Origin of the sequence: Pseudonocardia terrae (assembly GCF_021343995.1) — a bacterium.
GTDB classification, from domain to species: Bacteria; Actinomycetota; Actinomycetes; order Mycobacteriales; family Pseudonocardiaceae; genus Pseudonocardia; species Pseudonocardia terrae.
This window is the reverse complement of the sequence record NZ_JAJTTE010000001.1, coordinates 112,834-228,176: the sequence shown is the minus strand read 5'-3', so window position 1 is coordinate 228,176 and position 115,343 is coordinate 112,834. Positions and strand designations below refer to the sequence as shown.

Here is a 115,343-nt window from a genome sequence, read left to right as displayed (position 1 = left end):
GCGCAGCGCGTCGGCCACCCGGTCGCGGTGCTCCGACGCGGCCGCGGCGTACTCGCGCCGCAGCAGCGGCGTGGTCTCGACCTCGCGCTGCCGGCCCGTCTCCGGATCGGCCAGGACGACCGTGCCGACGTCGGGCAGGTCCAGCTCGCGCGGGTCGAGGACCTCGACGGCGAGCAGGTCGTGCCGGGCCCCGAGGCCACGCAGCGAGCGCTCCCAGTCCGGTTCGCCGAGGAAGTCCGAGATCACCACCGCGAGGCCGCGCCGGCGCGGCGGCCGGCGCAGCTGCTCGAGGGCCGCGGTGAGGTCGCCGCGCGTGCCGTCCCCGGCCCGGGGCACCTCGGCGACGCGCCGCACCACCATCCGCGTGTGGGCGAGCCCGCCGCGGGCGGGGATCCGGACGGTCTCGGCCCCCGTCGACACGATCGCACCGATGCGGTTCCCGCCGCCGCGGGTCAGGTGCGCGACCGCGGCCAGCGCGGCCACGGCCAGGTCGCGCTTCTCGCAGTCCGCCGTGCCGAAGTCGAGGCTCGGCGACAGGTCGACGACGGCCCAGGTCTCGAGCTCGCGGTCGGCGATGGTCTCGCGGACGTGCGGCTCGGTGGTCCGCGCGGTGACGGCCCAGTCCATCCGCCGGACGTCGTCGCCCGCCCGGTAGGGCCGGGCCTCCGCCGGCTCCGACCCGGGGCCGGGCAGCAGGCCGAGGTGGTTGCCCTGCAGCAGCCCGTCGAGCCGGCCGCGCACGCTCAGCTCCAGGGCGCGCAGCGCCGCCTCGAGGTTCCCGCCCCGCAACGACGGCGGGCCCGGGTGGCCCACCCGCGGGCCCGCGGGGCTCGGGGCGGTCACGACGAACCGGGCGCCGGCGGGTAGGCGGCCGCCGGCGCAGCCGCGGGAGCCGGGGCGGCCGGCTGGGCCTGCGGCCGGGCGGTGACCTGCGGCAGCGGGACGGTCTGCAGCACGCGCTGCAGGATGTGCTCCATCGGGACCTGGTCGGCGACGGCGTCGTAGGAGAGCACGAGCCGGTGGCGCAGCACGTCCGGCGCGACGTCGAGGACGTCCTGCGGCAGCACGTAGTCCCGCCCGCGGACCAGCGCGAGCGCCCGGGCGGCCGCGACGATGCCGAGGGTGGCGCGCGGCGAGGCGCCGTAGGCGACCCAGCCGGCGATGTCCTGCAGCCCGTGGTCGGCCGGGGTGCGGGTGGCCACGACCAGCCGCACGACGTAGTCGACGAGCGCGTGGTGCACGAAGACCTGCGAGGCCACGCCCTGCAGCCGGACGAGCTCCGCCGGCTCCATGACCTGATCGGCCACGGGGGGCGTCGCGCCCATCCGGTAGACGATCTCGCGCTCCTCCTCGACGCCCGGGTACTCCACGATGATCTTGAACAGGAACCGGTCCCGCTGCGCCTCGGGCAGCGGGTAGACGCCCTCGTTCTCGATCGGGTTCTGGGTGGCCAGGACCAGGAACGGGTCGGGCATGGGGAAGGTGCGGCCGCCGATGGACAGGTGCCGCTCGGCCATGACCTCGAGCATCGCGGACTGGACCTTGGCCGGGGCACGGTTGATCTCGTCCGCGAGCACGAAGTTGGCGACGACCGGGCCCAGCTCGACGTCGAACTCCTCGCGGCCCTGCCGGTAGATCCGGGTGCCGAGGATGTCCGACGGAACGAGGTCGGGGGTGAACTGCAGGCGCGCGAACGAGCCGCCGACGACCTTGGCGACCGTCTCCACGGCCAGCGTCTTGGCGACGCCCGGGACGCCCTCCAACAGCAGGTGCCCCCTGGCGAGCAGCCCGACGAGCATCCGCTCGACCAGCCGGTCCTGCCCGACGATGACCCGCTTGATCTCGAAGACCGCGCGCTCGAGATGCTCGGCGTCGTCCTTCGGCGTGGAGGTGGCGGCGGGGGCCGCCGGGGTCCCGGAGGGCGGCGTCGGGTCGGGAGAAGGGTGCACGCTCACCTCCCCATCACATCGGACGGCCCGTGAACCCTCCGTGAGCGGGTCGTACCGGCTCCGGCGGGAGACGCCGGCGGGGCCGCAGCGGAACGACCCGCGCCAGCCGGGTGGTCGTCGACTCGACGTCACGGACGCGCATCGGCTCGGTCGAGGGCTCCGCCGCGTCCCCCGCCGCCGGAAGCGCGGCCCGGACCCGGCCCGGCCGCACCGGCACCCTCGCAAACGCGCGGGTGGGCGGCTCCGCCGGGGCCGCCGCGGCCGCGTCCGCGTCCGCCGCGTCCGCCGCGTCCGCCGCGTCCGCCGCGTCCGGACGGTGCGACCGGTACAGGCGGGCGTACGGCTCGTGGTGCGCCACCAGTTCCGCGTGGGTGCCGGCCGCCGTGATGCGGCCCCCGTCGAGGAAGAGGATCCGGTCCGCGTCGGTCACGGTGAGCAGGTCGTGCGAGATCACGAGGGTCGTCCGCCCCCGCATGAGGCGCCGCAGGGGGCCGAGGACCCGGCGGGTCGACTCGGCGTCGAGCCCGGTGGTCGGTTCGTCGAGCAGCAGCACGGGGGCGTCGCGGATCATGGCGCGGGCGATGGCCAGGCGCTGGCGCTGGCCGCCCGACAGCATCCGGCCGCGCTGCCCGATCCGGGTGGCGTAGCCCTCCGGGAGGGCCGAGACGAACTCGTGGACGTCGGCGGCCACGGCGGCGGCCACGACCTCCTCGTCCGAGGCGTCGGGCCGGCCGTAGCGGATGTTCTCGGCCACCGTGCCGTCGAACACCAGGGTCTCCTGGAGCACGGCGGCGACGTTGCGACGCAGGTCGGCCAGCGCGAGGTCGCGCAGGTCGATCCCGTCGAGCAGGACGGCACCGCGGTCGGGGTCGTGGAACCGCAGGAGCAGCGTGGTCAGGGTCGTCTTGCCGGCGCCGCTCGCCCCGACGACCGCCGTCGTGGTGCCGGGCACCAGCACCGCCCGCAGCCCGGACAGGGTCGGGCGCTCCGCGCCGGCGTAGGTGAAACCGACGTCGCGCAGCTCGAGCACGCCGGTCGCGCGGCCGTGCCGGCGCGGGACCGGGCTCTCCTCCACCGCGGGCCGCTCGTCGAGGATCTCGATGACCCGCTCGGCACCCGCGGCCGCGGTGAAGAGCCCGTTCCAGAGGTTCCCGAACCCGCTGACCGGTCCGTAGAGCTGGGAGAGGTAGGCGACGAAGACCAGCAGGCCGCCGAGCGTGACCCGGTTCTGGGCGATCTCCCACACCGCCAGCCCCACGACGAGGAGGACGCCGACGGTCTCGAGGAGGCTGGAGAACGGTGCGTACAGCGCTTCGAGACGGGTCGCCCGCAGCTGCGCCCGCACACCGGCCAGGTTCTCCCGCTCGAACCGGGCGACCTCGTGCTCGCGCCGGTCGTAGGCCTGGACGAGGGCCACGTTGCCGAGCGCCTCCTCGGCCACGGCGGTGAGCGAGCCGGCGCGGCGGCGCCGCTCGCGGGACGCGGTGCGGATCCGCCGGGAGAAGGTCCGCGCGAGGAGCAGGAAGCCCGGCGCGGCGACGAACGCGGCCAACGCGAGCTGCCAGTTCACGAGGATCATCGCGGTGGCGTAGAAGACGATCTGGAACGCGTAGGTGACCGCCACGTTGACGCCCGAGAGCGTCAGCGACTCGATGGACCCGACGTCGCCCGTGAGGCGGGAGAGGACGTCGCCGAGCTGGATGTTCTGGAAATAGCTCAGGGACAGCCCGTGCAGATGGCGGTACAGCTTCGTACGCAGGTCCGCGACGAACCTCTCGCCGATCCAGGTGGACAGGTACTGGTCACAGAAATTGATTCCGCCCTCGAGCAGGGTCAGGCCGACATAAGCTCCGGCGACGAGCGGGAACAACCGGTAGTCGTGCGGGGTGAGGACGTCGTCGACGAGCACCTTGAACAGGTAGATGCTCGCCGTGCCGAGCGCCGGGGCCGCCGTGGCGAGGAGCAGGCTCAGCAGCAGCCGTCCGCGGTAGGGCCGGGTGTCCGGCCAGAACCGGGCCGCGACCGTCCGGAGCCGGGCAGGTCGGGACTGCGCGACCAAGGCCCCGTCGTCGGGATCCACCGGTTCGCTGTTCGTCGTGCCCATACCCTTCCTGAGCTGGTCGTTCGGTCCCGACCGGGCCGCCGGGGGCCCGGTCGGTCCGGTCGGTCCGGGACGGGGCCCGTCGCTCGGGGCGACGGGCCCCGCTGCCACTGCTAGGTCAGCAGCCCTTGTGCGCCGGGGGCGGGCAGTGACGCCCCTCGTGGTGCTTCTTGTGGTGCCAGGAGACCGGCTTCGGCTCCTCGTGGCACTCCGGCTTCGGCTCCCACTTCTTGACCGGCTTCTTGGGGGCCCAGTGGCCGCACGGAGCAGACATCTCTTTGCCTTTCTTGTGGGGAACGGGACCCCGGTTCGGGATCGCCGTCGGGAATATCGGCATACCCCCGCTCGCGTTTCCACTCCCGCCGGTCATCACTCGAACGGCCCATGCATTCCGGCAGGAATCCGCCAGCTCGGACATCGGTCGAATGCATTCTTCCGACAGCGGTCGTGAAGTGACCGGAAAGGGACTGTTCCCGCGCAATCAGACGGACGGAGCGGAATTCCTGTGCGTCGGCTGTGTCCGACGTGAGAGAAAGGTGGTGCGCCGGCGAGGGCGCTAGATCACCCGGGAGACGGTCGGCATGAGACCGCCCGAGTATCGCACGGGAGAGATCCGCACGGACGCGCCGGAGTACGGGGCCTCGATCATCTTCCCGTTCCCGATGTAGAGGGCGATGTGGTAGACGCGGCCGTTGCGGGCCCACGACAGCATGTCCCCGGGCTGCATCTGCGCGAGCGGGACCTGGTCGCCGTAGGCGTGCTGGTTGCCGCTGTAGCGCGGCAGCTGCACGCCGACGCCGGCGAAGGCGTAGAGCATCAGGCCCGAGCAGTCGAAGCCGACCTTGCGGTAGTCGCCGAAGGCGTCGGCGACGCCCCCGTCGCGGATGCCGAGCGACGGGCCCCGGGCCGTGCCGCCGCCCCAGGCGTAGGTCACGCCGAGCTGCGACATCGCCCGGTCGATCACGGTCTGCACCGCACCGGACCCGGTGCGACGCGTCGTGGGCGGGGCCGCCGACGCCGACGAGCCCGCGCGCCGCGCGGCCTCCTCGCGCGCCGCGCGCTGCCGGGCGGCCTCGGCCTCCTCCTGCGCGCGCTGCCAGTCCTGGAACCGCTGCCGCTGTGCGCGCAGTCCGGCGTCGGCGTTCTCCGCGGCGTCGAGCTGGGCCTGGACCTGCGCCTGCTCGCCCGAGACCGCGTGCAGCCGCTGTGCCTGTTCGTTCGCGGCCTGCTGGGCCCCGGCCAGGGCCTGGTCCGCGGCGGTCTTCGCGTCGGCGGCCGCCTGCCGCCGCTGCTCGGCCTCCTCCTGCGCCTTCCGCGCGGTGGAGTCCGCGTTGGCCTGTTGGACGCGGGCGCGCTCGAGGCCGTCGAGGGCGGCGGCCTGCTGCTGGGCGAGGGCGTCGGTGAGCTGCGCCCGGTCGACGAGGTCCTGCGGCCCGGTCGCGGTGGTGAGCAGTCCGATCGGCCCGAGGTCGAGGCCTTGCGAGTAGGTGCCGGCGACGAAGTCGTCGAGCCGGGTGCGGGCGGCGTCGACGGCCTTGCCGGCGGTCAGGGTCTGGGCCCGGGCCGAGTCGGCCCGCGCGGCCGCGGCGTCGGCCTCGGCCTGGGCGCCGGTCAGGACGTCGAGCGCCTGGTTGGCGGACTCGTGCTGCTCGGCGACCTGGATCTGCAGGTCGTCGGCCTCCGCCTGGAGCTCGGAGAGCCGCTGCGTGAGCCGGGCGACGTCGGCGGCCCGACCGTTCACCGCGTCGCGGCTGTGCTGGAGATCCTCGTTGCTCGGGTTCGGCGGCGGGGTCGGGTCGGGCGCGGCACCGGCGGTCGCCACGGAGGTCACGGTGAGCAGCGTGACGAGCAGGACCAGCAGCAGCGCCCGCGCGATCCGCACCGCTCTCCCCCCACCGCTGATCGACTGGATCGTCGGCACCTTGGCACCGGCGTGTCGTCACGGCGGGTCGCCACGCCGGTACACCGCGGCAACTTCCTCCACTCGGAGGATGGTGCACCGGGCAGGCAGTCCTCCTCGCTGGACCGAGAGACGCAGTGCATCTCGGTACTTCCACCCTGTTCGGGCAGCGGCGGGTCCACCATGATCCCTCCCGACGCATCCGGTCCCGGGTGCCCGACGAGGGGTGGGAACAGTGAGCGACGGCGGACGGGACCCCGGGGGCCCCGCGGACCGGCAGTGGCCCGACCCTCAGCGGTCCGACCAGCAGTGGGCGGGCCACCAGGCGGCGGGCGGGCACGGGGCCGACCGGCAGTGGGCCCAGGGTCCGAGTGTGGGCGCACCGCCCGACCCGTACCGGCAGGACCACCCCGCCCCGACCCCGCACCATCCGACCCAGCAGTACCCGACCCAGCAGTACCCGACCCCGCAGTACCCGACCCCGCAGTACCCGGCTCCGCCGTACGGGGGTGGTCCACCGACCTGGGGGCCGCCGCCGGGGTACGGGGGCGGCGACGGCGCCCCCTCGCCGAAGAAGCGGCGGTGGCCGCTGATCACCGCGATCGTCGCGGTGGTCGCGCTCCTGGCGGGCGGGGGCGCGGCGGCGTGGGCCCTGCTCGGCGGCAGCGGCGGCGCGAGCACGCCGAACGGCGTGGTCACCGCGCTGGCCGAGGATCTGGAAGGCCGCGACTACCTGAGGGTCTACACCCGGATCGCCCCGAACGAGGCCACGCTCCTCACCGACCTCGGCTCGGTGCTCACCACGGAGCTGCAGCGCCTCGACGTCCTGCGTCCCGACGCCCGCGCCGACGCGAGCCTCGACACCGTGACCTTCTCCGGGCTGCGCTTCGACGAGGCGGGCGCCGAGCAGGTCCGCCCGAACGTCACCATCACCAAGCTCGTCGCCGGCACGATCACGACGACGCAGGACCCGGCGAGCCTGCCGTTCACCGACTCGTTCAAGGCGAAGGTCTACCCGAACGGCACGCCACCCGCGGAGGTCCCGCGAACGATCGACATCGCACAGGTCGTGCGCGAGCAGGGTGGGCCGATCCGGATCGCCACCGTGCAGCTCGACGGCGAGTGGTACGTCAGCGGCCTCTACACCGCCGCCGACTACGCGCTGCGCGACGCCGCGGAGCCGTGGCCCACGACATCGGTCGACGCCCGCGGGGCCGGCTCCGCGCAGGACGCCGTCCGCGACCTGGTCCAGGCCGCGCTCGACGCCGACGTCCGCCGCGTGATCGAGCTGACCGATCCCACCGAGATGGCTGCCTTGCACGAGGCCGGACCCGCCCTCGTCGACGGCGCGGCCGGCGCGCGGCCCACGGGCGCGAGGATCGTCGACCTGCGGACCACCGAGACCGACGTCCGGGGGCACACCGCGCTGTCGCTGGCGAGCCTGACCGTCGACGACGGCGCCGGCGCGCAGGTCACCCTGACCCGCACCGGGGACTGCCTGACGATCAGCGGCGTCGAGGGCGCACCGCCGCAGCTGTGCGCCAATCAGCTCGGCTCGCTCGTGGGCGCCCAGGTCGGCTCCTCCCCCGCCCTGCAGGAGCTGACGCCCCGGCTGGCCACCGCCGTGCTGAACGTCAAGGTGGTCACGACCGAGGACGGCGGGTCCTGGTACGTCGCCCCCGGTCAGACCGTCGTTCAGCTCTATGCCGACCTGCTCGGCGCCCTGCGGCCCGGTGATCTCGACGCCCTGATCGCCGGCAACTGACGCCCGACCCACCACCGCCCGACCCGACGGCCCGGCGGCGCACCCGCGCCGCCGGGCCGTCGCGCGTTCCCGGCCGGTTTCGGGGTACGCCCGTGACCTGCGACCCCCTGGCTCGACCCCGTATATAGGACAGGCGTACTGTTTGGGGCGGGACGGGGGTCACCCTGCCGTGGAGCCCACGGTGCGCGAGACTCCCGCGGGACACCCGAGAAGACGCGCCCACCACGCCACCAGGAGGAGAGCCGACAGTGGCCAGTACCGACAGCTTCGGAGCCAAGGGAACCCTCGGGGTCGGGGGCAGCGAGTACGAGATCTTCCGGCTTTCGGCCGTCGAGGGCTCGGAGAGACTGCCCTACAGCCTCAAGGTGCTGCTGGAGAACCTGCTGCGCACGGAGGACGGTGCCAACGTCACCGCCGACCACATCCGGGCGCTGGCGAACTGGGACCCGACGGCCGAGCCCGACACCGAGATCCAGTTCACGCCCGCCCGCGTGATCATGCAGGACTTCACCGGCGTCCCCTGCGTCGTCGACCTCGCGACCATGCGCGAGGCCGTGACCGAGATGGGCGGCGACCCGTCGAAGGTCAACCCGCTCGCCCCGGCCGAGCTGGTCATCGACCACTCGGTGATCATCGACATCTTCGGCCGGCCGGACGCCTTCGAGCGCAACGTCGAGTTCGAGTACGAGCGCAACCGCGAGCGCTACCAGTTCCTGCGCTGGGGCCAGGGCGCGTTCGACGAGTTCAAGGTCGTCCCGCCGGGCACCGGCATCGTGCACCAGGTCAACATCGAGCACCTGGCCCGCACGGTCATGGCCCGCAACGGCCAGGCCTACCCGGACACCCTGGTCGGCACCGACTCGCACACCACGATGGTCAACGGCCTCGGTGTGCTGGGCTGGGGCGTCGGCGGCATCGAGGCCGAGGCCGCCATGCTCGGCCAGCCGGTCTCGATGCTCATCCCGAAGGTCCTGGGCTTCAAGCTCACCGGCGAGATCCCGGCGGGCGCCACCGCCACGGACGTCGTGCTCACGATCACCGAGATGCTGCGCAAGCAGGGCGTCGTCGGCAAGTTCGTCGAGTTCTACGGCGAGGGCGTCGGCGCGGTGCCGCTGGCCAACCGCGCCACCATCGGCAACATGAGCCCGGAGTTCGGCTCCACCGCCGCGATCTTCCCGATCGACGACGAGACCGTCCGGTACCTCAAGCTCACCGGCCGCTCCGCCGAGCAGGTCGCGCTGGTCGAGGCCTACGCCAAGGAGCAGGGCCTCTGGCACGACCCGAAGGCCGAGCCGCGGTACTCCGAGACCCTCGAGCTGGACCTGTCGACGGTCGTCCCGTCGATCGCCGGCCCGAAGCGCCCGCAGGACCGCATCGAGCTCGTGCAGGCCAAGGAGGCGTTCCGGTCGTCCCTGGTCGACTACGCCTCCGCGCCCGACCAGACCGACCCGGACGACGCCGCGTCGTCGGGCTCCACGGTCGACGAGGCCGGCGAGGAGTCCTTCCCGGCCAGCGACCCCGCCTCCCCGGCGCACGACGGCAACGGCGACGCCGGCAAGCCGCACGCGCCGATCTCCGCCGCCCGCGGTTCCGGGGGCCGGGCCACCAAGCCGACCAAGGTCACCATGGGTGGCAACGAGTTCGAGATCGACCACGGCGCCGTCGTGATCGCCTCGATCACCTCCTGCACGAACACGTCGAACCCGTCGGTCATGCTGGGCGCGGCCCTGCTGGCCAAGAACGCCGTCGACAAGGGCCTCGCGGTCAAGCCGTGGGTGAAGACCTCGATGGCGCCGGGCTCGCAGGTCGTCACCGACTACTACGAGAAGGCCGGCCTCTGGCCGTACCTCGAGAAGCTCGGCTACCACCTGGTCGGCTACGGCTGCACCACCTGCATCGGCAACTCCGGCCCGCTGCCCGAGGAGATCTCGGCCGCGGTCAACGAGGCCGACCTCGCCGTGGTCTCGGTCCTGTCCGGCAACCGCAACTTCGAGGGCCGGATCAACCCGGACGTCAAGATGAACTACCTGGCGTCCCCGCCGCTGGTCATCGCCTACGCCCTGGCCGGCACGATGGACTTCGACTTCGAGCAGCAGCCGCTGGGCAAGGCCACGGACGGCACGGACGTCTTCCTCGCCGACATCTGGCCGTCCGCGCAGGACGTCCAGGCGACGATCGACAACGCCATCACCGAGGAGATGTTCGCCAAGGACTACGCGGACGTCTTCCGGGGCGACGAGCGGTGGCGCTCGCTGCCCACGCCGGAGGGCCGGACCTTCGAGTGGGACCAGGAGTCGACCTACGTCCGCAAGCCCCCGTACTTCGAGGGCATGGCGAGCGAGCCGGCCCCGGTCGAGGACATCACCGGCGCCCGCGTGCTCGCGCTGCTCGGGGACTCGGTCACCACCGACCACATCTCCCCCGCCGGCGCGATCAAGCCGGGCACCCCGGCTGCGCAGTACCTCGACGAGCACGGCGTGGAGCGCAAGGACTACAACTCGTTCGGCTCGCGACGCGGCAACCACGAGGTGATGATCCGCGGCACGTTCGCGAACATCCGGCTGCGCAACCAGCTGCTCGACGACGTCTCCGGCGGCTACACCCGGGACTTCACCCAGGACGGCGCCCCGCAGGCGTTCATCTACGACGCCGCGCAGAACTACGCGGCCGCGGGCACCCCGCTGGTCGTGCTGGGCGGCAAGGAGTACGGCTCGGGCTCGTCGCGCGACTGGGCGGCCAAGGGCACCGCGCTGCTGGGCGTCAAGGCCGTGATCGTGGAGTCCTTCGAGCGCATCCACCGCTCGAACCTCATCGGCATGGGCGTGATCCCGCTGCAGTTCCCGCAGGGCGAGTCGGCCTCGTCGCTGGGCCTGGACGGCACCGAGACCTACGACATCGCCGGCATCACCGAGCTCAACGAGGGCCGCACCCCGCGCACGGTGAAGGTGACCGCCACGAAGGACTCCGGCGAGAAGGTGGAGTTCGACGCGGTCGTCCGCATCGACACCCCCGGTGAGGCGGACTACTACCGCAACGGCGGCATCCTGCAGTACGTGCTCCGGGGCATGCTCGCCTCCTGAGCCACGGTCCGACGCGAGGGCCCCGCACCCGGTTCACGGGTGCGGGGCCCTTCGTCGTCTAGATCATCCGCGTGCCTTTGCACGACGGACAGACCTTCGACCGCTTGCAGGTGGGACAGGCGTCGTACCCCACGCTGAATCCTTTCCGAGCGATCCGCCCCTCACCCCTGCAGGAGGGGCACTGCCCCGTCGCCTTGCACAGCACGCACTTCTTCTTCGCCACCGCGTCCCCCCGCGTCCGTCCCCAACCATCCGATCTTCCCCTGTCGGAGCGCACCGGGGCTCTGCCGAACGTCGCAATTGCGCCCTTCCGGACCAGGGCTCCGGTGTGGCCGCGCTGAATGTCCGGTCTTCTCCTGTCTGGTGCGCAAGGCGTGGGACGGGGCTCGTACGGTGAGCCCGTGGTGGTGCTGTGGGCCGGGCTCGTGGTGGTGGTCGGCGCGGTGGTGCAGGGAACGGTCGGGTTCGGGATCGCGCTCGTGGCGGCGCCGCTGCTGGCGCTGCTGGACCCGCAGTACGTCCCGGTCCCGCTGATCGTCGTCGCGGGCGCGCACGCCGTCCTCGCGCTGGTCCGGGAGTGGCGCGACGCCGACTGGCGGGGCGTGGGGTGGGCGCTGACCGGGCGGCTTCCCGGCGCGGTGCTCGGCGCCACGGTCGTCGCCCTGCTGCCGTACCGGGAGTTCGCGACGTTCGTGGCCGTGGCGGTGCTGCTGTGCGTGGCCGCGTCGCTGGTGCGACTGCACCTGCGCCCGACCCGGCCCGCGCTGCTGGTCGCCGGGGCGGTCAGCGGGGTGTCCGGCACGGCGGCCGGGATCGGCGGGCCGCCGGTCGCGCTGCTGTACCAGAACGAGAACGGCGCGACGGTCCGCGCCACCCTCGGTGCCTACTTCGGGCTCGGCACGCTGCTGTCCCTGGGCGTGCTCGCCGCCGGCGGCCAGGTCGACGGGGCGCACCTGCTCCAGGGTGTGGTGCTGATCCCGTTCATGGCCGCCGGGTTCCTGCTGTCGAACCCGCTGCGCCGGCTCCTGGATCGGGGCTGGACCCGCCCCGCCGTCCTGGGCCTGGCCGCGGCGACCGCCGTCGCGTTGCTGGTCCAGGCGCAGTTCGCGTAGCAGCCGGTCGCGCGCACTCCCGGGGTCGGCAGTACCCGGCGGGGCTCAGCGGTTCAGGAGGCCAGCCAGTCCAGGGCGACGGCGGCGGTCCAGGACTGCATGGCCGAGCCGAGGGCCTCGCCGGTCATCGGGTCGAAGTACTCGGCGAACCCGACGTGGCGCAGCGAGTCCAGTGCGGCCTCGCGCAGCGCGGCCGCCCGGGCGGTGTCCCCGCCGTCACGCAGGCCCTTCCAGTACAGCCAGTTGACGATCGGCCAGACCGGGCCCCGCCAGTAGTTCCGCGGATCGAAGCACTCGGCGCGCGGGCTGGTGCTCGGCAGCATCGCCCAGCGCAGGTCCGGGTGGCCGGTGAAGTCCGCGGAGTCGAACAGCGCCCGGGCACGGTCGCGCTGCGCGGCCGGTGCGCCGGCGTCGAGCAGGGAGGACATCCCGGCGAACGTCGCGACCTCGATCGGCGCGCCCGTGCCCAGGTCCACGTCGTGGACCATCCCGCTGGCGGCGTCGGTCGCCGCCGCGATGCCCGCGCGGGCCCGGTCGATCCAGGCCCGGATCGTGGCGCGGTCGGCCTGCGTGGCCCCGACGACGTCGGCGATCTCCAGCAGCGCCCGGTTCGCCATGATCAGCACCGAGGTGAAGAAGACGTCCTTGACCAGGAACGGGTAGCGCTCGTGGATCACGGCGTCGTCGTAGCGGTACCGCTTGAGCAGCTCGAGCAGCCAGAGGAAGCGGTCGTAGTGCGCGTTCGTGGGGCGCTGCCCGGCGTCGGCGACGTGCTGGACGTCGCGCCGGGTGTACGGCGGGACCTCGCCGACCTCGAGCCGGCCGAGCACACCGTCCCAGCGCGGGGAGTTGTCGATGCCCTCCCACGGGTGGTACGTCGTGACCAGGCCGGACGACGACGGGTCCCGGTTCTCGGCCAGGTACCGGTGCCAGGCGAGGAGCTGCGGGAAGAGCAGACGCAGCCGGGAGCGGATCTCCGGCTCGGCCTCGGTCCCGAGGGCGACCTCCCAGACGCGCGCCACGGCGATCGCGTGGACCGGCGGCTGGCAGATGCCGCTGGTCTCGGCCACGCCCACCGGCGCCTCCGGCGACACCTCGACGGCCCAGCGCGCGGGGTCCGGGAAGTACGACTCCGGCCCGGCAAGGGGGTTGAAGACGATCTGCGGGACCATCCCGTTGCGCCACTGCGCCTCGAACAACCGCTGCTGCTCGGTCATCGCCCGGCGCACGTCGACGTGGGCCCAGCCGATCGACACGAAGGCACTGTCCCAGCTCCACTGGTGCGGGTAGAGCAACGGCGCCGCCTTCGTCCAGCCGCCCATGTCGTTCGTCCGCAGCACCCCGACCGCGTGCGCGCCGAGGCCGGTCTCGGTGAGCGCGGCGCCGTACGCGGCGTGGGCCGCCCGGGCGTCGCGGCCGGGAGGAGCCGGAGGAGCCGTGGCGCGAGCGGTCGGACGAGGGCCGGCGTCGGGCTCCGTGCTCACGGGAGATGCGCTTCCTTCCGGCGTATTCACGGCGCTGATCGGCATCAGCAGTACTGAACCGCAGGGTAACGACGGGTATCCGACCGCTCAATACCTCGCCGTTCGCTCCATCGGACTCGCCGCCGACGCGTTACGCCGTCCGGCTCGCCGTTCCGCGCGTCAGACCGCGGTGGCCAGGGAGAGGGCGAAACGGCGGTCGGGGTCCGCCCACCAGCGGACGAGGTCGAAGCCCACCTCGGCCAGCATCTCCCGCACACCGGCCGGCCGGAACTTCGCCGATATCTCGGTGCGCATCTCCTCGCCCTCGACGAAGTCGACGGTGAGGTCCAGCTCCTCCACCCGCACCCGCATGTCCTTCTCCGCGCGCAGCCGCATCTCGATCCACTCGTGCTCGGCGTCCCACACCGCGACGTGCGCGAACGCCTCCGGGACGAAGTCGGCGCGCAGCTCGCGGTTGAGCACGTGCAGGACGTTGCGGTCGAACTCCGCGGTGACGCCCGCGGCGTCGTCGTAGGCGGCGACCAGCGTGGGCTCGTCGATCACCAGCCCCGTGCCGAGCAGGAGCTGCTCGCCCGGCTCGAGCACCGAGCGGACGTGCGCGAGGAACGCCGTGCGCTCCCCCGGCCGCAGGTTGCCGATCGTGCCGCCGAGGAAGGCGATCATGCGGCGGCCGCCGGCGGGCAGCCCGGTGAGGTCCTTCGTGAAGTCACCGACCACGCCGTGCAGCTCCAGGTCGGGGTACTCGGTCTCGAGCGCGTCCAGCGCCCCGCGCAGGGCCGCCTCGCTGACGTCCTGCGGGACGTACCGGCGCAGGGTGCCGGCCGCCCGGAAGGCGTCGAGCAGCAGCCGGGTCTTGGTCGACGAGCCCGACCCGAGCTCGACGACCGTGTCGGCGCCGGAGGCCTCGGCGATCGCCGCGACCGACTCCTCGAGCAGGGCCCGCTCGGTGCGCGTCGGGTAGTACTCCGGGAGCTCGGTGATCTTCTCGAAGAGCTCGCTGCCGCGGGCGTCGTAGAAGTACTTGGGCGGCAGTTCCTTGGGGTCGGCGGTGAGCCCGGCGCGGGCGTCGGCCCGTAATGCGGCCTCGGCGTCGGCCGCGGTGAGATGGACATCCAGCTCGGTTAGGCGGTTCGGCCGGGTCATGATCGTGCTCCTCGCGGTGTGTCCGGGCGGGGCCTGGGGTCGAGCAGGATCGCTGCTCAGGGATGGGGCGCGCGGGTCCCGCGGTCCGGGATCCGGGTGTCGGTGGCGGTGTCGGTCGCGGTGTCGGTCGCGGTGTCGGTCGCGGTGTCGGTCGAGGTGACGGCCGCGGTGTCGGTCGTGCTGTCGGTGGCGCTGTCGGTCGGGGTGACGGCCGGGCCGATCGGGCGCCGGTCGAGCCGGCCCGGTGCGGCGACGACGAGGTGCCGGTCCGGTACCGGCTCCCAGCCCGGCCCCGCGTCGGTCGGCTCCGACGCCACCGTGGCCGCATCCTCGGTGACCCGCACCGACAGTGCGTGGTCCCAGGCGGTGCCCCAGATCGTGACGCCGTCGGTGAGCAGGAGGTTGAGCCGGGAATGCGGTGCGGCGGCCTCGACCGCGAGGACGGTCCCGGACAGCACCCGCGCCGGGTCCTCCCCCGCCCGCAGCCGGTGCCGGACCAGCGCCCAGAGCAGTGCCGCGTCGGTCGGGGCGTCGAGGGTCAGCAGGTCGACGACGGGCAGCCGGGAGGCCAGGTCCGCGACCGAACGGGGCCAGCCGCGCACCACGCCGTTGTGGCTGAAGAGCCACCGTCCCTCGGCGAACGGCGCGGCTGCCGTGCTGGTGACCGGCATCCCGACGGTCGCCGAGCGGACGGCGGCCAGTACCGCGGAGCTGCGGGTGGCCGCGGCGAGCGACGCGAACGACCCGTCCGACCAGATCGGCTCGGCCGAGCGGTACCGCGCGGGTTCGGGCGCGTGGCCGTTGCCGCCCGGCTCTGCGGGCGGGTACCAGCCCGCACCGAACCCGTCGGCGTTCACCGTGCCCCCGCCGCGCATGTCGGCCGGGGCGTAGGACTGGTGCAACAGCCCGTGCGGCGGCTCCAACAGCAGGGCGGAGAGCGTGGTCGGCGGGCCCAGGTGGGCCAGGTGGCGGCACACGTCAGGCGCGTGGGTCCGCGTGCTCGGCGGCGTCGGCCGCCGACGCGTCCCGCGCGCAGCGGAAGCCGGAGAAGATCTGCCGACGGATCGGGTGGTCCCAGTTGCGGAACGTGCTCCGGATCGCCGACGGGTCGGTGCCGAACGAGCCGCCGCGCAGGACCTTGTAGTCGCCGCCGAAGAAGACCTCGGAGTACTCGCGGTACGGGAAGGCCTCGAACCCCGGGTACGGGTGCCAGCCCGAGTCGCACCACTCCCAGACGTCGCCGATCAGCTGCTCGACGCCCAGCGGCGACGCCCCCTCGGGGTAGGCGCCGACCGGCGCGGGCCGCAGGTGGCGCTGCCCCAGGTTGGCGTGCCGCTCGGTCGGCGACCCGTCACCCCACGGGTAGCGCCGGCTGCGCCCGGTGGCGGGGTCGAAGCGCGCGGCCTTCTCCCACTCCGCCTCGGTGGGCAGCCGCTTGCCGGCCCACCGGGCGTACGCCGCGGCCTCGTGGAAGCAGACGTGCACCACCGGCTCGTCGGCCGGCACGCGCTCGACCACGCCGAACCGGCGCCGCCACCACTCGCCCGCGGGGTCCCGCTCCCAGAACTGCGGTGCGACCAGGCCCTCGGCCGAACGGTGCCGCCAGCCCTCCTCGCTCCACCAGCGCGGATCGGTGTAGCCGCCGGCCTCGACGAAGGCGGCGTACTCGCCGTTGGTCACCGGGTGGGTGTCGATCCAGTAGGCGGGCAACGGGACCGGGTGCGCGGGGCGCTCGTTGTCCAGCGCCCACGGTTCGGTCGAGGTGCCCTGGGTGAACGCCCCCGCGGGCACCAGCACCTCGCGCGCGGCGAGGCGACGCCCCGGCGGCGGCTCGGGGGCCTGCAGCACCGGTGCCCCGGCCCGCAGCTGGTGGGTGGCCAGCATGGTCTCGTCGTGCTGCTGCTCGTGCTGGACGATCATGCCGAAGGCGAAGCCCTCGTGCTCCAGCCGGCGGCCGCGTAGCGGGCTGCGCTCCAGCGCGTCGAGCGCCTTCTCCCGCACCTCGGCAACATAGCGTCGGGCCTCCGGCGGGGTCAGCAGGGGCAGCTCGACGCGGCTGGCCCGGCTGTGCTGGAAGGCGTCGTACAGCCCGTCGATCTCGGGGCGCAGCGGCGGGCGGCCGCCGACGTCGCGCACCAGCCAGAGCTCCTCCTGGCTGCCGATGTGCGCGAGGTCCCAGACCAGCGGGGACATCAGCGGCGAGTGCTGGGCGACGAGGTCGCCCTCGTCGACCGCGTCGGTGAGCCCGGTGCTGCGGGCACGGGACCGCTCGAGCAGCCCCGCGACGTGGGTGCGGAGCTGCTCGGCGGCGTGGAAGGGGTCGGTCTCGGGCGTGATCGTCACGGGAGTGCTCCCTCCGTCGGGGACGGGATGATCTCGAGCGTCTCGAGAGGGCCGCCGGAGGGCGGTTCCCCGGGCAGCGGGTCGTCGGCGGGGCAGCGGCCGGCGGCGACGCGCCGCTCGGTGACCTCCACCAACCGGTCCAGCAGGCCGGGCGGCGGGTCGAGCGCGGGCAGCTCGGCGCACGCCAGCGTGAACACCTCGACGGCGGCCGCGGCGAGGACACGGTCCTCGAGTCCGTGCCGGGCCGCGGAGGTCCAGCGCAGCCGGGCGGGCGCACAGATCTCCCGCACCCGGTCGACGACCGCGCGCCGGGCGGTCAGCGCGGCGAGCACGGCGACCGGGAGGGCCCAGTCCGCTCTCTGCTGCCCGTCGACGTACCGGACCTCGAGGAACCCGCGCGGCCGGACCGGCGGGAACAGCGTGGAGATGTGGTACTCCAGGTCGGCGACGGTCGGCCTGCGGCCGGGCAGCCGGCCCTCGACCCAGTCGGCGAAGGTCACGCCCTCCGGGGTGGACCATTCCCCCGCGCCGCGCACGCAGAGCAGCGGTGTGCCCACCACCCGCTCGGCCCACGCCGCGGCCGGGTCGCCCTCGACCGACGACGGCGGCGCCGTGCGGGCGGGATCGAGGGCCAGCCAGGCGGCCAGCCGGCTGGACTTCCAGCCGGTGCGCCTCCCGTGCAGCAGCGGCGAGTTCGCGAACGCGGCCACGAGGACCGGGCCCAGGTCGTGCAGCATCGCCCAACGGGCGGGCAGGTCGGCATGCTCCCCGGCGTCGAGCGCGACCTGGACCGCGGACGTGGAGCACATGCCGCTGCGGCCGTGCGGGCCGAAGCGGTCGAAGGCGCGCTCCATGGCGCGGTAGCGCGGGAGCTGCAGGAGCCGCCGCGCGGGCCGGACGGGATCGGCGGCGCGGGGTTCGGGGGTGAGGCCGCGGGCGGCGAGCCGGTCGTGGAGGGCGGCGGAGTCGGCCTCGACGGTGGCGACGAGGGCGGCCAGCCCGGCCGTCGGGGGGCTGGCGAGCTCGACCTGGCCACCGGGCTCGACGGTGACGACCGAGCCGTGCGGCAGCGGGGCGGCGGGGGATCCGGGGACGAGCGGGGCGGGGGCGTGCGGGCCGAGCGCGCCGAGCAGGTCGGCGAGATCGGCGGGGTCGGCGGGCCGGGCGGGGCGCAGGAGCCATTCGAGCTCCACGCCCACGTACCGTGGGGGTCCGTGCTTGAAGCAGACCGAGGCGACGTAGGCCTCGGCCTCCGCCCGGCTGCGCAGCTCGGTACCCGCCGCGGGCCGTTCCGCCCCCCGGGCCGTGGAGCTGGGTCCCGCCTGCACCGGGACCCCGGACGGCGCGGGAACGCCCTCCGGCCCCGGGACGGCGGGCACGATCCCCGCGTCTGGAAGCACGGATCGAACGCTACCCGCGGGGTCCGACAGTTGCAGGCCCTTCTCGCGGCCTTTCCCGGACCCGTTCCCGCGGCCTGCGCCACAAGACGTACGTACGGGATACTGGACGCGTGCCCCGTGTGAGTACCGACCAGCTCGCCGCCCGGCGCCAGCACATCCTCGACGGCGCCCGGCGGTGCTTCGCCGCGCACGGGTACGAGGGGGCGACGGTCCGGCGGCTCGAGCAGAGCACGGGGCTCTCCCGCGGCGCGATCTTCCACTACTTCCGCGACAAGGACGCACTGTTCCTCGCCCTCGCCGAGCAGGACGCCCGCCGGATGGCCGACGTCGTCGCCGAGCAGGGCCTGGTCCAGGTCATGCGGAACCTGCTCGACGGCACCCGCGCCGACGCGCGGGACCACGACGGGGTCGCGGCAACGGGTCCGGCCCCGGATCCCGACGGAGACCTCAGCTGGCTCGGCACCCGTCTCGAGGTCTCGCGGCGGCTGCGCACCGACCCGGACTTCCGCGAGCGCTGGCAGGCGCACTCCGCCGAGCTGACCGCGGCCACCCGGGAGCGGCTCGAGCGGCAGGCCGCCGCGGGGGCGCTGCGCGACGACGTCCCGGTCCCGGTGCTGGCCCAGTACCTGGAGCTGGTGCTGGAGGGGCTGGTGTCGCACCTGGCCATGGGGCTGCCGGCCGACGCCCTCGACGGCGTGCTGGACCTCGTCGAGCAGAGCGTGCGGACGCTGCGCGGCTGATCCCGGCAGGCGGGCCCGCCGGCCCCGGAGGGGGTGTGGGGCCGGCGGGCAGGTCGGGAGCGGACGGGTCCTGCGGGACGGCTAGGCCGGCTCGACCTCGACGCGCGTGTCGGAGAAGGTCGGCGCGTTGCCGAGGTCGGCGAACTCGGTGGGGTTGACCGCGTTGACCGTGGCCAGGCCCTTCGCCTGCGAGCGCCACTGCCCCATCGACGCCAGGACGACGCCGCGGGCCACCTCGTCGGACACCGTGACCTTGACGAGGAACTCCCCGCGCTCGTTGAAGACCCGGACCAGCGAGCCCTCGACGATCCCGCGGGTCTCCGCGTCGGCCGGGTGCACGATCGCCGACGGCTCGCCCTGCACCCGCTGCTGGGCGCCCAGGTTCCCGTAGGACGAGTTGAGGAACGCGTGCGCCTTGGGCGAGACGAGGTGCAGCGGGTAGTCGCTGCGCGCCGGCGGGATGTAGTGCGGCAGTGGGTCGACCTCGCCGCCCGGCTGGGCCTCGTTCGACCCCTGCCGGAAGAGCGGGAGCACGAAGTTCCCGCCCGCCGCGGCGGCGGAGAGGAACTCCTGCTTCCCCGACGGCGTCGGGAAGCCGCCCTCGACGTGCGGGGCGTACCGGTCGGCGTCGGGCAGGTTCAGCCGCGCCCAGCCACTGCGCCCCAGCGACTCGGGGGTGAGGCCCTCCAGCGCCGGGGCGGACCAGTCGTAGGCCTGCGCGATCAGCTCCTCGTCGGTCATCCGGAAGCACTCGTCGTCGAACCCCATGGCGGCGGCGAGCCGCCGGAAGAGCTCGGTGTTGGGGATCGCCTCCCCCACCGGCGGGATCGAGGGCCGGTTCAGCCCGATGTAGAAGTGTCCCCACGAGAACATGACGTCGAGCTGCTCGAGCTGGGTGGTGGCCGGCAGCACGATGTCGGCGTACTGCGCGGTGTCGGTGAGGAACTGCTCGCTGACCACGGTGAAGAGGTCCTCGCGGGACAGCCCCGCGACCATCCGCTCCTGGTCGGGGCACACGACCAGCGGGTTGGCGTTGTAGACCATCAGCGCGTGGATGCCGGGGTCGAGCCCCATCTCCCCGGTCAGCGCCTTCCCCAGCAGGTACTGGTTGACCACCCGGGTGCCCTCGGGTCGCAGCTGTGGCTGGGAGAGCGCGTCCCAGTTCACCGGGAAGGCCCACAGCGGCAGCGCGAGCAGCCCGCCGCCGGGCTTGCGCCAGGCGCCGACGAGCCCGGGGAGACAGGAGATCGCGCGCACCGTCTGCCCGCCGCCGGAGTGCCGCTCGATGGCCACGCCGATCCGGATCATCGACGGCTGCCCGGCCGCGTACTCCCGGGCCAGCGTCCGGATGTCCTCGGCCGGGATGCCCGTCTCCTCCGACGCCCACTCCGGGGTGCAGTCGCGGACCCGCTCCGCGAGCTCCTCGACACCCACCGTGTGCTCGGCGACGTACTCGGCGTCGGTCAGGCCCTCGGCGAGGATGACGTGGATCAGCGCGAGGGCCAGGGCGCCGTCGGTGCCCGGGCGGATCGGGATGTGCCAGTCGGCGCGCCTGGCCGTGCGGTGCCGGACCGGGTCGATGACCACGACCTTGGCGCCCCGCTTCTGCGCCTCGGCCACGAACGGCCAGAGGTGCAGGTTCGTCGAGACCATGTTGCAGGCCCAGATCACGATGTAACGCGAGTGCACCAGGCTCTCGGGGTCGACGCCCGCCGTCGGGCCGAGGCTCATCACGTACGCCGTCGACGCGCCGGAGTCGCAGAAGGTGCGCTCGGCGACGGTGGCGCCCAGCCGGTTGAAGAAGGGGTCGCCGACGTTGAGCCCGTTGAGCGTGCCCTGGGTGCCCAGGTAGCTCACGGGCATGATCGCCTCGGGCCCGTGCTCCGCGACCACGCCGCGGAACCGGTCCGCGATCTCGGTGATCGCCTCGTCCCAGGTGATCGGCGCGAACCGGCCGGAGCCCTTCGGCCCCGTGCGGCGCAGCGGCGTGGTGACCCGGTCCGGGCTGTAGACCCGGTCGACGTAGTTGTTCACCTTCACGCACAGGCCGCCGCGGGTGAACGGGTGGTCGGGGTCGCCCCGCACACCCGTAGCCCTGCCGTTCTCGACCGTGACCAGCATGGAGCACCCGTCGGGGCAGTCGTGCGGGCAGATCGCGCGGTGGGTGCCCGTCTCCCCGACGGCGAGGAGGGGCAGGTCGGCGAGGGTCATCGCGGTCGCTCCGGGGTCGTGGTGGGTGACTCATCCTGGTGCGCGCCGGCCCGGCCCGGCTTGGCACCGAGCGACCGGAGGTGGGCAGCGAGTGACCGGTGGTGGGCACCGAGCGACGACCGCCGGGCGCTGAGCGACGGGCACCGACGGCGGGGAACCGGCGGACGGAGGCGTTGACGCGCCCGCACCACACTGCGAACCTGCGTCTGGTTCCCTCCGGAGCGAGCCGGCGGGAGTGCCGCCGTCAGCGCAGGAGGTGACCGTGGTCCTCGCACCCGGATCGGCGCCCGGCGGCACGGACCGACACGCCACCCGCCGCTTCGACGAGTGGCGGGACACCATCCGGCACGACTTCGTGGCCCTCGACATCGCCGCCGACCGCCGGATCGGGACGTTCACCGGCGCGGTGCGCAACGCGACCGTCGCCCACCTGCAGGTCTCGGAGGTCTCCTCGGTCGACCAGGTCTGCCGGCGGACACCCTCGCTCGCCGCGGCCGACGACCAGGAGTTCCTGCAGATCGGGATGATCACGCGGGGCACCGGCGTGCTGGAGCAGGACGGTCGCCGCGCCGCCCTCGCCGGCGGCGACTTCGCCGTCTACGAGACCGGGCGGCCGTTCCGCTGGCGGCTCGGCGGGGACTGGTGCCTCGAGGTCTTCACCTGGCCGCGCGCCTCCGTCGGGCTCGACGCCGGGGAGTCCGTCCGCGCCACCGCGCTGCGGATGGACGGCCGGGAGGGTCTGTCCGGGATCGTCGGCGGGATGCTGCGCGGGCTGCTCGCCGCACCACCGCGGCTGACCCCCGCCGGCGCCGCGCGGGTGGCCGACGAGACCGGCGACCTGGTGACCACCCTGGCCGTGGAGCACCTGGCCGGGCCACTCGCCGTCGACCGGCCGCAGCAGGCGTTGCTGCGGGAGATGCTCACCTACGTCGGCACCCACCTCGCCGATCCCGCCCTGGGTCCGGCCGCCGTGGCACGGGCGCACTTCGTGTCGGTGCGCCAGCTGCACCGGCTCTTCGCCTCGACCGGCGAGACGGTGAACCGGCGGATCCGCCGGTTGCGTCTGGAGCACTGCCGCCGCGAGCTGGGCGACCGGCGGCGGGCCGGCGAGCCGGTCACGGACGTCGCGCGGCGCTGGGGCTTCCCCGACCTCGCCACCTTCAGCCGGGCCTTCCGGACCGCGTACGGCGTGTCCCCCACCGCGTACCGGGGCCGCCACCTCGCCCCGTGAACCCGGAACTCGCTCTGCCGGAACTCCCGACTCGCGCCGCCGGAACCCCCAATTCGCGCTGCCGGAACTCCCGACTCGCGCCGCCGGACTCCCGACTCGCGTCAGAGGGCGGCGAGGATCCGGTCGAGGTGGGCGAGGTCCTCCGGCGGCAGAGCGCGCAGGATCGGCGGCGGGTCGCCCAGGATCGCCCCGGCGGTGGCGGCGGCCCGCTCCCCGTCCGCCGTGACGCTGACGATCTTGCAGCGCCGGTCCTCCGGATGGTGCTCGCGGCGGACGAGGCCGCGCTTCTGCAGCTCGTCGACCACGACGGTGGCGTAGGGCCGGTCGACCGACAGCCGGTCGGCGAGGTCGGAGAGCGTCCCCGGCTCGCGCGCCACCGCGAGCAGCGCCTTGACCCGCACGAAGCTCAGCCCGACGGCCTCGCACGCCTCGCGCCGCCGGTCGTGCTGGTCGACGACGAGCGCCCGCATCCGGCCCCAGGCCCGCACGGCCGGGTCGGCGGGGTCGAGCTCCCGGACCTCGCGCTCGCGCTCGACCGTCACGACACACCCGCCCGGGCCGGCACGTCCGAGGTGGCGAAGAGCTCGGCGGTGTGGCCGGCGGTGCGCCGCGCCCACGCCGTCGTCGAGACCAGGCCCAGCACGAGGACGGCGACCCCGCACCCGATCTGCACCGCCCAGCCGACGTGGGTGGCCGCGGCGAGCCCGGTCGGCAGCGGCCCGACGACGGACGCCGTGACCGCCGAGCCGATGATTGCGACGCCGAGGGCCGTGCCGACCTGCCGGCTCGTGGACGCCACCGCCGAGGCCACCCCGGCCTGCGCGGCCGGCATGCCGGAGACGGCGGTGTTGGTGATCGGCGGGTTGACCATGCCGAACGCGATCCCGAACAGCACGTAGGCGGTGATCAGCACCCACAGCGGCGAGTCGGTGCGCAGGGTCAGCAGCACCGCGCCGGACAGCACGAGCCCCGCCCCGCCGACGACGAGCGGGATCCGCGCCCCCCGGGTGGCGACGAGCCGCCCGGCGACGGTCGGCAGGACCGCGGCCATCGCGGCCATCGGCAGCGTGAGCAGCCCGGCGTGCAGCGGCGAGTAGCCGCGGGCGGACTGCAGGTAGAGCGCGTTGACGAAGAGGAAGCCGGCGAGGCTGGCGAAGGCACACACCGCGATCACCGTGGCGCCGGCGAACGGGACGCTGCGGAAGAAGCGCGGGTCGAGCAGGGGTTCCGGCCGGCTCCGCTCCCACGGCAGCAGCGTCACCAGCGCGGCGGCCGCCGCGACCGCGCAGCCGAGGACCCACGGCGAGGTCCAGCCCTGTGCCGGGCCCTCGATGATGGCGAAGGTGGCGCCGCCCAGCAGCACCGCCATCAGCACCTGGCCCACCGGGTCGAGCCGCCGCGGCCGCGGGGCGCGGGACTCCGGCACGAACCGGGTCGTCGCCACGACGGCGGCCACGACCACGGGCACGTTGATCCAGAACACCGACCGCCAGCCGACCGCCTCGACCAGCGCGCCGCCGATCAGCGGGCCCAGCGCCATGCTCAGCCCGACGACGCTGCCCCACGCCCCGATCGCACGGGCGCGCTCGCGGGGGTCGGTGAAGACGTTGACGATGATCGACATGGCGACGGGGTTGAGCATCGCCCCGCCCAGCGCCTGCACCACGCGGAACCCGACGAGCGCCCCGGCCGAGGGCGCGACGCTGCACAGCAGCGAGCCGACGCCGAACAGGACCAGCCCGATCCGGAAGATCCGCTTGCGCCCCACCCGGTCCGCGGTCGACCCGGCCAGCATGAGCAGGCTCGCGAGGGTGAGCGTGTAGGCGTCGATCGTCCACTGCAACGAGGTGACCGACGCCGACAGATCGGCCTGGATCGACGGCAGCGCCAGGTTGACGATGGTCGAGTCCATGCTGACCACGAACAGGCTGGAACAACAGATCACGAGCACCAGCAGGCGGTGCCTGCGGTCGAGCTCGGGCACAGGGCCCCTCCGAACGACGGTGGTTGCGGCAGCACAATCGTTAGCATGCTACAACCGATCCGGTCGCCGGGTCAGCGCCTGAGAGGCAGATCGCCCTGGTCGTGCGTGTGGTCCTCGTGGGTGTGGGGGCAGCCCGGGACCAGACAGGCGGCGTCCGGCAGGTCCGGATCGGCGAACTGGGTGCGGTGCAACGCGGCGTAGCGCCCCTCCGCGGCCAGCAGCTCGGCGTGCGTGCCCTGCTCGGTCACCCGCCCGGCCTCGACGACCGCGATCCGGTCCGCGGCGCGGACGGTCGACAGCCGGTGCGCGATGACGATCGCGGTCCGCCCCACCAGCGCCTCGGCCAGGGCCTCCTGCACCGCGGCCTCGGACTCGGAGTCGAGGTGCGCGGTCGCCTCGTCGAGCACCACGACCGGCGGCCGGGCCAGCAGCAGCCGCGCGATCGTGAGCCGCTGCCGCTCGCCGCCGGAGAGCCGGTAGCCGCGCTCCCCCACGACGGTCTCGAGCCCGTCGGGCAGCTGGTCGAGCAGCTCGCCGAGCCGGGCTCGGCGCAGGGCCTCGCGCAGCTCGCCGTCCGTCGCCTCCGGGCGGGCGTAGCGCAGGTTGGCCGCGATGGTGTCGTGGAAGAGGTGCCCGTCCTGGGTCACCACGCCGACGGCGCCGCGCAGCGCGTCGAAGGTCAGGTCCCGGACGTCGACACCGGAGAGCTCGACGGCGCCGGAGTCGACGTCGTAGAGCCGCGGGAGCAGTGACGCGATGGTCGACTTCCCGGCCCCGGACGGCCCGACCAGCGCCAGCAGCGAGCCCGCCGGCACCTCCAGGTCGATTCCGTGCAGCACCTCACCGGGGGCGCGGCGGTCCAGCACGGCGACGTCCTCCAGCGAGGCGAGCGAGACCTGCTCGGCCGTCGGGTAGGAGAAGTGGACCGCGCGCAACCGCACCGACACCGGGCCGGGCGGCAACGCGCGGCCGTCCGGCCGCTCGGTGATCATCGGCTCCAGGTCGAGGACCTCGAAGACCCGCTCGAACGCGACCAGCGCGGTCATGATGTCCACGCGGGCGTTGGCCAGTGAGGTCATCGGTGTGTAGAGCCGGGTGAGCAGCAGGGCGAGGGTCACGACCGTGCCCGGCTCGATCCGCCCGGTGACGGCGAGCCAGCCGCCGAGGCCGTAGACCAGCGCCTGGGCCAGCGCGGAGACCAGCGACAGGGACGCGACGAAGACCCGGGACACCATCGCCGTCCGGACCCCGATGTCGCGGACCCGCTCGGCGCGGTCGCCGAACTCGCGCGCCTCCTCCCGCGGCCGCCCGAACAGCTTGACCAGCGTGGCGCCGGCCGCCGAGAACCGCTCGGTCATCTGCGTGCTCATCGACGCGTTGAGGTTCGCCGAGTCCCGCCGCAGGTCGGCGATGCGCCGGCCCATCCGCCGGGCGGGCAGCACGAAGATCGGCAGCAGGACCAGCGCGAGCACGGTGACCTGCCACGCCAGCCCGATCATCACGGCGAGCGCGAGGGTCAGCTGGATGACGTTGGACAGGACGCTCGCGAGCGTGGTCGTGATCGCCGACTGCGCGCCGATCACGTCGTTGTTCAGCCGGCTGACCAGCGCGCCGGTACGGGTTCGCATGAAGAAGGCGACCGGCATGCGCTGGACGTGCGTGAACACGGCGGTGCGGAGGTCGACGATCAGACCCTCGCCGATGCGCGAGGAGAACCAGCGGGTGGCCAGCCCGATCAGCGCCTCGGCCACGGCCAGCGCGGCGATGGAGAGCGCGAGCGTGACCACCCGGCGGGCCGCGTCGGCGCCACCCGCGACGATCGCGTCGACGACCCGGCCGGCGAGCAGCGGCGTGACGACGCCGATGACCGCCGTGCCGGTCGTGAGCAGGAGGAAGGCCAGCAGCCAGCCCCGGTAGGGCCGGGCGAACCGCCAGATCCGCGGGATCGTCCCCTTGGCGACGGAGCGCGGGGCGTCGGCCGCCCGCGTCATCCCGCGCATGATCGTGAGCGGCCTGTCCACACACCTCACCCGAACCGCATCATGGGGCCACGACGCGTCGCCGGAGGCCGAACCCGAGATCCAGGTGTCGACCCTAGTGCGAGGGTCGCGGCGGCACGCGTCACACGTGGGGTCAGGACGTGATCACGCGCTCACGACCGGCCCGAGTGGGTGCGGACACGTCGACCCGCCGCCGTGGACCGCGGACGGTGGCGGGCGCGTGCCGACGTGGATGGTTCCGGGACGACTCCCGGCCGTCCTACTTCTTCTTGGTGCGGGTGGCCCCGCCGCGACCGCGCAGCGTCACCCCGGTCTCGCTCAGCACGCGGTGCACGAAGCCATAGGACCGTCCGGTCTGCTCGGCCAGGGCGCGGATGCTGGCGCCCTTCTCGTACTTCTTCTTCAGATCGGTGGCGAGTTTGTCCCGCTGGGTGCCCGTGATCCGGGCTCCCTTCTTCAGGTCGGCCACGACATTGACCTCCTCTGCCCCACCGCGGACCCCGCGCCCGCGGACCGGAGCCGCCGATCGGCTCGTCGGTGCGAGCCATGATGATCCTTCTGTCGGGATGTGGCCAGCGCAACATCCCGCATGATCGGTGAACGGTTACCCCGTTCGGATCACGCGGACGGGTGATCGCATTCGGCCCCGGCGTCACGCGGAGGTCACCTCGCCGTCACGGGCGCGTGGCCTACGCCAGCTGGACGAGTTCCAGGTAGTCCGCGGACCAGTGGTCCTCGGTACCGTCCGGCAGCACGATCACCTTGTCGGGTTCAAGTGCCTCGACGGCGCCCGGGTCGTGGGTGACCAGCACGACGGCACCCTCGAAGCGGCGCAACGCATCGAGCACCTGCTCGCGGCTGGCCGGGTCGAGGTTGTTCGTCGGCTCGTCGAGCAGCAGCACGTTCGCCGCGCTGGAGACCAGCCCGGCCATCGCGAGCCGGGTGCGCTCACCGCCGGAGAGCGTGCCCGCAGGCTGCTCCAGCTGCTCGCCGGAGAACATGAACGTGCCCAGCACCGTGCGGAGCTGCTGCTCCGGGGCGTCGGGCGAGGCGTGCCGGATGTTCTCCCAGACGCTCGCGTCCATGTCGAGGGTGTCGTGCTCCTGCGCGAAGTAGCCGGTGCGCAGCCCGTGACCCGGCACGACGGCGCCGGAGTCCGACTTCTCGGTGCCGGCCAGCAGCCGCAGCAGCGTGGTCTTGCCCGCGCCGTTGAGCCCCAGGACCACGACCTTGGTCCCGCGGTCGACGGCCAGGTCCACCCCGGTGAACACCTCGAGGGAGCCGTACGCCTTGGAGAGGTTCTCCGCGGTGAGCGGGGTGCGCCCGCACGGGGCCGGCGTGGGGAACCGGATCTTGGCCACCCGGTCCGCCTGGCGCTCCGGCTCCAGGTTGGCCAGCAGCTCGTCCGCGCGCCGGGCCATGTTCTTCGCGGCGACGGCCTTCGTGGCCTTGGCGCCCATCTTCGCGGCCTGGGCGTGCAGCGCCGACGCCTTCTTCTCGGCGTTGGCCCGCTCGCGGCGGCGGCGCTTCTCGTCCGTGGCGCGCGCCTCGAGGTAGCGCTTCCAGTTCATGTTGTACTGGTCGACCTCGCCGCGGGTCGCGTCGAGGAACCACACCTTGTTCACCACGGCGGCCAGCAGGTCGGTGTCGTGGCTGATCACCACGAGCCCGCCCTCGTGGGCCTGCAGGAACCCGCGCAGCCAGGTGATGGAGTCGGCGTCGAGGTGGTTGGTCGGCTCGTCGAGCAGCAGCGTGGTGGCGCTCTGCGAGCCGCCGTCCGACGCCGCGAACAGGATCCGGGCCAGCTCGACGCGCCGGCGCTGCCCGCCGGACAGGGTGGCGATCTGCTGGTTCAGCACCCGCTCGGGCAGGCCGAGGTTGGTACAGATCCGGGCGGCCTCGCTCTCGGCGGCGTACCCGCCGAGCGCGGCGAAGCGCTCCTCCAGCCGCCCGTACTCGCGCACGGCCTTCTCGTTCTCGGGGCCGTCGACCAGCTCGGCCATCGCGGTCTGGACCTTCTCCAGCTTGCGCAGCAGCTCGTCGAGGCCGCGGGCGGAGAGCACCCGGTCCTTCGCGGTGACGGAGAGGTCGCCCTCGCGCGGGTCCTGCGGGAGGTAGCCGACGGGCGAGTTGGTGGAGACGGAGCCCCCGTACGGCTCGCCCTCCCCCGCCAGCACGCGCATGGACGTGGTCTTACCGGCGCCGTTGCGGCCGACGAGGCCGATCCGGTCGCCGGGCTGGACGCGCAGCGTGGCGCCGGAAAGCAGGATCCGGGAGCCGGCGCGCAGCTCGAGGTCGGTGGCGGTGATCATGAAGGGACTCCGGGAGGGGTCGGAACGAGAAGGGCGGCCTGAGGGCACACGGGTGCCGGGGCGCGGCGCCTACTCGATCAGGATCACGCGTCCAGGCTACCGGCCCGCGCACCCCGTTTTGCCCCGTAGGGTCACCGTCATGACCGAAGTCACCGACGCCACGGGGGATCTCGCAGGTCGCGCGGCGCTCGTCACGGGCGCGAGCCGCGGGATCGGGCTCGCCGTCGCCGCCGAGCTGCTGTCCCGCGGCGCGTCCGTCACCATCACGGGCCGCAAGCAGCCCGATCTCGAGGCCGCGGCGGCGGAGCTCGGTGCGCCGGACCGCGTCCTGACGGTGGCGGGCAACGCGGGCGACCCCGTGCACCGCGAGGAGGCCGTGGCGCGCACCGTCGAGGCCTTCGGCAACGTCGCGATCCTGGTCAACAATGCCGGCATCAACCCGCAGTACGGCCCGCTGGTCGACGCGGACCTGGGCGCCGTGTCGAAGATCTTCGACGTCAACGTCGTCGCCCCGCTCGGGTTCGTGCAGCTCGCGTACCGGGCGTGGATGCGCGACCACGGCGGGGCGGTCGTCAACGTCGCGTCGATGGCCGGGATCCGGGCCACCGGCGTCATCGGTGCCTACGGGGCGTCCAAGGGTGCGCTCATCCGGCTCACCGAGGAGCTGGCCGGCCAGCTCGGCCCGGGCATCCGCGTCAACGCCGTGGCCCCCGCCGTCGTCAAGACGCGGTTCGCGGCGGCGCTCTACGAGCACGACGAGCAGGGCGTGGCGAACGGCTACCCACTGAAGCGGCTCGGCACCCCGGAGGACGTCGCCGCGGCCGTCGGGTTCCTGGTGTCCGACGCGTCGGGCTGGATCACGGGCGAGACCGTCCGGCTCGACGGCGGCGCCCTCGCGTCCGGGAGGAACGGCTGAACGTGCGGGAACCCGCGGCGCAGAGGGCACAACCGGCACGGCCGGAGGCGCAGCCGGCACGCCCGGGGGCGCGGACCCCACAGCCGGAGGCGCGGAGCGCAGGGCCGGAAGGGCCGGCGGCTCCGGGTCGTGGGCCGGTGGACGTGCTGGTGGCCGGCGGCGGCCCGGCCGGGCGCGCCCTCGCCGGCGCCTGCGTGCGGCTCGGCCTGCGGACCGCGCTGGCCGACCCCGCCCCGGACCGCCCCTGGCGCGCGACCTACGCGGCGTGGGCGGGCGAGCTCCCGGCGGACCTGCCGGCGGACGTCGTCGCAGCCCGGGCGCAGGGCCGGGCCGTCGCGCTGACCGAGCACCGGCTGGGCTGGGAGTACACGATCCTCGACACCGCCGCGCTGCGCGCCCACCTCGATGCGGGACTGGCCGGCGTCGCGGTCCACCGGGCGAAGGTGGTGGGCAGCGAGCCGGGGTACGCCCGGCTGGCCGGCGGGCGCGTCCCGGCGCGGCTGGTCGTCGACGCCACCGGGCACCGGCCCGCCCGCGCGCGCCGGCCGGTCGCGGAGCAGACGGCGTACGGGCTGATCGTCGACGAGGCCGTGGCCGCCCCGTTGGTGGCGCCGGGCGAGGCGCTGTTCATGGACTGGCGGCAGGAGCACGGGCGGACCGGCGGGGCCTGGCCGACCTTCCTCTACGCCGTGCCGCTCGGCGGCGGCCGGGTGCTGGTCGAGGAGACCTCCCTGGCCCGCCGCCCCGGCCTGCCCCTGCCCGAGCTGCGCGCACGGCTGCAGGCCCGCCTCGCCCACCGCGGTGTCCCCCCGCCCGCCGACGCCGGCGACGAGCGCGTCCGGTTCCCCGTCGAGGGGCCCGTCGGCGCGACGCTGGCTCCCGGGCCCGCGTTCGGCGCCGCGGGCGCGCTGGTCCATCCCGCCACCGGCTTCTCGGTGGCGACCGCGCTGCGCCTGGCCCCGCAGCTGGCGGAGGCGCTGGCCGGGCCCGCCCCCCGCCGCGCGGCCCGGTCCGTCGTGTGGCCGGCCCAGGCCCGCGCGGTGCACGTGTTGCGCCACCGCGGCCTGGAGGCGCTGCTGCGCATGCCGCCCGAGCGGGTGCCGGCCTTCTTCGAGGCGTTCCTGGGGCTGCCCGCGCACCACCGCTGGGCCTACCTCACCGGCCGCGCCGACCTGCCCGGCACGGCCGCCGCCATGCGCGCGCTCTGGGCCCGCGCGGACTGGTCGTTGCGCGCCCGGCTCGTGGGTCCCGCGCTGCTGCCCCGGGCCCGTCCCGCCACCACCGGGTGATGCTCGCGAGTCGGTGCAGGTCAGCGAACTACCGGTCGGTAATCTGCCCGGGACACCGTGTGACCGATCCCCCGGAGGGCACATGTCCGCCTACACCACCGTCGTCGTCGGCACGGACGGATCGGCGACCTCGTACGTCGCCGTGGAGCGCGCGGCCGCCGTCGCCCGCGACTCCGACGCCGAGCTCGTGCTGGTCTCGGCCTACACGCCGGCCTCGCGCGACGAGACCCTGGACGCCGAGGACGCGCTCGGCGCCGAGGCCTACCAGGTCCGCGGCTGGACGCCCGCCGAGGAGGTGCTGCGCACCGCCGAGGACAAGGCCGCCGCGGTCGGCGCCACCAAGATCAGCAAGATCGCCGAGGACGGCGCACCGGCCGACGTGCTGCGCAAGGCGGTCCTGGAGCGCAAGGCCGACCTGCTCGTGGTGGGCAACAAGGGCCTCAACACCCTCAGCGGGCGCATCCTCGGCTCGGTCCCGTCGGACGTCGCCCGCCGCTCGGGCGTCGACGTCCTGATCGTGCACACCACCTGAGCCGTCCGTGAGCGAGGGCTGGCTGGACGACCTCGGGTCGTTCCTCGACGCCGCGGCCCGGGGCGAGCGGCGCCGGCTGGCCGAGTCCGCCCCGCTGGTCGGGGCGCTGGAGGAGATGATCCTCGGCGCCCCGCGGCGCTACACCCGCGCCGAGGTGCTGGAGCGGGCCGGGGTTCCCGAGGAGGAGGGCCTGCGGCTCTGGCGGTCGCTCGGCTTCCCCGAGGTGCCGGACGAGCTGGTCTACTTCACCGACGGGGACGTCGACGCCGCCGGGCTGCTCGCCACCGATCCCGTGGCCCGTTCGCTGCCCACGGACGTTCGCGAGACGGTCCTGCGTGCGATCGCGCAGTCGGTGTCCCGGCTCGCGGACTGGCAGGTCGGGATGCTGGCCCGGATGGTGGCCGACCGGGCGGCGCCGACGGCCGGTTCCGGCTCCGGCTCCGGAGAGATGGAGCCCGAGGCCGCCCTGCGGTTCACGGCCGAGCTGCTGCCGACGCTGGAACGCGTGCAGGCCTACATCTGGCGGCGGCACATGGCGGCCGCCGTGTCCCGGTTCGTGGTCGGTCCGCTCGACGACCCGGAGTCGGCCGAGACCCGCACCCTCGCCGTCGGGTTCGCGGACATGGTCGGCTTCACCCGCACCACGCGGCGGCGTTCCCCCGCCGAGCTGTCCGAGATGATCGAGCACTTCGAGGCCGGCACCGCGGACGTCATCACGGAGTGCGGCGGGCGGCTGGTGAAGACCGTCGGCGACGAGGTGCTGTTCGTGACCGACGAGCCCGCCGAGGCCGCGTGGCTGGCCCTGCGGCTGCGCGAGCGGGTGCGGCGCGAGCCCTCGCTCCCCCCGCTGCGCATCGGGCTGGCCGCGGGCGACGTGCTGCTGCGCTTCGGCGACGTCTACGGCGAGCCGGTCAACATCGCCGCCCGGCTCACCACGCACGCCCGCCCGGACACCGTGCTGGTCGACCGGGAGGTCGCGCACGGGATCGAGGGCGACGAGCGGTTCAGCACCCGCCGGCTCAAGCCCTTACAGGTCCGGGGCTACCGGCACCTCCAGCCCTACCTGCTGCGCGAGCGCGGCGACGGCGGCTGAGAACGCGCGGGTCGGCACTCCCGAGCGGCCGAACCCCACATCTCGGGACATCCCGGGATGTGGGGTTCGGTGCGTCGGGAGTGCCGACTCGCGGAACGGTCTAGACGCGGAAGCCGAGGGCGCGCAGCTGCTCGCGGCCGTCCTCGGTGATCTTCTCCGGGCCCCACGGCGGCATCCAGACCCAGTTGATCGTGATGTCCTCGACCAGGCCGCCGTTGCTCGGGCCGGTGAGGGCGGAGCGGGCCTGCTCCTCGATCACGTCCGTCAGCGGGCAGGCCGCCGACGTCAGGGTCATGTCGATGATCGCCTTGTTGTCCTCGACCTTCAGGCCGTAGACCAGGCCGAGGTCGACGACGTTGATCCCCAGCTCGGGGTCGACGACGTCGCGCATGGCCTCCTCGACGTCGTCGAGCGAGGGACCGTCGCCGGCGGCCTGCGCGGCCGGCGGCTCCGGCATCCCGGCGGCGCCCCGGACGATCTCCTCGTCGGCCGTCCCGGTGGTGTTGTCGCTCATGCCTCCTCCTTCACCCGCGCGACCGCGTCCTTGAACGCCATCCAGCCCAGCAGAGCACACTTCACGCGCGCCGGGTACTTGGAGACGCCGGCGAACGCGATCCCGTCGCCGATGATCTCCTCGTCCCCGGGCACCTTGCCGCGGCTCTGCGCCATCTCCTGGAACGACTCCAGGATCCGGAACGCCTCCTCGACGCTCTTGCCGACCACCAGGTCGGTGAGCACCGACGTCGACGCCTGGCTGATCGAGCAGCCGAGCGACTCGTACGAGACGTCCTGCACGGTCGGGTGGGCGGGATCGTCGCCGAGCTTGACCCGCAGGGTCACCTCGTCGCCGCAGGTCGGGTTGATGTGGTGGGTCTCCGCGTCGTACGGCTCCCGCAGACCGGCGCCGTGCGGCTGCCGGTAGTGGTCCAGGATGATCTCCTGGTACATCTGCTCCAGTTTCATCACGCGACCCCGAAGAACTCGCGGGCGGCCCGCACGCCGTCGGCGAGCTGGGCCACCTCCTCCACCGTGGTGTACACGTGGAAGGACGCGCGGACGGTCGCCGCAATTCCGAAGCGGCGGTGCAGCGGCCACGCGCAGTGGTGCCCGACCCGGACGGCGATGCCCCGGTCGTCGAGCACCTGGCCGACGTCGTGCGCGTGCACCCCGTCGACCACGAAGGACACCGCGCCGCCCCGCTGCTCGAGCGAGTCCGGCCCGATGATCCGCACGCCCTCGACCTCGCGCAGCGTGTCGAGCGCGACCTTCGTGAGCTCGCGCTCGTGCGCGAAGACCGTGTCCATGCCGATCGCGGACAGGTAGTCCACCGCGGCGCCCAGGCCCACGGCCTGCGACGTCATCGGCACGCCCGCCTCGAACCGCTGCGGCGGCGGCGCGTAGGTCGAGCCCTCCATCCGCACCATCTCGATCATCGAGCCGCCGGTGATGAAGGGCGGCATCGCGTCGAGCAGCTCGGTGCGGCCGAACAGCACGCCGACGCCCGACGGGCCGAGCATCTTGTGCCCGGAGAAGGCGGCGAAGTCGACGCCGAGCTCCGTCAGGTTGACCGGCATGTGCGGCACGGACTGGCAGGCGTCGAGCACGGTGAGCGCACCCACCGCCTGCGCCCGCCGTACCAGCTCCTCGACCGGGGCGATCGAGCCCAGGACGTTGGACTGGTGGGCGAAGGCCACGACCTTGACGCGCTCGGTCAGCTCCAGCGAGTCGAGGTCGATCCGGCCGTCCTCGGTGACGGAGTACCAGCGCAGGGTCGCCCCGGTGCGCCGGCACAGCTCCTGCCAGGGCACCAGGTTGGCGTGGTGCTCCAGCTCGGTCACGACGATCTCGTCGCCGGGGCCGACCGCGAACCGCTCCGACTCCGGGGCCAGGCCCGTGCGGATCGAGGAGTTGCCCATCGCGTACGCGACCAGGTTGATCCCCTCGGTGGCGTTCTTGGTGAACACCAGCTCCTCGGGCTCGGCGCCCGTGAACACCGCGATCTTCGACCGCGCGGCCTCGTAGTCGTCCGTGGCCTCCTCGGCGAGCTGGTGCGCGCCGCGGTGCACGGCCGCGTTGTGCGTCTCGAGGAAGGCCCGCTCGGCGTCGAGCACCTGGCGCGGGCGCTGCGAGGTGGCGCCCGAGTCCAGGTAGACCAGCGGGCGCCCCTCGCGGACGGTGCGCGACAGGATCGGGAAGTCGTCGCGGATCGAGGCGACGTCCAGACCCGCCGTGGGGGTCTGGAGCGTGGTCACGACGCCGCCGCCGCTTCCCGGACGAACCGCTCGTAGCCGTTCTTCTCGAGGTCGTCGGCCAGCTCGGGGCCGCCGGACTCGACGACCCGGCCACCGGCGAACACGTGCACGAAGTCCGGCGTGATGTGCTGCAGGATCCGCGTGTAGTGCGTGATCAGCAGCATGCCGTTCTCGGGCGAGCGGTACCGGTTCACGCCCTCGGACACGACCCGCAGCGCGTCGACGTCGAGACCGGAGTCGGTCTCGTCGAGGATCGCGATCTTCGGGTTGAGCAGGGCGAGCTGCAGCACCTCGTGGCGCTTCTTCTCGCCGCCGGAGAAGCCCTCGTTCACCGAGCGGTCGGCGAACTCCTCGGAGATCCCGAGGTCGGACATCGCGCCCTTGACCTCCTTGACCCACGTGCGCAGCTTCGGGGCCTCGCCGCGGATCGCGGTGGCCGCCGAGCGCAGGAAGTTCGCCATCGAGACGCCGGGGACCTCGACCGGGTACTGCATGGCGAGGAACAGGCCGGCGCGGGCCCGCTCGTCGACGGTCATCCCGAGCACGTCCTCGCCGTCGAGCAGGACCTGGCCCGAGGTGATCTCGTACTTCGGGTGGCCCGCGATCGCGTAGGCGAGCGTGGACTTGCCGGAGCCGTTCGGCCCCATGATCGCGTGCGTCTCGCCGGCCTTCACGGTCAGGTCGACACCGCGCAGGATCGGCTTCGGACCGTCGTCGGTGCTGACCGACGCGTGCAGGTCCTTGATCTCCAGGGTGGACATCGCTGTTCGGAACTCCTGTGGTGGGAAGGGCTAGACGCCGGTGACGGCGAGCTCGGCCTCGATGGCCGCGTCGAGCCGCTCACGCAGCGCCGGGAGGGCGCCTGCGCCGTGGGTCGGGATGCGCTGCAGGATCTCGCCGAAGAACGCGCGGACGACCAGGCGCCGGGCCTGGTCCTGGGGGATGCCGCGGCTCTGCAGGTAGAACAGCTGCTCGTCGTCGAAGCGGCCGGTCGCGCTGGCGTGGCCGGCCGACACGATCTCGCCGGTCTCGATCTCGAGGTTCGGCACCGAGTCCGCCCTGGCGTGCTCGGTGAGCACCAGGTTGCGGTTGAACTCGAAGGTCTCGGTGTTCTCCGCGGCCGCCTGGATCAGCACGTCGCCGATCCACACGGTGTGCGCGTCCGTGGTGCCCGCGCGGCCCTGCAGGGCGTTCTTGTAGAGCACGTTGGACTTGCAGTGGGGCACCGCGTGGTCGACCAGCAGCCGCTGCTCGAGGTGCTGCCCGGCGTCGGCGTAGCCCAGCCCGACCAGGTCGACGTCGCCGCCCGGGGCGCGGTAGGTCACCGTCGGGCTGACACGGACCAGGTCCCCGCCGAGGGAGACCGCGACGACCTTGAGGGTCGCGTCCCGCCCGACCGACAGGTGCTGCGCCGAGACGTGCACCGCGTCGTCCGCCCACTCCTCGGTGACGACCAGCGTCAGCCGCGAGGAGTCGGCGAGCACGACCTCCAGGTTGTCCGCCAGCACGCCGGACCCGCGGTGCTCCAGCACCACGGTGGCCTCGGCGAACGGGGTGGTACGCAGCTGGAGGTGACCCGCCGCCGTCGACCCGGCACCGGGGCCCTCGACGGTAATCGTGAGGGGCGCCGGGGTGCCGTCGAGGGTGACGACGGTGGCCTCGGGGAACGCGGACCAGGCCTGGGCGGCCACGCGGTCGGCGGGGGTGCCGCCCTCGCCGATCCGCGCGTCGTCCCGCCCGACCGTCTCCACGGTCACGCCCTCGGCGGCGGGCACCGTGACCGGCGCCCGGCCGTCGAGCGCCGCGCTGCCGTCGTGCAGCCCGTGCAGTCGCCTGAGCGGGGTGAACCGCCAGTTCTCCTCACGCCCGCCCGGGACCTCGAAGGCCTCGACGTCGTAGGAGGTGAAACGCTCGCCGGCGGAGAGGACGGGCTTCTCGCCCTGCCCCTCCTTCGCACCGGCCAGCTCGGGTGCCAGCCCCGCAACCTCAGGGGTCGTCATCCGACGGAACCCTCCATCTGCAGCTCGATCAGGCGGTTCAGCTCGAGGGCGTACTCCATGGGGAGCTCGCGCGCGATGGGCTCGACGAACCCGCGCACGACCATCGCCATGGCCTCGTCCTCGGTCAGACCGCGGCTCATCAGGTAGAAGAGCTGGTCGTCCGACACCTTCGAGACGGTGGCCTCGTGGCCCATCTGCACGTCGTCCGTGCGGATGTCGACGTACGGGTAGGTGTCGCTGCGGCTGATCGTGTCGACCAGCAGCGCGTCGCACTTCACCGTGCTCTTCGAGTTCTTCGCCCGCGGGTTGACCCGGATCAGGCCGCGGTACGACGTGCGCCCGCCGCCGCGCGCCACCGACTTCGAGATGATCGTCGACGACGTGTTCGGCGCCAGGTGCGTCATCTTCGCGCCCGCGTCCTGGTGCTGGCCCTCGCCGGCGAACGCGATGGACAGGACCTCGCCCTTGGCGTACTCGCCCATCAGCATCACGGCCGGGTACTTCATGGTCACCTTGGAGCCGAGGTTGCCGTCGACCCACTCCATGGTCGCGCCCTCTTCGGCCTTGGCGCGCTTGGTGACCAGGTTGTACACGTTGTTCGACCAGTTCTGGATGGTCGTGTACCGGACCCGGGCGTTCTTCTTGACGACGATCTCCACGACCGCGGAGTGCAGCGAGTCCGACTTGTAGATCGGCGCGGTGCAGCCCTCGACGTAGTGCACGTACGAGCCCTCGTCCGCGATGATCAGCGTCCGCTCGAACTGGCCCATGTTCTCGGTGTTGATCCGGAAGTAGGCCTGCAGCGGGATCTCGACGTGCACGCCCGGCGGGACGTAGATGAACGAGCCGCCCGACCACACGGCGGAGTTCAGCGCCGAGAACTTGTTGTCGCCGCTCGGGATGACCGAGCCGAAGTACTCCTTGAACAGCTCCGGGTGCTCGCGCAGGCCGGTGTCGGTGTCCAGGAAGATGACGCCCTGCTCCTCCAGGTCCTCGCGGATCTGGTGGTAGACGACCTCGGACTCGTACTGCGCGGCGACACCGGCGACCAGGCGGGCCTTCTCGGCCTCCGGGATGCCCAGCTTGTCGTAGGTGTTCTTGATGTCCGGGGGCAGGTCCTCCCAGCTGGTGGCCTGCTTCTCCGTGGACCGCACGAAGTACTTGATGTTCTCGAAGTCGATGCCCGACAGGTCGGAGCCCCAGCGCGGCATCGGCTTGCGCTCGAACAGGTCCAGCGCCTTGAGCCGGAAGTCGAGCATCCACTGGGGCTCGTTCTTCAGGCGGGAGATGTCGGCCACCACGTCGGCGGACAAGCCGCGACGGGCGGACGCGCCGGCGACGTCCGGGTCCGACCAGCCGAAGTCGTACCGGCCGAGCGTCGCGAGCGTCTCCTCCTGCGTGAGCCCTGGCTTCACCTCAGGAGTGGTCGTCATGAAGACTGCCTCCCTCTCGGGGACGTGGTGGTCGCTTGCTGCCCCGCCGGTCCCGGGCGCTGCCCGGGCCGGAGGCGTTCGGGAGCCTCCGGGAACACGGTGGGGACGTGGGTGGTGCACGCGGAGTCCCCGCGCGCGATGGTGGCCAAGCGTTGCACGTGCGTGCCGAGGACCTCGGCGAAGGCCGCGGTCTCGGCCTCGCAGAGCTCCGGGAACTCGGCCGCGACGTGGGCCACCGGGCAGTGGTGCTGGCACAGCTGCACGCCGTGCCCGGCCTCCCGGGCCGCCGCGGCGTAGCCCCGCGAGGTGAGCACCCGCGCGAGCGCCTCGGCCCGCTCCTCCGGCGTGCCCGCCGCGTGGATCTCGTCCTCGGCGCCGCCGAGCAGCTCGTGCACGCGGGAGCGGGCGAACTCGCCGACGGCCTGCTCCCCCGCGTGGGCCGCGAGGAAGCGCAGGGCCGAGGTGGCCAGGTCGTCGTAGCCGTGCCCGAAACGGACCCGGCCCGCGTCGGTGAGCAGGAAGTGCTTGGCCGGCCGCCCGCGCGAGCGCCGGGTGCGCCGCGGCGCGTCCCGGATCTCCGCCTCGCCGTCGGCGATCAGGGCGTCCAGGTGCCGGCGCACGGCGGCGGCCGAGAGCTCCAGCTCGGCGGCGACCTCCGCGGCCGTGATCGGCCCCTGCTCCAGCAGCAGCCGCGCCACGGCGAGCCGCGTACGGCCCTCGGGATGGGCGGGGACGTGCGCCGGGTGCCCGGCCGGTGCGGGCACGCCGACGGCGGACGCCTGCGGCGCCCGGGTCGCGGTGCTCGGTCCGGCTGTTTTCACAACACCAGTGTTGCGTATATACGGCGGACCGGCAAAGGCGGCCCCCCGGGCACGTGAGCGGACTCACGATCGGCACGGCCTCGGCGCCGTTCGTCGGCCCGCAGTAGGCCGTCCGCAGTGCCGGGAGCGCGGCTCCGGGCGGTCGTCGCGAGGCCGGTCGATAGGCTCCCGGCATGGCCGCACCCGCCCTGGACCCCACCGGCTCACCGCCGGTGGACCGGCGTGTCGCGGCCGATCCGGCCCGGGTCGCCCGGCGGCTCGGACTCACCGGGGCGCTGCTCATGGCGATCGGCGCCCTCGGCGCCGGGGCGCTGCCCGTGCCCAACCCGCTCAACGGCCTGCGGCTGATCGGGCTCCCCGCCCGGAACGCCACGCTGGCCCTCGCGCTGACCTACGCCGGCATGGGCATGCTGGTGCTCGCCTGGCTGTGGATCGGGCGGATGCTCTCCGCCCGCGGCGCGGTCCCGCCCGCGCCGGACCGGCTCTCGATCGGCCGCGCCGGCATCCTCTGGGCGCTCCCGCTGGCGCTGGCGCCCCCGCTGTTCTCCAAGGACGTCTACAGCTACCTCGCCCAGTCGGCGATCGTGGCGCGCGGCCTCGACCCGTACGTCCTCGGCCCGGCGCAGGCCCTCGGTGTCGACGACCCGCTGACCCGCACCATCCCCACGATCTGGCGGGAGACGCCGGCGCCCTACGGGCCGCTGTTCCTCGTCGTCGGGCGCGGGATCACGGCCCTGACGGGCAACGACGTCGTGTTCGGCGTGCTGGCCCATCGCGTGCTGGCGCTGGGCGGCGTGGCCCTGATCCTCTGGGCGCTGCCCAAGCTGGCCCGCCGCTGCGGCGTGGAACCCGGCCTGGCGCTGTGGCTCGGCGCGGCCAACCCGCTGGTGCTGTTCCACCTGGTCAGCGGCATCCACAACGAGGCGCTGATGCTCGGCCTGCTGCTCGCCGGCCTGCACCTGGCCCTGGGCGAGCGGGACGTCCCGGTCCCGTGGCCGCGCTGGGTCGCCGGGGCGGTGCTCATCACGCTGGGCGCCTCGGTGAAGCTGCCGGCGCTGCTCGCCCTCGGGTTCCTCGGGACGGACCTGGCCCGGCGGTGGGGCGGGCGGGTGCGCGACGTCGCGGTGGCGGCCGGCGCCCTCGCCGGCGTGGCCGTGGCGGTCTACGCCGTGCTCGGCTTCGGCACCGGCCTGGGGTTCGGCTGGATCTCCACCCAGGGCACGGCGAACTCGATCCGCAGCTGGATGTCGTTGTCCACCGACCTCGGCCAGCTCTCCGGGCAGCTCGGCATCCTCGCCGGTCTCGGCGACCACACGGACACCACGCTCACCCTCACCCGCGGGCTGGGCGGGCTCGCTGCGGCCGCGGCCTGCGGCTGGCTGCTGTGGCTGTGCCTCAAGGGCCGGGTCGACCCGGTGACGGGCGTGGGCGCCGGGCTGGGTGCCGTCGTGCTGCTGGGGCCGGTGGTGCACCCCTGGTACCTGCTGTGGGCCGCGATCCCGCTCGCCGCCACCCGCGGGATGCCGCGCTACCGGCGCTTCGCCCTGGCCGCCTCGGCGGTGATCGCGGTGATGGTCCCGCCCACCGGGGCGGACTTCAACTTCCGCGCCTACCAGCTGCCCTTCGGGATCGTGGCGGGGGCCGTGATCCTGCTCGTCGGGCTGCTGCTGGTGCGGCGCGCCCTGGGCCGCGAGGCGGCCCGCGATCCGGGTGCCGCGCCCGCCGCCCGGACCCCTGCCTAGACTCGACGGTTGTGCAGATCCCCCCGTCGGCCCGGTCGGGCGAGGCCGTTCCGGACGCTGCCGCGGACAGACCAGACAGAGCCGACAGCGCCGCGGACACCGCCGTGTCCGTGCGCGGCCTGGTCAAGCGGTTCGGCGCGACCACGGCCGTCGCGGGGCTGGACCTGACCCTGCGCCGTGGCACGGTGCTCGCGCTGCTCGGTCCCAACGGGGCGGGCAAGACCACCACGATCGAGGTCTGCACCGGCTTCCAGCGCGCCGACGAGGGCGAGGTCCGCGTGCTCGGGCTCGACCCGGCCGGCGCGCCCGACGCGCTGCGGGCGCGGATCGGGATCATGCCGCAGGGCGGTGGCGCCTACCCCGGCGTCAAGGCGGGCGAGATGCTGCGGCTCGTCGCCGCCTGCGCCGCGAACCCGCTCGACCCGGCCTGGCTGATCGACGTGCTGGGCCTCACGGGCGCCACCCGGACCCCCTACAAGCGGCTCTCCGGTGGTCAGCAGCAGCGGCTCGCCCTGGCGTGCGCGGTCGTCGGGCGGCCCGAGGTCGTGGTGCTCGACGAGCCGACCGCCGGCCTGGATCCGCAGGCCCGCCGGGTCGTGTGGGAGCTCGTCTCCGCGCTGCGCCGGGACGGGGTCGGGGTCCTGCTGACCACCCACCTCATGGAGGAGGCCGAGGCCCTCGCCGACGAGGTCGTGATCGTCGACCACGGGCGGGTCGTCGCGGCCGGCAGCCCCACCGAGCTCACCGCCGGGGGCGACGAGCAGGAGCTGCGGTTCCGCGCCCGCACCGGCATGGACGTCGAGGCCCTCACCGCCGCGCTGCCCGCCGGCTACCGCGCGGCCGAGACCGTGGCGGGCCGCTACGTCGTCCGCGGGCGCATCGACCCGCACGTCCTGTCCGCGATCACCGGCTGGTGCGCCGGCCAGGGCGCCCTCGCCGACGACGTCCAGGTGGCGCGGCGCAGCCTCGAGGACGTCTTCCTGGACCTGACCGGACGGGAGCTGCGGTCGTGACCGAGCTGTTCGCACCCGGCACCTTCACCCCCGCCCCCGGGCGGGGCCGGCTCGGCCGGATGCTGCTGGCCCAGGCGGGCACCGAGACCCGGCTGGCGCTGCGCAACGGCGAGCAGGTGCTGCTCACCCTGCTGATCCCCGTCGTGCTGCTCGTCGGGCTGTCGGTGCTGCGGGTGGTCCCGCTGCCCGAGCCGCGGGTGAACTCGGTGGTGCCGTCGGTGCTGGCGCTGGCGGTGATGTCCACCGCCTTCACCAGCCAGGCCATCGCGCTGGGCTTCGACCGGCGCTACGGCGTGATCCGGCGGCTCGCCGCCACCGCCCTGCCGCGGTGGCTCCTGGTGGCGGGCCGGCTCGCCGCGGTGCTGGCCGTGGTCGTGGTGCAGCTGGTCGTCCTCGGCGTGGTCGCGGCGCTGCTCGGCTGGCGGCCCGACGCCGCCGGCGTGGGCTGGGCCCTGCTGATGCTGCTGCTGGGCTGCGCCGCGTTCGGCGCGCTGGGGATCCTGCTGGGCGGCACGCTGCGGGCCGAGATCGTGCTGGCCGTGGGCAACCTCGTGTGGTTCGTGCTGCTGCTGGGGGGCGGCATCGTGATCCCGCTCGACCAGCTGCCGTCGGGGGTCGCCGCGGTGGCCGCCGCGCTGCCGTCGGGCGCACTGGCCGAGGGGCTGCGCGCGCCGCTGGTCGCCGGCACCGCCCCCGGGATCGGGCCGGTCCTGGTGCTGGTCGCGTGGGCCGTCGTGGCCGGCGGGGTCGCGGTGAAGGCCGTCCGTCTGCGCTGAGGCGCATCTTCTACCATCTGTAGTGTGAACCTCCTGCGGCGCGTGCCGGCGACGTCCCCGCTCTGGATGCGGCGGCTGGCGATCCTGGCGCTGATCGGTCAGGCCGGGATCATGGTCACCGGTGCCGTGGTCCGGGTGACCGGCTCCGGCCTGGGCTGCCCGACGTGGCCCAACTGCTTCCCCGGCTCCCTGGTCCCCGAGCCGCACCCCGAGATCGCCACGCTCACCCAGTGGACCGAGTTCGGCAACCGGCTGCTGTCGGCGTTCCTCGTGGTCGTGTCCATCGTGACCTTCCTCGCCGCGCTCACCGTGCGCCCGCGCCGCCGCCGGCTCACCTGGCTCGCGCTGGCGATGCCCCTCGGTGTGGTCGCGCAGGCGGTCATCGGCGGGATGACGGTGCTCGCCGGTCTGGTGTGGTGGAGCGTGATGCCGCACTTCCTGGCCTCGACGATCCTGGTCTGGCTGGCCGTCCAGCTCATCGACGAGGCCACTGCGGGCGGTCCCGTGACCCGGACCGTCCCGCGGCCGGTGCGCCTGCTGACCGTGGTCAGCACCGTGGTGCTCGGCGGCCTGCTGGTCGCCGGCACCCTCGTCACGGCCGCGGGTCCGCACGCCGGCGACGCCGCCACCCCGCGTCTGGGCATCGGCGTGCCCGCGCTGGCCCAGCTGCACGCGGACCTGCTCTTCGCCTACCTCGGGCTGGTCGTCGGCCTCGGCTTCGCGCTGTGGACGGCCGGCGCCGACGCCCGTCTGAAGCGCCGCTTCGGCCTGCTCGTGGCGGTCGTGCTGGCGCAGGGTGCTCTCGGCGGCGTCCAGTACGCGCTGGGTGTGCCCGAGGTGCTGGTGGCCCTGCACGTGCTCGGTGCGGCTCTGACCACCGCCGCCGCCGCGGGGGTCTGGGCGGCCACGAGTCACCGCGCGCCCGCCCCGGCGACCGTCGAGGCCCCGACCACCGAGCCCACCCTCGCCGCCAGCCGCTGAGGCGCCTGCGCCTCCTGCCTGAGCCGCCCTCGGGTCCCCGCGGCCGGGACGGCCTTCCCGTGGGCCGGCGCCGGGCCGGCGCTGTTCGGGCTTCCACGACGGCCGGGCTCAGCCCGCCCGGCGGCTCGCCCGCACGGTGAGCGCGACCGCGACCAGCGCCAGCACCGCGACGATGCCCGAGAACACCACGCCCGCCGGCACCAGCCCGAACGCCTGGGAGGCCGCACCGACGCCGATCACCGGCAGCGAGATGGCCACGTAGAGGACCAGGAAGAAGGTCGCGACCACCGCGCCGCGCACGGCCTGCGGGGCCCGCGAACCGACCGCGCCCAGCCCGGCCCGGAAGCTCATCCCCTGGCCCAGCCCCGCGATCGCGGCGCCGATGCAGAACACGGCGAGCGAGGCCGTCGCGATGCCGGTCCCGATCAGCGCGGCGCCGACGGCCAGCCCGCCGCAGCCGCCCGGCAGCGCCACCCGCTCGGGCACGGCACCCGACAGCACCTGGCCCAGCGCCGACGCGCCCAGCATCACGAACACCACGAGCCCGACGACGACATGGCCGGGCCGGCCCATCACCTGGACCAGCACGGACGGCGACACCGCGGTGAACAGGCCCAGCACGGCGAACCCCGCGAACCCGCCGACGGCGGCCCGCACGAACACCCCGCGCACCTCCGGCGGCACCCCGCCGACCTTCAGCGGCTCGATCCGGAACGATCCCCGCTCCTCGACGGGCTCGGGGACGAACCACAGCGCCACCGCCGCGACGACCACCAGCGCGGCGTGCACGAGGTACGACAGGTCGAGGGGCAGCGGCGCGTACTCGGCGAGGATCCCGGCCAGCACGGGCCCGAGACCCAGCCCCAGCATGTTGACGGCGGCCGCGACGAGCCCCGCCCGCGCCTTCCGGTCCTCGCGGGCCAGGTCGATGATCGTCGCCGTGGCCGTGCCGGTGAACACGCCCGCGGAGATCCCCGACAGGAAGCGCCCCACGAACAGCGCCGGCTCCGCGGGGATCAGGAACACCAGCGAGCTGACCACCGCCGCCGCCAACCCGACGAGCAGCACGGGCCGGCGCCCGATCCGGTCGGAGAGGTTGCCGAGCACCACCAGGGCGGCGGCGACGCCCACGGCGTAGGTCGCGAAGACGACCGTGACCATGAGCCCGCCGAACCCGTACCGCTGCTCGTAGAGCGGGTACAGCGGCGTCGGCAGCGTGGTGCCGATCATCGTGACGACGAACGTCACGGCGACCACCGCGGTCCCGGCGCCCCTGCTCATCACCGGCCGCCCGGCCGTCGCTGCCGTCCGTGCTGACGTCACTCGTCTCCCCTTCCGTCGTGCCGCGACCATTGTCGGCGCACCGCGGCGGACCGCTGGAGCCCTCCCCTCCGGACGGACGGGACACGGACGGGACGGTGTAGGTATGGCACGTGTCCGATGCTCCGACCGAACCCGAGTCCCCGTTCGCCGACCCGCAGTCGTTCGTCGCGCTCCCCCGTCTCGCCGGGCTGGCCCTCTCCCCCGACGGGTCGCGGCTGGTCACCACGGTCGCCGGCCTCGACCGCGACCGGACCGCGTGGCGGCCCGCGCTGTGGGAGGTCGACCCGACGGGCAAGGCGCCGGCACGCCGGCTCACCCGCGGCCCGAAGGGCGAGTCCTCGCCCGTCTTCACCCCCGAGGGTGACCTCCTCTTCGTCTCCGCGCGCGTCGATCCCGACGCGGCGCCCGAAGCCCCCGACACGGCGGCGCTGTGGACGCTGCCCGCGGGTGGCGGCGAGGCGCACGTCGTCCGGACCCGTCCGGGCGGGATCGCCGCGCCGCACGTCGCCCGCGAGGCGGGCACCGTGCTGGTGACCTCGGCGACCCTCCCAGGAGCCGTGACCGGCGAGGACGACGCCGCCCGCCGCAAGGCGCGCAGCGAGAAGAACATCGCGGCGATCCTGCACGACGGCTACCCGGTCCGGTTCTGGGATCACGACCTCGGCCCCGACGAGGCCCGGCTGCTGGCGGCCCACCCGGGTGCGCCGTGGACCGACCTCACCCCGGCGCCCGGACGCACGCTCGTCGACACCACCGCCGACATCGCGTCCGACGGCCGCACCGCGGTGAGCGGCTGGAGCGTGTCCGACGGCCGCGGCGCGTCCCGCGCGGTCGTGGTCGCGTTCGACACCACCACCGGCGAGCGCCGCATGCTGCTCGACGACGCGGACCACGACTACGGCACCCCGCGCGTCAGCCCCGACGGCCGGACCGTCGCCGCGGTCCGCACCCGTCGCTCCACCCCGGAGCGGGCCCCGCGGATGACGCTCGTCCTGGTCCCGCTCGCCGGCGGCCAGCCCAGCGAGCTCGCCGCCGACTGGGACCGGTGGCCGGGCGAGCTGACCTGGACCCCGGATGCGTCCGCGCTCATCGTCACGGCCGACGAGCAGGGCCGCGCCCCGCTGTTCCGCGTCGAGGTCGGCACGGGCGCCGTCACGCGGCTGACCGGCGACCACGGCGCCTACACCGACCCCGTCGTCTCCCCCGACGGCACGAGCGTCTACGCGCTGCGCTCGGCCGTCGACAGCCCGCCCGCCCCGGTCCGGCTCGACGCGCACGCCGCCTACCAGGAGCCCACGCCGCTGCCCGGCCCCGCCGAGGCACCGACGTTGCCGGGCACTCTCACCGAGGTCACCGTCACCGCGGAGGACGGATCGCCGCTGCGCGCCTGGCTCGTGCTGCCGGACACCGACGGGCCCGCCCCGCTCCTGCTGTGGGTCCACGGCGGCCCGCTGAGCAGCTGGAACGCCTGGCAGTGGCGGTGGAACCCGTGGCTGATGGCGGCCCGCGGCTACGCCGTGCTGCTGCCGGACCCGGCGCTGTCCACCGGCTACGGCCAGGACTTCGTGCAGCGCGGCTGGGGCGCGTGGGGCGGCCCGCCGTTCACCGACCTGATGGCGATCACGGACGCGGCGGCGGCGCTGCCGGAGGTCGATGCCTCCCGCACCGCGGCCATGGGCGGCTCGTTCGGCGGCTACATGGCCAACTGGATCGCCGGGCACACCGACCGCTTCCGCGCGATCGTCACGCACGCCAGCCTGTGGGCGCTCGACCAGTTCGGCCCGACCACGGACTTCGCCGACTACTGGCTCATCGAGATGACGCCGGAGATGGCGGCGGCGAACAGCCCGCACCACCACGTCGACGCGATCACCACGCCGATGCTGGTGATCCACGGCGACAAGGACTACCGCGTCCCGATCGGCGAGGGCCTGCGGCTGTGGTGGGACCTGCAGTCCCGCGTCGCGGACCCCGCGGAGAACCCGCACCGGTTCCTGTACTTCCCGGACGAGAACCACTGGGTGCTCACGCCCCAGCACGCCGCGCTCTGGTACGAGACCGTGTACGCCTTCCTGGCCCACCACGTCCTCGGCGCGCCGTGGCGGACGCCCGACCTGCTGCGCTGAGGCCCGCCGGAACACCGAACCCCACATCCCGGGCGACGGGGATGTGGGGTTCGGTGGACGGGACGTGCCGACCCGCGGGTCGGGAGCGGGGTCAGAAGACGGTGGGCAGCCCGATCGCGGCGTCGACGGCGATGGTGAGGAAGAGGCCGCAGAGGTAGAGGTTGGACAGGTGGAACAGCCGCATCGGCGCCACCTCCCGGCCCGCCTTGACCCCGGCGTGCAGCCGGTGCGCGGTGATCACGAAGTAGGCGCCTCCGGCCAGCGCGAACGCGGCGTAGACCCACGAGGTGACCGGCAACAGCAGGAACGTCCAGAGCGCCATCACCCACGAGTAGGCGACGATCCGCACCGACACCTGCCGAGGCGTGGCCACGACCGGCAGCATCGGCACCTCGGCGGCCGCGTAGTCGTCCTTGTACTTCATGGCCAGCGCCCAGAAGTGCGGCGGCGTCCAGAAGAAGATGACGCCGAACATCACCAGCGCGGGCCACCCGACCGTGCCGGTGACGGCCGACCAGCCGATGACCACCGGCATGCACCCCGCTGCGCCGCCCCACACGATGTTCTGCGACGTCCGTCGCTTGAGCACCAGCGTGTAGACGAGCACGTAGAACGCGATCGCGGCCACCGACAGCAGCGCCGACAGCAGGTTCGTGGTGGCCCACAACCAGAGCGCCGACAGCGCGCCGAGCACCAGGCCGAAGATCAGCGCGTTGCGCCGCGGCACCTCGCCGCGGGCGGTGGGCCGGCGCGACGTGCGCTTCATCTTGGCGTCGATGTCCGCGTCGACCACGCAGTTCAGCGCGTGCGCGCTCGCGGCGGCCATCGCACCGCCGACGAGCGTGGCCAGGATCAGCCAGACCGAGGGGATCGCGCGCTGGGCGAGGATCATCGCCGGCACCGTGACCACGAGCAGCTGCTCGATGATGCGGGTCTTGGTCAGACCGAGATAGGCGCGCACCGTGTCCCGGAACCGCGCCAGCCGGCCGCGGGCCGCCGGCCCCGGGGGTCCCGTCCGGTCGGGCCTCTCGGCCGCTCCCCGGTGTGAGACGGGTGCGCTCACCAGTTGCTACCTCGCTCGCCGACGGACAGTGGTGGGTGCCGCGTCCACCGGCCCGTGTCGAACCCACAGCCCACGGACCGACTTCTACAACGCGTCGATGCTAACCGGTGGAGTGCGCGCCGGGGTCCCCGGGTAGTCCGGTCGGTGAGAGCTGAGTGGCCGACCGACTCCGGTGGGGGCGCCGGCTACCCCGCGAGGGCTATTGTCCGGGGCGAGCCGGACGCGCCGATCGGACCACGTCGCGGAAGCCGTGGCGGGGCGGGGGGCATGGACGACACCCCGCCGGGTAGATCGGCGCTCCCCACCCACGAGGACAGGAGCTTCAGGCGTGTCTGTGACGGAGCCCGACATCGCTGCACTGACCCGCGCGCATGTCCCGGACGACTGGACCGAGCTGGACAAGCGGGCCGTCGACACGATCCGCGTGCTCGCCGCCGACGCCGTGCAGAAGTGCGGGAGCGGCCACCCCGGCACCGCGATGAGCCTCGCGCCGCTCGCATACCTGCTCTACCAGCGCGTGATGCGCCACGACCCGACCGACCCGGGCTGGGTCGGGCGCGACCGGCTCGTGCTCTCCGCCGGCCACTCCAGCCTCACCCTCTACATCCAGCTCTTCCTCGCCGGCTACGGCATGGAGATGGAGGACCTCGAGGCGCTGCGGACCTGGGGCTCCAAGACCCCGGGACACCCGGAGCTCGAGGCGACCCCCAACGGCGTCGAGATGACGACCGGTCCGCTCGGCCAGGGCCTGTCCTCCGCGGTCGGCATGGCCGTCGCCTCGCGGCGCGAGCGAGGCCTGTTCGACCCGGACACGCCCGAGGGCGCCTCGCCGTTCGACCACTTCATCTACGTCATCGCCTCCGACGGGGACATCGAGGAGGGCGTGACCAGCGAGGCGTCGTCCTTCGCGGGCCGCCAGGAGCTGGGCAACCTCGTCGTCTTCTACGACGACAACCAGATCTCCATCGAGGACGACACCACCATCGCGCTGTCCGAGGACACCGCGAAGCGGTACGAGGCGTACGGCTGGCACGTCCAGGTCGTCGAGGGCGGCGAGAACGTCAGCGGCATCCTCGAGGCGATCGAGAACGCCAAGGCCGAGACCACCCGCCCGTCGTTCATCCTGCTCCGGACGGTCATCGGCTATCCGGCACCCACCAAGATGAACACCGGCAAGGCGCACGGCTCCGCGCTGGGTGCCGACGAGGTCGCCGAGGTGAAGCGCATCCTGGGCTTCGACCCGGACAAGAGCTTCCAGATCGCCCCCGAGGTGCTCGAGCACACCCGCTCGGTCGGCGAGCGGCAGGGCGGCGCCATCGACCACTGGCGCAACGCCTTCGACGACTGGGCCATGCGCGAGCCGGAGCGCAAGCAGCTGTTCGACCGGCTGCTGGCCAACGCCCTGCCGGAGGGCTGGGCCGACGCGCTGCCCACCTGGGAGCCGGACGCCAAGGGCCTGGCCACGCGCAAGGCGTCGGGCGAGGTGCTGAAGGCCCTGGCCCCGGTGCTCCCGGAGCTGTGGGGCGGCTCGGCCGACCTGGCCGAGAGCAACAACACCACCATGGAGGGCGCCGACTCGTTCGGCCCCAAGAGCGCCGCCACCAAGATGTGGAACGCCAACCCCTACGGCCGCACGCTGCACTTCGGCGTCCGCGAGCACGCGATGGGCGCGATCCTCAACGGCATCGCCCTGCACGGGCCGACCCGCCCCTACGGCGGCACGTTCCTGCAGTTCAGCGACTACATGCGGCCCGCGGTGCGGCTCGGGTCACTGATGAAGAGCGCGGCCATCTTCGTGTGGACGCACGACTCGATCGGCCTCGGCGAGGACGGCCCCACGCACCAGCCGATCGAGCACCTCGCCGCGCTGCGCGCCATCCCGAACCTCTCGGTGCTGCGGCCGGCCGACGCCAACGAGACCGCCGCCGGCTGGAAGGCCACGATCGAGTGGCAGGACGGCCCCGTCGGCATGGCGCTCACCCGCCAGAACGTGCCCACCCTGGAGGGCACGTCGGCCGAGGGCGTCAAGAAGGGCGGCTACGTGCTGGCCGACGCCTCGAACGGCGACCCGCAGGTCGTGATCATCGCCACCGGTTCCGAGGTCCGGCTGGCGGTCGCCGCCCGGAAGACCCTCGAGGCCGACGGCGTTGCCACTCGTGTGGTGTCCATGCCCTGCGTGGAGTGGTTCGACGCGCAGGACGCCGCGTACCGCGACTCCGTGCTCCCGCCGTCGGTGAAGGCGCGGGTCGCGGTCGAGGCGGGCATCGCGATGCCGTGGTACCGGTTCGTCGGCGACGCCGGGCGGATCGTGAGCATCGAGCACTACGGCGCCAGCGCCGACGCGGCCACGCTCTTCGAGAAGTTCGGCTTCACGCCGGAGGCCGTCGTGGACGCGGCCCGGGCGAGCCTCGGCAAGTCCTGAACCCGCCACCTGAAGAAGGAGTACCGGCAATGAGCACCAACGAACGGCTCGCCGCGCTGTCCGAGGCGGGCGTCTCCATCTGGCTCGACGACCTGTCGCGCGAGCGGCTCACCTCGGGGAACCTCATCGAGCTGATCAACGAGCGCTCCGTCGTCGGCGTCACCACCAACCCGACCATCTTCGCGTCGGCGCTGAAGAACGGCGAGGCCTACAACACGCAGGTCAACGAGTTGGCGGGCCGCGGCGCGGACGTCGCCGCGGCGATCCGCGAGATCACCGTGGCCGACGTCCAGCAGGCCTGCGACGTCTTCAGCGGCACCTGGGAGGCCACGAACGGGATCGACGGACGCGTGTCGCTCGAGGTCGACCCCACCCTGGCCCGCGACACCGAGGCCACCGTCGCCCAGGCGCTCGACCTGTGGAAGGCCGTCGACCGGCCGAACCTGCTGGTCAAGATCCCGGCGACCGAGCCCGGCCTGCCGGCCATCACCCGCGCGCTGGCCGAGGGCGTGAGCGTGAACGTCACGCTGATCTTCTCGGTCGAGCGGTACGAGGCCGTCATGGAGGCGTTCCTCGCCGGCCTGGAGCAGGCTGACGAGAACGGCCAGGAGCTGGCCCGGATCGCGTCGGTCGCCTCGTTCTTCGTGTCCCGGGTGGACACCGAGATCGACGCGCGGCTGGACAAGATCGGCACGGACGAGGCCAAGGCGCTCAAGGGCAAGGCGGGCGTCGCGAACTCGCGCCTGGCCTACGCCGCCTACGAGGAGGTCTTCGGCTCCGACCGGTGGGCCGCGCTGGAGGCCAGGGGCGCCCGGCGGCAGCGGCCGCTGTGGGCCTCGACCGGCGTGAAGAACCCGGAGTACCCGGACACGCTCTACATCACCGAGCTCGTGGTCCCGAACGTCGTCAACACCATGCCGGAGAAGACCCTGCAGGCCTTCGCCGACCACGGCGAGGTCGAGGGCGACAAGGTGACCGGCACCGCCGCCGAGGCGCAGCAGGTGTTCGACGACCTCGAGCGCGTCGGCATCGACCTCACGGACGTCTTCCTCACCCTCGAGAACGAGGGCGTCGACAAGTTCGAGAAGTCGTGGTCCGAGCTGCAGGAGTCGGTGCGGCAGCAGCTCGACGCCGCCAAGTAGGCCGACCGGCGATCCCAGGAGGCTCACCCCCGTGACCTCGCGACCCGCCGTCGGGCTCCCCGTCGTGGAGCTCGGCGGCGGTTCCCGTACCGGCACCGGTCCGCTGGCCCGCGAGGCCCGCCGGGTCGCCGCCGAGCTCGCGACGGACGTCGTCGCGTCCCGGATCACCGACGCGGACCCCTCCGCCTGGGGCCCGGGCGCGGGCGACGGCCTGGGCTGGGCCGCGCTGCCCCGCACCTCGCGCCCGCTGATCGGGCAGGTCGACGCCCTTCGCGAGGCCTTCCGCGTGGAAGGTGCCGCGCGTGTGCTGCTCGTGGGCGACGCGCGGTGGACCCTCGGCGCGCAGGTCCTGGCCGGCGAGTCCGGCCTGCTCCGGGTGCTCGACTCCCCCGACCCCGGCGCCGTCTCGCACGCGCTGGCCACCGACCTGAGCGGCACCGTGCTGGTCGTGGCCGACCCCGCGGGCGACACGCCCTGGATCGCGGCCGTCCACGAGCTGCTCACCGCGGCGGTCGCAGAGGAGATCGGCCCGCGCCGCGCGGCCGAGCGCACCGTGGTGCTCACCGAGGCCAGCTCGCCGCTCGACGAGAGCGCGCGGGCCGCCGGATCCGTGGTGATCACCACCGAGCGGGACGTCCCCGGCGCCTGGTCCGTCCTCGGCGCCCCCGGGCTGGTCCCCGCCGGGCTGGCCGGGGCGCCGGTCGGCGAGGTGCTCGACGACGCCCGGGCCGTGGCCGAGCTGCTCACCGCCGACGAGCCGGAGAACCCCGCACTGGAGCTCGCCGGCGTGCTGGTCGCCGTCGGGGCGGGTGCCGTGCGGCTCGATCCCGCGGCGGGCCCGCCCGCGCTGGCGGAGTGGGTCGCCGCGCTCGTCGCCGCGGCCGGCGGTTCGCCCGTGCTCGTCGACGCCGGCGACCCGGAGGGGCTGCCCGACGGCCCGACCCTGGCGCCCGCCACCGCCCGGCATCCGGACGCGGCACCCGACGACCTGTCGGAGCTGCTCGACGGGCGGAGCGGGGGCAGCCACGGCGGGACGGGCGATGCTGGACCCGAACCGGACCTCGGGACGGACGAGGACGACGACCCCGACGACCCCGACGCGACACTCGGCGACGAGGTCGTGCGCACCGGCGGGCCGTTGGGCGCCGAGCTGCTGCTGTGGCAGTACGCCGCGGCGGCCGCCGCCCGGCTGCTCGACGGGGAGGCGTTCGGCCCGGAGGCCCCGGCCACCGGCGGGGCGGCCGCGCCGGAGACCCTCGCGCGACGCGGTTCGGACGGTCTCGTCGACATCCACGCCGCGGACCCGCTCGACGCCGCGGGCGACGATCCCGGCGCCGCGCTGCAGGCCCTCGTCGATGCCGTCCCGCCGGGCGGCCACCTGGCGCTGTCCGTGTGGCTCGACCCGGCCGACGACGCGTCCGTCGCGGTGCTGCGCGGCGAGCTGGCCCGGCGCGCGGGCGTGCCGGTGACGTTCGGGTGGGGTCCGCGGGACCGCGGGGTGCTCGCCCCGTTCCGCCGCGACGACCCCCGACCGGGTGCTCTGTGCCTGGTCACGGGCGACCCGCCGGACGATCTCGTTCCCGATCCCGGGGCCTGGCTGACTAGTCTGGCGCTGACCGAGGCAGGCGGCGTCGCGGCCGACGTCGCGGCACGGGGCGTCCCCGTGCTGCGGCTGCACCTCACGGACCGGGTGGCCGGGCTCGTCTCGCTCGCCCGCGCGGTCCAGGGACTGCGCACGGGCCCCGCCACCCGGGGCCCCCGAGCGAGCTGACCGAGCCGACCGACCCGAGCCGACCGACCCGAGCCGAGACCGAGCCGAGAGACGGAGCGTGTCATGACCAGCGGGACCAAGGGCATCCCCGCAGCGACCGCGAACTGGGTGAATCCGCTGCGGGACCCCCGCGACAAGCGACTCCCCCGCATCGCGGGCCCGTGCGGGCTCGTGATCTTCGGTGTGACCGGCGACCTGTCGCGCAAGAAGCTCATGCCGGCCATCTACGACCTCGCCAACCGCGGGCTGCTGCCGCCGGGCTTCGCGCTCACCGGCTTCGCCCGCCGGGACTGGGACGAGCAGGACTTCGGCCAGGTCGTCCACGAGGCCGTGAAGCAGCACGCGCGCACGCCGTTCCGCCAGGAGGTGTGGGACCGGCTCGCCGAAGGCTTCCGGTTCGTGCAGGGCACCTTCGACGACGACGACGCCTTCGACCGGCTCGAGCAGACCGTGCGCGACCTCGACCGGGTCCGCGGCACCGGCGGCAACCACGCCTTCTACCTGTCGATCCCGCCGTCGGCCTTCCCCGTGGTGTGCAAGCAGCTGGCGCGGTCCGGCCTGTCCGCGCAGAACGCCGACCAGTGGCGCCGCGTGGTCATCGAGAAGCCCTTCGGCCACGACCTGGCGTCGGCCAAGGAGCTCAACGCGATCGTCAACGACGTCTTCCCCGAGGACTCGGTCTTCCGGATCGACCACTACCTCGGCAAGGAGACGGTGCAGAACGTCCTGGCGCTGCGCTTCGCCAACCAGCTGTTCGAGCCGATCTGGAACAGCCACTACGTCGACCACGTGCAGATCACCATGGCCGAGGACATCGGCCTGGGCGGGCGCGCGGGGTACTACGACGGCATCGGCGCGGCCCGGGACGTCATCCAGAACCACCTGCTGCAGCTGCTCGCGTTCACGGCGATGGAGGAGCCGACCTCCTTCTCCTCCGACGAGCTGCGCGCCGAGAAGATCAAGGTGCTGCGGGCCACGAAGCTGGTCCAGCCGCTCGACGAGACCACCGCCCGCGGGCAGTACAGCGGCGGCTGGCAGGGCGGCGAGCTGGTCCGCGGGCTCAAGGAGGAGGAGGGCTACGACCCGAACTCCACCACCGAGACCTACGCCGCGATCACCTGCGAGATCGAGACCCGGCGCTGGGCGGGCGTGCCCTTCTACCTGCGCACGGGCAAGCGCCTCGGCCGCCGGGTCACCGAGATCGCGGTGATCTTCAAGCGGGCTCCGCACCTGCCGTTCGACTCCACGATGACCGAGGAGCTGGGGCAGAACGCGCTGGTCATCCGGGTGCAGCCGGACGAGGGCGTGACGATGCGGTTCGGGTCGAAGGTGCCGGGCAGCCAGATGGAGGTCCGGGACGTCACGATGGACTTCGGCTACGGCACGGCGTTCACCGAGGCCTCCCCGGAGGCCTACGAGCGGCTGATCCTCGACGTGCTGCTCGGCGAGCCCTCGCTGTTCCCGGTGAACGAGGAGGTCGAGCGGTCCTGGGAGATCCTCGACCCGGTCATCGAGCACTGGCACGCACTGCCGGAGGGGCCGCCGCCCTACCCCGCGGGCTCGTGGGGCCCCGAGCAGGCCAACGAGATGCTCGCCCGGACCGGCCGCACCTGGCGCCGGCCGTGAGCGTGCGACCGGCCGCATCGACCTGCCCCTAGTCCCCGAGGAGCTCCGAGAATGATCGTCGACCTGCCGTCGAGCAACACCTCGGCGGTCAACAAGAAGCTGGTCGAGCTGCGCGAGCGCGGCGGCGTGCTCGCCCTCGGCCGCGTCCTGACCCTCGTCGTCGTCACGGACGACGGGACCGGGATCGAGAGCGCCATCGAGGCCGCGAACACCGCGAGCCGCGAGCACCCGTGCCGCGTGATCGTCCTGGCCCGGGGCCAGCGCAAGGCCGCGGCCCGGCTGGACGCGCAGATCCGGGTCGGCGGCGACGCCGGCGCCAGCGAGGTGATCGTGCTGCGCGGGTACGGCGCGCTGGCCGGTGGCGAGGCCGGAGCCGGCATGGTGATGCCGCTGCTGCTGCCCGACGCCCCCGTCGTCGCGTGGTGGCCGGAGGACGCGCCGGCCGTGCCCGCCGAGGACCCGATCGGCCAGCTCGCCCAGCGCCGCATCACCGACGCCCTGTCGTCGAAGAACCCGATCAAGGCGTTCGAGCAGCGCCGGGCGAACCATGTCGCCGGCGACACCGACCTCACCTGGACCCGGCTCACCCAGTGGCGCGCGCTGCTGGCCGCCGCGCTGGACTTCCCGCCGCACGACCAGGTCACCGGCGCGCTCGTCGCGGGCGAGCAGGTCTCGCCGTCGACCGACCTGCTGGCGGGCTGGCTGGTCACCCGGCTCGGGGTGAAGGTCAAGCGGTCCCCCGCCGCGCGCGGCGAGGGTATGTCGCTGGTCCGCCTCACCCGGGCGTCCGGTCCCGTCGAGCTGGTCCGGCCGGACGGCAAGACGGCCACGCTGTCCCAGCCCGGCCAGCCCGACCGGTTGATCGCGCTGGCCCGCCGGGGGGTGCCGGACTGCCTCGCCGAGGAGCTGCGCCGGCTCGACCCGGACGACACCTACGGCGAGGCCCTCGCCGGCGTCGACAACGTCTCCCGCGGCCGGACGGCGGTGCAGGTGTGAGCGGCGGTGCCCCCGAGATCGCGATCCACTCCGACGCCGACGTCCTGGCCGCGGCCACCGCGGCCCGGCTGGTGACCCGGCTCGTCGACCTGCAGGCCACCGGGAGCATCCCGCGGCTCGTGCTGACCGGCGGCGGCGTGGGCACCCAGCTGCTCGCCCACATCCGGGACTCGCCGGCGCGGGCCGCGGTGGACTGGTCGCGCGTGGAGTTCTACTGGGGCGACGAGCGGTTCCTGCCCGCCGGCGACCCGGAGCGCAACGAGACCCAGGCCCGCGAGGCGCTGCTCGACCACGTCGACGTCGACCCGGCGCTGGTCTACCCCATGGGGGCGGACGTGGGCACCGGGCCGTCCGGCGCCGACGAGGCGGCCGCGGAGTACGCCGACCTGCTCGTCCGGAAGGCCCGGCCCGAGGACCACGGCGACGTGCCGGCCTTCGAGATCATGCTCCTGGGCATGGGCGGCGAGGGGCACACCGCGTCGGTCTTCCCCGAGTCACCGGCGGTCTACGAGGCCGAGCGGACCGTCATCCCGGTCTACAACTGCCCGAAGCCCCCGCCGACCCGGGTCTCGCTGTCGCTGCCCGCCATCCGGACCTCGCAGGAGGTCTGGATCGTGACGGCCGGCGAGGAGAAGGCCGCCGCCGTCAGCATGGCGCTGGGCGGCGCGGGCGAGGTCGCGATCCCGGTCGCGGGCGCCCGCGGCCGGCTGCGCACCCGGTGGCTCCTCGACCGTGCGGCGGCGTCGAAGCTGCCCTCGGACCTGCGCAACCCCTGAACGGCGGCACCGTGCGCCACCTGGTCGTCGACGGCGCCAACGTGGTCGGCTCCCGCCCGGACGGGTGGTGGCGCGACCGGGCGGGCGCGGCGTCCCGGCTCGCCGCCCAGCTCGCCGGCGCCCGGGACGCGGGAGCGTTGGTGTCGCTCGGCGACCGGGTCCTGCTCGTGCTGGAGGGCGCGGCCAAGCGGGCCGCGGTCCCCGAGGACCTCGAGGTCCTGCTCGCACCCGCGGACGGGGACTCGGCGATGGTCGAGCTGGCGCACGACCTCGGCGAACGGGACGAGGACGTGTGCGTGGTGACCGCGGACCGCGAGCTCACGCGGCTCCTCCACGCCGTCGGCGCCAGCACGGTGAAACCCCGCGCCCTCCTCGCCCTCCTCCCGCGCTGACCGCAGGCAGCGGCCGGAGTGGACGACGCCGGTGGGCGAGCTCGAATCCACGGGGTCCGCGGCGATGAGTTCCTCCGGTCCGGACCGTCTTCCCTGGGACGGCAACCCGACGCCCGTGACGAGGAGACCCCGATGAAGCAGATCGCCACCTGCCTGTGGTTCGACGGCCAGGCGCAACCGGCCGCGGAGTTCTACACCTCCGTGTTCCCGAACTCGGAGATCACCGAGATCCAGCGCTACCCGGAGGGCGCACCCGGGCCCGCCGGAGAGGTCATGATCGTGTACTTCACCCTCGACGGGCGCGAGTTCGCCGGGCTCAACGGCGGCCCGCAGTTCCCGCACAGCGAGGCGATCTCGTTCGTCGTCCCCTGCGAGAGCACCGAGGAGATCGACCGGTACTGGGACGCGCTGATCGAGGGCGGCCAGCCCCAGCCGTGCGGATGGCTGAAGGACAAGTTCGGCGTCTCGTGGCAGGTCGTGTCGCTCGAGGCCGAGGAGTGGATGAAGGACCCCGACACCGCGGCGGCCAACCGGACCATGCAGGCGATGCTCTCGCAGTTCGGCAAGCCCGACGTCGAGGCGATGCGCAAGGCCTACCTCGGCGAGACCACGGACGCGTGAGCGGCCGGGGTGCCGATCTCCGCGGAACCTAAGCTGACCGCATGCGCATCGGCACCCCGCTCGCCCCCTCCGCGACCCGCGTCATGCTGCTCGGCGCCGGCGAGCTCGGGAAGGAGGTCGTGATCGCCTTCCAGCGGCTGGGCGTCGAGGTCGTGGCGGTCGACCGCTACCCGGACGCGCCCGGCCACCAGGTCGCCCACCGCGCCCACGCGATCGACATGACCGACCCGGTCGCGCTCACGGCAGTGATCGAGCAGGAGCAGCCGCAGTACGTCATCCCCGAGATCGAGGCGATCGCGACGACCGCCCTGCTGGCGGTGGAGGAGGCCGGCACGGCCACGGTCGTGCCGACCGCCCGCGCCACCCGCCTGACGATGGACCGCGAGGGCATCCGCCGGCTCGCCGCCGAGGAGCTCGGACTGCCCACCTCGCCCTACGCGTTCGCCGACTCGCTCGACGAGGTGAGCGCCGCGATCGACGACGGCATCGGGTTCCCGTGCGTGCTCAAGCCGGTGATGTCGTCGTCGGGCAAGGGGCAGTCGGTGCTGCGCTCCGCGGCGGACCTGGGGCCGGCATGGGACTACGCGATGGCGGGCGGCCGGGTCGCCGGCACCCGGGTCATCGTCGAGGGCTTCGTCGACTTCGACTACGAGATCACCCAGCTGACCGTGCGGGCAGCCGACGGGACCCACTTCTGCGCGCCCATCGGGCACCTCCAGGAACACGGGGACTACGTCGAGTCGTGGCAGCCCCAGCCGATGTCGGAAGCCGCCGCAGCAGCGGCCCGGGACGTCGCCGGCAGGATCACCGAGGCGCTCGGCGGTCGCGGGGTCTTCGGCGTCGAGCTGTTCGTGCGGGGCGACGAGGTGCTCTTCTCCGAGGTCTCCCCGCGACCGCACGACACCGGGCTGGTCACGCTCGCGACCCAGCGGCTGTCGGAGTTCGAGCTGCACGCCCGCGCCGTGCTGGGCCTCCCGGTCGACGTCTCCCTCCGCTCCCCCGGCGCCTCGGCGGTGATCTACGGCGGGGTCGACGCGAAGGCCGTCGGCTTCGAGGGGGTCGACGCCGCGCTGGCCGTGCCCGGCACCGACGTCCGGCTCTTCGGCAAGCCCGAGAGCTTCGCGACGCGGCGGATGGGCGTCGCGGTGGCCGCGGCCGACGACGTCGAGACCGCCCGATCGCGGGCGACGGAGGCCGCCGGACTCGTCCGCGTCGTCGTGGACTGACCGGTCAGGTGCTGGGCACCGTGCCCGGCGGCAGGTCCCGCTGCCCGTCCGCGGTGCGGTGCCGGTGCCAGTGCGGGGGCGTGAGGTGGATCTGCGCGGCGTAGACGACCCAGCCGGCCACCGACAGTCCCAGCCACGTGATCAGGCGGTAGACCAGCACCGTCGCCGCGGCGGGTGCGAGCGGCGCGCCGGCGGCGAGCAGGACGCCGAGCAGCCCGGTCTCGGCCAGGCCGGCACCGCCGGGCAGCACCTGCAGCGCGATGCTGAGCTGGACGACGAGGAAGCCGAGGGCCAGGGTCGTCCACCGCGCGTCGAGCCCGAGGGCCTCGGCACAGGAGTGCAGGGCGAGGAAGTCCCCCGCCCAGCTGGCCAGCGCCGTGACGGTGAGCACCAGCCACTGCAGGGGCGTGGGGTGCAGGATGTCGATCCGCTCGGTCAGCCGGTTCGCGGTGGCCTCCGGGTCCGAGGCCCAGCTGTGGCGGCAGTCGTGGCACACGCCTGGCACCCGACGCCACAGGTGGACGAGGCCGAGCAGGATCCGGTGCAGCACCGAGGCGTGCGTGAGCACCGACCAGAACCCCATCGTCCCGACGGTGATCGCGGCCGCGACGAGCAGGGCCAGCCACATCGGCATCCAGCCGGCCGACCCGACGATGAAGACCGCGCCGACCAGCAGGACGATCGTCGACAGGGCCCCGGGCAGGAACACCGACCACGAGGCCAGCGCGGCGTCGACCCCGCGGCTGCGGAGCCGGGCGATCGAGTAGGCGAGCGCCCCGGCACCGCCCACGACCGGGACGGTGTTGGCGATCGCGTTCTCCGCGAACGTGATGGCCTGGACCGTGCGGGCCGGCACCCGCGCGCCGCCGATCACCAGCATGCGCCGGTGCAGCTCGCCGTAGAGCATGAGCGCGGCCACCGCGAGCAGCACGGCGAGCCCGAGCCAGCCGGGCCGCATGTGGGACAGCGGGTCGCCGGCCTCCCGGACCGCGCGGACCATGTCCGGCATCTGCCACGCGATGTAGCCCAGCGCGGCCACGACCAGGATCCAGTGCAGCACCGTCTTGAGGTGGTGCAACGGCCAGGACAGCGCCGCCGACAGGGCCGAACGCAGTCGCACTGCCGCCATCGACCCTCCCCCGGTGCTCCGCCTCCGACCCAGGCTAAACCTCGGGCGGCCGGACGACCCCGGTCCCGCGCTCAGCCCTGCTCCTCCGGCAGCCGGCCGTTGTTGTGGTCGTCGTAGGCCGACAGGTCGAGGAAGCCGTGCCCGCTGTAGTTGAAGAGGATCACCTTCTCCTCGCCGGTCTCCTTGGCGGCCAACGCCTCGTCGATCGCGGCCCGGACCGCGTGCGCGCACTCCGGCGCCGGGATCTTCCCCTCGACCCTGGCGAACTGGACCGCCGCCTCGAACACCTTGCCCTGCGGGTAGGCCGTCGCCTCCATCCGACCGGCCTTGACCAGTGCGGACACCAGCGGCGAGTCGCCGTGGTACCGCAGCCCGCCCGCATGGATGGACGGCGGCACGAACTCGTGCCCGAGGGTGTACATCGGCATCAGCGGGGTCAGCCCGGCGACGTCCCCGAAGTCGTACTCGAACCGGCCCCGGGTCAGTGTCGGGCAGGACAGCGGCTCGACGGCGAGCAGCCGCACGCCCGCGTCGGGCACGAACGGGAACGCGATCCCGCCCAGGTTGGAGCCGCCCCCGCAGGACGCGAGAACGACGTCCGGCAGCCGCTCCCCCGCCAGCTGCAGCTGCTCCTTGGCCTCGAGCCCGATCACGGTCTGGTGCAGCAGCACGTGGTTGAGCACCGAGCCGAGCGCGTAGTGCGTGTCCGCGCGGCCCACGCAGTCCCGCACGGCGTCGGAGATCGCGGAGCCGAGCGAGCCGGGGTGGTCCGGTTCGTCCACCGGGGACGGGACCACGGAACCGCCCCAGGTCTCCATCGCGATCCGGCGGTACGGCTTCTGCTCGTAGGAGGCGCGGACCATGTAGACCTGCAGCTCCAGGTCGTACTGCGCGGCCGCGTAGGCCAGCGCGGTGCCCCACTGCCCGGCGCCGGTCTCCGTGGTGAGGCGGGTGATGCCCTCCTTGGCGTTGTAGAACGCCTGGGGCACGGCGGTGTTGGTCTTGTGGCTGCCCGACGGCGAGCCGGACTCGTCCTTGAAGTAGATCCGCGCGGGCGTGCCGAGCGCCTTCTCGAGCCGTTCGGCCCTGACCAGCGGGGTGGGGCGCCACAGCTTCAGGATGTCGAGGACCTCGCCCGGGACGTCGATCCACGGCGCGGTCGACACCTCCTGCCCGATGAGCTCCATCGGGAACAGCGGCGCCAGGTCGTCCGAGCCGACGGGCTGCCGGGTGCCGGGGTGCAGCGGTGGGTCCACCGGCTCCGGCAGGTGCGGCGCCACGTTGAACCAGGAGCTCGGGATCTCGTCCGGCGGCAGCGTCCAGCGACTCATGGCCCGCAGGCTAGCGATCACGACGCCCGGGTGTAAGGGTCGACCGACTGGTCCGGAAGTACCTGCGTACGCAGGTCCCACCGGATCCGGTCGCCCTGGTCACGCGGCCGAATCGGGACCTGTGGTCCTTGACCGCCCGGACCGGCGAACCGAGCATCGCCGGCACAGCAGGGCCGCGCGGTCGCGCCGGCCGGTCGGGCGGCGTGCCGGGCCGGGGGTGCGGCGGCGCCGCCGCCGGAGACGCCATGCCTGCACCGGTCCGTCCCGACCCGCCCGCCGCGCCCGGGGTCCGGCCCGACCACGCCGAGGCCACCGCGCTCGCCCGCGCCGCGGGCGGATCCGGGATCGTGTTCGCCGCCCTGTTCGTCGTGGCGCTGGTCCTGGTGTCGCAGGGCCCCGGCCTCGACGCCCCCGACGACGCCTACACCGCCTTCTTCACCACGGGCCGCGACTCGCTGCTGGTCTCCGTCGGGCTCTACGTGGTGCCCTTCGCCGGGATCGCGTTCCTGTGGCACATGGTTGCGACCCGGACGTACCTGCAGGTCATCGCGCCGCGCTCGTGGGCGCGGATCCCGCACTGGCTGCACCTGGCCTCGGGTGTCGTGTTCGTGTCCCTGCTCTTCGCCGGCACCGCCACCGCCGGCGGTGCCGCGCTGCTCACCCGCTTCTCTTCCGCCGCGCCCCCGCCGCCCGACGTCGTCCGCACCCTGATGACCGTCGGCTTCACCATGGTGTTCGTCTACGGCGTGCGGGCCGCCGGCATGTTCATGATCACCACGACCAGCGGGCTGGGCCGCGCGCTCCCCCGGCCGCTCGCCGTCGTCTTCTACCTGGCCGCGGCGTTCCTGCTGGTCAGCACCACGTTCCATCCCTCGGTCCTGCTGGTGTTCCCCGGCTGGGTGCTCGTGCTGAGCGTCCTGCTGCTGGTGCGCCGCCCGGGGCACGAGGACGGCCGTCCGAAGGAGGACCCCGATGAGCAGTGAGACCGGCACCGGCGCCCAGGGCGTCGTCACGATCGACGAGCTGCCCGGCCCGCACCCGTTGCCCCTGCTCGGGAATCTCCTCGACATCGACAGTGCCGCCCCGATGGACGGTTTCCTGCGGATGGCGAAGGAGTACGGCCCGATCTACCGGCTCAGCATGCCGAGCGGGTCACGACTGATGCTCTCCGGCGCCGAGCTGGCCCAGGAGGTGTTCGACGACACCCGCTTCGACAAGGCGCTGGGCGGCGGGCTCGCCCAGCTCAGCGCGGGGCCGATCGGGAACGGGCTGTTCACCTCCGAGACCGACGACCCGCTTTGGCACCGGGCGCACGAGATCCTCATGGCGCCCTTCTCGATGCGAGCGATGCGGGACTACGTGCCGCGGATGGTCGACATCGCCGACCAGCTCATGGAGAAGTGGGCCCGGCTCAACCCCGGCGAGGAGGTCGACGTCCCGGCCGACATGACCCGGCTGACCCTCGACACGATCGCGCTCTGCGGGTTCGGCTACCGGTTCAACTCCTTCTACCGCGACACCCCGCACCCCTTCGTCCAGGCCATGACCCGCGTGCTGGCCGAGGCGCAGGGCCGGCAACGCAATCTGCCCATCCAGAACCGGCTGCGCGTGCGTGCCCAGCGGCAGCTCGAGGAGGACGCGACCTTCATGAGCGACCTGGTCGACGGGCTGGTGCGCGAGCGCCGGGCCCAGGGCGAGGCCGCCGACGACACCGATCTGCTGGGCCGCATGCTCGTCGGCCGCACACGCGACGGCGAGTCGCTGCCGGACGAGAACATCCGCGCGCAGTGCATCACGTTCCTCATCGCCGGCCACGAGACGACGTCCGGCCTGCTCTCCTTCGCGATCTACGAGCTGCTGAAGAACCCCGAGGCGGCGCAGCGGGCACGCGACGAGGTCGACGACGTCCTCGGCGACGACGCCGCGCCGACCTTCGAGCAGATCGGCCGGCTCCGGTACGTCCGCCAGGTGCTCGACGAGACGCTGCGGCTCTGGCCGACCGCGCCCGGCTTCACCCGCCGGCCCCGCGAGGACACGGTGATCGGGGGCCGGTACGCGATCCCGGCCGGCACACCGGTCACGGTGCTGGCCGGCGCGCTGCACCGGGACACCGCGGTCTGGGACGATCCGGAGCGGTTCGACCCCGACCGCATGGCCGCGGACAAGCTCGCGGCCCTCCCGCCGAACGCCTACAAGCCCTTCGGGACCGGTCAGCGGGCCTGCATCGGGCGGCAGTTCGCCCTGCAGGAGGCCACGCTGGTGCTCGGCATGATGCTGCAGCGTTTCGAGTTCGAGGACCACCTCGACTACCAGCTGCACACCAAGACGACCCTGACCGTGAAGCCCGACGACTTCCGGATCCTGGTCCGCCCCCGCGAGGGCCGCACCCTCCGCGCGGCCCCGGCCGCGACCGGCGCAGGCACCGCGGTCGCGCAGGAGGCCGTGCCCGTCGGCGCGCCGGAGCCGCTCGTGGCCAAGCACGGCACCCCGCTCGTGGTGCTGTTCGGCTCCAACCTCGGCACGGCGGAGTCGCTGGCCACGACCCTCGCGGGCGAGGGCACCGCGCGCGGGTTCGACGTGACCCTCGGCCCGCTCGACGACCACGTCGGCGCGCTGCCGGGGAAGGGCGCGGCGATCGTCGTCAGCTCCTCGTACAACGGGACCCCGCCGGACAACGCCGCGGCGTTCTGCTCGTGGCTCGCCGGTCCCGACGCCCGGGTGCCCGGCACGGCGTTCGCCGTGTTCGGGTGCGGCGACAGCGAGTGGGCCGGGACCTACCAGGCGGTGCCGACCCGGCTCGACGAGGGCCTGGCCGCGGCGGGTGGGCGGCGCGTCCACCCGCGGGCCGGCGGCGACGCCAGCGGCGACTTCGACGCCGCCTACCGCGACTGGCACGCGGGGCTGTGGGCCGACCTCGCCCGGTCGCTCGACCTGCCCGAGGAGGTCGGCGCCGACCTGCGGCACGGCCCGCGGCTGACCGTCACGCTCACGAACCGGCAGGTCACCAACCCGGTCGTGCTCTCCTACCACGCGCGACCGGGCCGCGTCACGGCCAACCGCGAGATGATCCTCGGGACGAACGGCAAGCCGCCGGAGCGCTCGACCCGGCACGTGGAGATCGCGCTCCCCGAGGGCGTGACCTACGGCGCGGGCGACCACCTCGGGGTGTTGCCGCGCAACGGGATCGGTCCCGTCCGCCGGGTGATCGCGCACTTCGGCCTCGACGGGGCGCAGTACGCCACGATCATCCCGACCGGGACGGCGCCGACCCACCTGCCGGTCGACGAGCCCGCCCCGCTGCTCGGGGTGCTGGCCACCTGCGTGGAGCTGCAGGACGTGGCGACGCGCGGTGACGTCGAGACCCTCGCCCGGTACACCGAGGACCCGGCCGCGAAGGCCGAGCTCGAGGCGCTCGCCGGGGACGGGTACCGCGCGGGTGTGGCCGAGCCGTACCGCTCGGTGCTCGACCTGCTCGAGGCGTTCCCCGCGTGCGACCTGCCCTTCGCGGAGTTCCTCGACCTGATGCCCCCGCTGCGGCCGCGGTACTACTCGATCTCCTCGTCGCCGCGGGCGGAGGACACGGCGAGCACGGAATGCAGCATCACCGTCGGGGTGGTGCGCGGGCCGGCCCGCTCGGGGTCGGGCGTCTACCGCGGCACGTGCTCCGGGCACCTGGCGGAGCTGCCGGAACAGGGCACGGCGTTCGTGTTCGTGCGCAAGCCGACGATCGCCTTCCGGCCGCCGGCCGACCCCAGCACCCCGATGATCATGATCGGGGCCGGGACCGGGCTCGCGCCGTTCCGCGGGTTCCTGCAGGACCGGGCCGCCGACGCGGCGGAGGGCCGGACCGTCGGGCGGTCGCTGTTGTTCTTCGGCTGCCGCAGCCCCGAGACCGACGAGCTCTACGCCGACGAGCTGCGGAGGCTCGAGGAACAGGGCCTCGTGCACGTCGTCCCGGCGTACTCGCGGTGGGCCGGCGGCCCGCGGCAGTACGTGCAGGAGTCGATGCTCGAGCACGCCGACGAGGTGTGGGAGCTGCTGCAGCAGGGCGCCGCGGTGTTCGTGTGCGGCAACGCCTCGACCATCGCGCCCGGGGTGCGGGCGGCGCTGCGGCAGGTGTTCCGGGACCGGACGGGCGCGTCCGAGGCCGACGCCGACGCGTGGCTGGCCGGGCTGCGCGCCGCCGACCGGTTCCTGGAGGACATCTGGGGCGGCGGCACCGGCTGACCCGGCCCGACGACGTCGGCGCGAGAACGCCGCCGGCCCCGCGAACGATGCGTCGCGGGGCCGGCGGCGGGTCTACGGAGGCGGCGTCAGAGCTCGCGGGAGGCGCGCAGCCGCGCGAGGGCCTCCTCGAGGATGGCCGCGCCGTCCTCGTCCGAGCGGCGCTCCTTCACGTAGGCGAGGTGCGTCTTGTACGGCTCGTTGCGCGGCGCGGCGGGCGGCGAGGCCTGCTCGCGACCGGCAGGGAGGCCGCAGCGCGGGCAGTCCCAGAACTCCGGGATCTCCGCCTCGGCGGCGAACGACGGCCGGGTCTCGTGACCGTTGGCGCAGAAGTACGGGATCCGGGCCCGGGGTGCGGTCTCACCCCGCTCGGACTCGCCCATCGGGCCGGCCCCGACCCGGGTACCGCGGATCGCGTTGCCGCCGGACATCGCCATGGTGCTCTCCTCCGCTCGACGCCGCTGTGGTGCAGGGCGTGACTGCAGGGCGTTCGGTCAGGCCCCGACCTTGACCAGCAGGCCGGTCCCGATGATGGCGACCAGCCAGATCGCCGCGGTGAACAGCGTCAGCCGGTCCAGGTTCTTCTCGACGACACTCGACCCCGAGAGGCTCGACTGCACACCGCCGCCGAAGAGGCTCGACAGCCCGCCTCCGCGCCCGCGGTGCAGCAGGATCAGCAGCACCAGCACGACGCTGGACACGATCAGCACGATCTGGAGCGCCAGGATCATCCCGTTCTCATCCGCCCTCTCGAAGCCCGGCAGGGGTGTCCACTGTAACCGGCGCCGCTCGCCCGCTCCCCCCGGGCCGTGTTCCGTGGGTCGCCAGGGGCGGGCGGTGCGTTACCGGACCGCCGATCGCACCCCGCCGACCGTTCAACGGCTGGTGCGCACCCGGGGTTCCCCGGACCCCGAGAACGGACGACGCCCCCGCTCCCGGGAAGGAGCGAGGGCGCCGCCGGTCGGTCGGACGCCGGACGCCACCGGCTACGGCAGCGGGCCGCCCGCGGCGATCGCGCAGAGCTGGGCGAACTCCTCCGCGTCGAGCGAGGCCCCGCCGACGAGCGCGCCGTCGACGTCCGCCTCGGCCACGATCTCGCCGACGTTCTTCGCCTTCACCGAGCCGCCGTAGAGGATCCGCAGCGCGTCGGCGACCTGGTCGCCGTACTTCTCGCGGACCGCCTCACGCAGCGCGTGGCAGACCTCCTGCGCGTCGGCCGGGCTGGCCACCTTGCCGGTGCCGATCGCCCAGATCGGCTCGTAGGCCACGACGACCTGGCCGATCTGCTCGGCCGTGACCTTCTCCAGGGCCGCGACCAGCTGCGCGGTCGTGTGCGCGACCTGCGCACCGGACTCGCGGACGTCGAGACCCTCGCCGACGCAGAGGATCGGCTGGAGGCCGTGCTTCAGCGCGGCGCGCACCTTGGCGTTGACGACGCCGTCGTCCTCGCCGTGTATCTCCCGCCGCTCCGAGTGGCCGACCACCACGTACGTGCAGCCGAGTTTGGCGAGCATCGCGCCCGACACGTCGCCGGTGTAGGCCCCCGAGTCGTGCGGTGACAGGTCCTGCGCGCCGTGGACCAGCTCGAGCTGGTCCCCGTCGATCAGGGTCTGGACGGTGCGGATGTCCGTGAACGGTGGGATCACCGCCACGTCGACGTGGCCGTAGTACTTCTCCGGCAGCGTGAAGGCGATCTTCTGAACCAGCCCGATGGCCTCGAGGTGGTTGAGGTTCATCTTCCAGTTGCCCGCGATGAGCGGCTTGCGTGCCATCAGCGCTCCAGGACCGCGACGCCGGGGAGGGACTTGCCCTCCAGGAACTCCAGGGACGCCCCGCCACCGGTGGAGATGTGCGAGAAGCCGTCCTCGGGCAGGCCCAGCGCGCGCACGGCGGCCGCGGAGTCCCCGCCGCCGACCACACTGAACGCGCCGGACTTCGCGGTGGCGTCGACGATCGCCTGCGCCACGCCGCGCGTGCCCTCGGCGAAGGGTGCCATCTCGAACACGCCCATCGGCCCGTTCCAAAAGACCGTCCTCGCCCCGGCCAGCACGGACGCGAACTCCCGCACCGACTCCGGGCCGATGTCCAGGCCCATCCAGCCGTCCTCGATCGCGTCGACCGGGACGGTCTTGGTGGCGGCGTCGGCCGCGAACCTGTCCGCGACCACGACGTCCGTCGGCAGCACGATCTTCCCGGACTCCAGGAGCTTGCGGGACGTGTCGATCTGGTCGGACTCGAGCAGCGACGAGCCCACGCCGTAGCCCTGGGCGGCCAGGAAGGTGAAGCACATCCCGCCGCCGACGAGCAGCGAGTCGACCTTCGGCAGCAGCGCCTCGATCACGGCGAGCTTGTCGGACACCTTCGACCCGCCGAGCACGACCGCGTACGGCCGCTCCGGGTCCCCGGTCAGCTTCTGCAGCACCTCGACCTCGGACAGGACCAGCCCGCCCGCGTAGGCGGGGAGGTCCTGCGCCACGTCGTACACCGAGGTCTGCTTGCGGTGCACCACGCCGAAGCCGTCCGACACGAACGCGGCGTCCGGCCCGACGAGGTCGACGAGCTCACGGGCGAACTCGGCCCGCTGGTCGTCGTCCTTGCTGGTCTCGCGCGGGTCGAACCGGATGTTCTCCAGCAACGCGACCTGACCGTCGGCGAGGTCCGGGCGCTTCCCGTGCGGGACGAGCGCGACCTCCTTGCCGAGCAGCTCGCCGAGCCGTGTCGCCACCGGGGCCAGCGAGTACTTCGCGTCGGCCCCGCCCTTCGGCCGGCCGAGGTGCGCGGTGACGAGGACCCGGGCCCCGGCGTCGGCCAGGGTCGAGATCGTCGGCACGGACGCGCGGATGCGGCCGTCGTCGGTGATGGTCTCGCCGTCGAGCGGGACGTTCAGGTCCGAGCGCACCAGCACGGCACGCCCGCTCACGCCCTCGGAGACGAGGTCGGAGACGGTCCTCACAGCTTCGACGCCACCAGCGCGGTGATGTCGGCGAGGCGGTTCGAGTAGCCCCACTCGTTGTCGTACCAGCCGACGATCTTGACCTGGTTGCCGATCACCTTGGTCAGGCCCGCGTCGAAGATGCAGGAGTGCGGGTCCGTCACGATGTCCGCCGACACGATCGGGTCCTCGGTGTACTTGAGGACGCCCTGCAGCGGGCCCTCGGCGGCCGCCTTCATCGCGGCGTTGACCTCCTCGACCGTGGTCTCGCGCCCCACCTCGGCGGTGAGGTCGGTGGCCGAGCCGGTGGGGATCGGCACGCGCAGCGCGTAGCCGTCGAGCTTGCCCTTGAGGTGCGGCAGGACCAGCGAGATCGCCTTGGCCGCACCGGTCGAGGTCGGCACGATGTTGATCGCGGCGGCCCGGGCGCGGCGCAGGTCCTTGTGCGGGCCGTCCTGCAGGTTCTGGTCCTGCGTGTAGGCGTGGATCGTGGTCATCAGACCCTTCTCGATCCCCACCAGGTCGTCGAGCACCTTCGCCATCGGCGCGAGGCAGTTGGTGGTGCAGGACGCGTTCGAGACGATCGTCTGCGAGCCGTCGTACGCCGAGTCGTTGACGCCCTTGACCACGGTCAGGTCCTCGCCGGTGGCCGGCGCGGAGATGACCACCTTCTTGGCGCCCGCGTCGAGGTGCTTGGCGGCGGCCTCCCGCTTGGTGAACAGGCCGGTGGACTCGACCACGACGTCGACGCCGAGGTCCTTCCACGGCAGCTCGGCCGGGTCCCGGTACGCCAGGCTCTTGATCGGCTTGCCGTCGACGACGATGTCCTCGCCCTCGGTGCTCACCGCGTACGGGAGCCGCCCGAGGATCGAGTCGTACTTGAGCAGGTGAGCGAGCGTCGCGTTGTCGGTGAGGTCGTTCACCGCCACGATCTCGATGTCGCTCGTGCCGGCGGCGCGCTGGGCGTCCACCGCCCGCCAGAAGTTGCGGCCGATGCGGCCGAAGCCGTTCACGCCTACCCGGACCGTCACACGAACCTCCACTGGTGTCGTCTTGGGGATCGGGCCAACCCTAGCGGCATCGGCGGCGCTTCACAGGGGCCCCGCGGGCGTGACCTGCGCGGCATTTGCGCAGGTCGGTGCCCACGTGGGTGCGTCCTGGGTCACGCCTCCTCGAGCATCTCCGGGGTGACCGCGGACTCGGTGTCGGGGATCCCCAGGTCGGCGGCGCGCTTGTCCGCCATGTGCAGCAACCTGCGGATCCGCCCCGCCACGGCGTCCTTCGTCATCGGCGGGTCGGCGAGCTGGCCGAGCTCCTCCAACGACGCCTGGGTGTGCTCGGCCCGCAGCCTGCCCGCGGCGAGCAGGTGGTCCGGGACGTCCTCGCCGAGGATCTCCAGCGCGCGCCGGACCCGGGCCGCCGCGGCGACCGCGGCGCGGGCCGAGCGGCGAAGGTTGGCGTCGTCGAAGTTGGCGAGCCGGTTGGCGGTGGCCCGGACCTCGCGGCGCATCCGCCGCTCCTCCCACGCCATCACGGACTCGTGCGCGCCCATCCGGGTGAGCAGGGCGCCGATGGCGTCCCCGTCCCGGACGACGACCCGGTCCGCCCCGCGCACCTCGCGCGCCTTCGCCGTGACCCCGAGCCGGCGGGCCGAGCCGACCAGCGCCAGCGCGGCCTCCGGACCGGGGCAGGTCACCTCCAGCGCGGAGCTGCGCCCGGGCTCGGTGAGCGAGCCGTGCGCGAGGAACGCGCCGCGCCAGGCGGCCTCGGCGTCGTCCAGGTCGCCGGAGACGACGGCGGGCGGCAGTCCCCGCACCGGCCGGCCGCGCTGGTCGAGCAGGCCGGTCTGGCGGGCGAGGCCCTCGCCGTCGCGCACCACGCGGATCACGTACCGGTTGCCGCGGCGCAGCCCGCCGGCGGTGATGACGTGCGCCTCGACCTGGTGGCCGTAGAGGTCGTGGATCTCCTTGCGCAGCCGGCGCGCGACGGAGCCGGTGTCGACCTCGGCCTCGATCACCACGCGGCCGCCCACGATGTGCAGGCCCCCGGCGAACCTGAGCAGCGACGCGACCTCGGCCCGCCGGCAGGAGGGCTTCGTCACGGTGAGCCTGCTGAGCTCGTCCTTCACCGCCGCGGTCATCGCCATGCCGTGCGCCTCCCCCTCCGGTCCGTCCGCACACCCCGCGCGTGCGCCTGCCCCCTCATGCCCGCCTCCCGGCCGGCATCGGTGCGGACGCCGCCAGGACCTCCCGCAGCGCCGCCGCCAACGCCGCCGGCTCGTGCCGCGGCACGAGCGGGTCCTCCGCCGCGACCGGGGCGAGATGCACCCGGCCGCCGGGTCCCATCATCGCCCGTGCCGCCCGGCGCAGCCGATGGGGTACCGCGACCGCCGCCACGTCGGCCAGCACGGCGTCCACCCGCAGCTCGGGTGCATGCGCCGCCAGCACCGCCAGGTGCTGCTCCGGCGAGAAGTCCGCCGTCTCCCCCGGCTCCGGCGCGAGGTTCAGCACCACGACCCGCCGGGCGGCCGTCTCGTGCAGGGCCTCGCGCAGCCCCGGGACCAGCAGGTGCGGCAGCACGCTGGTGAACCAGGAGCCGGGGCCGAGCAGCACCAGGTCCGCCAGGCGGACGGCCTCGACCGCCTGTTCGCAGGCCGGCGGCCGGTCCGGGTGCAGCCACACCCGTTCGACCCGGCCCGGGGTCGACGCCACCGCAACCTGGCCGCGGATCCGGTGGAGGCGCCCGGGGTGGGTCTCGTCGAGCCCGCTGACCTCGGCCTCCATGTCCAGCGGCACCCGGCTCATGGGCAGCACCCGGCCGCGGACGCCGAGCAGGCGGCAGACCTCGTCGAGCGCCTCCACCGGGTCGTCGAGGATCTCCATGAGCCCGGCCAGCAGGAGGTTGCCCACGGCGTGCCCGGCCAGGGCGCCCGTGCCGCCGAAGCGGTGCTGGACGAGCTCGGCCCAGCGGCGGCCGCCGTCGTCGTGGGCGGCGAGCGCGACGAGTGCCATCCGCAGGTCGCCCGGGGGCAGCAGGCCGCCCAGCTCGCGGCGGATCCGGCCGGACGAGCCGCCGTCGTCGGCCACCGTGACCACGGCGGTGACGTCGGCGACCTCGGACATGTGGCGCAGCGCGGACAGGGTCGCGGACAGGCCGTGCCCGCCGCCGAGGGCGACGGCGCGCAGGCCGCTGCGGCCCTCCTCGCCGTCCCCGCCGTCCTCGCGCTGTCCCGGCACCCGGGCCGTCCTTCCCGGGCCCGTCACTCGCGGCCCAGGTCGCGGTGCGTCACGCTCACCGCGACCTCCTCGGCGCCCGCCAGCCGCCGGGCCAGCTCCTCGCTGATCGCCACGCTGCGGTGCTTGCCGCCCGTGCAGCCCACCGACACGGCCAGGTACCGCTTGCCCTCGCGCCGGTAGCCCGCGCCGACCAGGGTCAGCAGCTCGACGTAGCGGCGGAGGAACTCCTCCGCGCCCTCCTGGGAGAGCACGTAGTCCCGCACGTCCGCGTCCCGCCCGGTGTGCTCGCGCAGCTCGGGGATCCAGTGCGGGTTCGGCAGGAACCGCATGTCCACGACCAGGTCGGAGTCCATCGGCAGGCCGTACTTGTAGCCGAAGGACAGGAAGTTCACCCGGGTCGGTTCCGGGGCACCGGTCTCGAAGCCCTGCTCGATCCGGGAACGCAGCTGGTGCACCGACAGGGTGGACGTGTCGACGAGCAGGTCCGCGTTCTCCCGCAGTGGGCGCAGCAGCTCCCGCTCGGCGGTGATGCCGTCGACCAGCCGGCCCGCACCCTGGAGCGGGTGGCTGCGGCGGTTCTGCTCGAACCGGCGCACGAGCACCGCGTCGGAGGCCTCGAGGAACAGCAGCCGGGGCTTGTAGCCGCGGGCGTCGAGGTCGCGGATCACCGCGCTCAGGTCGCGGGTGAACGCCCGGCTGCGGACGTCCATGACGACCGCGATGCGCGTGACCTCACCGCTGGAGCGCGCGCCGAGGTCGACCATCGTCTCGATCAGCTCGGGCGGCAGGTTGTCCACCACGAACCAGCCGAGGTCCTCCAGCACCTTCGCCGCGGTGCTGCGGCCCGCCCCGGACAGGCCGCTGACCAGCGCGACCTCGATCCCGGACGGCACGGGGCCGCCCTCCGTCGGTGTGGTCCCCGGAGCCACGGCCGGTGCCGTGTCCGCCGTCGTCGGTTCGCCGTCCTTCACCGGCCGGGCGCCCCCTCCGCGCTCGTTCCCGCTGTCCGCTGTCCGTCCGCTCCGTGTCCGGCCCGGTGCTCGGAGTGATGTTCGTCCCCCCGGGCCTCCGGGTTACCGCCGTCGGCTCGAGCCTCGCCGGCCGGGTGGAGGGCGGCGACCACCGCCTCGGCCGTCCGGCGGCCGAATCCGGGCAGGCCGGCGATCTCGTCGACCTCCGCGGCCCGGATCTTCCGCATCGAGCCGAAGTGCTTGAGCAGGGCCTGCCGCCGGGCCGGGCCGAGACCCGGCACCCCGTCGAGCTCGGAGGCCACCATGCTCTTGGAACGACGCTGGCGGTGGTAGGTGATGGCGAAGCGGTGCGCCTCGTCCCGCGCCCGCTGCAGCAGGTACAGCGCCTCGCTGGTCCGGGACAGGATGACCGGGTCCGGGTCGCCGGGCAGCCAGACCTCCTCCAGGCGCTTCGCCAGCCCGCAGAGCGCCACGTCGTGGATGCCGAGGTCCGCCAGCACGTCCGCGGCCGCCTCGACCTGCGGCTGCCCGCCGTCGACCACCAGGAGGTTCGGGGCGTAGGCGAACTTCTTCGGCCGGCCGGTCGTCGGGTCGATGCCGGTGCGGACCTTCGGCATGGACTCGTCCTCGCCCGGCTCGGGTCCCCCGGCCCCTTCCGTCTCCCCGGTTCCGGCCGGCTCCTCGGCCCCGTCGCGGTTCTCCGAGAGGTAGCGGCGGAACCGCCGCCGCACCACCTCGGCGATCGACGCGACGTCGCCGCCCTGGGCGCCGTCGCGGACCTCGAAGCGGCGGTAGTCGGACTTCTTGGCCAGCCCGTCCTCGAACACCACCAGCGAGGCGACGACGTTGGTGCCCTGGACGTGGCTGACGTCGATGCACTCGATCCGCAGCGGCGCCTGGTCCAGGCCCAGGGCCTCCTGCAGCTCCTGCAACGCCGCCGACCGGGCCGTGAGGTCCCCGGCACGGCGCAGCTTGTGCTGGGTGAACGCCTCCTTGGCGTTGCGCTCGACGGTCTCGGCGAGCGCCCGCTTGTCGCCGCGGTGGGCCACCCGCAGCCGCACGCGGGACCCGCGCAGCCCGGTGAGCCACTCCTCCAGGGCGTCGGCCTCCGGCGGCAGCTCGGGGACCAGGATCTCCTTCGGCACCGGCTGCGAGGCGTCGTCCGCCGCCTCGGCCAGGGCGGCCTGCTCGCCGTAGAACTGCGTGACGAACCGTTCGACGAGCGCGGCGGTGTCCGCGGTCTCGTCCGTCTTGTCGATCACCCAGCCGCGCTGCCCGCGGACCCGGCCACCGCGCACGTGGAAGACCTGGACGGCCGCCTCGAGCTCGTCCTGCGCGAACGCGACGACGTCGGCGTCCGTGCCGTCGCCGAGCACCACGGCCTGCCGCTCCATGGCCCGCTTGAGCGCGCCCACGTCGTCCCGCAGGCGGGCGGCCTTCTCGAACTCCAGGCCCTCGGCCGCCTCCTGCATCCGGCGCTCCAGCTCGCGGATCATGCGGTCGGTGCGCCCGGACAGGAAGTCGCAGAACTCGTCGACGATCCGCCGGTGCTCCTCGGCGTCCACCCGGCCGACGCACGGCGCCGAGCACTTGTCGATGTAGCCGAGCAGGCAGGGCCGGCCGATCTGGCCGTGCCGGCGGAACACGCCCGCGCTGCAGGTCCGGGCCGGGAACACGCGCAGCAGCAGGTCGAGGGTCTCGCGGATGGCCCACGCGTGGGCGTACGGGCCGAAGTAGCGGACGCCCTTGCGCCGCGGGCCGCGGTAGACGTGCAGCCGCGGGTACTCCTCGTTCAGCGTGACCGCGAGCACCGGGTAGGTCTTGTCGTCCCGGTAGCGGACGTTGAACCGCGGGTCGAACTCCTTGATCCAGTTGTACTCGAGCTGGAGGGCCTCGACCTCGGTCCCGACGACCGTCCACTGCACGTGCCCGGCGGTGGTCACCATCTGCCGGGTGCGCGGGTGCAGGCCGGCGATGTCGGCGAAGTAGCTGTTCAGCCGCTGGCGCAGGCTCTTCGCCTTGCCGACGTAGATCACGCGGCCCTGCGGGTCGGAGAAGCGGTACACGCCCGGGGCCTCGGGGATCGTCCCCGGGGCCGGGCGGTAGGTGGCGGGGTCGGGCATGGCCTCCCCAGGGTAGAGCGGCCCCCCGACACGCCGTGCCGCCCGGGCGGTGTCGGGGTCCGGGGGCCGGGGGTGTATCCAACCGGAACTGTCGGTGCGGTCGGGTAGACCGTTCCTCGACCCGAACGGCCGTTCGAAGGAAGGCTCCCCCGATGACCACCGGCACCCCGCTCTCCCCTGCCGCCTCCCCCCGCGCCGACCGGCTCGGCCGGGTGCGCAAGCTGCTGGCCAAGGCCGAACGGGCGGGCACGCCCGAGGAGGCCGAGATCTACAACGCCAAGGCCGTCGAGCTGATGGCGCGGCACGGGATCGACGAGGCCCTGCTCGCGGCCGACGATCCGCGGCGGGACGAGATCGGGATGCTCCGGATCGCGATGGAGGACCCGTACTCGGCCGGCAAGGCGCGGCTGCTGGGGTGGACCGCGGCGGCGCTGCGCTGCCGGTGGGTCATGCACGGCGCCGCCGGGGGGAAGGTCGCCGCGGTCACCGTGTTCGGGTTCGGGTCGGACCGCGAGCGGGTGGAAGTGCTCTACACCTCGCTGCTGCTGCAGGCCACGGGGCAGCTCGTGCGGCTGAGACCGCCCTGGACCGGGGAGTCCGTCGCCGCCTACCGGCGCTCCTGGCTGCAGGGCTTCGCGGCGCAGGTGCACCAGCGGTTGCTGGAGGCCGAGGAGCGGGCGGCCGCGGAGGCGACCGCCGGGGCCGGCGGGGATCGTGCCCGTGCCGCCGGCACCGCGCTGGTGCTGGTCGACCGTGGCGTACAGGTCGACCGGGCCTACGCCGAGGCGTTCCCCCAGCTGTCCCGGGCGCGGCGGCCGTCGCTCTCGGGCAGCGGGTTCGCCGAGGGCGCCGAGGCGGGCCGCCGGGCCGACCTGGGCGGCCGGCGGATCGGCGGTGGTGAGTCCGACGCGGGTGGGTCCGGTGCGGGCGGTGGGTCCGGTGCGGGTGGGTCCGGTGCGGACGGGCCGCGGGGCCTGGAGGCGGGCTGACCGGTCCCGGCACCCCGCCGGGGCTGGCCGGTGCTCAGGCGGGCAGGTCGAGCAGCGCCTCGATCGTCGTGACCAGCGACGTCCCGCTCACGTGCGGCAGGTCGATCGAGGCGGGGGCGCCTTCGCCGTCCCGCAGCACCAGGGCGCCGACCAGGCCGGCCCGCATCGCGCCGTGCACGAGGTACCCGTGCGCGGACACGAAGGCGGTCGCCTCCGGGTCGACCCGGGCGGCGGCGCAGGCCAGCCGGTAGGCCTCGGGGGCCGGTGGCAGCGCGCCGAGGTCGTCGCTGGCCACGGTGCCGCGCAGGAAGGTGCGCAGGCCCGTGGCGTCGAGCGCGTTCGACGTGAGGTCGCCGCTGCCCTGCGCCACCGCCCAGGCGGGGACGCGGGAGCGGGCGAGGACGGTGAGGGCGGGCTCGGCGTCGGCGAAGGCAGGCAGCGCGGTGAAGCCCTCCCGGATGTGCGCGAGCGCGTCGCGGGAGAGCGTGTGCCCGGTCGCGGAGCGCAGCGCGTCGGCCAGCACCCGGGCGAACTCCGTCGGGGTGCCGGCCAGCGCGAAGCCCATCGCGTCGCGCAGGGCGTGGGCGAGGAAGAGCTCGTACTCGTGCTCCGGCCGCCCCACGTCGACGAACCGACGACGCAGGGCGTCCGTCCGCAGGACCGTGTCGTAGACGTCGACGAGCACGGCCCGGGGGCGGCGCAGCCGCCGCGGGGCCACCGGCTCGCCCCTGCCACCTCGCCCGGCTGTGCGCGGGGCACCGGTCGTCCGCGGCGCCTCGGGTCGCCCGCCGTGACCCCCCTGACCCCCGTGACCCCCGTGACCCAGCGCCATGCGTCCACCTCACCGTGCCGGGGCGTCGCGGCGAAGAGTCCCGGCATTCGGTACACGATCGATCACACTCCGCAACGCGGGCACCATCCTCGCCCGGCGTGCGACGCGCACGGTGCTCCGAGTGGCGGCCGGCGCCGAGCGGTCATGATCTCGCGGCGAGCAGTGCGCCGATCAGCGGGAACGGAAATCGGCAGGTGGATCGGGGGGTGGCGCCGGGCGGCGGCGCGGGGGTCAGTACCGGTTGTGCTCCGCATCGTGCGCGAGGGCGGCGTCGATGTCCTCGGCGGCCACGTCGAGATTCTTCATCGCCTTGGCCATCTGTCCCACGCTGGGCACCGCGGCGGGGTCGGGCCAGGACTCCGGCCCCCCGCCCTCAGCCGACGCTCAGTCGCCCGCGCGGTGCGCCGCGGCGTGCAGCACCCGGACCCTGCGGATCGCGTCGACGGCGTGCTGGCGGTCGACGGCCTGGATCGCCAGTACCGGCAGGTACTCGAAGTCCGGCAGGTCCAGCCGGGCCCACGAGGCACCATCCGGGAAGGCGACCCGCTCCACCTCCGACCAGGGCAGGTACCGCGGCAGGGCCACGTTGCGGACCTCGATGCCGTGCTCGTCCGCCCGCACCCGGGGCCGGGCGAACAACGCCAGCCCGGCCGCGATGAACACCCCGAGCAGCACCATGGCGACCTGGTCGGCGAAGCGGAAGTAGACGCCGGTGGCCGTGTTCCGCAGGACGATCGCGACCACGACGAAGATCACGAGGACGGCGACCGCGGACACCCAGCCGAGCCACCGGGCCAGCCGGGGACGGATCGTCACGGCGCCCGGCCCCTGGCCCGGGCACGCCGGCTGCTCCCGCACGTCGGACGACACCGACGCCCCCGCGACCCCGCCGTCGGCGCCGTCGGTCCCGCTCACGACAGCTCCCGCAGCTCGGCGAGCACGATCGCCGTGCGCAGCGCGGCCACCGTGGCCTCCGCGCCCTTGTCCTCGCTGCTGCCGGGCACGCCGCTGCGGTCCACGGCCTGTTCCAGGGTGTTGGTGGTGAGCACGCCGTTGCCGACCGGGGTCGACTCGTCGAGCGCCACGCGGGTCAGCCCCGCCGTGACCGAGTCGCACACGTACTCGAAGTGCGGCGTACCGCCGCGCACCACCACGCCCAGCGCCACGACCGCGTCGTGCGTGCGGGCCAGCTCCTGCGCCACGACCGGGAGCTCGACCGTCCCGGGCACCCGGACGACGGTCGGTACCGCCCCGGCCTTCTCCGCCGTGGCCAGCGCCCGATCCAGCAGCGCGTCGACCACCTCGGCGTGCCAGGTGGCCGCCACGATGCCGATCCGCAGCCCCGCCGCGCCCGTCAGGTCGCCCGCGTCCGCGGGCCTGCCCTCACCGCTCACCGCATGTCTCCGGCACCTCGCGAGTTCATGCCACCAGTCTCCCAGGTCCGGCCGTCGGGAAGCGCCCGGGTCAGCCGCCCAGCCCGTCGGAGAGGCCGTCGGACAGGTTGCCCGGTCCGTCCGCTTCGCCCAGGTTCGGCAAATCGTGTCCCATCCGGTCCCGCTTGGTGCGCAGGTACCGCAGGTTCTCCGGGTTGGGCCGGATCGGCATCGCGATCCGCTCGGTGATCCGCAGGCCGTAGCCCTCGAGCCCGGCGCGCTTCTCCGGGTTGTTGGTGAGCAGCCGCATGGACTTCACGCCCAGGTCGGACAGGATCTGGGCGCCGATGCCGTAGTCCCGGGCGTCGGCCGGCAGGCCCATGGCGAGGTTGGCGTCGACGGTGTCGGCACCGGCCTCCTGCAGCTGGTACGCCTGCAGCTTGTGCAGCAGGCCGATACCGCGGCCCTCGTGCCCGCGCATGTAGAGCACCACCCCGCGGCCCTCCTGGGCCACGGCCTCGAGCGCGGCGTCGAGCTGCGGGCCGCAGTCGCAGCGCAGCGAGCCCATCACGTCGCCGGTCAGGCACTCGGAGTGCACGCGGACCAGCACGTCCTCGCCGTCGCCCTCCGGGGTGCCGACGTCGCCCTTGACCATGGCGATGTGCTCGATCCCGTCGAGCAGCGAGTCGTAGCCGAACGCGACGAACTCGCCGTGCGCGGTCGGGATCCGGGCCTGGGCGACCCGCTGGATGTGCTTCTCGAAGCGGCGCCGGTAGCCGATCAGGTCGGCGATGGTGACCAGGGTGAGCTCGTGGTCGTCGGCGAAGACCTGCAGCTCGTCGCCGCGGGCCATCTCGCCCTCGTCCTTCTGCGACACGATCTCGCAGAGCGCGCCGGCGGGCGAGAGCCCGGCCATGCGGGTCAGGTCGACCGCGGCCTCCGTGTGCCCGGGGCGGCGCAGCACGCCGCCCTCGCGGGCGCGCAGCGGCAGCACGTGCCCGGGCCGGACCAGGTCGGTCGGCTGCGTCGACGGGTCGGCGAGCAGCCGGATCGTGTGGGCGCGGTCCGCCGCGGAGATTCCGGTGGTCACGCCCTCCTTCGCGTCGACGGTCACCGTGAAGGCCGTGCGGTACGCGTCGGCGTTCGTGTGGTGCATCGGCGGGAGGTCGAGCCGGTCGCACTCGGTGTCGGTGAGCGCCACGCACACGTAGCCGGAGGTGTAGCGGACCACGAAGGAGACCAGCTCGGGGGTGGCCTTCTCCGCGGCGAAGATCAGGTCGCCCTCGTTCTCGCGGTCCTCGTCGTCGACCACGACGACGGGCTTGCCCTCGGCGAGGTCGCGCAGGGCCCGCTCGATCCGCTCGAAGCCGCCCGTGAGGCCGGCTGCGGCGGCGGCCCCCTGGTGAGCGATCTCGGTCACTTGGCACCGTCCTGTCCGTGCTGGTCCTGGGGCTGCTCGGGCGCGCGCCGAGCGGGGGCCGGGCCGGCGACGTAGCCGGCGGTCAGCCGCTCCACGTACTTGGCCACGACGTCGACCTCGAGGTTCACCGGGTCGCCGGGCGCGCGCAGGCCGAGCGTGGTGTCGGCGAGCGTGGTGGGGATGAGCGCGACCGAGAAGGTGTCGCCGTCCGTGCCGGCGACCGTCAGGGACACGCCGTCGACCGTGATCGAGCCCTTCTCGACCACGTAGCGGGCGAGGTCGGGCGGCAGGCTGAAACGCACCTCGTCGCTGCGCTCGCCCGGGGTGCGCTCGAGCAGCGTGCCGACGCCGTCGACATGGCCCTGCACGATGTGGCCGCCGAGCCGGGCACCGGCCTGCAGCGCCCGCTCCAGGTTGACCTTCACACCGGGGGCGGCCCCACCGAGCGAGGTCCGCTTCAGCGTCTCGGGCACCAGCTCGAGCCGGAACTCGTCGCCCTGCGCCCCGCCGGGGTCGGCGACGGTGAGACAACAGCCGTTCACCGCGATCGAGTCGCCGTGCGCGGCGTCGTCGGACACGCGCGGTCCCCGCACGGTCAGCACGACCACCTCGCCGGACTGCCGGACGTCGACGATCTCGCCGACCTCCTCCACGATCCCCGTGAACATGGACTCCGCCCCTCCTGCCTTCCGCTCCACCCGGGCCCTACCCCGTCGCGGGCCGCGCGTCGACCAGCACGTCCCCACCCACGGTGCGCACCTCGTCCACCTGCAACCGCCGGATCCCGGCGATCGTTCCCACACCCGCGTCGGCCAGCGCGGCCGGACCCGCACCGAGCAGCGCCGGCGCCAGGTAGGCCAGCACCCGGTCCACCCGGTTGGCCGCGAGGAAGGCCCCCGCGAGCCGCGGGCCGCCCTCCAGCAGCACGTCGACGGCGCCACGGTCGGTGAGCGCCTTCAACACGTCGTCCGGCGAGTGTGTCCGCAGGTGTAGCACGTCCGGGGCGTCCAGCCGCGATCCCGGGCGAATGTCACTGTGGCCCACCACGACGCGGAGGGGCTGGCGCTCCCGGTCCGTTCCGTCCGGATACCGGGCGGTCAGGGCCGGGTCGTCGGCCGCTGCGGTGCCCGTGCCGACGACGATCGCGTCCACGTGGGAGCGGAACTCGTGCACCTCGGCGCGGGCCTCCCGACCGGTGATCCAGCGGCTGGTCCCGTCGGCGGCGGCGCTGCGCCCGTCGAGCGTCGCGGCGAGCTTCCAGGTCACGTGGGGCCGCCCGGCGCGCACGGCGTGCAGCCAGGCACGCAGCGGCCCGGCCGCGACCTCGTCGGCGAGCGTGCCGAGGGTGACCTCGACGCCCGCCCCGCGCAGCACCGCGGCCCCGCCCGCGGCCAGGGGGTTCGGGTCGGCGACGGCCACGTGCACGGCCACGATCCCGGCTCCGGCGAGCGCGTCGGTGCACGGCGGGGTGCGCCCGTGGTGCGCGCACGGCTCGAGGGTGACGACGGCGGTGCCGCCGCGTGCCCGCTCCCCCGCCTCCCGCAGCGCGACGACCTCGGCGTGCGGCCCGCCGGCCGGAGCCGTGGCGCCGACCCCGACGACCTCGCCGGCGGCGTCGAGGACCACCGCACCGACGGGGGGGTTCGGGCTGGTCGCGCCGTGCACGGCCACCGCGGCCGCGAGGGCCCGCCGCATCGCCCGCTCGACCGGCGGGGTCGCGCCGGCGGCAGCGGTCACCCCGACCACCGCGGGTGGGCGGCCACCGCCTGCTCGCGCAGGGCCGCCACCGCCTTGCCCGGGTCGTCGGCGCCGTAGACCGCCGAGCCCGCCACGAAGCAGTCCACGCCGGCCTCCGCCGCCGCCTCGATGGTGGAGGCGGCGATGCCGCCGTCGATCTCCACCAGCACGTTCAGGTGCCCCGTCTCGACGAGCCGGCGCGCGGCACGGACCTTGTCCAGCACCTCCGGCATGAACGCCTGGCCGCCGAAGCCCGGCTCGACGCTCATCACCAGCAGGGTGTCGTAGTGCTTGAGGACCTCGACGTACGGGTCCAGCGGGGTACCGGGCTTGATCGAGAGCCCGGCCTTCGCCCCGGCCGCGCGCAAGTTCTTGGCCAGCATCACCGGGTCCTCGGCCGCCTCGATGTGCACCGTGACGTTGTGGGCGCCGGCCTCGGCGTAGCCCGGGGCCCAACGGTCCGGGTCCTCGATCATGAGGTGACAGTCGAGCGGGATGTCGGTCGCCCTCAGCAGCGACTCCACCACCGGCAGGCCGAGCGTGAGGTTCGGGACGAAGTGCGCGTCCATCACGTCGACGTGCAGCCAGTCGGCGCCCCGCCCCGCACCGGCGGCCGCGTCGGAGACCCGCGCCGCCTCGTCGGCGAGGTGGGCGAAGTCGGCGGACAGGATGCTCGGGGCGATCAGGGGACGCACCCTCGCAGGGTACTGCGCCGCCCCGGCCCGACCGCCCCCGCGCACCCCCCGTCGAGCGGGGAGAGGCAGGTCACACCGGTTCTCGCCGAGGTTCGGCGCCGAGGTTCAGGCCGTCCGGCGGAGCAGGGTCAGGAACATGGCGTCGGTGCCGTGCCGGTGCGGCCACAGCTGCACGTGCGGCCCCGCGCCGAGCTCCGGGACGCCGGGCAGGTACTCCCGCGCGTCGAGCCGCTCGACCGTGACGGCCAGGTCCTTGCGGCGGACGATGCCGCCCACGACGCCGACCGTCTCGGACAGGTGCGGCGAACAGGTCACGTAGCCCACGACCCCACCCACCCGGACGTGGCGCAGCGCGGCCAGCAGCAGCTCGCGCTGCAGCTTGGCGAGCGCGGACACGTCCTCGGGCTTGCGCCGCCAGCGCGCCTCCGGCCGCCGGCGCAGGGCCCCGAGCCCGGTGCAGGGAGCGTCGACGAGCACCCGGTCGAAGGCGCCGTCGGGCAGCGGCGCCTCCCGCCCGTCGGCGTGGTGCACCGTGACGGGCAGCCCGTCCGTGGACTTGCGCACCAGGTCGGCGCGGTGCTCGGCCTGCTCGACGGCGTCGAGCGTGCCGCCGTCGAGGGCCGCGAGCGCGCCGAGCAGCACGGCCTTGCCGCCCGGACCGGCGCAGAGGTCGAGCCAACGGCCGGTGTCGTCGCCGGCCAGTTCGGCGCGGGCCAGGGCCAGCGCGACGAGCTGGCTGCCCTCGTCCTGCACCGTCGCCACGCCCTCGCGGATCGCGTCGAGCTCGCCGACCTCGCCGCTGCCGGGCTCGAGGTGCACCCCGTACGGCGAGTACGGCGCCTCCGTGCCGCCGGTGACCAGCGCCAGCTCCTCGGCGGTGATCTCGCCGGGCCGGGCCAGCAGGTGCACGGCCGGGCGGGCGTCGTCGGCGGCGAGCGCGGCGGGCAGCTCCTGGTGCGACCCGAGCGCGTCGGCGAACGCCTGCCCGATCCACTTCGGGTGGGCGTGCACGAAGGAGGCGTGCCCGACCGGGTCCTCCTGCTCGTCCGGCGCCAGCTCGGCGAGCCACTCCTCGGCCCCCTTCGCCGCGGCGGTCTCGGCGACCTTGCGCAGGATCGCGTTGACGAAGCCGGACGAGCGCGAGCCCGCGATGCCGCGGACGATGTCGACCGAGGTCGCGACGGCCGCGTGCTCGGGCACCCGCATGCGCAGAAGCTGGTACGTGCCGAGCCTCATGGCGTCGACCAGCGGGCCCTCGATCCTGTGCAGCGGGCGGTCGGCACAGGCCTCGATGACGGCGTCGAGCTGGCCGGCGGCCCGCAGCGTGCCGTAGCCGAGCTCGGTGGCGAGCGCCGCGTCGCGGTCCTTCAGCCGGTAGCGGCGCAGGATCGACGGCAGCACGAGGTTGGCGTAGGCGTCGCGCTCGCGCACCGCGGTGAGCAGCTCGAACGCGGCCTGGCGGGCCGGGTCGCCCGCCGGCGGGGCGTCCGGGCCGCTGCGCCGCCGCGGCGGGCCGGCGTTGCGCGGGCCGGGGGTGCGGTCGCGCCGCCCGCCCCGGTCGTCACGTCCGTAGCCGCCCCGCCGGTCGTCGCCCCGGCCGGTGCGGTCGCCGCGCCCGGGCGAGCGGTCCCCGCCCCGCGGGCGGTCGTCCCGGCCTCGGTCGTCACGGCGACCCCGGTCGTTCCGGCCGCGGTCGTCACGGCCCCGGTCGTCACGGCCACGGTCGTCTCGGCGGGCCCGGTCGTCGCGGTGGCCACGCTCGTCGCGGGAGGAGCCGCCCCGATACCCGCCCCCGCCACCGGGACGGCCGCCCCGCCGCGGGTCCTGCGCCGGCCGACCACCCGAGCGCCGGTCGTCCGACCGGCCGGACCCGCGCCGCTCCCCGGATCCCCGGGGGCCGCCGGACCGGCCCCGATCGTCGTGGTCGTCCCGCTCGGGTCGTCCGCCGTCGGGCTCGCTCACGCACACTCCTCGCTCGTCCAGCACGTCCGCCCCATGGTCCCAGGTCCGCCCCCGGCCCTCGTCCCCCGGGCCGTCCGGTCAGCCGGTCCGTCGTGCCCGACCCGACGGGACGCTCCCCCGGACGTCACCGCACCGGTCGCCATCGCGTGACCGTGCCGCCGGCGCCGGGCTCACCCGAGCGTCTCGGACTCCGTGATCCGCACCCCGCGGGCCCAGTCCGCCGCCGGCATCGCCTTCTTGCCCACCGGGCGTACCTCACCCAGCCGCACCGGCACCGTGGCGGTGCCCACCAGCACGCGCTTCTTCTCCGCGCGCAGCTCGCCCGGCTTGAGCTCGACCTCGCCGGTCCGTACCGGCGTGACCGGGCCCAGGCCCAGCCGCTGCCCCCGGAACTCCGTCCAGGCACCGGGCTCGGGCGTGGTCGACCGGATCAGCCGGTCGAGCGGCACCGCCGGCGCCGCCCAGTCGACCCGCGCGTCGGCCACCGTGACCTTCGGCGCGTGCGAGACGCCCTCCGCGGGCTGCGGCACCGCGCACAGGGTGCCGTCCTCGATGCCGTCCATGGTCGCGACGAGCAGGTCGGCGCCCGAGCGGGCGAGCCGACTTAGCAGGTCGCCCGAGGTGTCCCGCTCGCCGATCGCCTCGGTGACCACGCCGTAGGTCGGGCCGGTGTCCAGGCCCTCCTCCAGCAGGAACGTGGTGGCCCCGGTGATCTCGTCGCCGTGCCTGACCGCGGCCTGCACCGGGGCGGCGCCGCGCCAGGCCGGGAGCAGCGAGAAGTGCAGGTTGATCCAGCCGTGGGCCGGGACGTCGAGGGCCACCCGCGGGACCAGCGCCCCGTACGCGACGACCGGGACGCAGTCCGGCGCCAGCTCCCGGAGGGCGTCGAGGAACTCCGGGTCGCGCGGCTTCGCCGGGGTGAGCACGGGGAGCCCGGCCTCGTCGGCCAGCGCCCCGACGGGCGAGCGGACGAGCCGGCGGCCGCGCCCCGCGGGGGCGTCGGGCCGGGTCAGCACCCCGACGACCTCGTGCCGCGGCGAGTCGAGCAGGGCCCGCAACGACGGCACGGCCGGCTCCGGGGTGCCCGCGAAGAGCAGCCTCAACGGGCTTTCCCGAACATCGGGTGCGGGCTGACCTTCACGATAGGCTCGGGGCGGCCGAACCACTCCGCCGCCCGGATCTCGGACATCGCGAGCTTGCGGGTCTCCGGGTCGAGCCGGTCGACGAACAGCACGCCCTCCAGGTGGTCGGTCTCGTGCTGGATGGCCCGCGCCAGCTTGGCCGTGCCCTCGACCGTGATCGGCTCACCGTGCATGTTCCACCCGGCCGCGACCACGTTCAGCGCCCGCCGGCAGTCCCAGCCGAGCCCGGGGATGGACAGGCAGCCCTCCGGGCCGACCTGCTCCTCGCCGTCGACCGCGTTCCAGGTCGGGTTGACCATGTGCCCGGCCACGCCGTCGACCTCGAAGGTGAACACGCGCAGCCCGACGCCGATCTGGGGCGCGGCCAGGCCGGCGCCGCCCTCCTCGTGCATGGTGTCGGTGAGGTCGGCGACGAGCTTGCGCAGCTCCGCGTCGAACGTGGTGACGGGTGCGGCGGGGGTGCGCAGCACCGGGTCGCCGAACAGGCGGACGGGCTGAACGGACACGGAACTCCAAACGATCGGGATCGCCCTCGATTGTGCCACCCGGCGGCGGGCCGCCCGGTCATGGCGGCGGCGGGCCGCCCGGCCATGGCGGCGGCGGGCCGCCCGGCCATGGCGGCGGCGGGCCGCCCGGTCGCGGCGGCGGTGGTCCGCCCGGTCACCCGGCGGCGGGCCGTCCGGCCGCCCGCCGGTGCGCCCCCGGTCTCAGCCGATCTCGGCCGGGTCCAGCCGCACGCGGACCGCGTCGGGCGCCTTGCGCGTGCTGCGGGCGGCCTGCGCGGCGTGCAGGTGCCGGGCCAGCGCGCGGCCCTGCGCCCGCGGCACCCGCAGCAGCGCTCGCTCCCGCACCTCGCCCGCGGTCTCCCCGGGCTCGGGCGGGGCGTCGATCTCGACCGGGCCGAGGACCTCGACCTCCGGTCCCCCGTCCCGCGCGGCGGTGAGGACGGCGTCGACGACGTCGGCCACCGCGCCCGGGGTGCCCTCGACCGCCGCCATCCGCACGGCCGGCGGGAACCCGACCTCGGCGCGCGAGGCGAGCTCCTCGGCGGCGAACCCGGCCGGGTCCCAGCGCACGAGCGCCTGCACCACCGGGATCGCGGACTCGGCGACGACGATCACGCGTCCGCCCTCGGCGTGCGGCCGGACCAGCGCCGCGGCCGCGAGCCAGCGGCGCAGCGCCTCCTCGGCCACCCGGAGGTCGGCACGGGAGAGCGTCGCCCAGCCGTCGAGCAGCAGGGCCGCACCGTAGCCGGCCGGCGTCCCCTCGACGGCGGGCTCCGCCCCGGGCGTCGCGACGACGATCTCGGGCTCGTCCGGCACCGAGGCCAGTACCGGCGCCCCGCCCCCGGAGGTCCGCACGGACACCCCCGGGAACGCCCGGCCGAGCTCCTCCGCGGTCCGCCGCGACCCGACGACGCCCGCGCGCAGCCGCCGCGACCCGCAGCCGCCGCACCGGAACGCCGGCTCGGCCCGCCCGCACCACCGGCAGGTGGGCAGCCCGGGATCGGCGTCGGTGCCGCCGCGGGGCAGGCCCAGCGGGCCGGCGCAGTGCCGGCAGCGGGCGGGCTCCCGGCAGTGCGCGCAGGACAGCCACGGCAGGTAGCCGGCGCGCGGCACCTGGACGAGCACCGGCCGGCCCGCGCCGAGCGCCTGCCGGGCGGCCTCGAACGCGACGGCGGGCACACGGGCCGCGCGCGCGTCGGGGTCGCGGGCGAGCTGGGTGTCGGTCTCCCCGATCGCGGTCACCCGGGGTGCGGCCGCGCGCACGGTGGCGCGGTCGGCGACGATCGGGCTCGCCCACCGGGACTCGACCAGCAGCTGCGCCTCGGCGGTGCGGCTGAATCCGCCCACCAGGAGCGCGGCGCCCGCGGCATGGGCCCGCGCCACCAGCACGTCGCGGACCTGCGGGTACGGCGCGCGCGGCTCGGCGTGGCTGTCGTCGCCGTCGTCCCACACGGCGAGCAGCCCCAGCTTCTCCACGGGTGCGAAGGCCGCCGACCGGGTCCCGACGACCGCCCGCACGGCCCCGCGGCGCACGGCGAGCCAGCGCCGGTACCGCTCCGCCGGTCCCAGCTCGGCCGTCAGCGCGACCACCGCGTCGGCCCCCAGGCGTCCGGTCAGGGCGGCGCGGGCGGCCTCGACGTCCCGCTGGTCGGGGACCACGAGGAGCGCGCCGCGGCCGGCGGCGACGGTCGCCGCGGCAGCCTCGGCGAACCGCGCGGTCCAGGGCTCGCCCGGCAGGGCCTGCCACACGGCGTGCGCGGCACGGCCCCCGGCGAGCGCGTCGAGGTAGGCCGCGCCGTGCTGGTAGCGCGCCCATCCGGTCGGGTCGGGGGCCTCGACGGGCGGCAGCTCCCGCTCGCGCGGGGTCTCCGCCTCCACGCGGGCGTGCCGCGGCGGCACCGCCATCCGCACGACGTCGGCGAACACGCCGGCGTACCGGTCGGCGACCGTCCGGCACAGGGCCGCGACCTCCGGGGCGAGCACGGGCTCCGGCGAGACGACCTTGTCGACCCACGCCAGCCGCCCGGTGTGCCCGGACTCCTCGGCCCGCTCGAGCAGGAACCCGTCGACCAGCCGCCCGGCGAACCGCACCCGCACCCGGACGCCGGGTCGGGCCTGCTCGTCGAGGTGTGTGGGCACGCGGTAGTCGAACGGGCGGTCCAGGTGCGGCAGCGGCATGTCGACGGCCACCCGCGCGACCGGCTGCACGGGCGCCGCGGTCCACTCCCCGCGCGTCCGCGCGCTGCGTGCGGCCAAGCCGGGACTCAGGCGCCCGCGAGGGACTTGAGCGCCTCGGCGCGCGAGGTGTCCTCCCACGGCAGCGCGATGTCGCGGCGGCCGAAGTGGCCGTAGGCCGCTGTCTGCGCGTAGATCGGGCGCAGCAGGTCGAGGTCGCGCACGATCGCGGCCGGGCGCAGGTCGAACACCTCCGTGATGGCCGACTCGATCCGGGCCGGGTCGACGCGCGCGGTGCCGAAGGTCTCGACGAACAGGCCCACGGGCGCGGCCTTGCCGATCGCGTACGCGACCTGCACCTCGATGCGCTCGGCCAGCCCGGCGGCGACGACGTTCTTCGCCACCCAGCGCATGGCGTACGCGGCGGAGCGGTCGACCTTCGACGGGTCCTTCCCCGAGAAGGCGCCGCCGCCGTGCCGGGCGAACCCGCCGTAGGTGTCGACGATGATCTTGCGGCCGGTGAGCCCGGCGTCGCCCATCGGGCCGCCGATCACGAACCGGCCGGTCGGGTTGACCAGCAGCCGGACGTTCGAGGTGTCCAGCCCGAGGTCGCCGATCTCGGGAGTGACGATCTTGTCCAGCACGTCGGGCGCGAGCATGCCGTCGAGGTCGATGTCCTCCGCGTGCTGCGTGGAGAGCACGACCGTGTCGACGCGGACCGGCTTGTCGCCGTCGTACTCGATGGTGACCTGGGTCTTGCCGTCCGGGCGCAGGTAGGGCAGCACGCCGGACTTGCGGACCTCGGTGAGCCGCCGGGAGAGCCGGTGCGCGAGCGCGATCGGCAGCGGCATCAGCTCGTCCGTGTCGGTGTTCGCGTACCCGAACATCAGGCCCTGGTCACCGGCACCCTGACGGGCGATCTCGTCCTCGCTCGACTCGACGCGGCTCTCGTACGCCGTGTCGACGCCCTGGGCGATGTCCGGCGACTGCGCGCCGATCGCCACGTTGACGCCGCACGAGTTGCCGTCGAAACCCTTCGACGACGAGTCGTAGCCGATCTCGAGGATCTTCTCCCGGACCAGGCCGGGGATGTCGGCGTAGGCGCTGGTGGTGACCTCGCCGGCGACGTGCACCTGCCCGGTGGTCACGAGGGTCTCGACCGCGACGCGGCTGCGCGGGTCCTGTGCGAGCAGCGCGTCGAGGATCGTGTCGCTGATCGCGTCGCACATCTTGTCCGGGTGACCCTCGGTCACCGACTCGCTGGTGAAGAGCCGACGGCCCACGTTCGCCACGCGCCACTCCTGCCGAGGTCGTCGCGCCCCTGGCCTCGTTGCCGGCTCCACCGCGTCGTGCGGCGGGGCGGGGTGCAGATCGCTGGATGCTGTCGGACGGCAGGGTAGTCGACCGCGGGCCTACGCAGGTGAGGAGACCACGACCGATCACAGTGCGTGACGGACCGTGTCGCGAGCGCCCCGTCCACCACCCTTTCGGGTGGACCCCGAGCGGGGTCCCGAATCGGTAACGGGCGGCGTCGTTGGGCTCGGTGACACCGCAGCCGCGCCCCGGCCGACGCCCCCGCGTCGCCCCACATCCGGGTCGCGGTCGACGACTCTCGGAGGTTCCTCCCCATGAAGGTGACTGGACTGCAGCGACCGGGCCGCGCCGCTGCGGCGGTCGGCGGGTTGCTCGCCGTCGGCGCGGCCGGGCTCATGGCCGTGCTGGCCGGCACCGCGTCCGCCGCGACCGCGGGCACGTGCACCGACAACGTCAACGTCCGCGAGGAGCCGCGGGCGGACGCCGCCATCGTCGCCGTGTGCGACCGCGGCACCACGGTGCAGGTCGGCGAGACCCGCAACGGCTTCGTCAAGCTGGAGAACCTCGACGGCTGGGCCGTCAAGGACTACGTGAAGACGAACGGCGCCGCCTCCGGTTCCGGCACCGGGACCCCGAGCGACGCCGGCGTCACGCGCGGCGGCCAGAACGGCAGCACCCCGGCGACCACCGCCGCCCCGTCGGCCTCCGGTACGGACTCGCCGGAGAACGCCACCCCGGCCGAGGGCGCCGATGGCGCGAACGCCGACCAGAACGCCCCGGCGGAGACGCCGGCCCGCAGCGGCGGCGTGGGCGGCCTGCTCGGCCGCTGAGCTGACCTGAGGCGCGGGCGACCCGCACACGAGACGAGGGGCGGTCCCGGCGGGACCGCCCCTCGTGCGTTCTCGGTTCTGTCCCGGCCGGCGCGGGCTTCAGGCCAGCCGGGACGCCACCGCGTCCCACAGGCGCGAGGCCAGCAACGCCTTGGAGCCGTTCGGGATCTGCGTCTCGCCGCCGTCCGCGCCCAGCAGCCAGCCCTGGTTCTCGGTGTTCTCGAAGGCGCCGCCCTCGCCCACCCAGTTCACCAGCAGCAGGTCGCAGCCCTTCTTCGCAAGCTTGCGGCGCCCGTACTCCAGCACGTCCGTGGTGTCGTCGCCGGTCTCGGCGGCGAACCCGACCACGACCTGGTTCGGCTCCCGGGCGGCGACGAGCTCGGCGAGAATGTCCGGGTTGAGCGCAAGGTGCAGCGGATCGGGCTCGGACCCGTCCTTCTTGATCTTGTGGGCGGCGAGCGACGCGGGCCGGAAGTCGGCGACCGCGGCGGACATCACGACGGCGTCGGCCCCCTTGGCCGCTGCGTGCATCGCCTCGCGCATCTCCAGCGCCGACCCGACCTTCACGACCTCGACGGCCGCGGGATCAGCCAGCTCCGCGGTGTGCCCCGCGACGAGCGTGACGTGCGCACCGCGCTGCGCCGCGACCTTCGCCAGGGCGTACCCCTGCCGGCCCGAGGACCGGTTGCCGAGGTAGCGGACGGGGTCGAGCGGCTCGCGGGTGCCCCCGGCCGAGACGACCACGCGCCGGCCCTCGAGGTCCCGCGGCAGCGCGTCGCCGCGCTCCAGCAGCAGCCGGGCGAGCTCGGCGATCTCGGCGGGATCGGGCAGCCGTCCGGGGCCGGTGTCCTTGCCGGTGAGCCGGCCCGACGCGGGCTCCATCACGATCGAGCCCCGCGCGCGCAGGGTGGCCACGTTGGCCCGGGTGGCCGGGTGCTCCCACATCTCGGTGTGCATCGCCGGCACGAAGAGCACGGGGCACCGGGCGACGAGCAGCGAGCCGGTGAGCAGGTCGTCCGCACGGCCCTGCACCGCGCGGGCCAGCAGGTCCGCGGTGGCGGGGGCGACGACGACGAGATCGGCCTCCTGGCCCAGGCGCACGTGCTGGACCGACGGCACGTCGGAGAAGACGCCGGTGTGCACCGGCTGCCCGGAGAGGGCCTCGAACGTGGCGGCGCCGACGAAGTTCAGCGCCGACCCCGTGGGGACGACCCGCACGGAGTGGCCGGTCTCGGTCAGCCGCCGGAGCAGCTCGGCGCTCTTGTAGGCGGCGATGCCGCCGGCCACGCCGAGCAGGACCTTCGGTGCGGTCATGCCGTCCTCACGCCATCGGTGCGCAGCCGGCCGGGCTCACTCGCCCTCGGTGTGCTCGAGCAGGCCGCTCTGGATCTCGCGCATGGCGATCGACAGCGGCTTCTCGCGGGGACCCGGCTCGACCAGCGGGCCGACGTACTCCAGCAGGCCCTCGCCGAGCTGGGAGTAGTAGTCGTTGATCTGCCGGGCACGCTTGGCCGCGTAGATCACCAGCGCGTACTTCGAGCTGACCTTGTCGAGCAGGTCGTCGATCGGCGGGTTGGTGATGCCCTCGGGGGTGGAACCGGCGACCGCGCCGGTCAGCGGCATGCTCACTCAGAAACTCCAGAGACGGACGAATGCGGGGACTCCGCAGGTGCGACCAGCAACTCTACCAACCGGTCGACGACGGCCTGCACCTCGTCGTTGATGACGACGACGTCGAACTCGTCACGCGCCGCCATCTCCTCGATTGCGGTGCGCAGCCGGCGCTCCCGGACCGCAGGGGTCTCGGTGCCCCGGTCGGTGAGCCGCCGGGCCAGCTCCTCGAAGGAGGGCGGCTCGACGAACACCGTGACCGACTCCGGCATGACCCGCTTGACCGAGCGGGCGCCCTGCAGGTCGACCTCGACGAGAACCGGGTGTCCGGCGGCGAGCTCGCGCTCGACGGGCTCGCGCGGGGTCCCGGAGCGCTGCAGGCCACCGTGCACCTCGGCCCACTCCAGCAGCTCGCCGTCGACGATCAGCCGGTCGAACTCGGCCGGGTCGACGAAGTGGTAGTGGATCCCCTCGACCTCCCCCTCCCGCGGCGCCCGCGTGGTCGCGGAGACGCTGAAGTGGAGGTCGGGGAGCTCCGAACGGAGCCGGTCGACGATGCTGCTCTTCCCGACCCCGGAGGGTCCCGCGAGCACCATCAGCCGGCCCCGGCGGGGCGGCGGTCCTGCCGGCACGCCGCTCCCTCTCAGGAAGGGAACTCGGCCAGCAGCGCCTTGCGCTGCCGCTCGCCGAGGCCGCGCAGGCGGCGGCTCGGGGCGATCTCGAGGCGCTCCATGATCTGCGCCGCGCGGACCTTGCCGACGCTGGGCAGGGCCTCGAGCAGGGCCGACACCTTCATCTTGCCGAGCACCTCGTCGGTGTCGGACTGCTTCAGCACCTCGGCGAGGGTGATCCCGCCGCGCTTGAGCCGGTCCTTCAGCTCTGCCCGGGCCCGGCGGGCGGCCGCGGCCTTCTCCAACGCGGCGGCACGCTGTTCCTCGGTCAGCTGGGGAAGGGCCACGGTCTCCTCCGTCTTTCGTCGTGCGCGAGGGCGATCGTCCGGTGGCGGCGATCGCCGTCCCCGGTGGGTGTGCCGGGGGCCGGGAGCGAACGTACCCACGCACCCGTTCGGGATGCCAACGGGGGTGCCACCTGTGGGTTTGATGCCACAGGCACGGTCGCCCACACCCGTCCGGGTGATACCACGAGGGGCCGCGCGGGGGCTACGGCGACGCGCCCGTTCGGCGCGCGGGACCGGCGCGTCACCGGTGTCGTCCGTCACGAATCGTGCGTGCGGGGGCGCCGCGGCGCTCAGCCCGCCCGTTCCACCGGCCCCAGGGCGCGCAGCCGTGCCGGTGTGAGGTCTTCCTTGTTGATGTACGCCACGGCCCCGCACCGCGCCGCGTCGCCGGGGAGATCGTCCAGCGCGTAGGTCGACAGGAGCACCACGCGGGCCGCCGGATCGCCCGCAAGGATCCGCCGGGTGGCCTCGATCCCGCTGATCCCGGGCAGGTTGATGTCCATGAGCACGACCGCGGGATGCACCCGTTCGGCCTCCACCAGGGCCTGCTCGCCGGTCTCGGCCTCGGCGGCCACCCGCCAGCCGCCGACCATCCCCACGACGGTGCGCGCCACCGTCCGGAACGGGCGCTGGTCGTCCACGATGAGGACGTCCACCACCTCGTCCACCGTTCCGGTCACCGACGGCACCTCCCCCGACCCGCGCGGCTCCGGTCCCGGCCGCGCGGTCAGCACAGCCTGCCGGGCCGTGGGGCAGGGCACCAGGGTGCCACCATCCCCTCCGAACGGGTGAATCCGTGCTCCGGAGGTATCAACCGGCCGCCGCGGCCACTCGCGGGCCGGGTCGGGCCCTGTCCGGCGCAGGGTTCAGCGTGGGGCGGTCACGGCGGTTCAGCGCAGGGCGGTGAGTGCCGCCGCCAGCTCGTCCCGCTGGGCCTCGGCCGCTGACCGCAGGGCCGCGGGCTCCGGTCCGGCCTTGAGGATCGACCGGGAGGCCGCGGGCAGGACGAGCCCGGAGAGGCCCGCGAAGCGCTCCGCGACGTCCCGCGGCGTGGCGCCCTGGGCCCCGAGCCCGGGGGCCAGCACGGCGCCGTTGAGGGCGCCGAGCTCGAGGCCGTGGTCGTGGGTGGCACCGACCACCACGCCGACCCCGCCCAGCGGCGACGCGCCGGCGTTGCGGCCCGCCGCGCCGTCGACCACCGCCTGGGCGACCGTGCGGCCGTCGGCGCTCGCCAGCTGCACCGAGCCGCCCTCGGGGTTCGACGTGCGGGCCAGCACGAACACGCCGCGCCCGGCCTCCTCGGCGACCCGGAAGGCCGGCTCGAGGGACCCGAACCCCAGGTACGGCGAGACCGTGATCGCATCCGCCGCGACGGCCGCGCCGACGCCGAGGTAGGCGTCGGCGTAGCCGTCCATGGTCGAGCCGATGTCGCCGCGCTTGACGTCGAGCAGCGACAGCGTGCCCGTACCGGCGAGGTCGGCGAGGGTTCGCTCCAGGACGGCGATCCCCCGCGACCCGTGCCGCTCGAAGAACGCCGCCTGCGGCTTCACCACGGCGACGTGCCCGGCCAGCGCCTCGACGGCGACGGCGCAGAACCGGGACAGCCCGTCCGCGTCGTCCGTGAGACCCCACTCGGCGATCAGCCCGGGGTGCGGGTCGATGCCGGCGCAGAGCGGCCCGAAGCGGTCGACGGCCGCGGCGAGCCGCTTCCCGAAGCTCACGACCCACCCCGATTCGACCGCATTGTGGTTCCATACCGCCGAGAAGAACCGTCGGAAATCGCATCATGGTTCCATAACGCGATCATGGGCGGGACTTCTTCAGCGCGGCGTGGGCGTCCTGCAGCGAGCGGACGCCGATGGAGCCGCGCAGCTTCGCCTCGATGCCCTGCACCGCGGCGGAGGCGCCCTGCACCGTGGTGATGCACGGGACCCCGCGGGACACGGCCGCCGCCCGGATCTCGTAGCCGTCGACACGCGGGCCCGAGTTGCCGTACGGCGTGTTGACGATCAGCGCGACCTCGCCGGCGAGGATCTGGTCGACGATCGTCTCGCGGGTCGTCCCGTCGGGGGCGGACTTCTGCGAGTGCTTCCGCACGACCGTGGTCGTGATCCCGTGCCGCCGCAGCACCTCCGCGGTGCCCTCGGTGGCGAGCACCTCGAAGCCCAGGTCGGCGAGCCGGCGCACCGGGAACACCATGGCGCGCTTGTCCCGGTCCGCCATCGACACGAAGACCTTGCCCTCGCCCGGCAGCGAGCCGTACGCCGCGGCCTGGGACTTGGCGAACGCGGGCCCGAAGGACGCGTCGATGCCCATGACCTCGCCGGTGGACTTCATCTCCGGGCCGAGCAGCGGGTCGACGCCCTGGCCGGCCGGGGTGCGGAAGCGGTTGAAGGGCAGCACCGCCTCCTTGACCGCGACGGGCGCGTCGGGCGGCAGCTCGGCGCCGTCGCCCTGCTGCGGGAGCATCCCCTCGGCCCTCAGGTCCGTGATCGACGCGCCGAGCATGATCCGCGCCGCCGCCTTGGCCAGCGACACCGCCGTGGCCTTGGACACGAACGGCACGGTGCGCGACGCCCGCGGGTTGGCCTCGAGGACGTAGAGCGTCTCGCCGTGCAGCGCGTACTGGACGTTGAGCAGGCCCCGCACCCCGACGCCGTGCGCGATCGCCTCGGTGGAGGTCCGGACGGCCTCGAGGACGCTGCGCCCCAACGTGATCGGCGGGAGCGTGCACGAGGAGTCGCCGGAGTGCACACCGGCCTCCTCGATGTGCTCCATCACGCCGCCGACGAAGACCTCCTCGCCGTCGCACAGGGCGTCGACGTCGATCTCGATCGCGTCGTCGAGGAACTTGTCGACGAGCACCGGCCGGTCCGGCGAGATGGTGGTGGCGCGGGCGATGTAGCCGGCGAGCGTGGACTCGTCGTACACGATCTCCATGCCGCGACCGCCGAGCACGTACGAGGGCCGCACGAGGACCGGGTAACCGATCCGCTCGGCGATCTCGCGGGCCTGCTCGAAGCTCGTCGCGGTGCCGAACGCCGGGGCGGGCAGCCCCGCCTTGCGCAGCACCTCGCCGAACGCGCCCCGGTCCTCGGCCAGGTCGATCGCGGCCGCGGAGGTCCCGACGACCGGCACCCCGGCCGCGGTGAGCCGCTGCGCCAGACCGAGCGGGGTCTGCCCGCCGAGCTGCACGATCACGCCCGCGACGTGGCCGGACTGCTGCTCGGCGTGGACCACCTCGAGGACGTCCTCGAAGGTCAGCGGCTCGAAGTACAGCCGGTCCGCGGTGTCGTAGTCCGTGGAGACGGTCTCCGGGTTGCAGTTGACCATGACGGTCTCGAACCCGGCCTCGCGCAGGGCCTGCACGGCGTGCACGCAGGAGTAGTCGAACTCGATGCCCTGGCCGATGCGGTTGGGCCCGGAGCCGAGGATGAGCACCTTCGGCTTCGCGGTCTGCGGCTCGATCTCCGACTCCGCGGCGGGGTCGGTCTCGTAGGCGCTGTAGTGGTACGGCGTCTTCGCGGCGAACTCGGCGGCACAGGTGTCGACCGTCTTGTAGACGGGCCGGATGCCCAGTCGGTGCCGCAACGCGCGCACGCCGTCCTCGCCCGCGAACTCGGAGCGGATCGCGGCGAGCTGGCGGTCCGAGAGCCCGGCCCGCTTCGCCCGGCGCAGCAGCGCCGCGTCGAGCACCGGCGCCGCCTCGATCTCGGCCCGCAGCTCGGCGAGCAGCTGGATCTGGTCGAGGAACCACGGGTCGATGCCGGAGATCTCGGCGACCTCGTCCACGGTCCGGCCCGCCCGCAGCGCCCGCTCGACGGCGTAGATGCGCCCGTCCGTGGGCGTGCGGATCTCGTCGTCCGAGGGCGTCCCGGCCGGCCCCGCCGGGTCCGGCGTCGTCCAGAAGCCGATCGCCGAGCGCTCCATGGAGCGCAGCGCCTTCCCGAAGGCCTCCTGGAACGACCGCCCGATGGCCATCGCCTCGCCGACGGACTTCATGGTCGTCGTCAGCTCGGTGTCCGCGCCGGGGAACTTCTCGAACGCGAACCGCGGGATCTTGACCACGACGTAGTCCAGCGTCGGCTCGAACGCCGCCGGGGTCTCGCCGGTGATGTCGTTGCGGATCTCGTCGAGCGTGTAGCCCACGGCCAGCTTCGCCGCGATCTTCGCGATCGGGAAGCCGGTGGCCTTCGACGCCAGCGCACTCGAGCGGGAGACGCGCGGGTTCATCTCGATGACGACGAGCCGGCCCGTCTCCGGGTGGATGGCGAACTGGATGTTGCAGCCGCCGGTGTCGACGCCGACCTCGCGCAGCACGGCGATGCCGACGTCGCGCATGTGCTGGTACTCGCGGTCGGTCAGCGTCATGGCCGGGGCGACGGTGATCGAGTCGCCGGTGTGCACGCCCATCGGGTCGAGGTTCTCGATCGAGCAGACGACGACCACGTTGTCGTGGTGGTCGCGCATGAGCTCGAGCTCGAACTCCTTCCAGCCGAGCACCGACTCCTCGATGAGGACCTCGGTGACCGGGGAGGCGGCGAGCCCCGCCCCGGCGAGCCGCTCCAGCTCCTCGTCCGTGTGCGCCATGCCGGAGCCCAGCCCGCCCATGGTGAACGACGGCCGGATGACCACCGGGAGCCCGAGCTCACCGACGGCCGCCCGGACCTCCTCCATGGAGTGGCAGACCGCGGACCGCGGCACGTCGCCGCCGATGCGCTGCACGATCTCCTTGAACTTCAGCCGGTCCTCGCCGCGCTCGATGGCGTCGACGTCCGCGCCGATCAGCTCCACGCCGTAGCGCTCCAGCACGCCGTTCTCGTGCAACGCGATCGCGGTGTTGAGCGCGGTCTGCCCACCCAGGGTGGCCAGGATGGCGTCCGGCCGCTCCGCGGCGATGACCTTCTCGACGAACTCCGGGGTGATCGGCTCGACGTAGGTGGCGTCGGCGAACTCGGGGTCCGTCATGATCGTCGCCGGGTTGGAGTTGACCAGCGAGACGCGGATCCCCTCGGCGCGCAGCACCCGGCAGGCCTGGGTGCCGGAGTAGTCGAACTCGCAGGCCTGGCCGATGACGATCGGGCCGGAGCCGATCACCATGACGTGCCGGATGTCCTCGCGGCGCGGCATCAGACCGCTCCCCCGTTCTGGTCGAGCAGGCGGTGTCGCCCGCCCGAGTCCTCGGTCCCGGCCGGCCCGTGGGCCACCGGGTTGTCCGTCATGAGCTGGCAGAAGCGGTCGAACAGGTCCGCGGCGTCGTGCGGGCCCGCGGCCGCCTCCGGGTGGTACTGCACGCTGAAGGCCGGGAAGTCCAGGCCGGTGAGCCCCTCGACGCAGCCGTCGTTGGGGCAGGTGTGGCTGACGACGCCGGTGCCGAACGGGGTGTCGAAGCGCTCCCCCGCGCTGCCCTCGACCGCGAAGCCGTGGTTCTGCGAGGTGATCGCGACCCGTCCGGTGGCGTGCTCCACGACCGGGATGTTGATGCCGCGGTGGCCGTAGCGCAGCTTGTAGGTCCCGCGGCCGAGCGCCCGGCCCAGGATCTGGTTGCCGAAGCAGATGCCGAACAGCGGGATCCGCCGCTCCAGCACCTGCCGGGTGAGCTCCACCGGGACGTCGGCCGTGGCCGGGTCGCCCGGGCCGTTGGAGATGAAGACCCCGTCGGGGTTGACGGCGAGCAGCTGCTCGAACGAGGTGTCGGCCGGCAGCACGTGCACCTCGATACCGCGCTGGGTCATCATCCGCGGGGTGTTGAACTTGATCCCGACGTCGAGCGCGGCGACCGTGAACTTCTTGTCCCCCACCGCCTCTCGGACGTACGGGGTCCTCGTGGTGACCGCGCCGTAGAGGTCGGCACCCTCCATGCCCGGGCTCTGCTTCACGCGCTCGACGAGCATCTCGTCCGACCCCAGCGAGGTACCGGAGAAGACGCCGGCGCGCATGGCGCCGCGCTCGCGCAGGTGCCGCACGACGGCGCGGGTGTCGATCTCGGCGATGCCGACGATGCCCTGGGTCCGCAGGGCGTCCTCCAGCGAGCCGGTGGACCGCCAGTTCGACGGCCGGCGGCTGGGGTCGCGCACCGCGTACCCGGCGACCTGGATGCCGGTGGACTCGTCGTCCTCGTCGTTCCAGCCGGTGTTGCCGATCTGCGGGGCCGTCTGCACCACGATCTGGCGGTGGTACGACGGGTCCGTCAGGGTCTCCTGGTAGCCCGTCATTCCCGTGGTGAACACGGCCTCGCCCAGGGTCTCGCCCACGGCGCCGAAGGCCTCGCCCCGGAAGATCCGCCCGTCCTCGAGGACGAGCACTGCGTCGATGGTGGGGCTGGTCATGCCACAACCTTCCCGTCGCGGGCCGTGATCCGGCCACGCAGAACCGTCGCGGCCACCGCTCCGGGCAGCCGCATTCCCTCGTACGGCGTGTTCGCCGCCCTGCTGGCCAGTGCCGCGCCGCGCACCGTCCACTGCGCGTCCGGGTCGACCAGCGCGAACGTCGCCGGCTCCCCGACCGCGATCGGCCGGCCCTGGTCCGGCAGGTCGACGATCTCGGCCGGCCGCTCCGACATCACCCGCGCGACCCCGTGCCAGTCCAGCAGGCCCGGCTCGACCATCGTGTGGATCACGACCGACAGCGCCGTCTGCAGCCCCAGCATGCCCGGCTTCGCGGCCGCCCATTCCGTGTCCTTGTACTGAGACGCGTGCGGGGCGTGGTCGGTGGCGACGACGTCGATCACGCCCTCGGCCAGCGCCTCGCGCATGGCCTGCGTGTCCGCCCCCGTGCGCAGCGGGGGGTTGACCTTGTTGACCGGGTCGTAGCCGGTCAGCCGCCCGTCGGTGAGCAGCAGGTGGTGCGGGGTGACCTCGGCGCTGACCCGCACGCCCTGCGCCTTCGCCGCCCGCAGCACCGCGATCGAGTGCAGCGAGGAGACGTGGCAGACGTGCAGCGCGGCGCCGGCCTCACGGGCCAGCGCGCAGTCCCGTGCGACCACGGTCTCCTCCGCCGTGGCGGGCCACCCGGCCAGACCCAGCCGGGACGCGATCGCGCCCTCGTGTGCCTGCGCACCGTCGGTGAGCCGGTGGTCCTCGGCGTGCTGGGCGATCACGACGTCGAGCGCGCTCGCGTACTCCAGAGCCCGCCGCATGATCAGCGGGTCGTTCACGCAGCGCCCGTCGTCGGAGAACATCCGGACCTGGGCCGCGGACGTCGCCATGGTCCCGAGCTCGGCGAGCTTCGCGCCCTTCAACCCGGTGGTCACGGCGCCGACCGGGTGGACGTCGACCAGGCCGACCTCCTCGCCGCGGCGCCGCACGTGCTCCACGACGACGGCGGTGTCCGCCACCGGGTCCGTGTTCGGCATCGCGAAGACCGCGGTGAAGCCGCCGAGCGCGGCGGCGTGCGAGCCGGTCTCGATGGTCTCGGACTCCTCGCCGCCGGGCTCGCGCAGGTGCACGTGCAGGTCGACGAGCCCGGGCAGCAGCACGTGCCCGCCGGCGTCGAGCACCTCGGTGCCCTCGGGCGCGGCGAGGCCGGTGCCGATCTCGGTGACGACGCCGTCCTGCACGAGCAGGTCGACGGCCTCCTCGCCGTAGGGCCGGGCGTTGCGGATCAGTAAGTCGTTCAGCAGGTCTGTCATTCGGGCGCTCCGGCGAGCAGGTGGTAGAGGACGGCCATCCGCACGTGCACGCCGTTGCGCACCTGGGCGAGGACCGCGGCGTTGGGGGCGTCGGCCACGGCGGGCGCGATCTCCATGCCGCGCACCATCGGACCGGGGTGCAGGACGGGCGTGCCCTCGGGCAGCAGGGCGAGCCGGCGCTCGTTGAGCCCGTAGGTGACCGAGTACTCGCGGGCGCTCGGGAAGAAGCCGCCGTGCATCCGCTCGGCCTGCACCCGCAGCATCATCACCGCGTCGAGCGCGGGCAGCTCGGCGTCGAGGTGGTGCGCGACCCGGCAGGGCCACTCCGCGACGCCCGTGGGCAGCAGCGTCGGCGGGGCGATCAGCACGACCTCCGCGCCGAGGGTGGAGAGCAGCAGCACGTTGGACCGGGCGACCCGGGAGTGCAGCACGTCGCCGACGATCCCGATCCGGCGCCCGGCGACCGAGCCCAGCCGCTCCCGGAGCGTGGCCGCGTCGAGCAGCGCCTGGGTGGGGTGCTCGTGGGTGCCGTCGCCCGCGTTGACGATCGAGGTGTGGGTGCCCGTCGTGCCCGCGTCCTTGTCGGCCCACCCGGCGATCCGGTGCGCCGCACCCGACGCGGGGTGCCGGACGATCACGCAGTCCGCGCCCATCGCGGAGATCGTCAGCGACGTGTCGCGCAGCGACTCGCCCTTCGACACCGACGAGCCCTTGGCGCTGACGTTGATCGTGTCGGCGCTCATCCACTTGCCGGCGACCTCGAAGGACACCCTGGTCCGGGTCGAGTCCTCGTAGAACAGCGTGACGACGGTGCGGCCGCGCAGCGTGGGCAGCTTGCGGACCTCACGGCCCAGCAGCGTGTCCTTGAGCCTGCTCGCGGTGTCCAGCAGACCGGTCGCGGTCGCCGCGTCGAGGTCCGCGATCGAGAGCAGGTGCTTCACGCGTCCCCTCCGTCCGTGGTCGGCTCCGCCTCCGTGTCGATGGTCGGCTCCACCTCCGGGCCGACCGCCGGCTCCCCGGGCCCCGGCTCCGGCCGCTGGATCAGTACCCCGTCCCGGTCGTCGGACTCCGTGAGCCGGACCAGGATCTTCTCGGCGCGCGAGGTGGGCACGTTCTTGCCCACGTAGTCCGCCCGGATCGGCAGCTCGCGGTGGCCGCGGTCGACCAGGACGGCGAGCTGCACGGCGCGCGGGCGGCCCTCGTCGCTCAGGGCGTCGAGCGCCGCGCGGGTGGTGCGGCCCGACATGAGGACGTCGTCGACGAGGACGACGAGCTTGCCGTCGATCCCGCCCTCCGGCACCGCGGTGTCGACGAGCGCGCGGGTGGGGCCGCGGCGCAGGTCGTCCCGGTAGAGGGTCGCGTCGATCGAGCCGACGGCCGGGGCGACGCCGGTGAAGTCGGTGATCGCGGCGGCGAGCCTGCGGGCCAGCACGGCCCCGCGGGTGGGGATGCCGAGGAGGACGAGGTCACCGGTGTTGCCCGGCCCGAACGCGGTCTTCTCGATGATCTGGTGCGCGATGCGCGCGATGGTGCGGGCGACGTCGGCGCTGCTCAGCAGCTCCCGGGCAGGAGCCTGCCCCTCGCCGACGTCCCCGCGGCGATCGTTCGCCACGAGGTGCTCTCCTTTCCCGCCTCACGGGACGGGGTTAAAGGACTGTCGGGGTCCGAGGTTATCAAGCGGCGGGTGGTCGTCGCGGCCGGGCGGGAGCGCCGTCGGTCACGTCCGCGGGGACCACACCAGGTCACGGGTTCGTCACGATCGGGCAACACGCCGGTCCCCTTCCGGTCCCCAGCGCGCGGCGTGGGCGCTCCCCGCGACCGTCACCGCCCGTACTGTCACGCAGTGCCACACCCACACGTTCACCATGCGTCCCAACGCTCGCGGGCCGTCGCGGCCGGCCAGGCGGGATGCCCGATTGATACCGCTGACGGGGGACGAACCGTCGTTCGATCGGGTGGGAATGTCCGACCTGGCCCCCGTCCGGGGCCACCCGGCTTGACCTGCGACGCGACACCGGCGCATGATTACTCTGCGTATTGATCGACAGTGGCGAGGGTGGCCGCCGCGGCGGCGACACCGACCTCGTCCCACGACGAGACCAGCGAGCACCACCGGAGCGCGTCGGCGCTCAGCAGCACCCGCTCACCACTCAGCGGTACGAGGTCCACTTTCGGCCCACAGCGGCCGAGAAGACCAGGAATGAGGAGATCGCCACATGGGCGACTACGCCAAGGCCCTCGGGAGCAAGCTCCGGGCCATCCGGCAGCAACAGGGGCTGTCGCTGCACGGCGTCGAACAGAAGTCCGGGGGCCGCTGGAAGGCGGTGGTCGTCGGGTCCTACGAGCGCGGCGACCGCGCGGTGACCGTCCAGAAGCTCGCCGAGCTGGCCGACTTCTACGGCGTCCCGGTGGCCGAGCTGCTGCCCGAGGGCCGCGTGCCCTCCGGCTCCGAGCCGGCCACGAAGATCGTCATCAACCTCGAGCGGCTCCAGCAGCTGCCCGCGGACAAGGTGGGCCCGCTGGCCCGCTACGCCGCCGCGATCCAGTCCCAGCGCGGCGACTACAACGGCAAGGTCCTCTCCATCCGGGCCGAGGACCTGCGTTCGCTGGCGATCATCTACGACATGACCCCGGGCGAGCTGACCGACCAGCTCATCGACTGGGGCGTGCTGCCGCCGGAGGCACGGCCCTCCCACCGGGTCGAGTAGGAACCGACGGCACCGGACCTCCGCACCGCACGGGACCGCGCACCGGGGAAGGGCGCGCGGCACCGGGACCAGGTCCAGCGGGAGCGGCGATCCGACGGCGGCGGCCCTCAGGCCGGGGCCGCCGCCGTCGTGCCCGGATCCGACCCCGACAGGGGCGGGAACAGAGCGTTCAGGACCGGGGTGACCGGAACAGGCACTCTTGCGTGAGGCTGGCGACGTGCCCGCCGGAGCGGTCGTGGAGCGTGCCCGTGTACCAGTTGCGGCCGCCCGCGGCGCTGCGCGGCACGAGGTCGATGAGCATCCAGTCGTCGGCCCGGACCGGGCGGTGGAACCACAGCGCGTGGTCCAGGCTCGGGCCCGGCACTCCCCCGTCGACCGGCGGGAACGCGCCGAACATGTCCGAGATGTAGGTCAGCGCCGAGGCGTGCACCAGCGGGTCCACCGGCAGCGGCTCCGTGCACCGGGTCCAGTAGCGGACCGGGTAGCGGCGGGCGCCCGGGTGGGCGCGGACCGTGCGCCCCTCGAACCCGAAGACCCGCGGGACCGGCTCGCCGGTGAGCGTCTCGGGGTCGGGTGCCTCGGGCGCGGGATCGACCGAGGTGTCCGGGCCGTCCTGCGGCACCGCGAACGACGCGGCCATGTTGAAGATCACCTCGCCGTCCTGGATCGCGACGACCCGGCGGGCGGTGAACGAGCGGCCGTCGCGGTCCCGGTGCACCTGGAACACCGTCGGGCGGGAGGCGTGTCCGCCGCGCAGGTAGTAGCCGTGCAACGAGTGCGGCACCCGGTCGTCGGGCACCGTGCGGCCGGCCGCGAGCAGCGCCTGCGCGGCGACCTGCCCGCCGAACAGGGCGTAGTCCTCCTCGAAGACGGTGCACGCGCGGAACAGATCGCGGTCGATGCGCTCGAGCTCCAGCAGGTCGAGCAACGTCGGCTGTGTGCGGCGCGGCTCGGTCGCCGTCATGCCAGAACCTCCCCGGGGGTCGCGGCACGGGAGTGCCGCCAGTCGGCCAGCAGCGTACGCAGGCCGGTGACCAGCGCGATCGGTGAGTCGATCATCACGTGGTGCGCGGCGGCGGGGATCTCGACGACGGGCACCCCGCGGCCGAGCCGGTCGCTCACCATCTCGCCCATGTGCTTCGGCATCAGCCCGTGCTCGGCGCGGAAGAGCGCGACCCGGCAGCCGGGGATGTCGAGGTCCTCCGGGGTGAGCGCGTTGCGCAGGAACACCCGCGGGTCGAACTTCCACGACCACCCGCCCTCGACCGCGCGCAGCGAGTGCTCGGCGATGTGAGCGAGCACGTACGGCTCGCCGTCCTGCGGCGGCACGGTCCGGAAGTGCCGGATCGCCCGCTCCCGCTCGGCGTAGACGCGCAGCGGGCCGAAGGCGCGGTGCTGCCGGGCCGCCTTGTCCTCCGGGGGCATCTCGCGGACCGGGGTGTCGATCGCGACGGCGCCGCCGAGCCGGTCGCCGAACTCCTGCGCGGCGATCAGCGCGACCATCCCGCCCATGCTGTGGCCCAGGATCACCGGCAGCGGGGCGAGCCCGGAGGCGTCGGCCACGGCCAGCGCCTCCGCGGCCCACTGCTGCAGTGTGTAGCGCTCGCGGCGGCCGGAGTCGCCGTGCCCGGACAGGTCCATCGCGACCACCCGCCGGCCCTCGGGCCCGACGAGGAGCGGCCCGAGATGGTCCCACCAACGCGCGTGCGCGGCGCCGCCGTGGATGAGCAGCACGCCCTCGCCGGGTGGGCCCCACGCCCGGAAGGCGACGGCGGCGCCGTCGACCTCGACCGCTCCCGTCTCGGCCTCCTCGGCGAGCGCGGCCCGGAACCAGGCCGGGGGGTCGGCCGGCGAGTCGGGCCCGGTGGAGTCGGGCCCGGTGGAGTCGGGCCCGGTGGAGTCGGGCCCTGTCGAGGCGGGCCCTGCTTCGGGCGCCGGATCGGACCCGGACACGGGCTGGGGCACGGGCGGCTCCTGGTCGTGGTGGGTGGACGGTGGGGTTCGGGTCCCCGGGGACGTTACGGCACCCGGCGCCCGTTCCCGCCCCGTCGGGCGCCGGTGTCGGGCTCGGTGTCTGGCTCGGTGTCCGGGCGGGCGGGGTCGTGGTCCTCGTCGCCGATTCCTCTCGCCGCGAGCGCCTCGCCCAGCTCGTCGGCGTGCCGGAGGGTGCGGACCACGAAGGGCACCGCGAACGCGGTCGGCGACCGCTCCGCCCCGCGCGCCCGTGCCGCCTCCCGCACCGACCCCGCGATCGCGGACAGCGTCGTCACCGCCTGCACGGTGAGCCCGACGAGCAGGCCGAGCCGATCCGCACGCACCCCGACCCGGCGCAGCGGGCCGAGCGCCCGCTCGACGGTCGCGATTACCGCGTCGATCCGCGTGGTCAGGGTGAACAGGCCCGCCGCCGCGAGGGACGCTGCCAGCCGCAGGACCGTGACCAGGGCGGACTGCCAGCCGAGGAGCCACACCTGCAGCGCACCGACCAGCACGGCGAGCAGGAGCAGGGACCGCGCCACCGGCAGGACGCGGCCGCCCGGGATGCGCGCGATCACGTACCCGGCGGCGACGAGCCCGCACGCCCCGCCGAGCCACGCCGGCGAACCGACGACCACGACCGCGGTCACGAGCGCGAGCAGCACGAGCAGCTTCGCCCCGGCCGGTGCGCGGTGCAGCGGGCTGTGGCCGGGCGAGTACAGGCCGAGCGGGGTCACGTCTCGCACAGCTTCCGGTAGTGCCGCAGCGCGGGCTCCGGCTCGTCGTCGGCCACGACCCGGCCCTCGTCGAGCACGACGACGCGGTCGAAGTCCGCCAGCAGGTCCAGGTCGTGGGTCACCAGCAGCACCTGCTGCCGCAGCCCCGCCACGATCTCGGCGAAGCGACGGGTGTTGCGCAGGTCGAGCAGGGTGGTCGGCTCGTCGCAGACCAGCACGTCGGGATCCAGGGCGAGCATCCCGCACAGCGCGAGGAGCTGCTTCTGGCCGCCGGAGAGCTGGTGGGCGGGATGGTCGGCGTAGCCCTCGAGGCCGTGCGCGGCGAGCACCGCGGCGGCCCGCCGGGCGCGCTCGGAGCGGGAGAACCCGCTGCGGCGCAAGGAGAACGCGACGTCCTCGCCCGCGGTCGGCATCACGATCTGGCTGTCCGGGTTGGTGAACACGAACCCGACCCGCCGGCGGACCGCGGGCCCCTTCTCGGCCGGGTCCAGGCCGTCGACGAGCACCCGGCCCTCGGTGGGCAGGACGAGCCCGTTCACCATGCGCGCCAACGTGGACTTGCCCGAGCCGTTGGCTCCGACGAAGCCGATCCGCCGCTCCGGGAGCGCCAGGTCGACCTCGCGCAGCACCACCCGCTCCTCGTAGCGGTGCCCGACGCCCTCGAACGTGATCACCGTGCTCCCTCCGGTGGTACCGGCTCCCCGTCCGGCCCGACGGCCTGCCACAGGGCCGCGACGCCCAACCCCCCACCGGCGGACAGCGCCGTCAGCCCGAGACCGCCCCGCCCCTGCCGCACGAGCTGTGCGAACAGCCGCACCGCCAGGACCGCGCCCGAGGCGCCCCAGGGGTGGCCGAGGGCGATCGCCCCGCCGTCGGGGTTGACCGTCCCCTCGTCGAGGCCGGCCGCATCGAGACAGGCCAGCGCCTGCCCGGCGAAGGCCTCGGTGAACTCGGTGACGTGGGGCGTGCCGTGCTTCAGCACCGTGCGCAGGGCCGGGACCACGCCGAGCCCGAGCCGCCGCGGGTCGCAGCCGGAGGTCGCGCTCGCGACCAGCCGCAGGCCAGGGAGGTTCCGCTCGCGCCGCACGCGTTCCGACACGACGAGGACCGCCGCGGCACCGTCGCTGACGCCGCACGAGTTCGCCGCCGTGGCCGTGCCGTCCGCGGTGAAGGCGGGCCGGAAACGCGCGAGCCGCGCGGCGGTGAAGCCCGCGCGAGGCCGCTGGTCGCGCCGGACCCCGGCGACCTCGACCAGCTCGTCGTCGAAGCGGCCCGCGGCCTGCGCGGCCACCGCGCACTCGTGGCTGCGCAGGGCGAAGCGGTCCTGCCGCTCGCGGGAGATCCCCGCCTCGGCGGCGACGAGGTCCGCCGCCTCACCCATCTCCGGGTCGCCGAGCTCGGCCGGGGCGAAGGGCGCGCGGGTGTAGGGCTCGGGCGGATCGGTGCGCCACAACCGGTGCGGGGCGGTCGACGCGCTCTCGACGCCGCCCGCGAGGTAGGCCTCGCCCTCCCCCGCGGTGATCATGGTCGCGGCCAGGGTAATCGCCGCGAGCCCGCTGGCGCACTGCCGGTCGACCGTCAGGCCGGGGACCTCCGCGCCGAGGCCGGCGCGCAGGGCGGCCACCCGGGCGGTGTTGCCGCCGGGGCCGAAGACGTTGCCGAGCAGGACGTCGTCGACCGTGGTCAGCCCCGCGTCCGCGAGCAGGGTCCGGAGCACCGGGGCAGCCAGCTCGTCGGCGGCGAGGTCGCGCAGCACGCCACCGGCGGTACCGATCGGGGTGCGGCGGGCGGCGACGACGACGACGGGTGAGTTCATCGCAGCGGCTCCGCGTCGAGGACCCCCGCGGCCAGCTCGTCGGTGATCACGGCCCGGGCGGGCTTGCCGGAGGCGGTGCGCGGCAACGCCTTCGCCCGCAGCCACACCCGCGGCCACTTGCCGGGTTCGAGGGCCCGGCGGACCGCCGCGCGCAGGTCCGCCAGGGCCGGCTCCCCCTCGGCCTCCCCCTCGACGACGGCGGTGACCAGCGCCCCGAGGCGGGGGTGCGGCGACCCGGCGACCACCACGTCGTCGACACCCGGGACCTCGCGCAGCACGGTCTCCACCTCCTCGGCCCCCACCAGCCGGCCCCCGCTGGAGATCACGGCGGAGTCGCGGCCGTGCACCGTGAGCACGCCGTCGTGGAGGTCGACACGGTCGCCGACGGTCGTCCACTCCCCCGCGGGCGCCAGGCGGCCGCCGCGCAGCGCCCCGTCGGCCGCGAGGGGTGAGCGGACCCAGAGCGTGCCGTCGCGGACGTCCAGGTCGACGCCCGGCACCGGCCGCAGCCCGGCGCCGCGCCGGATCGCGATCAGGGAGTGCTCCGCGGAGCCGTAGTACTCCACGAGCTCGGCGCCGGGGAAGGCGCGGGCGAACCGTTCCCGGAGGCCGTCGCCGAGGTGCGCGCCGCCGCAGACCACGGTCCGGAGCGCGGACGGCTCGGTTGCGCGCTCCTGCGCGGCGACCAGGTCGGCGAGCATGGCCGGGACGACGTGGGTGGTCGCGGCGGCGCGGGCGTCCGGGGCCCGGCCGAGCCGGAGCTCGGCCCCGCACCACAACGCGTGCAGGGCGCCGAAGAGGAACAGCGACGAGCTGAGCGGACCGCCGATCAGGACCGGGCCGGGCACGGGGCCGAGGGCGGCGAAGCTGCGCAGCCACGAGTCCCGGGAGCGCTGCAGCACGGTGGGGCGGCCGCTGCTGCCGGACGTGGTGGGCAGGTAGAAGGGCGTGCGCCCGTCGCCCGCGGGGGTCACGGCGCCCGGCTCGGCGTCGACGAGGCCCCCCGTGCCGGCGGTCCCGACGGTCCCGGCGACGAGGTCGGGGCGCGCGTCGTCGAGGACGGCGGCGCGTTCGCCGACGGACCACCGGGGTTCGACGACGAGGGCCGCGGCGCCGAGCAGGTCGGCGCCGAGGAACCGGGCGAGGAGGTCGTCGTCGGCGCTGCCCTCCAGGGCGACCCGGCCGCCTTCCCGCAGTCCCCGGCGCGCCAGCTCCGCGGCGGCGGCGTGGGCCCGGCCCAGGAGCCCGGCGGGGACCGTGGCGGCGCCGAGGACGGGAGGCGTGCGCGGGGCGGTCACCGCGTCCGCGTCCCCACCAGGCGTCCGGGCAGCGCGCGGTGCACCACCGAGGCGATCAGCGCCGCGACCACCACCTTGACCAGATCGCCGGGGACGAAGACCAGCGACCCCGTGAGCGCGGTGCTCCACGACCCGGTGTAGACGGCCAGCCAGGGTACGCCGATCACGTAGTCGGCGACGAGGCCGGCGAACGCCGCGAGCAGCAGCACGGGGAACCCGGGCCGGCCGCGCCGCGCGGCGGCCTGTGCGATCAGGCCCGATACCAGCGCCGACAGGATCCAGCCGAGCAGGAACCCGCCGCTGGGGCCGACGAACGGGGCGAGGCCGCCGCGGCCGCCGGACAGCAGCGGCAGCCCGATCGCGACCAGCGCCAGGAACAGCACGACGGCGAACACGGCCCGCTTCGCGCCGATGAGCACCCCCGCCAGGAACGGCCCCATGTTCTGGACCACGATCGGCACGCCGGTGGCGCCGACGTACACCCCCGGGAAGAGTCCGAGCACCGCGAGGAACGCGGCGAAGACCACGGTGGTGGCCAGATCGGTGGCGGGCGACGACGCTCGGGCGGACACCCGACGAGGCTAGACGAGCTGGGGACGTTTCCCGAGGTCCTGCCCCTGTCACCCGCGCCACTCCGCGGTCCTGCCGCCGACGGCCGGGGGAAGGCCCGCGGACACCCCTCACGCCCGCGGGCGACCCGCCTCAGCCCGCCAGTACCGCGTCGATCTGCCCCATGGCGAGGCGCATGCCCTCCTCCATCCCCATCGCGGCGAGCTTCTCGAGGTCCTCGAGGGTGGGGAAGGTGGTCACGGTGGTCATCCGGGTGCCCGAGCCCGTGGGCTCCAGCGTCACGGTCGCGTGGGTCGTGGGCATGTCCGTGTTCGGCTCGCCGTCCTCGCCCGCGAAGCCGTCGTCGAACTCCAGACGGTGGGGCTCGTCGATCGCGGTGATCCGCCACCACCCGCCGGCCTTCTCCCCCTCGGGGCCGGTCATGTAGTAGCGCGACCGCCCGCCGACGACGAACCGGTGCTCGACGAACGTCGCAGGCCAGGTCGGCGGGCCCCACCACCGCTCCAGCCGGCGCGGGTCCGCCCACACCTGCCACACCTGCTCGACCGGGGCGTCGAACTCGGCGACGAAGGTCAGCGTGAGGGCCTGCGGGTCCTTGCGGACGTCGATCACGGTCATGGTTACGTCCTCTCCTCCGGGTCTCGGGCGAGGGCGTCCTCGGCGAGGACGTCCTCGATGGCCCGCACGCGGTGCCGCCAGATCCGCTCGTAGTCGTCGAGCAGGCGGGCGGCCCGCTGCAGGGCCTCCGGGTTGCCGTGCACGAGCTGCTCCCGTCCACGTCGCTGCTTGGTGACGAGCGCGGCCCGCTCGAGCACCGCCACGTGCTTCTGCACGGCGGCGAAGCTCATGTCGTACCGGCGGGCGAGCGTCGAGATCGACTGTGCCTCGCGCAGCACCTGCTCGACGATGTCCCGCCGGGTCGCGTCGGCCAGCCCGTGGAAGATCCGGTCGATCTCGTCCGGACTCAGCCCGCCGGCGATCCGCTCACGTACAACCACATGGTTGTACGTTAGGGCATCGGCCCCAGCGCGACAAGCCCCCGGTTCGCGGCGGCCAGCGCCAGCAGGACCACCGCCGCGTCGGTGGGCCTCGTGACGTCGCGCCCGGTCAGCGCGGTGAAGCGGCGCAACCGGTTGAGCACGGTGTTGCGGTGGCAGAAGGAGGCCTCCGCCACCTCCTTCATGGAGCCGGACTCCGCGAACGCCCGCACCGTCTCCAGCAGCCGGTCCCGCTCCCCCGGCGCCGCCTCCGCCAGCCCGGACAGCACCGAGTCGACCAGCTCGGCCGCGGTGTCGGAGAGCCGTCCCGCGGCGAGCGGCAGCCAGGCGTCGCCCACCTCGACCGGGCCGGGCCCCGCGGTCACCGACGCGATCTCGGTCGCCAGCCGCGCACACCGCGGCACGGTGGCGAGCCCGTGGGCGAGCGGCCCGACCCCGCACTGCACGCCGTCGAGCACCGCCCGCACCGGCGCGCCGGTCCCGCCCTGCCAGGCCGCGATCAGCACGCTGTGCGCGCCGGCCGCCTGCACGTGCACCATGCGGCCCCGCGCCGCCAGGGACTCGGCGACGCGCCGCAGACCGGCGCCGGACGCGGCACCGGCGGCGGCGACGAGGAAGTCCGCGTCGACGTCGACGGCCAGTGCGAGCGCCACCCGCTCGACCTGGTCGGGATCGGGGTTCTCGCTCCCCAGCAGCTCGCCGACCAGCGCCGTCCGCTCCCCGAGCCGCTCGCGCGCGAGCAGCGCGGCCTCCTCCTGGTAGCTGGACTGGACCTGCAGCGTGTAGTCCTCGACCACCGCCCACACCTGCTCGACCCGCGAGACCAGGACGTCGCGCTCTTCCGGCGTCGCCCGCTCGCGTAGGGCCGACCACAGCACACGGAAGTCGAGCCGCACCGCCGAGAGCAGCTCGTTGAGCGGGACCCCGCGGCGGGCCCGGTCCCGCCCGATCGACTCGCCGACGGCCGCGAGCCGGTCGGGGACGTCCTGGCCCGCGATCCGCCGCAGCAGGTGGTCGAAGGTCAGGTCCGCGTCGGCGACCAGCCGGTCCGGCGGCACGAGGCCGCGGCCGTACGGGGCGATCCGGCGGACCTTGTCCACGAACTCGTCGACCAGGCCACCCGAGTCGACCCGCAGCCGCCCCACCAGGACGGCCCAGCGGGCGTCGTCGGCCGGGTTCGCGGCCGGGATCGCTGCAGTGTCACGCCGGTTGTGCATCTGCACATCATCCAGCTCACATCACGCTGCACGAAGTGCTACCGGCCCCGTGACCGAATGGTCACGCTGTGCCCGTGCACCTGACCCCGCGAGAGACCGAGCGGCTGCTGCTGCACAGCGCGGCCTCGCTCGCGCGCCGTCGGCTCGACCGCGGCGCGAAGCTCGGCGCGCCCGACGCCGTCGCCCTGGTCTGCGACGAGATCTGTGAGATGGCCTGGGACGACCTGCCCTACGAGGAGGTCGTCGCCCGGGCCCGCACCGTCGTCGACCCGGAACGGCTGGTCGAGGGCGTCGCCTCCGCCGTGCCGTCGCTGCAGGTCGAGGCCCTGTTCCCGCACGGCTCGGTGCTCGTACACGTCGACCGGCCCTTCGGCACCCCGCGGGCCGACGGGCCGGGGGCAGTCCGCGCCGAGGGCCCGCCCCGCGAGCTGGCGCCCGGCCGCGAGCGCGGCACCGCGCGCCTGCACAACCGGGGACACCTGGCGATCTGGGTCTCCTCGCACGTCCAGCTCGACCGGCTCAACCCGGCGCTGGCGGTCGACCTCGCCGACGCGGGCGGCTTCCGCCTCGACCTGCCGGCCGGGACGTCGCTGAAGGTGGAGGCCGGCGCGGAGCGGGAGGTCCCGGTGGTCCGGATGGGGAGGACACACGCATGACGACCGTCGAGCGCCGCGCCTACGCCCGCCTGTACGGGCCGACGACCGGCGACCGGATCCGGCTGGGCGACACCGACCTGTGGATCGAGGTCGAGGCCGACGACACCGAGCCCGGCGAGGAGCTGCTCGGCGGCTGCGGCAAGACCGCCCGCCACGGCGCGCTCGTCAGCAGCTCCGCCGACCGCGCGAGCGCCCTGGACATGATCGTCCTCGGGGTGGTGCTGGTCGACCCGCTGCTGGGCGTGCGCAAGACCAACATCGGCATCAAGGACGGCCGGGTCGTCGGGGTCGGCCGCGCCGGGAACCCTCAGGTCCAGGCCGGGGTCGAGCTGGAGGTCGACGCCCACACCGCGATGATCACGGGCGAGGGGCTGATCTGCACCCCCGGCGTCGTGGACTCGCACGTGCACCTGTCCAACGCCGATCTCGCCGCCGCGGCACTGTCCGCCGGCGTGACCACGCTGGTCGGGATGGGGATGGGCGGGGTCTGGGACGTCGGCGCCAACCCGCGCCGCAACCTGCACACCCTGATCGAGGGCTGGGCGGACGTGCCGATCAACGCCGCGTTCCTCGCCCGCGGCAGCTCCACCAGCGCCGGGCTGCTCGAGGAGGCCGTGGCCGCGGGCGCGGGCGGTTTCAAGATCCACGAGGACTGGGGCGCCACGCCCCCGGTGATCGACACGTGCCTGGGCGTGGCGGAGGGCGCGGACCTGCCCGTCGCCCTGCACACCGACACGCTCAACGAGTCCGGCTACCTCGCCGACACCCTCGACGCCGTCGGCGGCCGGACGGTGCACGCGTACCACGTCGAGGGCGGCGGCGGGCATCCCGACCTGCTGCAGATCGTCTCGAAGGACAACGTCCTCACCTCGTCGACGACGCCGACGCTGCCGCTCACCCCGTCGACCGTCGCCGAGCTGGGCCCGATGACCCTCACGGTGCACCGCGGGCACGCCCACGTGCCCAGCGACGTGAGCATCGCGGCCGGCCGCATCCGCGAGCACGCGATCTCCGCCGAGAACGCCCTGCACGACTCCGGCGCCATCGCGATCGTCAACTCCGACGCCCTGGGCATGGGCCGGATCGGCGAGACCGCGCGGCGGACCTGGCAGCTCGCGCACGTGCAGGCGACGCTGGCCGGCGAGACCGGCCCCGACATCGCCAACAACGCCCGGGTGCTGCGCTACCTGGCCAAGCTCACGCACAACCCGGCGGTCGCACACGGGCTCGCCCACCACGTCGGCTCGGTCCGGCCCGGGATGCTCGCCGACCTGGTCCTGTGGAACCCGGCCTGGTTCGGCGCCCAGCCCGACCTGGTGCTCAAGTCCGGGTTCGTCGCCTGGGGCGCCGCCGGCTCGGGGTCCGGCTCCACCCGGCTGACCCAGCCGCGGCGGATGCTCCCCTTCTACGGGGGTCTCGGCACCGCCCCGGCGCGGCTGGCCCACGTGTTCGTGTCCCGGCACGCCGACCACGGGAACCTGCCCCGCGGGCACACCTACGCGACCATCGCCGACAGCCGGGGCCTGACCTGCGCGGACATGCTGCACAACACCGCCACGCCCCGGGTCGAGGTCGCCCCCGAGCCGATCCCGGTGCGCGTCGACGGCCGCGACGTCCCGCTGCACCGCTCGCCCGCCCTGCCCCTGACCCGGCTCCACCACCTGGGATGAGCATGATCGACCTGCTGCTGCACAACGCGACCGTCCACACCCTCGACCAGGACCACGCCCGCGCCCGGTCCGTCGCGATCCACCAGGGCCGCGTGTTCGCCCTCGATCCCGACGGCGTGCGCGCCCGCCGCGAGATCGACCTGCAGGGCGCCACCGTGGTCCCCGGTTTCGGCGACGCGCACAACCACATGGCGTGGTTCGGCCAGTCCCTCACCGACATCGACCTCGCCGGCCTGCCCGACCTCGACGCGCTCTACGCGGCCGTCGCCGAGCGTGCCGCGACCCTGCCCGCCGACGCCTGGGTGACCGGCGCCGGCTACGACGACACCACCCTCGGCGGGCACCCGCACCGGCGCGCGCTGGACCGCGCCGCGGGTGGGCGCAAGGTCTGGCTCAAGCACCGCTCCGGGCACGTCTGCACGGTCAACTCGCCGGTGCTCGAGCTGATCGGCGACCGGCCGGTGCCCGAAGGCGGCGTGGTCGTCACCGACGCCGACGGGCCGACCGGGACGCTCGAGGAACAGGCCCAGAACCTGGTCGCCGACCTCGTGGTGCCCTACCCGCTCGACGACCTCGCGGCGGCGATCCGGCGGGCCGCCGCGGTCTACGCGACCGAGGGCCTCACCCACGTCACCGAGTGCGGCGTGGGCGGCGGCTGGATCGGGCGCTCCGGGCTCGAGCTCGGCGCCTACCAGCAGGCCGGCCCGTTGCCGGTGCGCGTGCAGGTCATGCCGGTCTCCGACGCCCTGCACCCGTTGCGCGGTCACGCGAGCGACCCGGACCGGTTCGGCCTCGACCTCGGCCTGCGCACCGGCTTCGGCGACGACATGCTGCGGCTCGGGCCGATGAAGATCTTCCTCGACGGCTCGCTCGTGGCCCGCACCGCGGCGATGCTGCACCCCTTCTGCGACCGGCACTCCCACGGCTACCTGCAGGAGGACGCCGAGCTGCTGCGCAGGCGGGTGGTCGACGCGCACGTGTCCGGTTGGACCGTCGCCGCGCACGCCATCGGCGACCGCGCCGTGGACCTCGCCCTCGACACGTTCGCCGAGGCCCAGAAGGAGCGGCCGCGCCCGGAGGTGCGGCACCGGATCGAGCACGCCGCCGTGACCAGCGAGGCGCAGATCGCGCGGATGGCCGACCTCGGCGTCACGCCCGTACCGCAGACCCGGTTCCTGTACGAGATCGGCGACACGATGGCCGCCGCCGTCGGGCCCGACCGGGCCGACTCGCTGTACCGGGTGGCCGGCTTCCACCGCGCCGGGCTGCGCGTGCCCGGCAGCTCGGACCGGCCGGTCGCGTCGGGGGCGCCGCTGCTCGGCATCCAGTCCATGGTCGAGCGACGCACCCGGGACGGCGCGGTGCTCGGCCCCGACGAGCGGGTGTCGGCCGAGGCGGCCCTGCGCGCCTACACCCTCGACGCCGCCTGGACCGCCGGCGACGACCACGTCCGCGGCTCGCTCACCCCGGGCAAGCACGCCGACCTGGTCGT

Annotated in this window: 99 protein-coding genes and 1 pseudogene (2 of these 100 only partly in view); 31 read left to right on the top strand and 69 right to left on the bottom strand. The window is 74.3% G+C overall.

Features of this window, described 5'->3' with window-relative positions; all coding sequences use genetic code 11:
* The 5 genes from LWC33_RS01045 to LWC33_RS35700 all read right to left on the bottom strand — a co-directional run.
* Positions 1-843 carry the 5' portion of a DUF58 domain-containing protein gene (locus LWC33_RS01045; protein WP_233302191.1) on the bottom strand. It extends 108 nt beyond the left edge of the window, so only the first 843 of its 951 coding nucleotides appear in the window; the start codon lies at positions 841-843; the stop codon falls past the left edge of the window.
* Positions 840-1,949, bottom strand: a complete 1,110-nt coding sequence (locus tag LWC33_RS01040) for an AAA family ATPase (RefSeq protein WP_233302190.1) — start codon at positions 1,947-1,949, stop codon at positions 840-842. The genes LWC33_RS01045 and LWC33_RS01040 overlap by 4 nt, the downstream gene beginning before the upstream one ends.
* Before the next feature lie 13 nt (positions 1,950-1,962).
* A complete protein-coding gene (locus LWC33_RS01035) occupies positions 1,963-4,053 on the bottom strand; it encodes an ABC transporter ATP-binding protein (RefSeq protein ID WP_233302189.1) in 2,091 nt (696 codons plus the stop codon).
* A gap of 115 nt (positions 4,054-4,168) precedes the next feature.
* Positions 4,169-4,324: a hypothetical protein gene (locus LWC33_RS01030; RefSeq protein ID WP_233302188.1), complete on the bottom strand. Its 156-nt coding sequence runs from the start codon at positions 4,322-4,324 to the stop codon at positions 4,169-4,171.
* 282 nt (positions 4,325-4,606) lie between these two features.
* Entirely contained in the window at positions 4,607-5,932 is a 1,326-nt protein-coding gene (locus LWC33_RS35700; RefSeq protein WP_233302187.1) for an NlpC/P60 family protein, read from the bottom strand.
* A 253-nt stretch (positions 5,933-6,185) separates the two neighbouring features.
* Here LWC33_RS35700 and LWC33_RS01020 point away from each other — a divergent pair, with 253 nt between their 5' ends.
* The 3 genes from LWC33_RS01020 to LWC33_RS01010 all read left to right on the top strand — a co-directional run bounded on the left by LWC33_RS01020 (position 6,186) and on the right by LWC33_RS01010 (position 11,907).
* Complete coding sequence (locus LWC33_RS01020) at positions 6,186-7,715, top strand: flagellar basal body protein FliL (protein ID WP_233302186.1); 1,530 nt, start codon at positions 6,186-6,188, stop codon at positions 7,713-7,715.
* A 248-nt stretch (positions 7,716-7,963) separates the two neighbouring features.
* The gene (locus LWC33_RS01015; protein ID WP_233302185.1) at positions 7,964-10,795 is read left to right on the top strand and encodes an aconitate hydratase; all 2,832 of its coding nucleotides are present in this window, start codon (positions 7,964-7,966) and stop codon (positions 10,793-10,795) included.
* A gap of 401 nt (positions 10,796-11,196) precedes the next feature.
* Positions 11,197-11,907 (top strand): sulfite exporter TauE/SafE family protein, encoded by a 711-nt coding sequence (locus tag LWC33_RS01010; RefSeq protein WP_233302184.1) that lies wholly within the window; start codon positions 11,197-11,199, stop codon positions 11,905-11,907.
* Positions 11,908-11,960: 53 nt separating this feature from the next.
* Here the strand turns inward: LWC33_RS01010 and ggh are convergent, their stop codons facing one another.
* The 5 genes from ggh to egtA form a co-directional block, all read right to left on the bottom strand.
* On the bottom strand, positions 11,961-13,391 hold the full coding sequence (ggh, locus tag LWC33_RS01005; RefSeq protein ID WP_233302183.1) for a glucosylglycerate hydrolase: 1,431 nt from the start codon (positions 13,389-13,391) through the stop codon (positions 11,961-11,963).
* A gap of 159 nt (positions 13,392-13,550) precedes the next feature.
* A complete protein-coding gene (egtD, locus tag LWC33_RS01000; protein ID WP_233302182.1) occupies positions 13,551-14,534 on the bottom strand; it encodes an L-histidine N(alpha)-methyltransferase in 984 nt (327 codons plus the stop codon).
* A gap of 56 nt (positions 14,535-14,590) precedes the next feature.
* Entirely contained in the window at positions 14,591-15,511 is a 921-nt protein-coding gene (gene egtC, locus LWC33_RS00995) for an ergothioneine biosynthesis protein EgtC (protein WP_443719523.1), read from the bottom strand.
* 1 nt (position 15,512) lies between these two features.
* Entirely contained in the window at positions 15,513-16,877 is a 1,365-nt protein-coding gene (gene egtB, locus LWC33_RS00990; RefSeq protein WP_233302181.1) for an ergothioneine biosynthesis protein EgtB, read from the bottom strand.
* Positions 16,874-18,277, bottom strand: coding sequence for an ergothioneine biosynthesis glutamate--cysteine ligase EgtA (egtA, locus tag LWC33_RS00985; protein ID WP_233302180.1), 1,404 nt, complete (start codon positions 18,275-18,277; stop codon positions 16,874-16,876). Before egtA ends, egtB begins: the two co-directional genes overlap by 4 nt.
* 110 nt (positions 18,278-18,387) lie before the next feature.
* On the opposite strand from egtA, the gene LWC33_RS00980 reads away from it, so the two are divergent.
* On the top strand, positions 18,388-19,017 hold the full coding sequence (locus LWC33_RS00980; protein ID WP_233302179.1) for a TetR/AcrR family transcriptional regulator: 630 nt from the start codon (positions 18,388-18,390) through the stop codon (positions 19,015-19,017).
* A gap of 81 nt (positions 19,018-19,098) precedes the next feature.
* On the opposite strand, the gene LWC33_RS00975 is transcribed toward LWC33_RS00980, so the two are convergent.
* The gene (locus LWC33_RS00975) at positions 19,099-21,228 is read right to left on the bottom strand and encodes a molybdopterin-containing oxidoreductase family protein (RefSeq protein WP_233302178.1); all 2,130 of its coding nucleotides are present in this window, start codon (positions 21,226-21,228) and stop codon (positions 19,099-19,101) included.
* Positions 21,229-21,490: 262 nt separating this feature from the next.
* On the opposite strand from LWC33_RS00975, the gene LWC33_RS35695 reads away from it, so the two are divergent.
* Entirely contained in the window at positions 21,491-22,459 is a 969-nt protein-coding gene (locus LWC33_RS35695) for an AraC-like ligand-binding domain-containing protein (RefSeq protein WP_233302177.1), read from the top strand.
* Positions 22,460-22,560: 101 nt separating this feature from the next.
* Here the strand turns inward: LWC33_RS35695 and LWC33_RS00965 are convergent, their stop codons facing one another.
* From LWC33_RS00965 to LWC33_RS00945, 5 genes are all read right to left on the bottom strand, one after another.
* Positions 22,561-23,001 (bottom strand): MarR family winged helix-turn-helix transcriptional regulator, encoded by a 441-nt coding sequence (locus LWC33_RS00965; RefSeq protein ID WP_233302176.1) that lies wholly within the window; start codon positions 22,999-23,001, stop codon positions 22,561-22,563.
* Positions 22,998-24,443, bottom strand: coding sequence for an MFS transporter (locus tag LWC33_RS00960; protein ID WP_233302175.1), 1,446 nt, complete (start codon positions 24,441-24,443; stop codon positions 22,998-23,000). Before LWC33_RS00960 ends, LWC33_RS00965 begins: the two co-directional genes overlap by 4 nt.
* Before the next feature lie 71 nt (positions 24,444-24,514).
* Positions 24,515-26,443, bottom strand: a complete 1,929-nt coding sequence (locus tag LWC33_RS00955) for an ABC transporter ATP-binding protein (RefSeq protein WP_255690453.1) — start codon at positions 26,441-26,443, stop codon at positions 24,515-24,517.
* Positions 26,444-26,702: 259 nt separating this feature from the next.
* Positions 26,703-26,912 carry a helix-turn-helix domain-containing protein gene (locus LWC33_RS00950; protein WP_028932228.1) on the bottom strand — a complete coding sequence of 70 codons (210 nt, stop codon included), beginning with the start codon at positions 26,910-26,912 and terminating at the stop codon, positions 26,703-26,705.
* Positions 26,913-27,132: 220 nt separating this feature from the next.
* Positions 27,133-28,755 (bottom strand): ABC-F family ATP-binding cassette domain-containing protein, encoded by a 1,623-nt coding sequence (locus tag LWC33_RS00945; RefSeq protein ID WP_233302173.1) that lies wholly within the window; start codon positions 28,753-28,755, stop codon positions 27,133-27,135.
* A gap of 139 nt (positions 28,756-28,894) precedes the next feature.
* On the opposite strand from LWC33_RS00945, the gene LWC33_RS00940 reads away from it, so the two are divergent.
* The 4 genes from LWC33_RS00940 (at position 28,895) to LWC33_RS00925 (ending at position 32,585) form a co-directional block, all read left to right on the top strand.
* A complete protein-coding gene (locus LWC33_RS00940; RefSeq protein WP_233302172.1) occupies positions 28,895-29,671 on the top strand; it encodes an SDR family oxidoreductase in 777 nt (258 codons plus the stop codon).
* Positions 29,672-29,808: 137 nt separating this feature from the next.
* A complete protein-coding gene (locus tag LWC33_RS00935; protein ID WP_233302171.1) occupies positions 29,809-30,960 on the top strand; it encodes a lycopene cyclase family protein in 1,152 nt (383 codons plus the stop codon).
* 82 nt (positions 30,961-31,042) lie between these two features.
* Positions 31,043-31,492: a universal stress protein gene (locus LWC33_RS00930; RefSeq protein WP_233302170.1), complete on the top strand. Its 450-nt coding sequence runs from the start codon at positions 31,043-31,045 to the stop codon at positions 31,490-31,492.
* A 7-nt stretch (positions 31,493-31,499) separates the two neighbouring features.
* Positions 31,500-32,585 (top strand): adenylate/guanylate cyclase domain-containing protein, encoded by a 1,086-nt coding sequence (locus LWC33_RS00925; RefSeq protein ID WP_233302169.1) that lies wholly within the window; start codon positions 31,500-31,502, stop codon positions 32,583-32,585.
* 100 nt (positions 32,586-32,685) lie between these two features.
* Here the strand turns inward: LWC33_RS00925 and LWC33_RS00920 are convergent, their stop codons facing one another.
* From LWC33_RS00920 to LWC33_RS00890, 7 genes are read right to left on the bottom strand one after another with little or no spacing between them, the layout of a single operon-like run.
* On the bottom strand, positions 32,686-33,099 hold the full coding sequence (locus LWC33_RS00920; RefSeq protein ID WP_233302168.1) for a metal-sulfur cluster assembly factor: 414 nt from the start codon (positions 33,097-33,099) through the stop codon (positions 32,686-32,688).
* Positions 33,096-33,548 carry a Fe-S cluster assembly sulfur transfer protein SufU gene (gene sufU / locus LWC33_RS00915; RefSeq protein WP_233302167.1) on the bottom strand — a complete coding sequence of 151 codons (453 nt, stop codon included), beginning with the start codon at positions 33,546-33,548 and terminating at the stop codon, positions 33,096-33,098. Before sufU ends, LWC33_RS00920 begins: the two co-directional genes overlap by 4 nt.
* Positions 33,548-34,837 (bottom strand): cysteine desulfurase, encoded by a 1,290-nt coding sequence (locus tag LWC33_RS00910; protein ID WP_233302166.1) that lies wholly within the window; start codon positions 34,835-34,837, stop codon positions 33,548-33,550. Before LWC33_RS00910 ends, sufU begins: the two co-directional genes overlap by 1 nt.
* Entirely contained in the window at positions 34,834-35,598 is a 765-nt protein-coding gene (gene sufC / locus LWC33_RS00905) for a Fe-S cluster assembly ATPase SufC (protein WP_233302165.1), read from the bottom strand. The genes LWC33_RS00910 and sufC overlap by 4 nt, the downstream gene beginning before the upstream one ends.
* A 30-nt stretch (positions 35,599-35,628) precedes the next feature.
* On the bottom strand, positions 35,629-36,837 hold the full coding sequence (locus LWC33_RS00900; protein WP_233302164.1) for a SufB/SufD family protein: 1,209 nt from the start codon (positions 36,835-36,837) through the stop codon (positions 35,629-35,631).
* Entirely contained in the window at positions 36,834-38,270 is a 1,437-nt protein-coding gene (gene sufB, locus LWC33_RS00895) for a Fe-S cluster assembly protein SufB (protein WP_233302163.1), read from the bottom strand. Before sufB ends, LWC33_RS00900 begins: the two co-directional genes overlap by 4 nt.
* Positions 38,267-39,034, bottom strand: a complete 768-nt coding sequence (locus LWC33_RS00890; RefSeq protein ID WP_233302162.1) for a helix-turn-helix transcriptional regulator — start codon at positions 39,032-39,034, stop codon at positions 38,267-38,269. The genes sufB and LWC33_RS00890 overlap by 4 nt, the downstream gene beginning before the upstream one ends.
* A gap of 230 nt (positions 39,035-39,264) precedes the next feature.
* Here LWC33_RS00890 and mptB point away from each other — a divergent pair, with 230 nt between their 5' ends.
* From mptB to LWC33_RS00870, 4 genes are all read left to right on the top strand, one after another.
* A complete protein-coding gene (gene mptB, locus LWC33_RS00885) occupies positions 39,265-40,833 on the top strand; it encodes a polyprenol phosphomannose-dependent alpha 1,6 mannosyltransferase MptB (protein WP_233302161.1) in 1,569 nt (522 codons plus the stop codon).
* A gap of 104 nt (positions 40,834-40,937) precedes the next feature.
* Positions 40,938-41,846, top strand: a complete 909-nt coding sequence (locus LWC33_RS00880) for an ABC transporter ATP-binding protein (protein WP_233302160.1) — start codon at positions 40,938-40,940, stop codon at positions 41,844-41,846.
* Positions 41,843-42,622 carry an ABC transporter permease gene (locus LWC33_RS00875; protein WP_372476528.1) on the top strand — a complete coding sequence of 260 codons (780 nt, stop codon included), beginning with the start codon at positions 41,843-41,845 and terminating at the stop codon, positions 42,620-42,622. The genes LWC33_RS00880 and LWC33_RS00875 overlap by 4 nt, the downstream gene beginning before the upstream one ends.
* Positions 42,623-42,646: 24 nt before the next feature.
* On the top strand, positions 42,647-43,603 hold the full coding sequence (locus LWC33_RS00870; protein WP_233302159.1) for a COX15/CtaA family protein: 957 nt from the start codon (positions 42,647-42,649) through the stop codon (positions 43,601-43,603).
* 108 nt (positions 43,604-43,711) lie between these two features.
* On the opposite strand, the gene LWC33_RS00865 is transcribed toward LWC33_RS00870, so the two are convergent.
* Entirely contained in the window at positions 43,712-44,926 is a 1,215-nt protein-coding gene (locus tag LWC33_RS00865; protein WP_233302158.1) for an MFS transporter, read from the bottom strand.
* Positions 44,927-45,036: 110 nt separating this feature from the next.
* Here LWC33_RS00865 and LWC33_RS00860 point away from each other — a divergent pair, with 110 nt between their 5' ends.
* Entirely contained in the window at positions 45,037-47,052 is a 2,016-nt protein-coding gene (locus tag LWC33_RS00860) for a S9 family peptidase (RefSeq protein WP_233302157.1), read from the top strand.
* A 91-nt stretch (positions 47,053-47,143) separates the two neighbouring features.
* Here the strand turns inward: LWC33_RS00860 and LWC33_RS00855 are convergent, their stop codons facing one another.
* Positions 47,144-48,034 (bottom strand): heme o synthase, encoded by an 891-nt coding sequence (locus LWC33_RS00855; protein WP_233302259.1) that lies wholly within the window; start codon positions 48,032-48,034, stop codon positions 47,144-47,146.
* Between the two features lie 409 nt (positions 48,035-48,443).
* Here LWC33_RS00855 and tkt point away from each other — a divergent pair, with 409 nt between their 5' ends.
* From tkt to purT, 9 genes are all read left to right on the top strand, one after another.
* Entirely contained in the window at positions 48,444-50,537 is a 2,094-nt protein-coding gene (gene tkt, locus LWC33_RS00850; protein ID WP_233302156.1) for a transketolase, read from the top strand.
* Positions 50,538-50,566: 29 nt separating this feature from the next.
* On the top strand, positions 50,567-51,679 hold the full coding sequence (gene tal, locus LWC33_RS00845) for a transaldolase (protein ID WP_233302155.1): 1,113 nt from the start codon (positions 50,567-50,569) through the stop codon (positions 51,677-51,679).
* Between the two features lie 31 nt (positions 51,680-51,710).
* A complete protein-coding gene (locus tag LWC33_RS00840) occupies positions 51,711-53,450 on the top strand; it encodes a hypothetical protein (RefSeq protein ID WP_233302154.1) in 1,740 nt (579 codons plus the stop codon).
* A 63-nt stretch (positions 53,451-53,513) separates the two neighbouring features.
* Positions 53,514-55,076 carry a glucose-6-phosphate dehydrogenase gene (gene zwf, locus LWC33_RS00835; protein ID WP_233302153.1) on the top strand — a complete coding sequence of 521 codons (1,563 nt, stop codon included), beginning with the start codon at positions 53,514-53,516 and terminating at the stop codon, positions 55,074-55,076.
* A gap of 51 nt (positions 55,077-55,127) precedes the next feature.
* Complete coding sequence (gene opcA, locus LWC33_RS00830) at positions 55,128-56,072, top strand: glucose-6-phosphate dehydrogenase assembly protein OpcA (RefSeq protein ID WP_233302152.1); 945 nt, start codon at positions 55,128-55,130, stop codon at positions 56,070-56,072.
* Positions 56,069-56,848 (top strand): 6-phosphogluconolactonase, encoded by a 780-nt coding sequence (gene pgl / locus LWC33_RS00825; protein WP_233302151.1) that lies wholly within the window; start codon positions 56,069-56,071, stop codon positions 56,846-56,848. Before opcA ends, pgl begins: the two co-directional genes overlap by 4 nt.
* Positions 56,849-56,859: 11 nt before the next feature.
* Positions 56,860-57,240 carry a PIN domain-containing protein gene (locus LWC33_RS00820; protein ID WP_233302150.1) on the top strand — a complete coding sequence of 127 codons (381 nt, stop codon included), beginning with the start codon at positions 56,860-56,862 and terminating at the stop codon, positions 57,238-57,240.
* Between the two features lie 132 nt (positions 57,241-57,372).
* On the top strand, positions 57,373-57,861 hold the full coding sequence (locus LWC33_RS00815; RefSeq protein ID WP_233302149.1) for a VOC family protein: 489 nt from the start codon (positions 57,373-57,375) through the stop codon (positions 57,859-57,861).
* Positions 57,862-57,902: 41 nt separating this feature from the next.
* Positions 57,903-59,087, top strand: coding sequence for a formate-dependent phosphoribosylglycinamide formyltransferase (gene purT, locus LWC33_RS00810; protein WP_233302148.1), 1,185 nt, complete (start codon positions 57,903-57,905; stop codon positions 59,085-59,087).
* A 4-nt stretch (positions 59,088-59,091) separates the two neighbouring features.
* On the opposite strand, the gene LWC33_RS00805 is transcribed toward purT, so the two are convergent.
* Both LWC33_RS00805 and LWC33_RS00800 read right to left on the bottom strand, forming a co-directional pair.
* Entirely contained in the window at positions 59,092-60,216 is a 1,125-nt protein-coding gene (locus LWC33_RS00805; protein WP_233302147.1) for a lysylphosphatidylglycerol synthase transmembrane domain-containing protein, read from the bottom strand.
* Positions 60,217-60,287: 71 nt separating this feature from the next.
* A complete protein-coding gene (locus LWC33_RS00800) occupies positions 60,288-61,556 on the bottom strand; it encodes a TrpB-like pyridoxal phosphate-dependent enzyme (protein ID WP_233302258.1) in 1,269 nt (422 codons plus the stop codon).
* Positions 61,557-61,792: 236 nt separating this feature from the next.
* Between LWC33_RS00800 and LWC33_RS00795 the strand changes: the two genes are divergently transcribed.
* Both LWC33_RS00795 and LWC33_RS00790 read left to right on the top strand, forming a co-directional pair.
* Positions 61,793-62,530 (top strand): hypothetical protein, encoded by a 738-nt coding sequence (locus LWC33_RS00795; protein WP_233302146.1) that lies wholly within the window; start codon positions 61,793-61,795, stop codon positions 62,528-62,530.
* Positions 62,520-65,774: a bifunctional cytochrome P450/NADPH--P450 reductase gene (locus LWC33_RS00790; RefSeq protein WP_233302145.1), complete on the top strand. Its 3,255-nt coding sequence runs from the start codon at positions 62,520-62,522 to the stop codon at positions 65,772-65,774. Before LWC33_RS00795 ends, LWC33_RS00790 begins: the two co-directional genes overlap by 11 nt.
* An 86-nt stretch (positions 65,775-65,860) precedes the next feature.
* Here LWC33_RS00790 and LWC33_RS00785 read toward each other — a convergent pair whose 3' ends face one another.
* The 9 genes from LWC33_RS00785 to uvrC all read right to left on the bottom strand — a co-directional run bounded on the left by LWC33_RS00785 (position 65,861) and on the right by uvrC (position 75,033).
* Complete coding sequence (locus LWC33_RS00785; RefSeq protein ID WP_233302257.1) at positions 65,861-66,202, bottom strand: RNA polymerase-binding protein RbpA; 342 nt, start codon at positions 66,200-66,202, stop codon at positions 65,861-65,863.
* 63 nt (positions 66,203-66,265) lie between these two features.
* A complete protein-coding gene (secG, locus tag LWC33_RS00780; protein WP_037038713.1) occupies positions 66,266-66,502 on the bottom strand; it encodes a preprotein translocase subunit SecG in 237 nt (78 codons plus the stop codon).
* 255 nt (positions 66,503-66,757) lie between these two features.
* Positions 66,758-67,543, bottom strand: coding sequence for a triose-phosphate isomerase (tpiA, locus tag LWC33_RS00775; RefSeq protein ID WP_233302144.1), 786 nt, complete (start codon positions 67,541-67,543; stop codon positions 66,758-66,760).
* Positions 67,543-68,724, bottom strand: a complete 1,182-nt coding sequence (locus LWC33_RS00770) for a phosphoglycerate kinase (RefSeq protein WP_233302143.1) — start codon at positions 68,722-68,724, stop codon at positions 67,543-67,545. The genes tpiA and LWC33_RS00770 overlap by 1 nt, the downstream gene beginning before the upstream one ends.
* Positions 68,721-69,734: a type I glyceraldehyde-3-phosphate dehydrogenase gene (gene gap / locus LWC33_RS00765; protein WP_233302142.1), complete on the bottom strand. Its 1,014-nt coding sequence runs from the start codon at positions 69,732-69,734 to the stop codon at positions 68,721-68,723. The genes LWC33_RS00770 and gap overlap by 4 nt, the downstream gene beginning before the upstream one ends.
* 131 nt (positions 69,735-69,865) lie before the next feature.
* On the bottom strand, positions 69,866-70,849 hold the full coding sequence (gene whiA / locus LWC33_RS00760) for a DNA-binding protein WhiA (protein ID WP_233302141.1): 984 nt from the start codon (positions 70,847-70,849) through the stop codon (positions 69,866-69,868).
* Positions 70,850-70,904: 55 nt separating this feature from the next.
* Positions 70,905-71,888, bottom strand: coding sequence for a gluconeogenesis factor YvcK family protein (locus LWC33_RS00755; protein WP_233302256.1), 984 nt, complete (start codon positions 71,886-71,888; stop codon positions 70,905-70,907).
* 74 nt (positions 71,889-71,962) lie between these two features.
* Positions 71,963-72,832, bottom strand: coding sequence for an RNase adapter RapZ (gene rapZ / locus LWC33_RS00750; protein ID WP_233302140.1), 870 nt, complete (start codon positions 72,830-72,832; stop codon positions 71,963-71,965).
* Between the two features lie 74 nt (positions 72,833-72,906).
* Entirely contained in the window at positions 72,907-75,033 is a 2,127-nt protein-coding gene (gene uvrC, locus LWC33_RS00745) for an excinuclease ABC subunit UvrC (RefSeq protein WP_233302139.1), read from the bottom strand.
* Positions 75,034-75,185: 152 nt separating this feature from the next.
* Between uvrC and LWC33_RS00740 the strand changes: the two genes are divergently transcribed.
* Complete coding sequence (locus LWC33_RS00740) at positions 75,186-76,022, top strand: DUF2786 domain-containing protein (protein ID WP_233302138.1); 837 nt, start codon at positions 75,186-75,188, stop codon at positions 76,020-76,022.
* Between the two features lie 34 nt (positions 76,023-76,056).
* On the opposite strand, the gene LWC33_RS00735 is transcribed toward LWC33_RS00740, so the two are convergent.
* The 12 genes and pseudogenes from LWC33_RS00735 to metK all read right to left on the bottom strand — a co-directional run bounded on the left by LWC33_RS00735 (position 76,057) and on the right by metK (position 89,156).
* Complete coding sequence (locus LWC33_RS00735) at positions 76,057-76,740, bottom strand: HAD family hydrolase (RefSeq protein WP_233302137.1); 684 nt, start codon at positions 76,738-76,740, stop codon at positions 76,057-76,059.
* A 498-nt stretch (positions 76,741-77,238) separates the two neighbouring features.
* Complete coding sequence (locus LWC33_RS00730; protein ID WP_372476531.1) at positions 77,239-77,712, bottom strand: PH domain-containing protein; 474 nt, start codon at positions 77,710-77,712, stop codon at positions 77,239-77,241.
* 53 nt (positions 77,713-77,765) lie between these two features.
* On the bottom strand, positions 77,766-78,248 hold the full coding sequence (gene ribH, locus LWC33_RS00725; RefSeq protein WP_233302136.1) for a 6,7-dimethyl-8-ribityllumazine synthase: 483 nt from the start codon (positions 78,246-78,248) through the stop codon (positions 77,766-77,768).
* Between the two features lie 70 nt (positions 78,249-78,318).
* Complete coding sequence (locus LWC33_RS00720; protein WP_233302254.1) at positions 78,319-79,638, bottom strand: bifunctional 3,4-dihydroxy-2-butanone-4-phosphate synthase/GTP cyclohydrolase II; 1,320 nt, start codon at positions 79,636-79,638, stop codon at positions 78,319-78,321.
* 5 nt (positions 79,639-79,643) lie between these two features.
* Positions 79,644-80,315: a riboflavin synthase gene (locus LWC33_RS00715; protein WP_233302135.1), complete on the bottom strand. Its 672-nt coding sequence runs from the start codon at positions 80,313-80,315 to the stop codon at positions 79,644-79,646.
* 37 nt (positions 80,316-80,352) lie between these two features.
* Positions 80,353-81,342: a bifunctional diaminohydroxyphosphoribosylaminopyrimidine deaminase/5-amino-6-(5-phosphoribosylamino)uracil reductase RibD gene (gene ribD, locus LWC33_RS00710; RefSeq protein WP_233302253.1), complete on the bottom strand. Its 990-nt coding sequence runs from the start codon at positions 81,340-81,342 to the stop codon at positions 80,353-80,355.
* Positions 81,343-81,380: 38 nt separating this feature from the next.
* A complete protein-coding gene (rpe, locus tag LWC33_RS00705; protein WP_233302252.1) occupies positions 81,381-82,070 on the bottom strand; it encodes a ribulose-phosphate 3-epimerase in 690 nt (229 codons plus the stop codon).
* Between the two features lie 114 nt (positions 82,071-82,184).
* Positions 82,185-83,627: pseudogene (locus LWC33_RS00700) on the bottom strand (RsmB/NOP family class I SAM-dependent RNA methyltransferase); the annotation flags it as partial.
* Positions 83,628-84,211: 584 nt separating this feature from the next.
* The gene (gene fmt / locus LWC33_RS00695) at positions 84,212-85,144 is read right to left on the bottom strand and encodes a methionyl-tRNA formyltransferase (RefSeq protein WP_233302134.1); all 933 of its coding nucleotides are present in this window, start codon (positions 85,142-85,144) and stop codon (positions 84,212-84,214) included.
* Positions 85,141-85,689: a peptide deformylase gene (def, locus tag LWC33_RS00690; RefSeq protein WP_233302133.1), complete on the bottom strand. Its 549-nt coding sequence runs from the start codon at positions 85,687-85,689 to the stop codon at positions 85,141-85,143. Before def ends, fmt begins: the two co-directional genes overlap by 4 nt.
* 201 nt (positions 85,690-85,890) lie before the next feature.
* Complete coding sequence (locus LWC33_RS00685; protein ID WP_233302132.1) at positions 85,891-87,945, bottom strand: primosomal protein N'; 2,055 nt, start codon at positions 87,943-87,945, stop codon at positions 85,891-85,893.
* An 8-nt stretch (positions 87,946-87,953) separates the two neighbouring features.
* Positions 87,954-89,156, bottom strand: a complete 1,203-nt coding sequence (gene metK, locus LWC33_RS00680) for a methionine adenosyltransferase (protein WP_308190876.1) — start codon at positions 89,154-89,156, stop codon at positions 87,954-87,956.
* Positions 89,157-89,492: 336 nt separating this feature from the next.
* Between metK and LWC33_RS00675 the strand changes: the two genes are divergently transcribed.
* Positions 89,493-90,008, top strand: coding sequence for an SH3 domain-containing protein (locus LWC33_RS00675; protein ID WP_233302131.1), 516 nt, complete (start codon positions 89,493-89,495; stop codon positions 90,006-90,008).
* Between the two features lie 99 nt (positions 90,009-90,107).
* Here LWC33_RS00675 and coaBC read toward each other — a convergent pair whose 3' ends face one another.
* The 11 genes from coaBC to pyrR form a co-directional block, all read right to left on the bottom strand.
* Positions 90,108-91,322, bottom strand: coding sequence for a bifunctional phosphopantothenoylcysteine decarboxylase/phosphopantothenate--cysteine ligase CoaBC (gene coaBC, locus LWC33_RS00670; protein ID WP_233302130.1), 1,215 nt, complete (start codon positions 91,320-91,322; stop codon positions 90,108-90,110).
* Between the two features lie 36 nt (positions 91,323-91,358).
* Positions 91,359-91,631: a DNA-directed RNA polymerase subunit omega gene (gene rpoZ, locus LWC33_RS00665; protein WP_051736485.1), complete on the bottom strand. Its 273-nt coding sequence runs from the start codon at positions 91,629-91,631 to the stop codon at positions 91,359-91,361.
* Positions 91,632-91,633: 2 nt separating this feature from the next.
* Positions 91,634-92,251, bottom strand: a complete 618-nt coding sequence (gmk, locus tag LWC33_RS00660; RefSeq protein WP_372476527.1) for a guanylate kinase — start codon at positions 92,249-92,251, stop codon at positions 91,634-91,636.
* An 11-nt stretch (positions 92,252-92,262) separates the two neighbouring features.
* Complete coding sequence (gene mihF / locus LWC33_RS00655) at positions 92,263-92,577, bottom strand: integration host factor, actinobacterial type (protein ID WP_037038688.1); 315 nt, start codon at positions 92,575-92,577, stop codon at positions 92,263-92,265.
* Between the two features lie 290 nt (positions 92,578-92,867).
* Positions 92,868-93,257 carry a response regulator transcription factor gene (locus LWC33_RS00650; protein ID WP_233302129.1) on the bottom strand — a complete coding sequence of 130 codons (390 nt, stop codon included), beginning with the start codon at positions 93,255-93,257 and terminating at the stop codon, positions 92,868-92,870.
* A gap of 210 nt (positions 93,258-93,467) precedes the next feature.
* Positions 93,468-94,298, bottom strand: coding sequence for an orotidine-5'-phosphate decarboxylase (gene pyrF / locus LWC33_RS00645; protein WP_233302128.1), 831 nt, complete (start codon positions 94,296-94,298; stop codon positions 93,468-93,470).
* An 82-nt stretch (positions 94,299-94,380) separates the two neighbouring features.
* Positions 94,381-97,707, bottom strand: coding sequence for a carbamoyl-phosphate synthase large subunit (gene carB, locus LWC33_RS00640; protein ID WP_233302127.1), 3,327 nt, complete (start codon positions 97,705-97,707; stop codon positions 94,381-94,383).
* Positions 97,707-98,906 (bottom strand): glutamine-hydrolyzing carbamoyl-phosphate synthase small subunit, encoded by a 1,200-nt coding sequence (gene carA / locus LWC33_RS00635; protein ID WP_233302126.1) that lies wholly within the window; start codon positions 98,904-98,906, stop codon positions 97,707-97,709. The genes carB and carA overlap by 1 nt, the downstream gene beginning before the upstream one ends.
* A complete protein-coding gene (locus LWC33_RS00630) occupies positions 98,903-100,207 on the bottom strand; it encodes a dihydroorotase (protein ID WP_233302125.1) in 1,305 nt (434 codons plus the stop codon). The genes carA and LWC33_RS00630 overlap by 4 nt, the downstream gene beginning before the upstream one ends.
* A complete protein-coding gene (locus tag LWC33_RS00625; protein ID WP_233302124.1) occupies positions 100,204-101,148 on the bottom strand; it encodes an aspartate carbamoyltransferase catalytic subunit in 945 nt (314 codons plus the stop codon). The genes LWC33_RS00630 and LWC33_RS00625 overlap by 4 nt, the downstream gene beginning before the upstream one ends.
* On the bottom strand, positions 101,145-101,819 hold the full coding sequence (gene pyrR, locus LWC33_RS00620; protein WP_308190875.1) for a bifunctional pyr operon transcriptional regulator/uracil phosphoribosyltransferase PyrR: 675 nt from the start codon (positions 101,817-101,819) through the stop codon (positions 101,145-101,147). The genes LWC33_RS00625 and pyrR overlap by 4 nt, the downstream gene beginning before the upstream one ends.
* A 604-nt stretch (positions 101,820-102,423) precedes the next feature.
* On the opposite strand from pyrR, the gene bldD reads away from it, so the two are divergent.
* Complete coding sequence (bldD, locus tag LWC33_RS00615; RefSeq protein ID WP_037038677.1) at positions 102,424-102,915, top strand: transcriptional regulator BldD; 492 nt, start codon at positions 102,424-102,426, stop codon at positions 102,913-102,915.
* Between the two features lie 169 nt (positions 102,916-103,084).
* On the opposite strand, the gene LWC33_RS00610 is transcribed toward bldD, so the two are convergent.
* The 10 genes from LWC33_RS00610 to LWC33_RS00565 all read right to left on the bottom strand — a co-directional run bounded on the left by LWC33_RS00610 (position 103,085) and on the right by LWC33_RS00565 (position 111,525).
* The gene (locus tag LWC33_RS00610) at positions 103,085-103,879 is read right to left on the bottom strand and encodes an acyl-CoA thioesterase (RefSeq protein WP_233302123.1); all 795 of its coding nucleotides are present in this window, start codon (positions 103,877-103,879) and stop codon (positions 103,085-103,087) included.
* Entirely contained in the window at positions 103,876-104,880 is a 1,005-nt protein-coding gene (locus LWC33_RS00605; protein WP_233302122.1) for an alpha/beta fold hydrolase, read from the bottom strand. Before LWC33_RS00605 ends, LWC33_RS00610 begins: the two co-directional genes overlap by 4 nt.
* A gap of 53 nt (positions 104,881-104,933) precedes the next feature.
* Positions 104,934-105,626 carry an energy-coupling factor transporter transmembrane component T family protein gene (locus LWC33_RS00600; protein ID WP_233302121.1) on the bottom strand — a complete coding sequence of 231 codons (693 nt, stop codon included), beginning with the start codon at positions 105,624-105,626 and terminating at the stop codon, positions 104,934-104,936.
* Entirely contained in the window at positions 105,623-106,300 is a 678-nt protein-coding gene (locus LWC33_RS00595) for an energy-coupling factor ABC transporter ATP-binding protein (protein ID WP_233302120.1), read from the bottom strand. The genes LWC33_RS00600 and LWC33_RS00595 overlap by 4 nt, the downstream gene beginning before the upstream one ends.
* Positions 106,297-107,442: a thiolase family protein gene (locus LWC33_RS00590; RefSeq protein ID WP_233302119.1), complete on the bottom strand. Its 1,146-nt coding sequence runs from the start codon at positions 107,440-107,442 to the stop codon at positions 106,297-106,299. Before LWC33_RS00590 ends, LWC33_RS00595 begins: the two co-directional genes overlap by 4 nt.
* A complete protein-coding gene (locus tag LWC33_RS00585) occupies positions 107,439-108,740 on the bottom strand; it encodes an AMP-binding protein (protein ID WP_233302118.1) in 1,302 nt (433 codons plus the stop codon). Before LWC33_RS00585 ends, LWC33_RS00590 begins: the two co-directional genes overlap by 4 nt.
* On the bottom strand, positions 108,737-109,312 hold the full coding sequence (locus LWC33_RS00580; RefSeq protein ID WP_233302117.1) for a biotin transporter BioY: 576 nt from the start codon (positions 109,310-109,312) through the stop codon (positions 108,737-108,739). Before LWC33_RS00580 ends, LWC33_RS00585 begins: the two co-directional genes overlap by 4 nt.
* A gap of 130 nt (positions 109,313-109,442) precedes the next feature.
* A complete protein-coding gene (locus LWC33_RS00575) occupies positions 109,443-109,928 on the bottom strand; it encodes an SRPBCC family protein (RefSeq protein ID WP_233302116.1) in 486 nt (161 codons plus the stop codon).
* Positions 109,929-109,930: 2 nt separating this feature from the next.
* Positions 109,931-110,308: an ArsR/SmtB family transcription factor gene (locus tag LWC33_RS00570; protein ID WP_233302115.1), complete on the bottom strand. Its 378-nt coding sequence runs from the start codon at positions 110,306-110,308 to the stop codon at positions 109,931-109,933.
* An 11-nt stretch (positions 110,309-110,319) separates the two neighbouring features.
* Positions 110,320-111,525 carry a PucR family transcriptional regulator gene (locus LWC33_RS00565; protein ID WP_233302114.1) on the bottom strand — a complete coding sequence of 402 codons (1,206 nt, stop codon included), beginning with the start codon at positions 111,523-111,525 and terminating at the stop codon, positions 110,320-110,322.
* Between the two features lie 74 nt (positions 111,526-111,599).
* Between LWC33_RS00565 and LWC33_RS00560 the strand changes: the two genes are divergently transcribed.
* The 3 genes in view from LWC33_RS00560 to LWC33_RS00550 are tightly spaced (at most 2 nt apart) and all read left to right on the top strand, a layout consistent with a single transcriptional unit that may run on beyond the window.
* Positions 111,600-112,181 carry an urease subunit gamma gene (locus tag LWC33_RS00560; RefSeq protein WP_233302113.1) on the top strand — a complete coding sequence of 194 codons (582 nt, stop codon included), beginning with the start codon at positions 111,600-111,602 and terminating at the stop codon, positions 112,179-112,181.
* Positions 112,178-113,851 (top strand): urease subunit alpha, encoded by a 1,674-nt coding sequence (locus LWC33_RS00555; RefSeq protein ID WP_233302112.1) that lies wholly within the window; start codon positions 112,178-112,180, stop codon positions 113,849-113,851. The genes LWC33_RS00560 and LWC33_RS00555 overlap by 4 nt, the downstream gene beginning before the upstream one ends.
* 2 nt (positions 113,852-113,853) lie before the next feature.
* Positions 113,854-115,343, top strand: the 5' portion of a protein-coding gene (locus LWC33_RS00550; protein WP_233302247.1) for an amidohydrolase. Its footprint extends 130 nt past the window's final position; the window shows 1,490 of its 1,620 coding nt (coding positions 1-1,490); its start codon is at positions 113,854-113,856; its stop codon lies off the right edge, out of view.

Excerpts from the sequence above, each read along its gene's own strand:
- LWC33_RS01035 (WP_233302189.1), bottom strand. The coding sequence starts at position 4,053 with ATGGGCACGACGAACAGCGAACCGGTGGATCCCGACGACGGGGCCTTG.
- LWC33_RS01030 (WP_233302188.1), bottom strand. The coding sequence starts at position 4,324 with ATGTCTGCTCCGTGCGGCCACTGGGCCCCCAAGAAGCCGGTCAAGAAG.
- egtD (WP_233302182.1), bottom strand. The coding sequence starts at position 14,534 with ATGACCCGGCCGAACCGCCTAACCGAGCTGGATGTCCATCTCACCGCG.
- LWC33_RS00975 (WP_233302178.1), bottom strand. The coding sequence starts at position 21,228 with ATGACCCTCGCCGACCTGCCCCTCCTCGCCGTCGGGGAGACGGGCACC.
- LWC33_RS00955 (WP_255690453.1), bottom strand. The coding sequence starts at position 26,443 with ATGCGCGGGATGACGCGGGCGGCCGACGCCCCGCGCTCCGTCGCCAAG.
- LWC33_RS00945 (WP_233302173.1), bottom strand. The coding sequence starts at position 28,755 with ATGATCACCGCCACCGACCTCGAGCTGCGCGCCGGCTCCCGGATCCTG.
- LWC33_RS00940 (WP_233302172.1), top strand. The coding sequence starts at position 28,895 with ATGACCGAAGTCACCGACGCCACGGGGGATCTCGCAGGTCGCGCGGCG.
- LWC33_RS00930 (WP_233302170.1), top strand. The coding sequence starts at position 31,043 with ATGTCCGCCTACACCACCGTCGTCGTCGGCACGGACGGATCGGCGACC.
- LWC33_RS00920 (WP_233302168.1), bottom strand. The coding sequence starts at position 33,099 with ATGAGCGACAACACCACCGGGACGGCCGACGAGGAGATCGTCCGGGGC.
- sufU (WP_233302167.1), bottom strand. The coding sequence starts at position 33,548 with ATGAAACTGGAGCAGATGTACCAGGAGATCATCCTGGACCACTACCGG.
- sufC (WP_233302165.1), bottom strand. The coding sequence starts at position 35,598 with ATGTCCACCCTGGAGATCAAGGACCTGCACGCGTCGGTCAGCACCGAC.
- LWC33_RS00900 (WP_233302164.1), bottom strand. The coding sequence starts at position 36,837 with ATGACGACCCCTGAGGTTGCGGGGCTGGCACCCGAGCTGGCCGGTGCG.
- sufB (WP_233302163.1), bottom strand. The coding sequence starts at position 38,270 with ATGACGACCACTCCTGAGGTGAAGCCAGGGCTCACGCAGGAGGAGACG.
- mptB (WP_233302161.1), top strand. The coding sequence starts at position 39,265 with ATGGCCGCACCCGCCCTGGACCCCACCGGCTCACCGCCGGTGGACCGG.
- tal (WP_233302155.1), top strand. The coding sequence starts at position 50,567 with ATGAGCACCAACGAACGGCTCGCCGCGCTGTCCGAGGCGGGCGTCTCC.
- zwf (WP_233302153.1), top strand. The coding sequence starts at position 53,514 with ATGACCAGCGGGACCAAGGGCATCCCCGCAGCGACCGCGAACTGGGTG.
- opcA (WP_233302152.1), top strand. The coding sequence starts at position 55,128 with ATGATCGTCGACCTGCCGTCGAGCAACACCTCGGCGGTCAACAAGAAG.
- LWC33_RS00815 (WP_233302149.1), top strand. The coding sequence starts at position 57,373 with ATGAAGCAGATCGCCACCTGCCTGTGGTTCGACGGCCAGGCGCAACCG.
- purT (WP_233302148.1), top strand. The coding sequence starts at position 57,903 with ATGCGCATCGGCACCCCGCTCGCCCCCTCCGCGACCCGCGTCATGCTG.
- LWC33_RS00805 (WP_233302147.1), bottom strand. The coding sequence starts at position 60,216 with ATGGCGGCAGTGCGACTGCGTTCGGCCCTGTCGGCGGCGCTGTCCTGG.
- LWC33_RS00795 (WP_233302146.1), top strand. The coding sequence starts at position 61,793 with ATGCCTGCACCGGTCCGTCCCGACCCGCCCGCCGCGCCCGGGGTCCGG.
- LWC33_RS00790 (WP_233302145.1), top strand. The coding sequence starts at position 62,520 with ATGAGCAGTGAGACCGGCACCGGCGCCCAGGGCGTCGTCACGATCGAC.
- LWC33_RS00785 (WP_233302257.1), bottom strand. The coding sequence starts at position 66,202 with ATGTCCGGCGGCAACGCGATCCGCGGTACCCGGGTCGGGGCCGGCCCG.
- secG (WP_037038713.1), bottom strand. The coding sequence starts at position 66,502 with ATGATCCTGGCGCTCCAGATCGTGCTGATCGTGTCCAGCGTCGTGCTG.
- tpiA (WP_233302144.1), bottom strand. The coding sequence starts at position 67,543 with ATGGCACGCAAGCCGCTCATCGCGGGCAACTGGAAGATGAACCTCAAC.
- whiA (WP_233302141.1), bottom strand. The coding sequence starts at position 70,849 with ATGGCGATGACCGCGGCGGTGAAGGACGAGCTCAGCAGGCTCACCGTG.
- uvrC (WP_233302139.1), bottom strand. The coding sequence starts at position 75,033 with ATGCCCGACCCCGCCACCTACCGCCCGGCCCCGGGGACGATCCCCGAG.
- LWC33_RS00740 (WP_233302138.1), top strand. The coding sequence starts at position 75,186 with ATGACCACCGGCACCCCGCTCTCCCCTGCCGCCTCCCCCCGCGCCGAC.
- LWC33_RS00715 (WP_233302135.1), bottom strand. The coding sequence starts at position 80,315 with ATGTTCACGGGGATCGTGGAGGAGGTCGGCGAGATCGTCGACGTCCGG.
- ribD (WP_233302253.1), bottom strand. The coding sequence starts at position 81,342 with ATGCGGCGGGCCCTCGCGGCCGCGGTGGCCGTGCACGGCGCGACCAGC.
- LWC33_RS00675 (WP_233302131.1), top strand. The coding sequence starts at position 89,493 with ATGAAGGTGACTGGACTGCAGCGACCGGGCCGCGCCGCTGCGGCGGTC.
- coaBC (WP_233302130.1), bottom strand. The coding sequence starts at position 91,322 with ATGACCGCACCGAAGGTCCTGCTCGGCGTGGCCGGCGGCATCGCCGCC.
- rpoZ (WP_051736485.1), bottom strand. The coding sequence starts at position 91,631 with ATGCCGCTGACCGGCGCGGTCGCCGGTTCCACCCCCGAGGGCATCACC.
- carB (WP_233302127.1), bottom strand. The coding sequence starts at position 97,707 with ATGCCGCGCCGCGAGGACATCCGGCACGTCATGGTGATCGGCTCCGGC.
- carA (WP_233302126.1), bottom strand. The coding sequence starts at position 98,906 with ATGACCAGCCCCACCATCGACGCAGTGCTCGTCCTCGAGGACGGGCGG.
- LWC33_RS00630 (WP_233302125.1), bottom strand. The coding sequence starts at position 100,207 with ATGACAGACCTGCTGAACGACTTACTGATCCGCAACGCCCGGCCCTAC.
- bldD (WP_037038677.1), top strand. The coding sequence starts at position 102,424 with ATGGGCGACTACGCCAAGGCCCTCGGGAGCAAGCTCCGGGCCATCCGG.
- LWC33_RS00610 (WP_233302123.1), bottom strand. The coding sequence starts at position 103,879 with ATGACGGCGACCGAGCCGCGCCGCACACAGCCGACGTTGCTCGACCTG.
- LWC33_RS00590 (WP_233302119.1), bottom strand. The coding sequence starts at position 107,442 with ATGAACTCACCCGTCGTCGTCGTCGCCGCCCGCCGCACCCCGATCGGT.
- LWC33_RS00575 (WP_233302116.1), bottom strand. The coding sequence starts at position 109,928 with ATGACCGTGATCGACGTCCGCAAGGACCCGCAGGCCCTCACGCTGACC.
- LWC33_RS00565 (WP_233302114.1), bottom strand. The coding sequence starts at position 111,525 with ATGCACAACCGGCGTGACACTGCAGCGATCCCGGCCGCGAACCCGGCC.
- LWC33_RS00555 (WP_233302112.1), top strand. The coding sequence starts at position 112,178 with ATGACGACCGTCGAGCGCCGCGCCTACGCCCGCCTGTACGGGCCGACG.